We start from the raw sequence: 115,343 nt of genomic DNA, 5'->3' as shown, positions 1-115,343 counted from the left end.
TTTTGTTAAACTCTTCTGCCATATATAAAGCATGTTCTTTTGAACTACAAAAGCCTAATACTCTTCTTTTATTTCCTGAATATCCATAAAAATTCATTTTTTCAATAATAAAATCTACTCTTCTATTTATCATCAAAAATTTTGATAAAGAACTAATATCATTTATATCAATATCTTCATAATCTAACTCTTGTATATCACTAATCCCATAATAATGAAAAGTTGAAACAAGTTTATTTTCTAAAGCCTCATCAAGTCTAATATCACAAGCTACATTATCATCAAATTGCTCATAAATAGATATTCCATCCATTCTATTGGGTGTTGCTGTTAATCCTAAAGTAAATTTTGCATCAAAATAGTTTTTTACTTTTATATAAGATGGGCTTGCTATATGGTGAGCTTCATCATAAATAATATAATCAAATTCATCTTTTTTAAAAATATTAAAATTTGAACTTAATGTTTGTATGGTTGCAAAAATATACTGTTTTGAAATATCTTTACTATTTCCTGTAAGTAAACCCATTTGTACATCACTTATTAAAGTTTCAAAACACTCTTTTGCTTTATTTAAAATATTTTCCCTATGAACAATAAAAAGTAACCTTTTAGGTTTTACTTCTTTTACATCAAATGCGACTAGATATGTTTTTCCAGTACCTGTTGCTGCTATAACTAAAGCTTTATTTTCTTTATTTTTTCTAAAAAATTCCAACTTTTCTAAAGCTTGTTTTTGCATCAAATTAACTTTTATCTCTTTATTAAAAACAAAACTTTTCTTTACTAAATCTTTTTTATAAATAGAATATGAATCAATAAAGTTTTTATCAACAGTAATAGAGCCTTCCCATAAAGAGTTAAATTCACTAAATAAAGTTTCTAAATATATGTCTTCTTTCTTATTTATTGTTTGATTGTTCCACTCTATATTTGTTTTAAATGCACTTGCTGTTATATTTGAAGAACCAATTATAGTTTTGTATTCATCGTCAAATTCAAATATATAAGCCTTTGAATGAAAGCCTTGAGAACTTGAATCAAATATTTTTAGCTCAATATTATCAAATTCTAAAAGTTTTCCTAAAGCTTTTGGTTCTGTAAAATTTAGATATGTAGATGTTAATATTTTCCCTTTAACTCCTCTTTCTTTACACTTTTCTAAACTATTTAAAAGTAATTGAATCCCAGAATAATTTAGAAAAGCTACATTAAAAGTAAAAGAGTTACAAGACTCTAAAAGTGAAGTGATATGATTATAAAAGTTACCACTTGAAGTGTTTGTAATTAGTTGATTCAAAAATAAGTGCCTAAACTAATTTATCAAATGCATATCTTGTTGCACCAAACAATGCAGTATTTGGATTTAAAGAGACTCTTAAAGGAATTCTTCTTAATAACTCTTCAAATCTTCCTTTACTAAAAAAAGCATTTAAAAAGTAATCACTTTTTATAATTGGTAAAATTTTAGGTGCTATTCCTCCACCAATATATACTCCACCCAATGACATAGATTTTAATGCAAGGTTACCAGCTTCAGCTGCATAAATTTCTACAAAAAGCTTTAAAGTCTCCATACATAAAGGATCATTTAATTCCAAAGCCCCTTTACTAATTAAAGCACTTTTATCTGCATTTTCATCCATATTAGCTATAAATTCTGGCTGTTTTGCAAATCCACTTTCATATAAAAACTCATAAATAGTAGAGATTCCCATACCCGAAGCAACACGCTCATAACTTACATGACCTGGGTACCTTTTTCTTAGCCAAGTTAAAAGTTCATCTTGTTGGGAAGTTATTGGTGCAAAATCACTATGTCCACCTTCTGTTCCTATTGGAGAAAAAGAATCACCATCAAAATAAAGTATTGCTTCACCAAGTCCAGTTCCAGCTGCTATTACTGCAATATTTCCTTTTATAACTCTTGCACTTGGATTTAAATCATAAAACTCTTCATCTTTTAGATATAACATTCCGTATGCTGTTGCTTCTAAATCATTTAACAATTTTACTTTTTGTGTATTAAAATATTTTTTTAACTCTTGGGCACTAATATCCCAAGGAAGATTTGTAGTTCTACATCTTTGTTCTATAATAGGTCCAGCTATACCAATAGTAATTGCATCTATTTGACATTTAGGGGCATCTTTTTCAAACTCTTCTAAAAGCTTTAAGAAACTATTATATTTTTTGCTGGAGAATTGTTTTTCATAATATAGATTTAAACTATTATTTTCAATTTTGTATAAAGCAAGTTTTGTTTTTGTTCCACCTATATCGCCACTTAAAATCATTAATTCTCCTCATTTTGAGTTAAAAGATACATAAAGGCTTCAATAAAATATTCATCAGTCTCATTTGGAGATAGTTTATAAAATGAGTTCCAAGCTTGTGCCCTATGTTCATCATAATTATCTTGACTATTATCTTTTATCCAAGCAAGTCTGACGGCATGACCTATTATGACATCTAACATAACATCTGCTTCTAATTTAATATCTGGATTTTCTTTAAATATTTTAGATAATGATTCTAAAGCTTCCAAATTTAACTGCCTATAATCTGCAGCTTCAATCCCTTGTAACAATCCTTCTAGTCTTAATTCAAAACTTCTTTCTCCAGCAGTTGTATCATAGGTTATCTCAGAATCAATTCTATTATTCAAATTATATTTATCACCTATTACTAAACCTCTACATTGTTGTAATAAATACCAAATACCTTTATAAAAGTTTTTTGATAATCTTGAAAGCATTCCCGCTTCTTTTCTATATTCTGCCCAATCTCTGTTCTCTTTTATCTTATCATTTTTCTCAAATTTAAAATTAAAAGAGCTATTACTTGTGACAAAAAGACTCTCTTGATTTTTCATTTGGCCTATGTTAAAACTAAGTGAACTTAATACTTCTATTAAACTATTATAGATTTGGCTTGGAGGAATACTAATTAAATATTCATAACCATCAGCTATTGGGATATTCTTTTCTTTACAAATATTACTAACTAATAATTGAACAAAATACCAACTTCTCATTGTTAGTATACCCTCAAACAATTCAGGCTTTATTCTAATTAAATGTCCTAAATGTAAAACAATCTCTTGGGTTAAAGCTCTTTCAGCAGGATTTTTTCCACAAAATTTATTTATCAGATTTAAAGTAGAAACATTATCCAAAGATTTAGATATTGTTGCTTCTTCACTATAAGCTCGACCAACTGCTAATCTTTTTTGCCTAATAATTATTTCCAATAATGCATCTTCTAAACGTTCATCAAATGAACCTTGGATATCACTAATTTTTCTAATAATTGACCAGTTTTCACAAGCAACTGCATATTGATAATAATGTTGTGCCAACAAAGATAATTTGATGGCTTTTTCTTCAATATATACTTCAAAATCTGAACTATGTCTTTCATATAAAATATATAAAATATCAACCTTATGACTTAATGGTATATATTGAGTTAATTTTTCTATTAGTGCACTATCTTCTAACTTAAAATAATCTTGTACGAAAGAATTTGATTTTTGAGGAAGTTCACACTCTAATAAAGAAGAGATATAAAGATTTTTATCATCTAAATCAAAATCCAAATCTTCTATTTTTAAGCCATGCAAATTATCTATTCTTTCAATACCCGCAGTTGTAATTAATTGTTGTAGAAATCCTAATTTAATCTCGATTTTATTACAAACTTCACTTTGTATCTCATTTAATAAATCTAATATCTCATTTTTTTGCATACTATCTAACATATTATCTTTTACTAAAAAAGGGATTATAGGTTGACCTGGTTGATCCCAGTGAGTTGAAAGGAAAGTAAGTGAAGCCCTAAAATGTTCCACTAATAATCTATTGTCAGAATTAAAATAAAACCCTTTTGGATTAAAGTAGTATGGTAAAAAAACTATATTCTCTTGGGCTAGTATATGTAACCTTGCAGTTGTTATTGAACGTGGCACCCAAGATGGTTTCCCTGTTAAACCTAATTTTTTATTTTTTCCTAAAATACTATGTACATATTTTAATTGTGAAGCATGGACTATCTTTAATGGTTTTAATTCATCTATAGTTTGTGTATTAAATCCTAAATTAAGTAGTTTTTGTTTTACTACTTCATTTTCTGATAAAATTGCAACCATTGGATAAGTTTTTCTTTTATGACCTATTCTGCTTCTTCTATTTAAAGGGTCAATATCATTTATATCTAATATTTTATCTTGTACCATTTTAGATAAAAGGTATAAACTTTGTGCCCAAACTAAGGGAATATTTTCATTTGGAACTCTTTTTTGACTCTTAGGATTTTCTCTTTCCTTTTCGATTAAATCTTTTGACACATAATATAATTCTGGTAAAAGCTTTTGTCCATCTACTTCCACAAATAAAGGTTCTAATTTTTTATTCCAATACTCAACTTCATCAAAATCTCCTCTCATTAAAGAATCTATAAGTAAATATGTAAAAAACAGAGGCCACTCAGATTCAATATTTTCAAATTTTCTTAATTCTGATTTTTCGTAATGTAATCTACTATTATCTTCTAAACAACTTTGATGACCATCTAAAAGAAATCTTTTACAACCATAATTTCCCTCAAGCTTTTTTAAAATCTTCTCTTTTGTTGCTTTAACTAACTCTTCATCTTCAACAGCATAAGCTGGATATCCTATAATACTAAGTAAAGCAGCATCAGTTTCTTTTGAACTAGATTCTCTTGGTAATAACTCTTTTAGTGTAAATCTAGATCTAGCTATATCACTTGGAATCACATGAATAACAGCTTCTTTACTTGTTGTATTTCCAAAAAGGTTAAATCCTGATATTGCTTCAAGTGCTGCTTTTGCCATCCCTACAGAACTACAATTTATCTCAGCATTACCAGTATTAATTTTATGACCTCTCTCCCAAATACCAAAATCAGCAGTACAATATGTTCTACTGATATAATGTACTAAATTTTGAACAAAATTAACCTCATCAATCGTAAATATAATTTTAATTCCTGAAGCTATCATTTGAGTTAGCATTAAAATAAAAATTGAAGTTGCATCAAGTTGAAGATGTCCCCATTCATTATCTCCCACAACGGGTAAACCTGTGGAAGTTCCATATTTTGCGTGTAAGGCATCGGTTGGATCTAAAGTATATTTAAATTTTTCAACTTTATCTTTTTGTCTCATCATTGATAAAAGTAAACCTCTCATCAACTTTACAACACTTTGTGATAAATAATATGTTCTATAATCTTCAGGATTGTGTTTTTTAAAAGATAAGCTTAAACCCCAAACACAAAGAATACTATATACATTATCTCTAACCCAAGCATCAGTATAATCTCCATGGGTAGTTTTTGCAGTACTTGCAGGGAGAAGTCCAGTTATTGGATTTTGTTTAGACAAGATTATATTTTCAATTGTTTCGAAGTAGTTTTCAAGAAGTGATTCTCTAGATTTTATATACATTGGATTAACCTTTTATAAATCTTCATTAAAAAATTATAAGCTAATAGTCTAAAAATATCTTTATATCTATGAATAGATTATATACTATTTAAAAACTATTAAAATCTTTATTCTTGAAAAGTATTATATATTTTTGTAACTTCACTTAGGTTACTTACAAACATATCTACAATTTTAGGGTCAAAATGCTTACCTTTTTCCTCTTCTAAAAAATTTATAGCCTCTTCAAGAGTCCAAGCCTTTTTATATGGTCTAATAGAAGTTAATGCATCGAATACATCTGCTATAGCAACAATTCTTCCATAAATATGAATCTCTTCACCTTTTAAACCATTAGGGTAACCATTCCCATCAAATTTTTCATGATGTGACAAAGCAATAATAGCTCCTGCTTTGAGATATTCACTTTGGGATTCTTTTAATATTTCATATCCAATTTGTGAGTGAGTTTTCATAATTTTAAACTCATCCTCATCTAATTTACCTGGTTTTAGCAAGATACTATCTTCTATACCAACTTTTCCTAAATCATGAAAAGGTGCCGCATAAAATATTAAGTCTTGTTCCTCATTGCTTAAGCCATATTCTTTTGCTAATAATTTACTATAATGGGATACACGAGCAACATGAGAAGCAGTTTCTGGATCTTTATATTCTGCTGCTTTCCCTAATATTTGTAAAGTTTCATGTTCTCTATCTATTAATTGTTTAGTCGCTTTTTCAACCTCTTCTTGTAAGAGTTTTGCTCTATCTTCAAGTAGAATTTGGTTTTTATAATTTGTTAAAAGATTTATTACTCTTGCTTTAAAAAGTGTACTATTTACAGGTTTACTTAAAAAATCATTTACACCTAACTCAAAAGCTTCTCTATGAACTCTTTCATCATCTCCTGCTGCTGTTATCATTATGATTGGTGCAATTTTATTGTGATTTCTGAACTCTTTTATAAAATCCAAACCATTTAAATTTGGCATCATATAATCAACAATAATCATATCAGTTTTATTTTTTAATACATATATTAATGCTTCTAAAGGTTCTGAAAAACTTTTTACACTTAGATTCATCTCTAAACATATAGCTTCAATTAAAAAAAGGTTGTTTTCATTGTCATCTATTGATACTATACGCATCTCTTGAAATTCCATTATAAAATCCTTATTTTCATTAAATAGATATTGTATTACTTTTTACTTTTAGTATCTTTTTATATTAGTATAAAAAATATCTAAATCACCTTATAAATATAATCTTATTATTAGTATAATTCCATAAAAAATTAAGGGTATCAATGTATAAAAATATTAAAGCACTTGTTGAATTAAATCATTTCCAAAACTTTATAATTGCTATTATTATTCTTAATGGAATAACTATGGGACTTGAAACTTCAAGTAGTGTTATGAAATATTATTCTGAATTTATTTTAACTTTTGATAAGATGGTTATTGCAATTTTTACACTAGAAATAGTTTTAAGAATTTATGTTTATAGATTCTCATTTTTTAAAGACCCTTGGTCACTATTTGATTTTTTTATAGTAGTGATTTCACTTATTCCTGCAAATGAAGGTTTTGCTATATTTAGAATATTAAGAGTATTCAGACTATTTAGACTTATAACAGTTGTACCTCAAATGAGAAAGATTGTTGCTGCACTTTTAAGTGTAATTCCTGGAATGCTCTCTATTATGGCATTAATGGCTTTGATTTTTTATATTTTTGCTATTATGGCTACAAATCTTTATGGTGAAAATTTTCCTCAATGGTTTGGTACATTAGGAGATTCTTTTTATACCCTTTTCCAAGTTATGACTTTAGAATCTTGGTCAATGGGAATAGCCAGACCAATTATGGAAGTTCACCCATACGCTTGGGTATTTTTTATACCTTTTATTTTTATTGCAACTTTTGTAATGATTAATCTTATTGTGGCTGTAATTGTAGATGCAATGGCTTTATTAAAAGCTGATGAAGAAAAAAACATTATAGGAGAAGTAAAAAATAGTGAAGTTTCTCTTCAAGATGAGATTAAAGATTTAAAAGAAGAGATTAAAGATTTAAAACAACTAATTTCTAAAATGAAAATGGATTAATTCCATTTTCTATTTATTAGATAATCTCTCATTTAGCTCTTTTAAAATTTTTCTTTCCTCTTCAAGTTTTTGTTTTTCCTCTTCAAGTTTGAGATTTTTATTTTTTTCAATTTGAATTAGATCAACATATCTACTAATTTCTGTTTTTTTAGATAAAAGCATATCTTTATATTTTTCATTTAAATCTTCGATCTCTTTTTCATATTTTTTTAGTTGTGCTTCATATGAACTATTTTTTTGTTTCATACTTGCAATTTTGCTTTCAAAACTAGTTAAATTAATACTTGACAACTCTGCTCTTAAAGCTTTTATCTCTTCTTTATATCTGTATTCTTTTAGATTAAACTCTTTTATACTTAATAATACTTTTTTGTGAAAATCTCTTTTTTCAATATTCTCTTTTGTAGTTAAAAAGGCAATTGTCATATACTCATCATCAATACTAGAGGTTTTAAAAATTGTATTTTTTAAATAAAAAATCTCTTTTGACTTTGAAATAAACTTTGTATTTCCTGTCCAAAGTTTTCCTTGGCTTACAATTCCCCATGTATCCTCAATATATTTTTTAGGAATATCTGGGTGTATAATATCATCAAAATTTAATCTGTTTAAATCCTCTTTTTTATATCCACTTACCTCAAACATAGATTCATTCATATATGTAATTGTACCGTCCCTTTTTAGTTTAAATACAACGGCTACTTTTTCAATAGAAGATAGATAGTTATCTAGCTCTTCTTGTTTTTTTTCTAATCTATGTTCAAAATATTTTTTCTCACATAAAATATCTATTTTTTCTAAAAGAGTTTTAATATCAAGAGGTTTTAGAATATATGAACTAACATTTTGATTTATAGCATCCATTAAAATTTCATTTTCTATTTTGCCAGATATTATTATAAAAGGGATATATAAATCAGAATACCGTATTGATTTTAATAGCTCTATTCCATTCATTTTTGGCATATCAACATCTGAAATAATAATATCAATATCCTTATTCTCTTTATAGATTTTTAATGCTTCTAAACCATCATTAGCCAATAAAATTTTTTTAAAATATTTTTTTAATGTGGATAATAATAGTTGAGCATCGTTTTCTTGGTCTTCTGCAACTAAAATTGTTACTTTTTTTAGAAATTCTTCATTCATAAAACACTCTTAATTTGTTTTTTTGATATTAGCTTAAAGTAAATTAAAATATACTATTTTATAAAATATAAAAAAATTTTATAATATAAATAATAAATAATAAAGATGAGGCATGATTAATCTAAAAATAGTAGTAATTGAAGATGATGAGTTTTTACTAAATAAAATTGCAAGAGTTTTAAAACGAGAGATAATGTCTGTTTATACCTTTAAAAATCCTGTTGAGGCACTGGAAAAAATTCCTGAACTTGCTCCTGATATAATCGTTTCAGATATTAATATGCCTGAAATAAATGGAATAGAACTTTACAAAATACTTAAAGATCAAAATATTGAAATCCCAATTATATTGGCTTCAGCATTTAGTGAACCAGAATATTTCATTGAGGCAATAAAATTAAAAGTTAAAAACTTTATTGTAAAACCAATAGATTTAGATGATTTAATACAAGAACTTAAACTTTTTGAAAAAGAGTTACAAAGTACAGAAGAGCAATTACAAAGAGAGAGAATGCTTGTAATCCAATCAAAAATGGCTGCAATGGGAGAGATGTTAGGGAATATTGCACATCAATGGAAACAACCACTAAACACTATCTCTATTTGTGCTTCAAATTTAAAAATTCAAAAAGAGATGGGATATATACAAGATAAAGATAATGTATTAGATGACATGACGGAAAATATCTCAAAATCTATTAAATATATGACAGATACAATAAATGATTTCCAAAACTATCTAAAACCAAATAAGTTAGAAACTTGCTTTTATTTAAAAGACACTATCAATAAAGTTGAAAGTTTAGTTTCTGCATTATGTAAAACAAATAGTATCCAAATAATTAAAAATATAAAAAATGATGTTCATTTATGTAGTTTCCAAAATGAGTTGATCCAAGTATTAATAAATATTATTAAAAACTCTATAGATGAATTAATTCATTTAGACAATGATGATAGAATTATTAAAATAGATATTTATTCAGAAGATGAAGCTCAAGTTATAATTATACATGATAGTGCAGGAGGAATTCCTGAGAATATTATAAAAAAAGTTTTTGAACCATACTTTACAACAAAAAAAGAGGAAGGTACAGGAATTGGACTATATATGTCAAAACAAATTGTAAGTGGTCATCTAAATGGTACTATAGAAGTTTCAAATGAAAAATTTATTGTAGACAATAAAGAGCATGTGGGAGCCAAGTTTATTCTAAAATTAAATCCTTTTGATATTAATCAAGAAGTCTAATTACAAAACTTGAACCTTTATACACTTTTTCCTCAGAAGATAAACTATTTTCATAATAGTTTATTTTAGCATTTAATGATTTTTCACAAATAGATTTACAAATATATAAACCTAATCCCGTACCCATACTTTTAGTACTAAAATATGGTTCAAAAATTCTGCTTTGATTTTCTTTTGTTATACCACCTGCTAAATCTTTTATTGCTATATTAATACCTTCTTTATCTATACTTAGTTCAACAAATATTTGTTTTTCAACTATTGAAGGATTTTTTAAATTTAATATTGCATCCTTTGCATTTGAAACACAATTTAATAATACTTGTTTTAGTTGTCCCTCTTGATTTTCAATTATATATTTATTAAATTCATCAATTTTTGATAAATCTTTAACTACATTATTGTCTACTTTTACTGTCAATTTTATATTATGGGAATTTAATTGTGCTAAATATAATTTGTTTATATCAAAAACAGTTTTTAAAATATTAAATTCTGTTTTAGGTTCATCTTTCTTAAAAAATTTTCTAAATTCATCAATTGTATCTGACATATATTTTAGTTGCTCCATAACTTCTGCTTTAATTTCATATAAATACTTTTCATCAAATTCATTGTGTTTATAGGCTGATATTAAATCTTGTATTATAAATCCTATAGAGTTTAAAGGTTGTCTCCATTGATGAGCAATAGCAGATGTCATCTCTCCCATTGCAGCTAATTTTGATTGATTCATCAGAAGATGCTCTTTTTTAATCTTTTCTTCTTCTAATTTTTTTATTTCACTAATATCATCAATTGTTGAAATAAAATAATCAAATTTAGTTTTATCATTATCTACATATACTGGAACTACTGTAAGTTTTACCCATACAATCTCTCCATCTTTTTTTATATATCTTTTTTCAAGATAATACTCACCTATCTCTTTATTTATTAATTTTTTTACTAAATTTATATCTTTTCCCAAGTCTTCTTTATAGGTTATATCTTTAAAAGTCAAATTGATCAACTCTTCTCTTTCATATCCTACTATTGAACAAAATTTATTACTTATTCTCCAAAAACTTCCATCTTCTAAAACTAATGCAATTCCTACAGGTGAAACATCAAATACATTTTGAAAAAGTTTTTTATTTTTGGATTCTTGAGTTAAATCTTTAATATTACCAATAAAAAATAGTTCATCGTTAATTTTTACTTTTGTTACAATTAAACTAATATTTACAAAAGATCCATCTTTATGTAAACCATATAGTTCTCTATCTTTATTTATTATTTTTGAGTGTACATCTTTATCATGATTTTTTACATATTCATCATGTTTTTCATGGTGAGGACTTGGGATTAAAATATTTACATTTTTATTTAACAATTCATCCTTTTCATAACCAAATATTTTTATAACTGCATTATTTACCTCTTGAATCATCCCTTTTTTATCAATTACTACTATTGCATCAGAGGTATTATTCAAGATAGTTTCTATTTTATTTGTTGAATCTTTTAAGTCTCTATTTACTTTTTTTAATTTAATCAAATAATTATAAAGTAAAAAGATAAAAGGTAAAACCAAGAATAATGCAGCAAAAAAAAGTAAAATACCAATTTGTTTTGATTTATCAATAAACTTTATGATGTTCAAATCTTTTTTTAATTCATATAAAATATAATATTTAGCATCAAAGGGATAAATTGTTTTTAAAACTATATTACTCTCATGGTCATACAACTTTTTATTTTCTAAATCAATAGAAAAAACATCATTTACTTTTATCTGCTTATCTAAGTATCTAGACCAATTTAAATTTTTGTCTTTATGTATAATAAAGTATCCATCTTCATCTAATAAATATTTATTAAAATTTGGTCCTTTTAATACAGTTTCTAAAAAATCATTCATAATATAATTTATTGTAACTACATAACTTTTTTTATTTCCATTAAATACTGGCATACCTGTTCTCAATGTAGCTTTATATGGTTTTTCAATTTGACCATTTTCTATATTTAAATCTAAATTTGAAAATCCTATTTGATTTTTTTCTAAATTTAGAAATTTTTTCACATAATATCTATTTGACTTATCTTGTAACTCTTCATTTTTTGAGATCTTAATTATATTATTATTTTTGGTAACTCTTACAACTTCATTACCCTTTAAATCAATAACTCTTATTTGAAAAATCTTTTGATTTGCTTTTATAAAATCTGCAAATAATTTTTCCAAGTCCTCACTTTCTTGAGTTTTAATAAACTTTTTCATTGAATTATGATTTACAATAGTATTTAAAATAGGTATTTTTTCTTTTTTTAGAGAATCAAAGGACTTATTTATTTCAAATAAACTTGTTTCAATCTGTTTTTTATAAGAATCTGTAATTATATTTTTACTATACAAATAAGCTAAAAAAAATAAGAGAAAAGAGATAAATAAAGTGATTATAAAAAATAGGGTAGTTTTAGACTTAAAATTCATTATTATTCTCCTATATAATTTAAATTATAGTCAACTCTATTTTAAATATCTATAACTTTTAATAAGATACCCTATCTTTACCTTCTGTTTTTGATTTATAAAGTAAGCTATCAACTCTTTTATATAAAGTACAAACATCATCTTCATCTTTAACTTCACATAAACCAATACTGATTGTTACACATATTTTATTTTCAATTTTTATTTTTTCTTTTGTAGATTCTAACAATTTCTCACTAACCTTTATACCATTTTCAATATTTGTATTTGGTAATAATATAATAAACTCTTCTCCACCCACTCTATAAAAATAATCATTTGATCTTAGTTTTGTTTCTACTAATCTACAAAAATTACACAAAACTTCATCTCCTATTTTATGACCATAATTATCATTTATTGTTTTAAAATTATCAATATCTATATATATTATAGAAAATATATTTTTATATCTTTTATAATCATTTAACATTACTGCTAGTTTTTCATCAAAAGCTTTTCTATTTTTAATATTTGTCAAAGCATCAATATATACTTCTTCTTTTAACTGTTTTGTTTTTTGTTTCATCTCTTTTTCAAATACATAACTTGTAATTAACCACTTTTTTTTAATTACAAAATATATTATTAATAAAACAATTATAAATATTACAAATACAGATATTAGAATATAAATATACAAATTTTTATCACTAATAACCAAGTTTATACTATTTTTAACACTATTTTCTTTATATATAAACTCTTCTATATTATTTTGTTTTTTTACTAATCCCATTAATCTATACACATCATTAATTTTAACTAGTCTATCTTTATCTAAGGTTCCTATATTACCATGTTTGTCATAGGCATAGTTTTTTAATATTTTTCCCTCTTTTATTAAACTATTTAGTGATTTATTTTGTGTATTGTATTTTTCATAAATTAATTCTGCTGTTTGAGGAATATTTTCAAAGGCATAATTCCATCCTCTAATTGTTGCTTCATAAAATTTTTTTGTTATATTTGGATTGTTTTTTATAAATAAACTTGTGGTGTAAATAATATCATCATAAAAATCAAAACCATATACTTTTGGATCAAATACTTTATAAGCAATATTTTTTTCTTCTAATACAATTGGTTCATTAGAGATATAAGAAGCCATGGCATCAGTTTTATCATTAATTAAATCTTCTATATTAAAACTATGCTTCAAAATTTTTATTTGTGATAATTCAATGCCATTTGCATTTAACATAGCTATAATTGATGCAGAAAATTTTGCATCTGTAGTTATCATAACCTTTTTATTTTCTAATTGTTCTATTTTTTCTATATTTTTATTATCTTTTATTAATAATACAAGTGGAGAGTGCTGAAAAATAGCCCCTAATGCTACTATATTTTGCCCTTTTGATTTATCTATTAAAATAGATGATCTATTTACTGCAAAATCAATTTCACCACCTTTTATCATATCAATTTGCTTTCTATTTGGATCAAATTCTAATAATTTAACATTTAATCCTAAATCTTTATAAAATCCTTTTTCTTTTGCAATAATGAAACCTGCAAATTGAAATTGATTTTTCCAACTAAATTGTACTTTAATATCTTTGATTTCTTGGGCATTTATACTAATAAATATAAGTATTATCATAAATAATATTTTCATATATTTTTCCATATATTTTTTATTTCTGATTATACTATATGTATATTAAAAATACATAACTATATTATTTAAAAGTTTTACTTTGATTTTGATTCTAATGGAAGAATAAGAGGTTCAAAAGAACCTCTTAATTTTATTTTTTACTTGAAAGTCTTTGTTTAATTCTAACTACACCGTAGAAAAATAATGGAATAAATAATACCCCAATTACAACTGCTGCTATCATACCACCAACAACTGTTGTACCAATAATATGTCTAGAAGCACTACCTGCGCCTGAACTTAATGCAAGAGGTAATGTACCAACAATAAATGCTAATGAAGTCATTACAATTGGTCTAAATCTTAATCTTGCTGCTTCAATTGTAGCATCAAATAAACTTAAACCTTGACCTAATTTGTCCATTGCAAATTCAACAATTAAAATTGCATTTTTTGCAGAAAGACCAACTAAGGTAATAAGACCAACTTGGAAATAAATATCTGCTTCTAAATCTCTTAAATATACAGCTAAAGCTGCACCAAATATTGAGAATGGAATAGAGATAATAACTGCCATTGGAATACTCCAGCTTTCATATAATGCTGCAAGAATTAAGAATACGAATACTGCTGCATATACTGCTGTATAATCACCCTCTTTCTCAAGTTTTTTCTCTTGGAAAGTTGTACCTGACCAAGCTACTGTATATCCTTCAGGAAGTACTGAACTAGCAATCTCTTCAATAGCTTTAGTTGCATCACTTGAAGCAAATCCAGCTGATGGATTACCTGTGATTTTTGATGCATTAAACATATTGAATCTTTCAATAATACTTGCATTAACTTCTCTTTTTAATGTAATTAATTCACTAACTGGAATTAAATTGTTATTAGAAGATCTAACATAAATATTTTTAAAATCATCTCTGTTTTCTCTATACATAGATTCAGATTGGATATTTACGTGGAAAGTTCTACTATATAAATTGAAGTCATTAATATAACCTTTTCCAAATGTTTGTTGAACAACGCTAAATAAATCTTGAATACTTACATCCATAGATTTAGCTTTTTCTCTATCTACTGTTAACATATATTGAGGAACATTAGTATTTAAAGTTGTTCTAACTGATGTTAATCTTGGATCAGCTGATGCTTTTGCAACTATCTCTTGAGTATATTGATTTAATAAACTTAACTCACCACCTGTTCTATCTTGAATCCACATTTCAAATCCACCAGTTGTACTCATCCCCATAATTGGAGGAGGATTAACAGGAATAACAAATGCTTCTTTACTAGTCATCATAAATTGACCCATCAATTGTCCTGCAATTGCTTGAGAATTTTGATTTGGTAAAGGTCTTTCTGCCCAAGGTTTTAACTTAGCAAACATTAATGCTGCATCTGTTTTATAAGCAAAAGAAGAGATATCTAAACCTGTAATTGCAGCAGCAGATATGATATCTGGATGATCTAACAATTGATTTTCAATCCCATTTGCTATTTGTTTAGATTCACCTAGTGAAGTAGATGGCATCATATTAACAATAACTAATAATACCCCTTTATCTTCTGTTGGAACAAGTCCTGAAGGTGTCATTTTCATAATTGAATATGTTGCTCCCATTAATATAGCAAATAATGCTAATGAGAAGAACCATAATCTAATAGTTTGTTTTGTAATACCAATAAATACTGTTGTAGACCAATCAAAGAAATCGTTAAATTTTCTAATTAACCAAATTGGTTCTGGTTCATGTTTTCTTAAGAAAATTGCACAAAGTGCTGGTGTTAATGTAAGTGCCACGAATCCTGAAATAACAACTGCCATAACAATTGTAATAGCAAACTGCTTATACATAACCCCACTAAATCCACCTGTAAGTGCTGCTGGAATAAATACTGCTGATAAAACAAGAATAATAGCTACAAGAGGAGTTGTTAACTCTTTCATTGCTTCAATTGTTGCATCTTTTACACCTAAAGCTTTAGTTCTTAAGTTTCTTTCAACATTTTCAATTACAATAATAGCATCATCAACTACTAAACCAATGGCTAGAATCATACCAAACAGTGTAAGTAAGTTTATAGAAAAACCTGCAGCATAAAGCCCCGCAAATGTACCGATAACTGATACAGGAATTGCAAGTACAGGGATAATAGTTGCTCTAAAGTTACCTAAGAATAGATAAATTAAAATTACAACAAATACAATTGCTTCTAATAAAGTTTTAACAACCTCTTTAATTGATTCATCAACAAAAAGAGTTGCATCATAAGGAACTTTATATTCTAAGTCTTCTGGGAATTTCTCAGATAATTCTAATAATTTTGCATCTAATGCAGCTGATACCTCAAGTGCATTTGCACCAGGAGATAAAAAGATACCAACAGGAATCATTGGTTCTTTGTTATAATTTGCACTAGTATTATGAGAATCTGAACCTAATTCAATTCTTGCAATATCTTTTAATCTTAATGTTGAACCATCAACATTTGATCTAACTATAATATTTTCAAACTCAGCTACATTTTTCAATCTACCTTCTGTTGAGATAGAATATGTAAATGGTTGGATATTTTCAATTGGTGCTGCACCAACTGTACCAGTTGAATATTGATTATTTTGACTGTTTATAATTGTTCTAACATCAGTTGGTGTTAAATTATAAAATGATAATTTTTCCGGATCAATCCAAATTCTAATTGAATAATCTTTCGCACCAAATACTGTTGCGTCACCAATACCTTTAATTCTTTTAATATCATCAATAACATTTACTGTTAAATAATTTGAAATATAAGTTGTATCATGTACTTGACCTTTTGATCTAAAAGCCAATACTTTAAGCATATCAGGAGATCTTTCTCTTACAGATATACCTTGTCTTTGAACCTCTTCAGGAAGACTACTTAATGCTAATTGTACTCTGTTATTTACATCAACTTTTGCTTGTGCAACATCAGTTCCAACATCAAAAATAATACTTAAAGATAATACACCACTTGGTGATGCAGTTGATGTCATATATGTCATATTATCAACACCATTTATGGCATTTTCTAATGTAGTTGCTACTGTTGAAGAAAGTGTCTGTGCATTTGCCCCAGGATATGTAGCTGATACATTAATCTGAGGTGGAGTTACAGCAGGATACTCTTTAACAGGCAAAATATTTATGGAAATTAGCCCTGCTAATATAATTAAAATAGACAATACTGTTGCAAATATTGGTCTATTTATAAAAAAACGTGAAAACATCTATTTTCCTTACTTGTTTATTATTTTGTCAACAGCTACAGGATTACCAGGTTTAACTCTAAAGAAGTTGTTAACAAGAACCTTATCACCACTTTGTAATGGACCACCTACAACAATAAATTTATCACCACTTTCGTTTCCAATTACAACTGGTCTAACTGCTGCTTTACCATCTTTTTCAATAAATACTACAGTACCTAATGGGTTTTGTAATAATGCTTTTTGAGGAATAGTAATTACATTTTTTTGTACAATTCCATCTAATGCAACCCTTACAAAGTTACCTGGCATAAGTTTTTTATCTGCATTATCAACTAATGCTCTCATTTTTACTGTTGAAGTATCTTTATTAATATTTACATCTATAAAATCAACATAACCTTTTGCTTCTACAGGTTTGTCATTTACATTTACTGTAACATTAATTTTTCCATTTTCTGGAATTGCCCATAATCCACTTTTTACATTTTTATAATCACTTAATGGCATAGAAAAATCAATATAAACTTTCTCATTTTGAGTAATTGTTACTAATTCCATTGGTGGATTTGATGTTACTAAGTTACCTACATCAACTTTTTTTATACCTGCAATACCTGAGATAGGAGCTTTAACTTTTGTATAATCTAAATCTATTTGTGCTTGTTTTAACTCTGCTTTTGCCAATGCAAGAGAAGCTAAAGCTTCTTCATAAGTTGATAATGCATTATCTCTTTGTTCAGTAGTTACAGCTTTACTTTTATAAAGTTTTTTAATTCTTTCCCAACTTCTTGTTGCATTATCAAGTGTTGCTTGATTCATTTTAACTGATGCAACAGCAGCATCAACTTTTGCTTGATATAAAGCATCTTCTATTTTAAATAAAGAATCACCTTTATTTACTTGACTACCCTCTTCAAATCTTAATTCTTCTAAAACTCCAAGAACCCTAGAATAAACTACTGCACTTTTTAAAGCTTTAATTTGTGCTGGGTATTTTAAATCAATTTTTAAATCTTTTGCTTCAGGTACAATGTACGCATCAGCTTTTGGTGCTGGCATTTGTTTTCCAGCTGGAGCACCTTCAGCTGCTAAAAGACTTGATGAAATTGTAGTTAATGCTAATGCAGAAACTACTAATAAACCTTTAATTTTTCTCATTTTACAAACTCCTCTAATTTTTCACCACTATAGTAAATTATATTTGCTTTTCTAATTTCTAAATCATATTGTGCAACTTGTAATGCACTCTCTGCATCATATTTTTCACTTAAAGCTTCTAAATATGACACATTATCAACTAATCCATTTTCAAATTTTGCTTTAATAGCATCATAAGCACTATTTGCTGCATTTAACCCAGCAACTGCAGATTTAACTTTTAATTTACCAATCTCATAAGATTTTTTTGCTAGTTTTAAATCAACTGATGCTTTATTTTTTTCATATTCATATTGAGATTTTAAAGCTAAATATTGTTTATATGCTGCTTGATATTCTCTACTTGTAGCTCCAAAATCAAATATTTTCCATGATAAGTTAACAGATGCAATATTTTGGTTATATTCATCACTATTGCTACTATATGTACTTGAGTTAAAATTTAAATCATTTCTAGCATATGTATCATTTACAGTAACTGTTGGCAATGTTCCACTTTTAGTTGCTTTTGCATCAGCTAGTAGTGCTTCTAATTGATACTCTAAAGCTTTGATATCTGCTCTTAATTGAGCATTATCTGAATTAAATTCATCAACAGATGAACCTTTTTCTATAGATACAGATCTACCTACTACATATTCAAGATTGTGTGTAATAGTTTGAATATTTAATTCAATCTCATGTAATTCAACTCTTGCAGTTTCAATTCTTGAAATTATTTTTTGAACTTCATCTTCAGTTGTTGTTCCTGCATCTAAAAATCTTTTTAATCTCGTATATTGTGCTTCTAATTGTTCAATCTCTTTTGATTTAGCCTCTTTTTGAGCTCCTAAAGATAAATAAGTAAAATAATAATCTGTTACTTGTAAAGCTATCTCATTTTCTTGATTAACTAAACTATTTTTACCTTGTTCAATTGATGCTTCATATGAATCATATACATTATATTTTTTACCACCATCATAAATAACATAATCTACGCTACCTTGAATTGTGTTTCTGCTATGTGGTACTCCACTTGTTTCTTTATTTGTTCTTTGATAATTTGCACCTACAGTAAATTGAGGCAAATATGAATTTTGAACACTTTTATAAGAATCTTTTGTACTTTCAATACTAATTCTTGAAGAGTCAATCATCTTATTGTTTTTAGTTAATTCAATTAATTGTGTTAAACTTTCACCAAATAATGCAAAAGGTACAATTAAAAGAATAGCTACACTTTTTTTCATTTTAAATCCTTATTATCTATTTTATAATCTTATTTTTTATTATATAACATATTTTATACTAATCAATTACAATCTTGATTTTCTATTAAATCAAAAATTGTATCAACATAATTATCTATTTCATTTTTTGAGTTTGTACTAACTTTACAAGTCAACTGAGATATAAAAACACCAGTACCTAATAAAAAAAGTCCACTTATAAGTTTTGCTGCTTCTGGTTTTAACTCTTTTTTTTCTATACCCTCATCAAATATAGATTTAAACCATATATAGTACTCTTCATTATGTCTAGTGTGATAATCAATTATATCTTTAGTAGGTTCAGATAAAGAGATTGATAAAAACTCTTTATAAAGGTTTCTTAATTCATCATCTTCTTCTTCATAAAATATTTCTAAAAAAATTTTTACTTTTTCCCGTGAAGTTTTAGCATTATTAAGTTTTTCCTCCTTAATCGTATTGTGTTTTAGTAAGGATAAATTTATTATTTCAAATACCAAATCATTTTTATTAGTAAAATAGTCATAAAAACTGCCTTTACTAATCCCTGCTTCTTTTGCAAGTTTTGATATCGAAATATTATTTATTCCCTCTTCAATCATTAATTCTTTGCAAGAGAGTGCTATATCTTTTCTTTTTTGTACTTTATCTACTATAATTGCCAAAAAATATCCTAATTTAAAAATGAACGACCGTCGGTCATTTATTCTGAAATAATACAAGAATAATATTAACAGAAGCTTAATAAAAAAAATTATTTATGATTTATTACTATTTTTTGAGTATGAAATGAGTTGTAAAAAAGTGGATGGGGTAGCAGGACTCGAACCTGCGAATGACGATACCAAAAACCGTTGCCTTACCACTTGGCGATACCCCATTATGATTTAAAAATTTATATTTAGTGGAGCGGGAAACGAGACTCGAACTCGCGACAATCTGCTTGGAAGGCAGAGGCTCTAGCCAACTGAGCTATTCCCGCATAATAATTAGTATAAACTAATTTGAGATGAAAATTATAAGCAATTTTTTCTTATATTTTCCTAAATATTTGTAAAAAATGATCTCTTTTTGGTTGCGGAAGCTGGATTTGAACCAACGACCTTCGGGTTATGAGCCCGACGAGCTACCGAACTGCTCTATTCCGCGTTAACAAAAATCTATATGGATTTATAAAATTTTAAAAGAAACCACATTCATATTAAGTGGTGCGGATGAGAGGACTCGAACCTCCACACCGTGAGGCACCAGATCCTAAGTCTGGCGTGTCTACCAATTTCACCACATCCGCACATAAAAAGTCAAAAAAAAAGATTCAGTTGACAAACAACTAAAATCTTAAAGTGGTACGCCTGAAAGGATTCGAACCTTTGACCGCACGCTTAGAAGGCGTGTGCTCTATCCAGCTGAGCTACAGACGCAATTATACATTTTGAAATGGGGTAAGTAATGGGATTCGAACCCACGGCCCTCGGAACCACAACCCGATGCTCTAACCAACTGAGCTATACCTACCATCTAAAATGGTCGGGGCGAGAGGATTCGAACCTCCGGCCCCCTGGTCCCAAACCAGGTGCGCTAACCAGACTGCGCTACGCCCCGAAACACATACTTATTCTTTCAAAAAGTGGACGGAATTATACTATGTTTTTTTTATATTGTCAAGAGGTTTTTAGAAAAAAGAGAAAAATTTATAAAATTTCTCTTTTCCCACCTTAAAATTGAATCAATCCATCAACAGGTGATGATGCTGTAGCATAGGGTTTCTTAGGGATTCTTCCTGCTTTATAACCAATTCTTCCTGCTTGAACAGCATATTTCATAGCTTGTGCCATAGCTATTGGATCTTGTGCTCCTGCTATTGCTGTATTTGTTAATACAGCTTCTGCACCTAATTCCATAGCAATAGCTGCATCACTAGCACAACCTACACCTGCATCAACAATAACTGGAACATTTACGGCATCTTTTATAAATGCAACATTATATCTATTTTGAATACCAAGTCCAGAACCAATTGGAGCAGCTAATGGCATAATAGCATCAGCTCCTGCATCTTCTAATCTTTTTGCAATAATTGGATCATCATTAGTATAAGCCATAATAGTAAATCCATCTTTTTTTAATATTTCACAAGCTTTAATAGTCTCAATTACATCTGGATAAAGTGTTTTTTGTGCATCACCAATAACTTCTAATTTAATTAAATCTATTCCTGTAGCTTCTCTCATAAGTCTAAATGTTGTAATTGCTTCTTCAGCTGTAAAACACCCTGCACTATTTGGAAGTAATTTTACATTTGTATCTTTGAAATAATCTAATAAATTCTCTTCATCTGGATTTGTAATATTAACTCTTCTAATTGCAACTGTAATAAGTTCTGATTCAGAAGCTAATGTTGCTTCTCTTGTAGTTTGAAAATCTTTATATTTACCAGAACCAACTATTAGTCTACTATTAAACTCATATTTCCCTATTTTAAGTATATCACTCATTTATATTTCCCTTTCCTAATATTTAATCTAAAAGCTACTTTCTTAGCAGTTTTCACTTATAAATTTTTTATAATCTTTACTCATATTATTGATATCAATAGCGATAATTTCAGGCACATCATAGCTATGTAATTCTTTAATTATGCTTTCGATTTTTTCAAAATGCTTTTTTTTAGTTTTTATACTTAAAAGCACTTCAGTATCGTTACAAAATTCACCTTCCCATTTATAAAAAGACTCAATATCTGATAGCTGTAAACAAGCTGCAAGTTTTTTTTCTAATAAAGTTTCGGCAATATTTTTTGCTTCTTTTTTATTAGAACAAGTTGTTTGTATAATTATAGCTTTCATAGTTTTTTAACCTCTTCAACTAAATCTGATGGAATTAGTGAGTAATTATTCTTTCTATAGTTTTGAGCAGCCATAGCATGAGCTAAACTGGCACTTATAGCTGCATCTAAAGGTTTATACCCTTGAGCTAATAAAGAAGCTACTAGACCACTTAAAACATCTCCACTGCCACCTTTACTCAATACTGCACTTCCAAAGCTATTTACATATATAGATTGGTTTTGTGATATTAAAACATTCGCTCCTTTTAAAAGAACTACAACCTTAGGATATTTTGTACTAAACTGTTTTATATATTTAAATCTATCTTTTTGCAACTGTTTTACATCTATGTCTGCTATATCACATATTTTTAATAATGCACAAAACTCTTTTGGATGAGGAGTTAAAACAACCTCTTTATTAAGTACTACTTTTATAATATCTTCATAAAATAAATCTGCATCAATAATTATTGGTAAATTTGTTTGTAAAATCTCTTCTATCTCTTTTTTTTCATAGATTCCTAATCCCATCCCTATAGCAATTGCTGTACAGTTAGAACTTAATTTATGTGTTTGCATAATATGATAAGGTAAATCAACACACTCATGGCAAATTACACTAACTAATCCAGCCCCAAAACCAAAAGCTGCTTTTGCTGCTATTACAGCTGCACCTTTTTTGCTCCCTGCAACTACATTAAGATGTCCAAAAGTTCCCTTATGAGAATCTTTTTTATCTCTTAAAGGAAGTTTTAAATCCTCTTTATCAAGGAGATAAACAGATGTATCATTTTCATAAACTTCCCTTTGAACTCCAAGATTAGCTACAAATATCTCTCCAACATAATCTTTTGCCATATCTGAATATAAAGAGACTTTTAAAGCTCCCATCGTAATTGTAGTATTGGCATAAAAAGCTGTAGTAGTTACTTCACCTTTAAAGTCAATTCCTGTAGGTATATCGCAAGCTATTTTATATGAGTCATAACTATTTAGTTTTTCTATGATATTTTGTATATTTGTATCTAAATCTCTTGTTAAGCCACTTCCAAATAAACAATCAACTATCACATCGCTTTGACTTAACTCTTCTACAACTTTTACACCTAAAAGCCCTGCTCTTTTGTATTGCAGTTGTGCCATCTGTGATTTTAGTTCAAAAGGTATATATAGTTTTACATCAAATTTTTTATGTAGTAATCTTCCTAATGCTATTCCATCAGCACCATTGTTTCCCATACCACAAACAATCAATACTGAAGAGTTTTGTTCAAATTTATTTTCAATAAAATCCAAGATTGATGAAGCTGCATGCTCCATAAGTATATCTTCTGTTAAAGCAAACTCTTCATAACACCTTTTATCTAAACTTCCAACTTCATAATAAAGATTTTGCATAATAGTTCCTTATTTTTTAAACTTCCAATCTTTCTCTTCTAAAATAGTTTTGATTTTATCTTTTACATCACCTTGTATCTCAATCCATTCCTCTTTGATTGAACCACCACAGGCAAGTCTTTTTTTAAGAAGCTTTAAAACCTCTTTTTTCTCTTTCTCTTCAATATAAAATCTTCCAACCAAAGTAACTGGTTTACCTTTTCTTTTTTCAAAAGTAAAAACTAATTGATGTTGATTTTTAGGGATTATCTCATTTATTGTTTTTTTAGATTTTTTATCATTTTTACTTGTATCAAAATTATCCCCATCTAAATTTGCACCCATTTCAAAAATCATTAAAACTCCTTTATCCTACTTTGAATATCTATCTCTTCAATAGTAGTAAAATCTTTTACTTTATATTGTTCAAGGGCAACTCTTCCAATCATAGCAGCATTATCAGAACAATATTTTAATTCACTTAAATAAAGTTTGCATCTTTTTTCTTGGCACAATTTTTCAATAGCACCTCTTAATCTTATATTTGCACTAGCCCCACCAACTATTGCAAAGTTTTTAGGAACTTTTGTTTTAAAAAGCTTTTTAAGCTTTTGCATTATATGTGCAACAGCAGTTTTTTCAAATGAAGCACATACATCACAAATATCTTGTTCTTCTAATGGTTTTTCATTTTCTAGTTTTTCAATCTGCATTCTTACAGCATTTTTAAGACCACTATAACTGAACTCAATATTTGGGCTTTGTCTTAAAGGTACTGGAAAATCAAATCTATTTTCGTCCCCTTTTAAACCTTTTTCTTGAACTATTGGACCACCTGGATAACCAAGATTCATCATCTTTGCAACTTTATCAAAACTCTCACCAAAACTATCATCCATAGTTGAAGCTATAAGTTTCATATCTTTTAATGAATTTGCTTCTATAATCTGAGTGTGTCCTCCAGATACTAAAAGAATAGTTGTAGGAAACACTTCCTCTTTTTCAATAAAAAGTGAATATATATGCCCTTTTAAATGATTGACTGCAATTAAAGGTAGATTCAAACTAACACTTAATGCTTTTGCCATAGTTACACCTTCCATAAGAGTAACTGAAAGCCCTGGAGCATTTGTAACAGCTATAGCTTTTAGTTTGGGAAAATACTCTTTACACTCTTCTAATATTTTTGGAAGTGCTTCCACATGGAGTCTTGCAGCAAGTTCAGGTACTACACCACCATATACACTGTGTTGTAATTCTTGAGATATTTTTTTATGAAAGACTAATTTTTTTGTCTCTATATCTGTAATTGCAATTGAACTATCATCACAACTTGATTCAATACTTAAAATCAACGATTTTCCTCACACTCTTCTTCTCTATTTATCCAATCCAAGGCACAATCTAATTTTCCATATCCAGAAGCTGCATTTATATGTCCTGCATCTTCTAAAAGCTTCATTCCCACATTTAACTTACTTGATAATCTAATTGCTTCTTCAACATTCATATATGGATCATTTGTTGATGCAGCTATAATAACTTCATGTGATTTTAAATCTTTTGGCATAGGATAAGGAAAAAATTCTTTTATCTCTTCAAGTTGGCAAGTTATCCTAACAGGAGCAACTAACATTAGTTTGTCTAATTGAATATCTATCTCTTCACAAATATGAAACCATAAGATATTTGCCAAAGAGTGACAAACTATAATTGTAGGTTTAAAGTGTTCAATCTCTTTTTTGACAAACTCTTTCCACTCTTCTAAACTTGGCTTATCCCTGTTTGGTAAAGCTGGAAATGAAACAATACTGTTTTGCTCTATTAAATCTCTTGCTAAGTGTGCTTGCCAATGGGGAAAATCACTGCCACCTAAACCATGTAATACTAAAACTCTTTTTTCTTTCATATAACCTCTTATTTAATATCTCTTATACATCTTACAAATTTTATTTTATGCCTACTATCATAATAAGGAGTTCCACTTATAAAATACATATAATCAGCATAAAACCAAAATGTTCTCCAGTGAGCTTTACTTGCCCAATAGCCATCTTTCATGTTGTATCTAAATACCCTATTAATATAACTTCTTTGATTGTTTTTATCAACTATTAATTGATACTCTTTTATTGTAGGAAGTCTCCAGTCTTCATAATTTGCAAGAACTAAATCTTCACAATAATCTTGAGCATCTTGATGGGTTTTTTTAACTTTTAATACAGCAATACTGTCTTGCCAGATTAATCTGTTTGTATCATCAATAACAATATTTAGATCACTATCTCTTTTTAATTCCAAAGAGAAAGAGTAACTAATAAATAAAACAAAAATAAATAAAAACTTTAACATTATTTATCCTTTATTTTAAACTTACCTCTTTGTATCGTTGAAGATACACTATCGTCTAAAAGTTCTATTGTTATATTATACCCTTCTTTGTAAATTAATCCAACTAATTGTTTGCACTCTTGTTTTTTTTCATTATTTGAAGTACTGTTTTCTTTCCATTTTTCAAACTTCTCTTCATAAGAAGTTAATATGTTTTTTTCAAATTTACTTCTTGTATAAATCAAATAAACTGTAAGTGAAATTAAAATTATAAAAGGTAAAAATAAATCAAGACTCACAGTATTTTCTCACTTCTTTATCTATGTTGAAAATTTCATCAATAGAGTTTGCACTTGCATCTGAAAATTTGTCTAATGCTTTTAATGTGATTTTTGAAATATCTAAAAACCCTATTTTGGAATCTAAAAATTTAGCTACTGCAACTTCATTTGCAGCATTTAAAACTACACCTAAATCAAGATTATTTAAGATTTTGTCTTTAACTTGCCAAATAGGATATCGCTCTTCTTCAATCGCTCTAAACTCTAAACTTCCAACTTTTAATAAATCTACTGGTTCAAGTATATTTTCATCACACTTTCCAAGTATTGCATAAGCTATTGGAAGTTGCATTGATGCATTTGCAATGTGAGCAGTTGTACTACCATCTTCAAAATTTACCATAGCATGAATTAAAGATTTTGTTTCAATAATTGCATCAACTTTTCTAGTATCAAACAACCATGCAGCTTCTATTAACTCAAACATTTTATTTGTCATAGTTGCACTATCAATAGTGATTTTATTTCCCATTGACCAATTTGGATGATTTAAAGCTTCTTTTATAGATACTTTTGATAATTCATTAAGAGGATAATCCCTAAAAGAACCACCACTTGCTGTAATTGTCATAGAAGAGATTTTTCTATCTTGAAGTAAATACCAAAGTCCAAAATGTTCTGAATCTATAGGGCTTAGTTTAGTCTGGTCTATAAATTTACCAGCTACAACTAAAGATTCTTTATTTGCTAAAGCTATTTTTTTACCACACTCTATTGCTTTTAATGTAGGTCTTAAGCCTAGAAATCCCACAAGTGCATTTACTACAGTTTGGGCTTCACTATTTTCAATAACTTGTAAAATAGCCTCTTGTCCTGCTTGTACATTTGTGTGGCTTACTTTTGAAATATCTTCTTTATTTGCAATAACTACGTATTTAGGTTTAAACTCTTCAATTTGTTTATTTAAAAGTTCAATATTATTTCCAGCAACTAAAACCTCAACATTTAAGTTAAATTTTCTTGCTATATTTAGAGTATTTACCCCTATTGAACCAGTTGATCCTAAAACTATCACAGAACAGCTCTTAAAATAAACAACATAACAACCCCACCAAATAGATATCCATCTGTTCTATCTAAAATTCCACCATGACCTGGTAAAATGTTTCCACTATCTTTTACATCTGCTTCTCTTTTTAAATAACTTTCAAAAAGGTCTCCAAAAACTGAAGCTAGAGCAACTAAAAGTGAGATTATAATAGAACCAAAAATTGATATATTATCAATTGCAAAAACAATACCAAATAGTGTTGCAACAAGTAAACCACCTGCAACTCCCTCAACAGTTTTATTTGGACTTGTTTCACAAAATTTTGTTTTACCCATACTTTTTCCAACAAAATATGCTCCAATATCTGCTCCTGCAACAATAACAAGCAGCCATAATAAAGACATTACTCCATATTCTGCATAAAGAGTTAATAAAAATAAAAAAGAAGCTGTTGGATAAAAAAGTGGTAAGAATATTTTTTTATCTAAAGTTTTTGTATACGCTAGAATTGAGGCAAAAATAATTGCTGCAATAAAAGTTAAATCTTCGGCATTTGGATAGAAATATGCAGCAAACCATAAAACTCCCACATAAAAATATATTGAATCAACTTTCATCTGATACAATTTTTGTGATTCACTAATTGCAATAACTAAAAGTCCTCCAAAAAGAAGCCACATTAAAAAAAATGAATCAATATATCCAATTATTAAAATACCAGCTAATAAAGCTAGACCTGTCTTAATCCGAGTAGAACTTGATTTTATAATCTCTTTCATATTTAACCTAAATTATTTATTGTAAATACTGATTATACAAAATGTTGGCTTTTTTTTATATTTCTTTATACCTTTACTACAATAGTGGTATATGGATTATAAAGAACATTTGCTCCATTTTGTATTTTTACATTTCTTCTTTGAGTATAATCAACTTCATATGTTCCAGCAAAGTCTGTTGAAAACTGGGCACAAATTTGTGCTGCTTTTTCTATTACTGAATCAGGAAGAGTTTTTTTGCTATTTTGAACAATTAAATGAGAAGAGGGTCTATCTTTTAAATGAAACCAAAAATCACTTGCTTTTGCTTTTTGTAGTAAATAAATATTCTCTCTTTCACTAGTTCCTAGCATAATTTTATAACCTTCAAAAAAGAAACTTTCATAGTTTTGACTCTTTTTTGTTTTAGTTTGATTTTTTTGCTTTTTTGGATATAAGAACTCAATTTCATCAATTGAAACTGCCTTTTCAAGATTTAAAATCATTCTTTTTAGAAAACTAATTTTCTCTTCAAGGTTACCTTTTTCTATTTTAATATTTATAGCTTTTTGTTTTAATCTTTTTGCTTTTTTAAAAAGTTCATTAGCATATTTTGATGCTGGTATTTTAGTATCTAATGTAATTTCAACTTCATTACCTGAAAAATCGTATGTCACTAAACTTTTTTGATAAGGCTTTATATTATATAAATTATTTAATATAAGATTTCCATTTGTATATAATTGTTCTGATTCTTTTTCTAAATTCTCTTTTAAAGGTAATGTTGAAACAAGTTTTTCAATTTTCTTTAATTTTTTTGAAACTTGTGAAATTTTTTGTTTTCTATAGTTTTCTAAATCTCTTTTTTCCAAATCCTCATATATCTTATACAAAGTTTTTTCTATATCTTCAACTTTTTCTTCTTTAAAGACTATATTAGTTTTAGGTATTTCATCTAGTTTTACACCAACTTTAACAACTCTACTAGATGCAAACTCATCAATATGTCTTAAAGCTTCTAATACAATTCTATTTTCATCTAAAATAATTATATTCGTATGTTTACCTGTAAACTCCAATTGTAAAACTGTTGTTAACCTTTTATATGAAGATGAAGAATTAACTTTTATATTAATAACTTTATCATCATTATATAGTTGTATATCTTCTACTATCGAATTATTAAATCTTTTTTGTAAAATTACATCAAAGGGTGCATTAAAATCTTTTTTTGCTTTTAATAGTTCATCACGCTTGTATATTAGGCTTTTTCCCTTGGTCATATCAAAGTATAAGTAATTTTTATTATTAAACTCAATTATAATTGTATTGTTATCAATTCTTTTTACAAACTTGATTTTTTGGGTATTCTGACACAAATATGTCACTACTTCTTTTAATAAATAATATTTCACAATTAATTCACTTTTTCTTATTATTCTATAAGATATTTTTTATTTACATTTGTTATAATTGTAGCAGAATTTAAATTAGGAGATAAAATAATGACAAAATTATTAAAAATTGCACTTGCAGGTGCATTAATTTTAGGTGTTGCATCAACTACTGCTTCAGCAGATGCAGTTAAAGGTCAAAAGCTATTTATTAAAAAGTTTAAAAAAGCTTGTGGTTTCAATGGTGCTAAGTTTGCTTCAAAACATTCTCAAGCAGAATGGGAAGCTATTAACGCAGATGGTAAATTCAAAGAAGAATTAATGAAAATTTGTCCAGAAGTTAAAGAGGGTGATATTAAAGATAAATGGGTACCTCACATTTATGATTTCTCATATGAATATGCAAATGATTCAGGAAATGTTCCATCTTGCTAATATAAATTTTTATAAATTAAATCAAGGGAAAATGGGATTATCCTATTTTCCCTTTTTTAATGTCTATTAAACAAAAAACTTCGCATTATAATTATTATAAGTATAAGTTCTATTTATTATAATGAATGATTATTCATACTTAATATTAGCTTAAACTTACAAAGTATATAATACATTTAAACTTACACATTAAGGATAGAAAATGAAAAAAACAATTGTTGCACTAAGTGCCATTACTGCGTTATCCACATCAAGTTTCGCTGCAAACATATCTCAAGAAGATATGATGAAACAAATAGAAGCTCTAAAAGCTCAAATTTCTGCTTTAGAAAATAAATTAGGAGCTACAGAAAACACTTCAAAAGCAAATAAAGAATCATTAGAAAAAATGATGAAAGGTGATGTTGCTATTAGTGATGCAAGATTTAAGAAATTAGAGAAAAAAGTTGACATAATTGGAAACACTGCAACAAAAGCAAAAATCCAAAGTGGTGGAGACAATTTAAAATGGGATGTTGATTTTAGAACTCAAGTTGACAATATCCAATATAAAAAAGCATCAGGAGCAAAAGCTAAAAACAGCAACCTAATGACAAACAGACTTTTATTAGGTATGGCTTATCAACCAGATGAAAATACACTTTTTAGAGGTTTATTATCATATAATAAAGCTTTTGGGGATACAGCAAATCATAGCCAATCAAATACAAATCCAGGTTATGCTGATTTTGACTGGGTTACAAATGAAAATGCTTTAGATAATGAGCTTAAAGTTAAAGAAGCTTATTGGTTATATAAAGATAAAACTCTATTAGGTTCAAATGTTCCATGGACTGTTTCTGTAGGTAGAAGACCATCTACTGATGGACTTGGTATTAATATGAGAGCAAACCAACCTAGAAAATCTCCTTTATCTCATACAGTTAATGTAGAATTTGATGGAGCAAGTGCTAAATTTGATCTTGATAAAATCACTGGTGTAGAAGGTATGTGGTTTAAATTCTGTGCTGGTAGAGGTTTAACAAATGCTAAACAAAGATTCTCAATGGATGGACTTGATTATGCAGAAGATGAAAGCTTAAATGAAAATGTAGATATGTTTGGATTTATTTTTGTACCATGGGATAATGGTCAATATTCAGTTCATACAAACTATGCCCATGCTTGGAACCTAATTGGTTATACAAATCCACAACTTGGTGCATATCAAGGAGCTATGGCAGGTGCAGCAACTCCTTCAGATATGATGAATGCACAATCTTTACTTCAATTTAATGATGTGGGAGATATAGATTTAGCAACAATTATGTTCAAAGCGGAAGGTATTGGTGATGAGATTTCTGATTATTTAGATGATACTAAATTCTTTGCTTCTTATGCTATGTCAAGAACTACTCCAACTGCACTTGGTATGTTAGGTTCAACAGAATCTCAAACTGGTAGTTCTTTTTGGATTGGAATAAATGCACCTTGTCCTATTAGTCCTGATACTGCAAGAATTGGTATAGAATGGAACAAAGGGTCTAAATACTGGAGATCAATGACTTATGGTGAGGACACTTATGCAGGAAGTAAAATAGCTGCAAGAGGTACAGCTTGGGAGATTTATAGAAATCAAAAAATAACTGATTCTCTTGAGTTTGGGTTAAGTTATGTAAGAATTGATTATGACTATACTGGAAGTAACTCATTCTTTGGTGCTGAAGGTACACCTATGACAATGGCACAATCAAGATTAATGGGAAGTGACCCAGTTGAAACTGCACAAGATATAAAAGCTTATGTAAGATACAGATTTTAAATAAAAGAAGAGGTTTTCCTCTTCTTTATTTAAAAGAGACTTTATCTAATTTCAAAACTACACTTTCAGCAATCTCTAACATTGCAATATTCATTGATTTAAATTTTTCATCTTTTATATTAATTAACAATTTGTCATATACATTTGAATAGGGATAAATTGTAAAATATATATATTGTTTTGATTTTGGTTCTTTACCTAACTCTTTAAACCATACAGCTAATAAAGAAAAATAAAGCATAGAAGGATTAAAAACTTTACTTTTATTAAGCTCTTTACTTATTTGCTTATTTATAAAATTATATGCTTGAAGTACAGCTTTGATTCTGTAATGATTTCTATTTTTAATATAATAATCATTTGCGAAAGTAGCTATTTCTAATTGTTTAAATATATCTTCTGTAGTCTTGTCTATATATTCATTAATATCTTTATCAATATTAAATTCAATATCATTCTTATCTTTATAAGAGTTTATAAGATCTTTACAAAAAAGTAATAAGGCTTCCGTTTTTATTTGTGATAAGTTTAAAATCATTACACATTTTAACAAAAATTAATTAAAAAAATAGTACTTAAGATTACTTTTAAGTGCAAATGCGATAAAATGTACAAATTTACAAAAAAATTAAAAAAAGGAAATAATTGGAACCTATTGGTATATTAAGTGAAGGAAATATATATGACCTTCAAACTGCTGCAGCTTTAAACCTCTCTGGTGATGAGATTAAAGCTGACAATTCTGCTGAGTCTCTAGAAATACTTAGACACTCATGTGCTCACATGATGGCACAAGCTATCAAAGAGTTGTACCCTGAAGCAAAATTTTTCGTAGGACCTGTTGTAAAAGAGGGATTCTACTATGACTTTAAGGTTGATTCAAAAATCTCTGATGAAGATTTACCAAAAATCGAAAAAAAGATGAAAGAGATTGCAAATAGAAAATTACCTATTGAAAGATATGAAACCACAAGAGAAGAGATATTAGAAAAATTTGCTAATGATGAATTAAAACAAGCTGTTTTACAAAATATTACCGATAATACATTAACCCTTTATAAGCAAGGTGAGTTTGAAGACTTATGTAGAGGCCCTCACTTACCAAATACTAGAATGATTAGAGCATTTAAACTAACAAGAGTAGCAGGAGCTTATCTTGGTGGTGATGAAAAAAATGAAATGATTACAAGAATCTATGGTATTGCATTTTTTGATAAACAAGAACTAAATGACTATGTAAGAATGTTAGAAGAAGCTAAAAAAAGAGACCATAGAAAATTAGGAACAGAATTAGAATTATTTGCATTCAATGATGAAATTGGAGCAGGTTTACCTTTATGGCTTCCAAATGGAGCAAGACTTAGAGGGAAATTAGAAAAAATTCTTTACAAAGCTCATAGAGTTAGAGGTTATGAGCCAGTTCGTGGTCCAGAAATGCTTAAATCAGATATGTGGAAAATTTCAGGTCACTATCAAAACTATAAAGAAAATATGTATTTTACGGAAATTGATGAGCAAGAATATGGTATCAAACCTATGAACTGTGTTGGTCATATTCAAATATTTAAAAACAATCTTGTTTCTTATAAAGACTTACCTAAAAAACTTTTTGAATACGGAGTAGTTCATAGACATGAAATGAGTGGAGCTATGCACGGATTATTTAGAGTAAGAGAATTTACTCAAGATGATGCACATATTTTCTGTACTCAAGACCAAATTAAAGAGGTAATCTTTGAGGTATTAGAGTTTGTTGATTCATTATTGAAACTATTTGATTTTAAATATGAGATTGAAGTTTCAACTAAACCTGAAAAGGCTATTGGTGATGACATATTCTGGGAGAAAACTACCAAAGGAATAATGGATGCATTAGATGAAAAACAAATCGAATATGGTATTGATGAAGGTGGGGGAGCTTTCTATGGACCAAAAATCGATATTAAAATTCTAGATGCTATTGGTAGAAAATGGCAATGTGGTACAGTTCAAGTAGATATGAACTTACCAAGTAGATTTGAAGCTGAATATATTAATGATAAAGGTGAAAAAGAACAACCTGTGATGATTCACAGAGCAATTCTTGGTTCATTTGAAAGATTTATTGGTATACTAACTGAGCACTGTGCAGGAGAGTTTCCTTTTGCAATTGCTCCAACACAAGTTATTTTTGTACCTATTGCTGAACCACATGTTGAGTATGCAAAAGAGTTACAAAGAGAACTTATTGAGATGGATATAGATTCTGAAATTTTTAATATGAATGAAAGTTTAAATAAAAGAATCAGAATGGCTGAAAAGAAAAGAGTACCTATGATAGTTGTAATTGGTGATGAAGAAGTAGAAAAACAAGCAATTGCACTTAGAGATAGGAGAAACAGAGAACAATCTAACATTAGTAAAGATGAGTTCATAACAATGTTAAATCAATTAAACACAGGGAGTAAAATTTGAGTAGGACTGCAAAAAAACCAGAAGTAATAATGAACGAGGATATCACGGTAAGTGAAGTAAGATGTATGAGCGATGATGGTACAAATTATGGTATCATTTCAACAAGAGATGCCCAAACAACTGCGGATGACTTAGGATTAGACTTAGTTCTTATTGCTCCAGATGCGAAACCTCCTGTAGCAAAAATTATGGATTATGGTAAATTTAGATACCAACAAGAGAAAAAGAAAAAAGAAGCTAAGAAAAAGCAAAAAGTAATTGTTGTAAAAGAGGTTAAATTTTCTGTTAAAATTGCAGAAAATGATATTAACTATAAAGTTAAACACGCAATTGAGTTTTTAGAAAAAGGATACCATGTAAAATGTAGAGTATTCTTAAAAGGTAGAGAAATGGCTCATCCAGAAGCAGGAGCAGAAGTTCTTGAAAGAGTATGGCCAATGATTGAAGAGTATGGTGTAAGAGAATCTGAACCTAAACAAGAGGGAAGATTCGTAAATATGTACGTAGTACCAAAATCAGAAAAACCTAAAAACTAACCTACAAAAAAAAGAGAAGAATCTAATATTCTTCTCTCTCCCTAAAAAACTATTTAACCTTAATTTAAGTATATTTTAAGTAAAATCTCACACTTTTTCATAATATGAAAATGCAAATTTATAAGAAAGGAACTATACGATGCCAAAGATGAAATCAGTTAGTAGTGCTTTAAAAAGATTTAAAGTAAAGAAAAATGGTTCTATTAAAAGAGGATCAGCTTTTAGAAGTCACATTCTAACAAAAAAGACTCAAAAGAGAAAAAGAAATCTTAGAGGTCCACAAACAATCGCAAGCTCAGATGCTTCTAGAGTAAAAGCGATGTTAAACCAAGCGTAATTAAAAATTTAATTACATAGTCCCTCCACTGTATAAGTGGACAAGTTCGATTATAAAATCGACACCTATTATTAAACATATATGGTAAAGAAAGGAATAATATGCCTAGAGTAAAAACTGGTGTAGTAAGAAGAAGAAGACATAAGAAAGTTTTAAAAGCTGCTAGAGGATTTTTTAGTGGTAGAAGAAAACATTTTAGAAAAGCGAAAGAGCAATTAGAACACTCTTTAGTATACGCTTACAGAGATAGAAGACAGAAAAAAAGAGATATTAGAAAGCTTTGGATCGTTAGAATCAATGCTGCTTGTAGATTAAATGATATTAACTACTCAAGATTCATGAATGGTTTAAAATTAGCTAACATTGAACTTGATAGAAAAATCTTAGCAGATTTTGCTATGAATGATGCAGAAGCATTTTCAGCATTAGTAGTAAAAGCAAAAGAAGCTTTAGCAGCATAATTTATATAAATTTGCAATAATAAGAAAAAGGGTTTGAAGTTAATCTTCAAGCCCTTTTTTTATGTCAACATATTTAACAATTACTACAACCAAAAACTCATCTTCATTTATTAACAATTGTTTCATGTTAAGCTCAATATGATATAATATAAAAAATTATTAATAATCAGAGCAAAAATGGAAGAAATATTTAAAATAGATTTTAATAATCTCATAAAACCACTAATAAATATATTAGAAAAAGATATAAAAAAAGCTGAAAACAAGCTATTTGTTTTCACTTCAATTTTAATCCTTTTTAATATACTTATCTATGTTTTTATAGATAAGTATAATCTACACATCAGTTTTTTACTACTTTCAATATTTACTAGTTCTATAATGTTTATAGTTGCTAAATATACATTTAGATATGAGTATAAAGATATTATTGATACACAAATATTTCCTAAAATATTAAAAATATTTAACAATGATGCAACCTTTTTTAATTATATAACTTTAAAAGATGATGCAATAAAATCTACTTTCTTCAATATATATGAATATATGGTGATTAGTCAATTAATTCAAAATATTTGGTCTTTTAAAACTAAAATCAAAGGCAAGGAAATTATATTTTCATCAATTTCTTTGAATAATACAAATATTAATACTCCTATTTCATACACAAATAGAAAAGGACTTTTTATTAAAGTAAGTAATATTAATTTTCCCGTAGAAACTTATATCTATGAAAATAGTTTTTTATCATTCAAAAGTTTTTCTAACGCATTTAATAATAGATTTCATAAAATAGAATATGAAAAACATTTACTAATTAGACAATTCAATAATCAAGATTATCAAAATACTATTTTAAATATCATTGATATCTTAGATAAAAATATCTCTTTATCTTTTATAGAAAATGATCTTTATATTTTTATTTCACAAGAGTTTAATTGTTTTAATTCCAACTACTTTGTAAATGGACTTATACCTGAATACTATAACTACAATACATTAATTAAGGTATATAAACTAATAAATAATATATTATCAATTATAGAAAATAAGACTAAATAAGAGAATATAATTGTTATATTCCCTTATTTATATTAATATTACAAGCTTATTCTAAAGGCTCATTAACCTCAATTTTACAATCATTACCTTTACAATCAATATTTGCATCAAAATAGAATATCTCTGATACATCTACTCCAGCCTCATTTAGTTTTGTCCATGCATCCATAGATCTTCCACCTGCTGTACAATTAAATACAATAGTTTTATCTTTTGGAAACTTAGCAACTAACTCTTTTGCAGAAAAATTTTCAGCTGTGATATTAATTGCTCCTTTTAAATGTCCTGCTTTAAACTCATCAGCACTTGTTACATCAACAATTTGAATATATGAAGGTACTTTATCCTCTTTAATTAACGCATAAAGCCATTCACCATCAATACTTCCTTCATCAACTCCAATTTTTGCACCATTTTTACTAAATTCTGGTTTTTTAGGTTTTGAATCAACTTTAACTTTTGATGCACTTTTTGTTGTTGCAAGTCCTGCTTTTTTCCACTCTGGAACTCCACCTGCAAATACTTTTACATTGCTATATCCCATAGAGATAAGTTTTTTTGCTACTACATGTGATTTTACACATTTATATCCACCACAAAAAGTGATAACTTTTTCAATATGATTAACTGGAAATCTACCTTTTAACTCTTCAACTTTTGTATCAGGAATTGAAATAGCCCCTGGTATTGTTTCTTGTAAATATTTTGCATATGGTCTTGCATCAATTAAAACTGCACTATTGTTTGCTTGAGCTGCTTTTATTACTGCTAAATCAACTTCTAAGTAACTTTTTTTTACCCACTCTGGTTCCCCAGCTTGGTATAGTTTTACATTTTTAAAACCATCTTTTTTTAACATATTAGCAACTTTTGGACTTTTACCACACTTCCATCCACCACAAAATACCAATATCTCTTTATCTTTTGGTGTATCTTTTAATTGTCCAACATATTTATCATAATCTGTATCAGGAATATTTATTGAACTAGGAATTGTTCCAACTTTATATTTTTTATTTGGTCTAGCATCAACAAATACGGCTTTTGCACCATCTCTAGTTCCCTTAGCTACCTTTGCTTTTGCATAATCAAAATCTACCATTTCAAGTTCAAATTTATCAATCATTGATTGAACTTTTGCACTAGGCTTTGTTAGATTTCCAGGATCATTTGCAAAAGAACCCACACTTAAAAGTGCAACTACCATTAAACTTTTTAGAACAATTTTCGCTTTCATGTCATATCCTTTTTTTAGATTTTATTTATAGTCTAAATTAAAAAACTTCTCTGCAAAATAATACATTAGTAAGCAGACACCAATTCCACCAATTGATATTGCTATCTCTGCAAATGATGGAAAATATTCAATAAACGTTGGAGGTAATTGATATTCTCTTATTTTTAGTAACTGCAGAGGCATTAATTGAGTATCATGAACTAAATCATATCTCATAAAGAAAATACCTACCATTCCTAAAATTGAAGCCCAAACCATACCTTTTATATTTTTCCCTTTACTTGCTAAAATAACAATAAAAGGTATAACCATTCCAAGTAAAACTTCCCCAACTAAAAAGTTAGGACTTGTTAAAATATGTTCTGCAACATTTGCACGACCTGGCATACCACCATAAATCGAAGTAAACATTCTCCAAATCTCAAAAAACATCAAAATTGCTAAAAGTAATCCTAATATTTTTGCTAGTTTAACTAACATAGCTTCAACCTCTTTTGGAAAATCCATTTTATATCTAAATCCATACATTAAAAACAGTAGATAAGAACCTGTAATCATTGCTGAAAGAATAAAATATATTGGAAAAAATACTCCATTTGATATTGGTCTTGCAACTAAGAACCCAAATACTGCACCTAAATTACTGTGTGCAGCAAGTCCTACTAAAAGTCCACCTAGACCAAATATTTTTGACCATTTATGATTTTCTCTTACTAAGAAAATAAATTCAAATATAATAAATCCTAAATATGCACCATATAGTGTTCCCATCCACCAAATTGCAGAGGTAAAACCTGGTGTTAATACATTATAAATTATCATTCTAATTGGGTGTCCAATTTCAAGTGCAATTACTAAAAATCCTGTACAAATTGTAAGTATTGCTCCAAGAATTGCTCTTTTCCCTATAATCTCAAACTCTTTTACACCAAACACATGACCAATTGAAGACATAATACAAAGTCCCGTACTTGATACAACAAAAAATACATACATTCCAATTATAAGTCCCCAAGGATGTTCTCTTGTAACATTATATGCATGGTGTCCTTCTATAAAATATGTTACTGCACCCGCAACAAATAATGCTACTAATCCTAAAGTTAATAAGGCCATAGTTACATTACTAAAACTCATTTTAAAAGAGAACAATTCTTTTAAAGTTACATCTCTCATTGGGATTATTGATTTTATATTCATAACAGCCCCCTCTTATGTTAAATAAAATAGTTTAGGTTTAGTACCTAGATGAGTTTTTAGTGTAAAGTGTTCTCTTGTTCTTAAAACTTCAGATATTTCACTATTTGGATCATCTAAATCACCAAAGATTCTAACTTTTGTAGGACAAGTTGCTTGACAAGCAGTTGTTGTTTCACCCCTTGCAAGTCTTGTGTCAGAACAAAAATTACATTTATCAATAGTAGTTGTTCTATCATCTACATATCTTGCATCATAAGGACAAGCTGTCATACAGTAACTACATAAAATACATTTATCAGGGTCAACTCTTACCACGCCATGTTCATCATAATAAGTTGCATTTGTAGGGCAAACCTCTTGACAAGGTGCATTAGAACATTGTTGACATTGACTAGGTAAAAAATTACTTGATGAAATATTTAAAAAAGGAAACTCCCCTTCTATCTCTTTTGTCCCAACCCAAATTCTGTGACTGTCCGCACCTAAAAGAATTCCATTCTCTTCTTTACATGCTGTTTCACATGCTTTACAGTTAATGCAATCTTTATAATCTAGTGCCATTGCATATCGTGCCATAATTAAACCTTTCTTATATCAACAATTGTTTCATGCATCGCTGCACTACCAAACACTGGCTCAATAACATCATCAATAATCATATTATCACTTGCACCATTACCTTTAGCCAATGATAGGTTATCAGATGTAGAACCAAATCCATGTACAAAAAATAAAGTATTAGGTCCAATTTTTTCTGTTGGATAAGCTTTTATTTGTATTTTTCCTACTTTACTCTCTACTTCCACTACATCACCAAACTCAATCCCTCTACTTGTTGCTACTCTTTTGTTTACCCATAAATAGTTTTCTGGTAATAAATCTAACAACATTGCATTATTCGATGTTGCATTTTGGGTAAACTGCGCATGACGTCCAGTAATAAATCTAAATTTATCTTTTGGTGTTGGTGTATACATATCATTTCGCCATGTTGGCATTGCATCAACACCTTTTCTTGCTAAGTTATCTAAAACACATTCAACTTTTCCAGTTGGAGTTTTAAATTTCTTTTTAAGTACTGCTAACTCTTTTTCATCCACACAAGTATCATGGAATACATCAGATTTAAACTCTCCTCTTACAACTGAATAGAATCTTTTCTTTTTTGGATACCATTCATATTCATTAGCAGAAAGTTTTTTAAAGTATTTATCCATATTTAGATAGTAAACACCTTTTTCTCTAAGTTTTTCCCAAACCTCTTTTCCATAAACTTTTTCAACCATATGTCTGTTTATCTCTTCTTGAGATTCTTCAAATGCATCAGCTAAATTAAATCCATTCTCTTCATAATATTCTTCAATCTCTTCTGCTGACATACCATCAATTTCATCTTGTACATCTTCATCATATTTTTTTGTAATTTCCCATAATGGTTTTGAAACTTTTTTAGCTAAACCATGCATTATTTCTATTACTGGTTTAGATTCCCACATTGGTTTTACAGCTGCTTGTCTTAATGCAATTGAAGGTTGTGCTCCACCAAAAGATTTTACAGGATCTTCTCTTTCTAAATATGTACACTCAGGTAAAATCACATCTGCCATCATGGCTGAATCACTTGGCATAGTTTCAATTGCAACTATTAAATCCATTTTTTCAAACATTTTTTTAGTTTTTTTAACATTTGGAACACTTAGCATTGGATTTTGTTTATAAATAAACATTCCTCTAATAGGATAAGAAGATCTTCCCTCTTCAACCATATTTCTCCAAGCAATCCAAGAACCAGAACCACCAATAATTGCTGCTTCATCTTTTTCTATTCTTCCTTCTGCATTTGCATACATAGGGATATTAACATAGTGACTTCCAAGTGGTAATTTTTTACCAAATATAATTCCACCCTCTTTATCAATACCACCACCAAGGGCTGTAAATATAGCTTGAGCTCGTCTTAGTTGGAAATCTTGTTTACTCCAAGCTGTTCGTCTTCCTTGATAATAGATTGATTTAGGAGCATAATGCATAAAATCTCTTGCCATTTTTTTAATCTGCGCTACTTTTATACCTGTAATTAGTTCTGCCCATTCAGGAGTATAATTATTATCTAATATATGTTTTTTATACTCTTCAAATCCATTTACATTTAAAGATACAAATTTTTTGTTATATAACTCTTCAGTTATTACTACATAAGTCATAGCTAAAACTAATGCTAAATCAGTTCCAACTTCAATAGGTACCCACTCATCAGCATGAGCTGCTGTATTTGTAAATCTAGGATCAACAACTACAAGTTTTGCACCTCTTCTTTTTGTTCTTTTAAATAGATCCATAGTATCAGGAGTTACAATAGCTTCTGCTCTATTTGCACCAGCCATAATAATATATTCTGCATTTTCTAAATCAGCTTGTCCATATCCACCTATTGTTAAAGCATAACCAGATGCTGTAGTTTGAAGGCAAATTGAAGCATGATTTACAAAATTTGTTGAACCAAACTTATCTTGCATAAAAGTTTTAAAAGTATGTTCAGCCATACCTTCACCTGCACAATACCCTATACATGATCTATTATCTTCTTCTTCATCTAAAATTTTTGTTAATTTTTCTGATATATAAGTATATGCCTCATCCCAAGTAACTCTTTTATATTTTCCTTCACCTCTTTCTCCTACTCTAATAAGTGGATATTTGATTCTATCAGGATCATATAAAGCTTGAATTCCAGCATTACCCCTAGCACACAACATATTTTGTGATTTAGGAAAGTGTGGATTTGGATCAAGTTTGGTAACCACATTGTTTTCAACTCTGGCATAGGCTGCACATTTATTAACACACATCTCACATAGGGTTGGAACAATTTTTACATCATTTGTATTTTGTGATGTTTTTGTTGTACCATATACCTTTTTATCCTCATGTGATTTGGTATTTGATAGAGCTGAAGTTGACGCAGCTACAACTGAAAGTGCTACTGTACCTTGAAGAAATTTTCTTCTTGAAATCTCAACTTGCATCTTTTCTCCTCTTAATATTTACTTAGTATTTTATATTAATAAGATAATTTTAACATTAAATTTGATAAAAAAAACTTATTTATGAATGACTATTCATACTTTTTATAAGTTTTTATGATTTCTATAGGGAATTATAAGTAAAAATTATTACTTTTTAGTAACTTTTGGAGGATATGTAATATTTATGTCAAAAATTATTCCTTGTTCAAATCCTTTATGACATGCTACACAATTTGATTTTTTTTCAACTATATCATTTTCAAATATTTTTTCTGGAATATCTTTATGTATCTGTTTCCAGTAATTAGTTTTTGTTATAGTATAAAGTTTAGAATTATTTATTTCTCTATTTAAATTATAGGCCGATTCTTTTGTTGATTTATCTGCTGAATTAGTAACCAGATAAGAATTTATTTTTTTTACTAAACTTTCATCTAATTCTAAATCTTCTTCAAAATGTTCATGTTGATTTTTCATTAACTCTGTCCATGAGTTTGCAGGTAGTAAAAAAGGTGGAAACAGGTTATGGCAATCTGAACACTCAAAATAAAAGTCATAATCTAATTCTTTATAAGAGATTTTTTCAAATTTACTTTTAGTAAACATATTATTTGGTGTACAATAAGAGTATACTGCAATAATTAATACACCTATAATATACAGTGAACCTAATAACTTCATTCTAAAAGTAGTAGTAATATCTTCACCCTTAGCTTTTTTATATCCACTAACCATTGCCATTACCATATTTGTTTTATGATAAAACTGTTCTATTAATACACCAGACACATGTGCAAATATCATAACTAGTAATAAATATGCTAAAAATATATGAGTTGAGTCTAATATTTCACTTTTTGAAATATATTTTTCATTTAAAGATGAGAATATCCCATTCCCCTCTTGTATTCCATAAAGTAAAAATCCACTTGTACAACAAATAATACCAAACCACGTTACTAAAAAAGCAAACCAAGATGAAGCTGGATTATGTCCTGGTTGTATTGTTCTATATCTATTTCTAATTTTTTCAACAAAATAAAACTTCAAATCTTTTAATGCAAATTTAAAATCACTCCATCTAGCATATTTAGGTCCAATTACTCCCCATACAATTTTCATCATAAGCATACCAAAAACAACAATACCAATTGAAACATGAAGAGTAAGAAGTTCTTCATAAAAAGATGTTATAAAACAAGAAAATAAACTTATTACTAAAAGCCAATGACTTATTCTACCAAGGAAAGACCAAACGTATGTTCTATAATTATTATTCATATTAACCTGACATATGACTATTCATTCATAAATATATATTTTTAAAAAGTTTACTTTTTACCTATAATTTTTTTAATCAATAAAATAAAACCTCTTAGAATTGCAATCAATAAATATATTAAAAATACATATAATAAGGGATGATAAGGCATTGAATGTGAAAAAAGTGCATTCATATGTTCCACTGGATGGCTAAGCCAAGATGCATAATGAAATACAAAAGATGTTAATATAAATAACACTAAAAAGATAATACTCTCTTTTTTTAAATTAATCATTTTTATCCAATATAAAAAGTAAAGGTAAAACCCTTACTTTTTTAGTTTTTTAAGAAGTTTTCTTCTATGTATTTAGCCATCTCTTTAGGAGTATAACTCATACCTTTTTCTTCAATTTTATTTTGATTATGCTCCATTACTTCATGCTCTGTTCCTGAAGATTGGTTTAATCCACCACTTTGAATATCTAATAACTCTGCTTCAATTTCATGTGCAGTTTTATCATTAAGTGCAGGACCTTTTTTAGCAGGATTTCCCTCTGCATTTCGACCATGACATTTTGAACACATTTCTGCATAAATTTCTGATACAGTATAATTTGTTTTTCCAGTAGTTTTTTTATAATATTTTGCCTCTGAATTAAAAGATGTAAAGATATATTCAGCCATAGATTTTGGCTCATAATTCATACCTTTTTCAATAATCTTTTTCATATTATGTTCCATAACTTCGTGCTCAGTTCCTGAAGATTGGTTTAATCCTCCACTTTTTAAATCATATAAACTGATTTCAAGTTCATGAGCAGTTTGGTCATTTAAAGCTGGACCTTTTTTAGCTGGGTTTCCCTCTGCACTTAATCCATGACATTTAGAACACATTTTTGTATAAATTTCAGCATTTGTATAACTCATATCTGCTGCTGTAGCTTCAAAGGCAAAGAAACATGCTATGAAACCTAATAAAACTGCTTTTTTAACTTGCATTTAAATTCCTTTTTTTAATTACTTAGAGACAGTCACTACAACTGCACCTCTAATATCTCCACTTTTATGTCCATATCCTCTGTCATTTTTATAAATTTCAGAGAACCTCTTTTTAGCTTCTTTATCAACTTTTCTATCTAAACCATGACATTTTTTACAATCTCTACTATTCATTTGAATAGGTGAATAGACTTTATAAGTGTTATCATCAACTATTTGAACAATTTGTTCTGGCTCATAGGCATCTGATTTTTGAATTAAATCAAAAGCTTCTAGTATTTTTATCTCATTTTCTTCTGGTTTTGCTTTATCATTTCTATTATTTAAACTAATTCTTTTTATAGAAATTTTTGAACCATACTTTTCACTTATCTCTTTTTGAATTTTTTTAGAATCATTTATACAAAAATCAGTCATAGTTTTAGTACCACCAGATCTTTTTGCATCTTTTAACTCTTTTTTTAATCTAGATTCAAACTCTTTTGTAACTTTTGAAGCTGTTTTTTTTACACCTTCTAAAGTTAATTTCTGAGCATAAATCAAAGATAAACTACCAATTAAAATAAAAATTGCTATTGCCTTAAATTGTTTTTTCAAAATAGCCTCTCTTATGCTTTACCTGATAACATTCCATAAACTGTCATTGGTTTAAGTAAATAAACTTTTAATAACCACCAAATATATCTCTCTTGTGTAGGATCAAGAGGGAAAGATGGAGTTGGTTTTTTAGTCCAATTAAACTCCGCTAACATAACTTTTCCAATATCTGTAATTAAAGGACACACAGTATAACCTGCATATTTAGCTGCTAATTCTTTTCCTTCCATTGCTGCAATTAAGTTTTCTACTAAAACTTTATATTGTTTTCTTGCACTTCCTCCTGTTTTTCCCATAGGAATACCAGCAACATCCCCAATACCAAATACATTTGGATATCTTGTATGTTGTAATGTTTCTTTGTTTAGTTCAACCCATCCACCTTTTGAAGCACTACCTCTTTGCCATGCTAAACTAGAGTTTTTAACTGCATCAGGTGCTCTCATTGGTGGTGTTACATGCATGAAATCATATTCTCTTTGAACTTTTTTACTTACAGGAATCATCTCATACTCTTCTAAATCTTCATCCCATTCACCTTTTTCAAACCATCTTTTCTCAAAAGTTGCTATTTTATTTTCTGTATCAACTTCTATAAGATTGTTTTTATATTCCCAGTTCATATTTCTAGCTTCAAATTGTTTAACAATTGCCTCATGATATTCTGGAACACCAAACATTTTTGAACCGTTTGGATAAAACCACATATCCACGTTATCTCTAACACCTGCTTCATTTAGTCTTGCATTTGTAAGATACATAATTTTCTTTGGAGCTCCACCACATTTTATTGGAGTATTTGGGTGAGTGTATAAAGCTTTTAATTTTTTACCAGATTTTGCTTCAGAGATTAGCTCTTGCATACCTTTCCAAGTATTAACTGCGCCATCAGCATAATATATAGAATGTAATCCATTTTTACCAATTTTTTCTGATACTTTTTCATTTGCTTCTGCAGAGTGACCTACCCCTTCTAAACCTTTAATTTGTCCGTAATCTAAAACCAATCCAGTAGCAACTATTAAGAAGTCATAAGAGATAGTTTCCCCACTTTCTGTTATCACTTTATTTGCCTCTGGATTAAATTCAGCTACTTTATCTTTTATCATTTTTACACCACTTGGTACAAAATCTTTTGTATTATAAACAATATCTGATTTTTCCCATATACCAGCAGCTACTAATGTTTGTCCTGGTTGATATGATACTGATATTGGATTTGGCTCAATTACTGTAATATCTGGGTTTGATAAATCACTAGATAGTTTTGCTGCCGTTGCAATACCTGCAAGTCCTCCACCAACAATTACAATTTTCCCTTTTGCTTCACTTGCATTAGCAACAGTTGCTGCTTGTGCTTCTGTACCATTTCCCATTAAGAATGATGCTGAACCAAGTCCAGCTAGTTTAAGAGCATCCCTTCTTGATATACCCTTTTTTTTAAGTTCTGAATCTAACATATCTAAAGCTTTTTTAAGCTCGTCGTTATTAACCATACTAAAGTCCTTTAAAATTGTTTTATATAGATTATCTAATTTTAGATAATACAAAACTTAAAGTATACTGAATTTAATAATTATAATTATTAGTTCAGCTTATAAATGATTTAGCTAAGTTATATTGGGTTTTGTCATTTAGATTCAAAAACTCGTTCTCATCGTCACATTGTAGGATTTTTGTTTTTGAATTTTTAATTAAGTAATTTACTTTATGAATATTATTATTTAACATCTCTTTGATTAATGATAAGCAAGATTTATTAAACACACCACATAAATTATGTGTTTTTTCCGCTTCAGGTATTACAATATCGTAATTTATTGATAAATCAATTATTTTTTTTATTGTTTCAATTTTTACAAATGGAGTATCAACTGTAATTATAAATATTCTTTGTTCATTTTCTAATGTTTTAAATATAGTTTCCAATGCAACTATCGGAGAATAGATTTCTCCTTTATCCAAAATTAAATTTTTATCAAAGTCAAATTTATCAGTTTTAGATGATATATATATTTTTTTAAAATGAAGTTTTAATCTATCGTATTGGTATTGAGATAAGGTATTATGATTTGAAAAAGGAAGAAGAGCTTTGTCTTCTCCCATTCTTGAACTTTTCCCTCCACAAAGAATTACACAAGGTATATCAAAATAGAGTGAAGAATCCATATTATAAACTTTTAGGGTCTGTGATATATCCTGAGATTGCACTTGCTGCTGCAACTGCACTATTAGCTAAGTAGATTTTAGAGCTTCTAGAACCCATTCTTCCTACAAAGTTTCTATTAGTTGTTGAGATACAAACCTCTTCATCTCCTAAGATTCCCATATATCCACCTAAACATGCTCCACATGTAGGATTTGAAACAACCGCACCAGCATCAACTAGTGTATCAATATATCCTAATTTTGTAGCTTCTCTAAGGATTTTTTGAGTTCCAGGTGTTAAGATCATTCTTACATGTCTTGCAACTTTTTTACCTTCTAAAATCTCTGCTGCGATTTTAAAGTCAGATAATCTACCATTTGTACATGATCCAATAAATACTTGGTCAACTCTGATTTCATCTGCTACTGCTTGAGAAACTGAGTGTCCATTATCTGGTAAGAAAGGATAAGCAATCACTGGCTCTAAATTAGCAACATCAATCTCAATGATTTTTGTATATTTCGCATCTTCATCAGAATAGTGAATTTTTGGTTCTGCTCTTAATCCACCATTTGCTTCAGTAGTTTTCTTTAAAAACTCTTCAGTAGTTTCATCATAAGCGAAGATACCATTTTTTGCACCAGCTTCAATTGCCATATTACAAATAGAGAATCTATCATCCATAGTTAAATATTGAACTGTATCACCAGTAAATTCTAAAGCTTGATATAAAGCTCCATCAACACCTAATTGTCTAATAACCTCAAGAATAATATCTTTTCCTGAAACATATTCACTTGGTTTACCAGTCATTACAACTTTAATTGATTCTGGAACCTTAAACCAGTTACCACCAGTAATCATACCAAATGAGATATCTGTAGATCCCATACCAGTAGAAAATGCACCTAATCCACCATGTGTACATGTATGTGAATCTGCACCAATAATAACATCTCCTGGTAATACTAAACCTTTTTCTGGTAATAAAGCATGCTCAATTCCCATATCTTTTTCATCAAAGAAATATTTTAAATCATGCTTCATAGCAAAATCTCTTGAGATTTTTGCTTGATTAGCAGATGCAATATCTTTTGCTGGAATAAAGTGATCTAATACAATTGCAAACCCTTCAGGATTAGCTAATTTTTCAAATCCACCCTCTTCAAATGCTCTAATTGAAATAGGAGTTGTAATATCATTTCCAATAACCATATCAATTGGACTTCTTACAATCTCACCTGCAAAAACTTCTCTTCCTACGTGTTCACTAAATATTTTTTCTGTAATTGTTTGACCCATTAATTACTCTCTTAATTTTTAATTTTTGATGGATTATAGCTAAATTTCTTTTAACTACAAATTCTTACCATTTTCTTCTTTTTCTTGATTAACTTTTTTTGAATCTTTAATTTGTTTATAAATAATTATAACAACAGCTAAATCTATTATCACATCTGCTAAGTTAAATATTGCAAATTCAAAACCGTAATGCCAATAAAGATAATCAACAACTCCCCCATAAGTAAACCTATCTAAGATATTAGATAAGCCCCCAGCATACAATAAGCCTACTGGAATATAATATTCATAAAATACATCTTTATTTTTATACAAATATATTGTTCCAGCTAAAACTAAAGCTAATTGAATAAACTTAAGATATTCAGCTAAAAATGAAAACATAGAAAATGCCACACCATAATTATATGCCAATTGTAATGACATTATTGGACCTTCTACATCCCAATCAAAATTAGCAAAGCCATATTTAATTATCTGATCAATAATAAATATTGATGCAAAGATAAAAAATGTAATTTTTATTCTATTTTTCATAAAGACTTTTTAATAAACTTTTCTAATTCGTTCATAGACTTTTCAACATCTTTTTTATTTTTACCTTCTAAAAGAAGTCTTATTTTATTTTCTGTCCCCGAATATCTTATTAAATCCCTAATACCCTTTTGTCTAATACTATTTAAGAGTTCTTCTAAACCTTCAACTTGCTCTAATGGTTTTTTTTCTGTGACTTTTACATTAACTAAAAGTTGGGGATAAAGATCAAAAGGGTTTAATATTTCACTTGCTTTTTTCTTACTTCTTAACATTAAAGCTAATACTTGAAGTGCTGAGGCTAAGCCATCACCTGTTTTTGCAACATCTGAAAATATTATATGACCACTTTGTTCTCCACCAAAATTTACACCATTTTTCTTCATTTGTTCTAACACGTGTTTATCACCAACATCAGATCTTAATAGCTTAAGCTCATAAGAGTTTAAAAAATCTTCTAATGCTTTATTTGACATCACTGTAGCAACGCAAGCATCACCTTTTAAAATATTTTCTTGTTTTAAAAATAATGCAAGAGCTCCTAAAAGTTTATCCCCATGGATTACATTACCTTTTTCATCAACTACTACAAGTCTATCTGCATCACCATCAAGTGCAATTCCAATATCAGCTCTATATTCTCTAACTAATTTGCCAACTTGTTCAGGGTGTAGTGCGCCACAACTTTCATTTATATTATAACCATTTGGCTCATCATTGATTGTTATAACATCTGCACCCAATTCATCTAATATTGTTGGAGCTACTTTATATGCTGCACCATTTGCACAGTCAAGAACAATTCTAATACCTTTTAATGTTAAATCTTGTGGAAAAGTACTTTTAATAGATACTATATATCTTCCTATTACATCATCAATTCTTTTTGAAGAGCCAATCTCTCTTCCTGTCATCTCTTCTTCTTGTAATAATTCTCTATTTTGAAATATTTTTTCAATTTCTGATTCACCATCGCTGCTTAACTTGTCTCCATGGTTATCAAAAAACTTAATTCCATTATCTTCAAAGGGATTATGAGAAGCAGATATCATAATACCGCCATCACATCTCATAGATTCAGTTAAATATGCAATTGCTGGTGTTGGCATTGGTCCAATTTGAATAACGTCATATCCAACTGATGTTAATCCACTTACAAGTGCATTTTCAATCATATAACCACTTCTTCTTGTATCTTTTCCTACTAATATTTTATTTGTTGTTGAAAATTTTCTAAAATATATACCAGCTGCTTTTGCTAACTTTAATACTGTAATTGCATCTAAAAATTCGCCCGCTTTACCACGAACCCCATCAGTTCCAAATAGTTTCATGTAATTTCCTACTTTTTTATTAAACTTACCTTATTTTAAACTAACTTTAAAGTTATTTGGATATTATTCTACCCTTAAAAATTTTACAAAGAGGTTAAATTAATATGGCAAATCATAAATCTGCTGAAAAAAGAGCAAGACAAACTAAGGTAAAAACTGAAAGAAACAGATTTTACAAAACTAGAATTAAAAACGTAACAAAAGATGTATTAGTTGCAATCGAAGCTGCTGATAAAGAAAAAGCTGCTGAAGCAATCAAAGCTGCTAACAAATATATTCACCACTGTGTTTCAAAAGGTATCCTTAAAAAAGGTAACGCAGCAAGAAAAGTTAGTAGATTACAAACTAAAGTAAATGCTATATAACTTTAATATTTTATATATTTAGTCTATAACATTTAATAAATACAAACAAATATATGCTACAAGATAAACTACAGCCTTTTATAGACAGATATGAAGAGATTAATAATTTATTAATCTCTCCTGACATCACATCTGATATAAAAAAGATGACAGATCTTTCTAAAGAACAATCAAGTATTGAACCAATTGTTACTAAAGCAAAAGAATATAAGAAAGTATTAGAAGATATAGAAGATAATAAACTAATGCTTGACGATGATGAATTAGGTGAATTAGCAAAAGAGGAATTAAAAGATTTAGAATCATTAAAACCTCAATTGGAAGAAGAGATAAAATTCTTAATGATTCCAAAAGATCCTAATGATGAAAAAAATATATATTTAGAGCTTAGAGCAGGAACTGGTGGAGATGAAGCTGCAATTTTCGTAGGTGACCTTTTTAGAGGTTATTTAAGATATGCAGAAAATAATGGTTGGAAAGTAGAGATCATGAACCAAAGTGAGAGTGAAGCTGGTGGCTATAAAGAGATTGTTGCCTTATTTAAAGGTGACCATGTTTACTCAAAACTAAAGTTTGAAGGTGGTACTCATAGAGTTCAAAGGGTACCTGCAACAGAATCTCAAGGAAGAGTTCATACTTCAGCAATAACAGTTGCTGTAATGCCTGAAGTTGATGATGTTGAGATTGAGATAAATCCAAATGATCTTAAAATTGATGTGATGAGAGCAAGTGGTAATGGTGGGCAATCAGTAAATACTACAGATTCAGCAGTAAGAATCACACATATTCCAACAGGAATTGTTGTTACAAACCAAGACCAAAAATCTCAGCATAAAAATAAAGACAAAGCCATGAAAGTGTTAAAAGCTAGGCTTTATGATATACAAATGCAAGAGAAAATGGAAGCAGAGGGTGCTAACAGAAAAGAACAAGTTGGAACTGGTGATAGAAGTGGAAGAATTAGAACATATAATTATCCACAAAATAGAGTTTCAGACCATAGAATAAATTTAACTTTGTATAGACTTGATTATATTATGAATGATGGTCTATTTAATGAAATAATTGACCCACTGATAACAGACTATCAAGCAAGACTAATAGAGGCTAATGGATTATAAAATCCATTACCTATACCTTACAAAAATTCAAAAAAACACTTTTTTATCCTAATAATACATAAAGGTTAAAGTAACCAAAATGTAATTGTTTCCATATATAATTCCATATCTTAATTTTTTACGGAGACAAAAATGACAATGAAAAAAACAACACTTGCTTTATTAGCATCTGCTGCACTTACTGTATCTTTAAGTGCTAGAGACCAAATTAAAATTGTAGGTTCATCTACAGTTTATCCATTCTCTTCTGCTGTAGCTGAAGAACTAGGTGCAACAACTAAATACCCAACTCCAGTAGTTGAATCAACTGGTTCAGGTGGTGGTATGAAACTATTTTGTGCTGGAAATGATTTAAATACTCCAGATATTACAAATGCATCAAGAAGAATGAAAACTAAAGAGTTTACACTTTGTGAAAAAAATGGTGTAACTGATATTACTGAATCAGTAATTGGATATGATGGTATCGCATTTGCTCAAGATAAATCAAACTCTGCTTTTAACGTAACTAGAGAACAATTAGCATTAGCTGTTGCTGCTGAAGTTCCATCAAAAGATGGTAAATCATTAATTGCTAACCCATATAAAAAATGGTCAGATATTGATGCTTCTTTACCAAATAGAGAAATTATTGTTTATGGACCACCAAAATCTTCTGGTACAAGAGATGCCTTTGAAGAATTAGTAATGCAACATGTATTCAAAAAAATGGCTGTATATACAGACCTTTATAAAGCTGATAAAACTGCAAACAAAAAATATAAAAAATACTCTGTAATTAGAACAGATGGTGTTTATGTTCCATCTGGTGAAAATGACAATATTATTGTTCAAAAATTAACTAAAAATAAAGAAGCATTCGGTATTTTTGGATTCTCTTTCTTAGAAGAAAACGAAGATAAACTATCTGGTTCTACAATCAATGGAATAGCTCCAACTCCAGATAACATCTCTTCTGCTAAATACCCAGTATCTAGATCATTATTCTTCTATACTAAAAACTCTCACAAAAAAGATGTTCCTGCAATGAACAAATATATTGAGATGTTTATGTCTGAAAATATGATTGGTAACAATGGTATTTTAACTGAAATTGGTCTTATTCCTTTACCAGGATCTGAAAGAACTGCTATTAGAAAAGCTGTTTTAGAAGGTAAAAAACTTACATTAGATGCTTTAAAACACTAATCTAAATTAAAAGAGAAGCAATGCTTCTCTTTTAACTGTTAAATTTATAACTAGGTTTTATCTATTTATCCAAATAAAACTTAGTTATAAGTCTAATCTCAAGGCAAAAAAATAGAAAATAAAATTGATATAGGTAAACTAGATTTTGCCTTTCAACCAATAATTAATACTAACTCAGGTAAAACTTTTGCTGTAGAAGCATTACTTAGAAACTGTCAAGAACTTAACTTCAAATCAATAAATAACTTCTTTGATTATCTAGCCAAAGAGGAGATACTTTTTGATTATGATATTAAATTAAGAAAAAAAGCTCTAAAAAAATTCAAGAAAATTGATCTTCCTAATATAAAGCTTTTTTACAATCTTGATAATAGAGTTTTTAATATGCCAAATAAAAAACTTGGTAAAACACTAGAAATATTAAAGGAATTAGATATAAAACCCGATAGATTGTGTTTTGAGTTAACAGAGCATAATCTTTTTGAAGATGAAAAAAACCTTCAAGACGCAATTAAAAACTATAATCATAATGAGATTAAAACTGCAATTGATGATTTTGGTACAGGAGTTTCAGGATTACACCTTCTTTATATTTCAGATACAAATTTTGTAAAAATAGATAAATTCTTTATTTCCCATATTGATAAAGATCCTAAAAAAAGACTTTTTTGTTCTTCAATAGTTGAAATGGCACACACTATGGGAATACAAGTAATTGCAGAAGGTATTGAAAGAGTCGAGGAGTATCTAACTTGCAAAGATATAAAAGTTGATTACCTACAAGGTTACCTTTTTTGCAGACCCACAACAGATATAGAAGAGATTAAAAAGAGTTATAAAGGAAAAAGTTTTTTAAAAAAAGATAGAAGACTATTAAGTAACAATATTGATAAATCATTTATTGAAAAAGTTGATGCTATAACCGATGATTCTTCTTTACATGACCTTTTTATATACTTTAAAGAACATACAAAAAATACCTTTGTACCAGTAGTAAACTCTGAAAAAAAGATTTTAGGAGCCATATATGAAGTAGATATAAAAAAAATATCTTATTCTCAGTATGGCTTATCTCTTGCAAAAAATCAATCATTTAAAGCAAAATTAAAACACTACTTACAACCAGTACCTGAAATAGATATAAGTTGGGGAATTGATAAAGCCTTAGAGATTTTTAATATGAGAAATGATGCTAAAGGTATTTTTGTTAGTAAAGATTCAATATATTATGGATTTATCAGTCTAAACAATCTTCTTCTTTTATCCTATAAAAGAAATATAGAAATTGCAGAAAACCAAAACCCCCTTACTAAACTGCCAGGAAACAATCAAATTGATGATTTTATTTATAATATATTTGATAAAAAATTGCAGGCACAAATAATATATTTCGATTTTAATGATTTTAAACCTTTTAACGACACATATGGGTTTAGACTTGGAGATAGAGCAATTTTGATGTTTTCAGAAATACTTCAAAAATATCTTTCAAGGGAAAGCTTCATAGCTCATATAGGTGGAGATGATTTCTTTGTTGGTTTTGTAAATATGAGTTATGAAAATGTTTATAATATGATTTTTAATATACAAAAAGAGTTTGAGCACAATGTACAAAGTCTTTACAATGAAAATGATTTAAAAAAAGGTCATATCACTGCAAAAGATAGATATGGCACAACAAGAGAGTTTGAACTGTTAAGTATCTCAGCATCAATTATTGAAGTAAATGAAAATAGTAGTATTGAGAACTTTAACTCAAAACTTGGGGAGATAAAAAAAAGATCAAAAGCTGTTAATAAACCTTTTGGTATCTGCATAAATATGTAACTTTACTGTAACCATTTTGTAATACAATTCTCAAAATTTATTTGAAAGGTAAATATTGCATTCATTTGAGTCTAAAAACAGATCAACAGTAATGAAAGAAAGAATAATCAAAACAGCATTGATTGTAGCTTCTACTATATCTATTCTTACAACGTTTGGTATTCTTTTTTCAATACTTTTTGAAGCTATTTCATTTTTTCAATTGAGAAGCTTTTGGTATTTCCTAACAGGTCTAGAATGGTCTCCTGGTATCGTAGGAAGTAAGTTTGGTGCAGTTCCTATTTTTGCTGGTACATTAATGATTACATTTATAGCAATGTTAGTAGCTATTCCAGTAGGTCTTGGTAGTGCAGTTTATATGAGTGAATATGCAAGTGGAAAAACAAGAGATTATTTAAAACCTATATTAGAGATACTTGCAGGTATTCCAACGGTTGTATATGGTTTCTTTGCTGCAATTACAGTTGCTCCATTTGTTGTAAAAGCTGCTGATTTTTTTGGATTAGAAGCGACATTTAATTCTGCATTAGCTTCTGGAATTGTAATGGGTATTATGATTATTCCTGTAATATCATCACTATCTGATGATGTAATTCGTGCAGTTCCAGATAGTCAAAGAAAAGCTTCTTTAGGTCTGGGTATGACTCAAGGTGAAACTATTAAAAATATCGTATTACCTTCTGCTCTTCCAGGTATTATATCTGCAACACTTCTTGGTTTTTCAAAAGCAATTGGGGAAACAATGATTGTTGTTATGGCAGCAGGTTTACGACCAAACTTATCAATCAACCCATTAGAAGATATGACAACGGTAACAGTTAGAATCGTTGATGCTTTAGTTGGGGATCAAGCGTTTAACTCTCCTGAAACACTTTCTGCTTTTGCATTAGGTCTTGCATTATTTGTTGTAACATTGATTTTGAATATTATCTCATTAACAATGATTAGAAAATTTAAAGAAAAATATAAAGTGAATACATTATGATGAAAAGAAAAAATAAAAATATAGATAACCCTTTTTACGATCCATCATTGACGAAAAGACATAGAAGTTCTAAAAGATTTAAAACTTTTACAGTATCATCTTTAGTTTTTTCAATAGCATTTCTTGTATTTTTCCTTTATGATATGGTATCTAAAGGAAGCCCTGCTTTCCAACAAGCTTATTTACATATAGATGTGACTTATTCACAAGAATCAAAAAAGAGTTATAGAAAAGCAATTGATAGAAAATATTCAAGAATAGTATCAAGAGCATGGTTAAGAATGGTTCCAAAGATGATTGAAGAAAATCCAGAACTAATGGGAAAAACTATTAAAACATGGGTTTTAGCAGATGATCAAGTAGACCAATATTTAAAAGGGCACTATTATAAACTAAAAAGAAAAGATAGAGCTTTAGTTGATGATATGAAAGCATTTGGAGATATTGAACTTAAATTCAATGAAATCTTCTTTAAAAATGGGGATTCAAAAACTCCTGAATATGCAGGTTTACAATCAGCAATTATTGGTTCAGTATTAACTCTTATTATTACAATGCTTTTTGCATTTCCTATTGGAGTTATGACAGCAATTTATCTTGAAGAGTTTGCAGATGATAATAAATTCACCCAAACAATTGAAGTAAATATTAATAACCTAGCAGCTATTCCATCAATTCTTTTTGGTCTTTTAGGTTTAGCTATATTTATTAATCTATTTGGATTTCCTAGATCCTCACCTTTAGTTGGTGGTTTAACTTTAGCACTTATGACTCTACCAATCATTATTGTAAGTTCAAGAGCAGCACTAAGAGCAGTTCCTGATTCTATTAGACAAGCTGGATATGGTTTAGGTTTAACAAAAATTGAAGTAACAAGAGACCATGTTTTACCACTGGCTTTTCCTGGTATTTTAACTGGTTCAATTATTGGTTTAGCTCAAGCGATGGGTGAAACAGCACCACTTATTATTATTGGTATGATTGCATTTATTCCAGATTCTCCAGGTTCAATTTTTGAAGCTGCAACTGTTATGCCAGCACAATTATTTACTTGGGCAGGTATGCCAGAAAGAATGTATGTAGAAAAAACTGCAGCAGGAATTATGGTGTTATTAACAATTCTAATTTCTTTAAATTCATTAGCAATTTATCTAAGAAAAAAATATGAAGTAAAATGGTAGAGGAAAAATAAAAATGTCAGATAATAAAATTAAAGTAGATGTAAAAGAATTAAACCTTTGGTACGGAGAGAATCATGCGCTTCATAATATTACTGTACCACTATATGAAAATAAAATTACAGCACTAATCGGACCATCAGGTTGTGGTAAATCAACATTCCTTAGATGTTTAAATAGAATGAATGATTTAATTTCAATAGTAAAAATTGATGGTTCTGTTGTAATTGATGAGAAAAACATTTATGATAAAGATGTAGATGAAGTAAGTGTTAGAAAAAGAATTGGTATGGTTTTTCAACAACCAAATCCATTTCCAAAATCAATTTATGATAATGTTGCCTATGCACCTTTAAAACATAGCCTTGTAAAAAAAGGAAAAGATTGTGATGACCTTGTGGAAAAATCATTAAGAGATGCTGGACTTTGGGAAGAAGTAAAAGATAAATTAAATGATCCAGGAACATCACTTTCAGGTGGTCAACAACAAAGATTATGTATCGCAAGAACAATTGCTGTTAAACCAGAAGTAATTTTAATGGATGAACCAACTTCTGCACTTGACCCTATTTCAACTGAAAAAATTGAAGCATTAATGCTTGAATTAAAAGAGAAATATACAATTATCACTGTTACCCATAATATGCAACAAGCGGCAAGAGTTGCAGACTATACAGCATTTTTCCACTTAGGAAAACTGATTGAGTATGATGAAACAGATACAATATTTGTTAATCCATCAAATAAAAAGACTGAAGATTATATTACAGGAAGGTTCGGATAATGTTAAAGCCATATGAAGAAAATGTACAAAAAATAAAAGAAGAGATTTATAGTATAGGTCAAGAAGTGATTCATGCAAATAAGATATCACTATCTGCATTAAAAGAGAATGATCTTACTATGTTAAAAGATGTAAATCTATCAATTAGAACTTTATCAGTAAAATCTAATGAGATAGATAATTTAATAGTTAAAACATTAGCTTTATATTCACCAGAGGCTAGAGATTTAAGAGAGATGGTGTCTTATCTTAAAATCACTAATGAACTATTAAGAGCTGGTGCAAACTCTAAATCTTTTGTAAAGACATTTAAAAAATCTTTTACTGAAGACTTAGATAAACATACAATATTAGAGTATGCTATTCCTTTATTAAAAGCTTCAAATTTAGCTTTAGAAATAGCAGTAAGCCTACTAAAAGACCCAAAAGAGTTATCAATTGAGTCTGGTTTTAATAAAGTATGTGTAGAAGAGAGTAAAACAGATGATTTATATGCAATCATTGAAAAAAATACTTTAAAACTTATCACAAAAAATATTGAATTATCAAAAGACTATTTTGATGTTTTAAGTAGTTTAAGAAGACTTGAAAAAACAGCTGATAGAGCTGCATCTATAGCTAATCTTTTATTGTTTGCTGAAATTGGTGGTTCAATAGAACAAGCAAAATAGGTTTAATGAAAAAGCTATTTACAAATATACAAACATACTTTAGCAACAACTATGAAGTTCTAGCTGCAACTATTATATTTCTAATAGTTGTAGGAACTAAGCAAGAGTTTTATAAAGCGATTGTTCTTATGCTGGAATTCATAGTTGTTATGGAAGTTGTAAAGATGATTTCTGATTTTATAAAAAAAGAGAAATTAAGACTTAGATTTGTGATAGACATATTTATTATATTCCTAATAAGAGATGTAATTATTAATGCTTCCCTTCCAAATAAAGACTATTTTACTATACTTTTTCTTCTTTTTGTGATTTTTATATTCTTTATTTTCAGGATTTTAGCAATAAAATATTCCCCAGGAGTTATAAACATCTCTGAAAAACTAAATACTAAAAAAGAAATAACTAATGAATGAAAAACTAATATTAATCGTTGAAGATGAAGAGGATATTTTAGAACTTCTTGAATACTCACTTCAAAAAGAGGGATATGAAACTATTGGATTTTTAAATGTAAATGAAAATCTTGAAAAAGTTTTAGAAGAAGAACCTATAGATTTGATTATTATGGATAGAAATTTACCAGGTATTGATGGAACAGAATTTATATCAAGTATAAAGAAAAAAGGTTACAATGCACCAGTTGTTTATCTTACAGCAAAAGATAGAGATGAAGATATTCTTGAAGGTTTTGATGCCCATGCTGATGATTATATTACTAAACCTTTTAATATAAAAGAGACTCTTGCTAGAATAAAAGCTATAATTAGAAGATCAAATAATGATGTTGATGTATTAAGAGTAAGAGATATTATATATAAAGCTACAAATAAAAAATTCTATATTGAAGGTGAAGAGGTTGAATTAACACACCTTGAACACGACTTATTATTAGAATTTATAAAGAATAAAGATATTTTAATGACAAGAGAGCATCTACTTGAAGCAGTTTGGGAAGACTCTTATGATAAAAAACTTAAAACTGTAAATGTTGCAATAAAAAGATTAAAAGCGAAAATAGACCCAAATAATAAAAAAGAATATATAAAATCAGTTAGAGGGGAAGGTTACCTGTTTTGCTAAAACTTCACCAGCTGTTTTTACGTACCTTTTCACTTATATTTTTACTTATGTTACTTGTATTAAGTGTTACGATATATTTATGGTCAAAACATATCTATTTGGATCAAATAGAAAAAAACTTATCACAAAATATTGATTCACTCTCTTTTTCTTTTACAAGTTTGGACAATGTAAAATATATTGTAAAAACCTTTAAAGCAAAAACTGGAAATAGAATAACTATTATTGATGAAAAAGGTACTGTAATAGCCGACAGTGATAAAAATATTAAACGAATGGAAAACCATTCTAATAGATATGAAATCATTCATGCTAAATATAATGGTTATGGTAAAAAAATTAGATTTTCCCACACTTTAAATCAAGAACTACTTTATGTGGCAAAAAAAATTGTTGTTGATGATAAAATCTATTATATTAGATTAGCGGATTATACTTATAAAATCCAAGATAACTTTACAGAATTGGTATATCAGCTTATAGCATTTTTAACACTATTTTTAGTGGGATTCTTTTTTGTAACATATTATCTTAGTTTAAAAATAAAAGATGAAACAAACTCTATACTTGAATATCTAATTCAAATGAGTAATAAAAAACCCCGACAAGAGATATATTCAGATTTTTGTGAAGAGTTTAACAAAATAACAAGACTTTTAAATAAAGTTGCAAGTAAGTTGTCAAAAAGAGAGAAACAAAAAGCTAAACAAACAGCAAAATTGAAAGTTGCTAATAGACAAAAAGATGAGATAATCTCAGCAATTTCCCATGAGTTTAAAAATCCAATTGCAATTATTACAGGTTATGCAGAAACTATTTTAAATGATAAAGAGCTACCTGATAAGATGCAAACTAATTTCTTAAATAAGATTTATAGTAATGGGAATAAAATGTCTCATATTATTGATAAATTAAGGCTTACTTTAAAACTTGAAGAGGGTAAACAAAATATAATGACTACCGAGTGCTCTTTACGTAAATTACTTGATGAAATTGTTTCTGATTTACAAGACAAATATACACAAAGAGAGATTCATATTTTAGGGGAAGACGTAAAAATAAAAATAGATGAAACTCTTTTTTCTATGGTTTTAACTAATTTAATTGAAAATGCCTTAAAATATTCAGAAGATGAAGTTACAATAAAAATTGAACAAGATTCAATCTGCGTAATTGATAAAGGGATTGGAATAGATGAAGACGAAATAAGAAAAATCAATCAAAAATTTTACAGGGTCTCACAAAATGGCTGGAATAACTCTTTAGGATTGGGACTTTTTATTGTTCATTCTATTTTAAAACTGCACAATTTTGAACTTATTATTCATAGTAAAATACATGAAGGTTCAGAATTTCAAATAAAATATTAAATATTACTTAATTTAAGTAATATTTAAGCATACTTAGACTAATATTCCACCTCATTAACAAAATCGGAGAAAATAAATGAAATTTACTCAAATGGCAAAAGCTAACGAAATCGAAAGAGATTGGATAGTAGTTGATGCAACAGACAAAATATTCGGTAGAATTATTACTGAAGTTGCAACACTATTAAGAGGTAAACACAAGCCTTCATATACTCCTCATGTAGACTGTGGAGACAATGTTATTATTATTAATGCTTCTAAAGCAAAATTTACTGGAGCAAAATTAGAAGATAAAAACTATTATACTCACTCAGGATATTTTGGAAGTACTAAAACACACAAAATGTCTGATATGCTAGAAAATAACCCAGAAAAATTATTCAAACTAGCTACTAGAGGGATGTTACCAAAAACAAAACTTGGTAAAGAAATGTTAAAAAAATTAAAAGTATACGCAGGAAGCGAACACCCACACACTGCGCAAATTAAAGGATAAGACTAATGGCAAAAGTATACGCAACTGGAAGAAGAAAATCTGCTATCGCTAAAGTATGGTTAGAAAATGGAAACGGTCAACTTACAATCAACGGTCAAACTTTAGATGCATGGTTAGGTGGACACGAAGCTATTAAAAAAAGAGTTATGCAACCATTAGAAGTAGCTAAACAAGAAACTTCTGTAAACGTAGTAGTAAAAACACTTGGTGGTGGTTACTCAGCTCAAGCAGATGCAGTTAAACATGGTATTTCAAGAGCTTTAGTTGCTTATGATGAGCAATTCAGAGCAATCTTAAAACCTTATGGATTATTAACAAGAGATGCAAGATCTGTTGAGAGAAAAAAATACGGAAAGAAAAAAGCGAGAAAGTCAACTCAGTTCTCAAAAAGATAATCTTTTTATCTTATCAAAGATTACAAACTTTATTTCTTCAAAAGGGAAAGACTTCAGGTCTTTTCCCTTTTTTTATTCAAATCAAAACAATTATTTAGTTTCATAAAAAGTATTAATAGGATATAATCCAAATATGAAAAAGTTTATTATAATTATCTCAATCAATATATTTTTAATACTAAATCTTTATTCAAGTACATTAAACCTATCACTCTCATCAAGTCCAAGCAGACTTAATCCCATAATAGCATCAGATACAGCAAGTTCAGAGATTACACAATGGCTTTTTAATGGGCTTGTAAAATATGATAAAGACGGAAATATAGTTACAGACTTAGCAAAATCATATGAATTTAAAACAAATACGAAACTTATTTTCAAACTAAAAAAGGGTATAAAATGGCATGATGGAGTTGAGTTTACAGCTGATGATGTAGTTTTTACTTATGAAAAAATTATGGATAAAAACATCTATACCCCAAGAAAATCAAATTTCAAAGAGGTTGAATCAGTAAAAAAACTTGATAAATATACTATTGAAGTAATTTATAAAAGACCTTATTTTAAAGCTTTAATAGTATGGATGATGGAGATTATTCCTAAACATTTGCTAAAAAAAGAGGAAAATCTTATGAGCTCTTTTTTTGATAGAAAACCAATTGGAACAGGTCCTTATAAAATAAAGGAATTAAAAACTGGTTCAGATATAAATCTTTTTGCAAATGAAGACTATTTTGAAGGAAAACCCAAAATAGAAAAAATCCACTATAAATTTATACCTGATCCAAACACCTCATTTTTGATGTTAAAACAAAATCAACTTGATCTTGGAGGATTAACTCCTTTACAAATAGATAGACAAATCGATACAAGTTTTAAAAATGATTATAAAATTATTGAAAAACCAAGTTTTGCATATGACTATTTGGGATTTAACCTAAAAAATGAGAAGTTTAAAAATCCAAAAATTAGAGAAGCTTTATCTCTGGCAATAAATAGAAAAGAGATGGTTGATATTTTATTTTTTGGTCATGGAAAAGTTTGTACAGGACCTTTTTTGCCAGGTAGTTTTGCCTTTAATGAAAAAATTAAACCTGTTAAACAAAATTTACAAAAAGCAAAAGAGCTTTTAAAAGAAGCTGGATATGATGACAATCATCCTTTCTCTTTTGAAATAACTACAAATACGGGAAATGATATAAGAATTAATGCAGCTCAAATTATCCAGTATCAATTATCAAAAATTGGGGTAAATGTTACAATCAAAGTTATGGAGTGGCAAGCTTTTTTAAATACTATAGTGCACCCTAGAAATTTTGAAACAGTTCTTTTAGGATGGAGTTTAGCTCTTATGCCTGATGCTTACCCTTTATGGCATAGTAAAGCTGATGTATTAGGTGGATTTAATCTTGTTGGATATCATAATAAAGAGGTTGATGAACTTATTGAAAAGGGCTCTACTACAATTGATATGAATGAATTGGCAAAAATATATAAAAAACTATTTACTATCATTGCTAATGATAACCCTTATCTGTTTTTATATATTCCGAACTCTATAAGTGTTGTAAATAATAAAATCAAAAATGTAGAACCTGCATTTATTGGTATTCTGCATAATCAAAAAGATTGGATAAAACCCTAATAAATATTAATATTTAAATTATATTCATTTATAATTTATTTTCTACTAAACTACATTTATATATATACAAAGGCAATTATTTGGAAAAAATTATACTTTTTGACTTAGATGGGACACTAATCGACTCAACAGATGCAATACTTTCAACTTTTCATCATACATTTAAAGAGATGAAATATGATTTTAAAGGTGAAGATGAAGATATAAAATCTTTAATTGGTCACCCTTTAGATATTATGTTCCAAGACTTAGGTGTACCTCAAGATATAGTTTGGGATTATGTGGATACTTATAAAAAAAGATACAGAGAGATATCAAAACAACAAACAGAGCTATTAAAATTTGCAAAAGAAGCAATAGAGTTAGCAAACACTTTTGCAAGGCTATCTGTAGTTACAACAAAAACAGGACTTTATAGTATTGAATTACTAGAGCATTTAAAACTTATGGAATATTTTGAATTTGTTACAGGTAGAGAGCATGTAGAAAATCCAAAACCTCATCCAGAACCAATCCATAAAACTTTAGATCTAATGAAAATAGAAGGAACTTGTGATATTTGGATGGTTGGAGATACAGAACTTGATTTAATAGCTGCAAATAGTGCCGGAGTTAATTCAGTTGGAGTACTTTGCGGATATGGGAAAGAAAACACATTAAAAGAATATACTTCTTATATTGCACCTAACCCTTTAGAAGCTGTAAAAATTATAAAAAATCTTTCACAAATTTAATTAAAAAATATAAAATATTCTAATTAAATATTTTTTTATTTTTAATTAGAATTTATATTTTTTATATTCTTAAATTATACATAATTTGTGTATATAATTAATTATCTTAATTAATATCAACTTATTTATGTTTACATTCAAGATTATATAAGTTTACTTTAATTATTATGGAATTATAAGAATGAAATATAATTAAAGGGAAAATTATGACAAAAAAATTTGCTACTATGGATGGGAATGAAGCTGCTTCATATGTATCTTATGCATTTACAGAAGTTGCTGGTGTTTATCCTATTACTCCATCGTCACAAATGGGTGATAATACTGAAAAATGGGCAACTCAAGGCAAAAAGAATTTATTTGGTTCAACTGTAAAAGTTATTGAGATGCAAAGTGAAGCTGGTGCAGCTGGAACATTCCACGGTTCACTGCAAGCTGGTGCTTTAACAACAACTTATACAGCATCACAAGGTTTACTTCTTAAAATTCCTAATATGTATAAAGTTGCTGGACAATTATTACCTGGGGTTATCCATGTATCAGCTAGAGCTTTAGCAGCACATGCACTTTCAATCTTTGGTGACCATCAAGATGTTATGAGTGCAAGAGCAACTGGTTTTGCTATGCTTGCAACTGGTTCTGTGCAAGAAGTTATGGATATTGGTGGTGTTGCACACCTTGCAGCAATCAAAGGAAGAGTTCCTTTCTTACATTTCTTTGATGGATTTAGAACTTCACATGAAATAAACAAAGTTGAAGTTATGGATTATGATGTTTTTGACAGACTTATAGATTATGATGCTGTTCAAAAGTTTAGAGACACATCTTTAAATCCAGAATCACCTATCACAAGAGGTACAGCACAAAATGATGATATTTATTTCCAAGGAAGAGAAGCATCAAATAAATTTTATGATGCAGTTCCTGATATTGTAAATGAATATATGCAAGAGATTTCAAAAGTAACTGGTAGAAATTATGCTCCATTTACATATTATGGTGACCCTGAAGCTACAGATGTTATTGTTGCTATGGGTTCTGTAAATGAAACTATTAGAGAAACTGTTGACTTTTTAAGAGAAACACAAGGAAGAAAAGTAGGACTTCTAACTGTTCATTTATATAGACCATTTAGTACAAAATACTTTTTAGATGCTTTACCTGACAGTGTTGAAAACATCTGTGTTATAGATAGAACAAAAGAGCCAGGAAGTTTAGGTGAACCATTATATCTTGATGTAAAAGCTGTATTCTATGATGAAGAAAAGAAACCAAAAATTATTGGTGGTAGATACGGGTTATCTTCAAAAGATGTTCCACCAAATCAAATTATAGCTCTATATGATAATTTAGCAGCAGATAACTCTAAAAACCACTTTACTGTTGGTATAAATGATGATGTTACATTTACTTCTATTGATGTAGGAGAAAATGTATCTGTTGTTGAAGATGTAAACGAGTGTCTATTCTATGGATTAGGTGCAGATGGTACTGTTGGAGCTAATAAAAATTCAGTTAAAATTATTGGGGATAAAACAGATCTTTATGCTCAAGCATACTTTGCATATGATTCAAAAAAATCTGGTGGATACACAAGATCACACTTAAGATTTAGTAAAAATCCAATTAGATCAACGTATCTTGTATCAAATCCAGGATTTGTTGCCTGTTCAAAAGAGGTTTATTTAGAACAATATGAAGTTATAGATAAAATCAAAGATGGTGGAACTTTCTTACTTAACTCAATATATTCAGCTGAAGAGATAGTTCAAAGAATCCCTGACAGAGTTAAGAAAATACTTGCAGATAAAAAAGTTAATTTTTATATCATCAATGCTACTAAACTAGCAAGAGATATTGGACTTGGTAATAGAACAAATACTATTATGCAGGCTGCTTTCTTTAAACTTGCAGATATTATCCCTTATGAAGAAGCAAAAACATACATGAAAGAGTATGCAGAAAAAGCTTATGGAAATAAAGGTGAAGAGATAGTTAGAATGAACTATTTAGCTATTGATTCAGGTGAAGAGGGATTAGTTCAAGTTCCAGTTGATGAAGCATGGTCAAACTTAGAGGGTGGAAAACTAGTTGTACAATCTAAGTACAAAGGTAGTGAATATGTTGAAAACTTTGCTAAAGTTGTAAATGCAGCAAAAGGGGACGAGATTCCTGTATCTTCTGTAGTTAACCTTGGTATGGAAGGTGGAACATTTGAGAATGGTTCTACTAAATACGAAAAAAGATCTATTGCTACAATGGTACCTCAATGGAATGAAGATACATGTATCCAATGTAACCAATGTGCATTTGAGTGCCCACATGCAGTTATTAGACCATTTTTAATGGATGAAGAAGAGTTTGAAAAAGCACCAGATGGAGTAAAAACTCACTCTCTTGATTCAAAAGCAAAAGGAACAAAAGACCAAGGACTTAAATACAAAATTCAAGTATCAATTATGGACTGTACTGGATGTAATGTTTGTGTTGACATTTGTCCTACAAAAGAAAAATCTCTTAAAATGGTTCCATATGAAGTTGAGGATGAAAACAATGAACAAGAAAATGCAGACTACTTATTTAATGATGTATCTTATAAAGAACATTTAGTTAAAGCAGACACAGTTCAAGGTTCTCAATTTGCTCAACCATTATTTGAGTTCCACTCGGCATGTCCAGGTTGTGGTGAAACTCCATATATCACCTTAGCTACTCAACTATTTGGAGATAGAATGATGGTTTCTAATGCAACTGGATGCTCATCTATTTATTCAGCATCAGCACCATCTACACCATTTACTAAAAATGCAAAAGGGGAAGGTCCAGCATGGGCTAACTCATTATTTGAAGATGCAGCAGAGTTTGGTTATGGTATGCACGCAGCAAATGAAACTATTAGAAATAGAATTGGTACAATTATGAAAGAGACAATGGAAGAGGTAACTAATCCTCTAAAAGGTCTTTATAAAGAATGGTTAGAAAATAGAAGTAATGGAGCTAAAACTCAAGAAATCAGAGATAAACTTGTTCCTCAACTAGAACAAAATCAAGATTTACCAGGTGTAAAAGTTCTATTATCTCTTAAAAAATACATAGTAAGAAAATCTCAATGGATGATTGGTGGAGATGGTTGGGCCTATGATATTGGTTATGGTGGACTAGATCACGTACTTTCAACTGGTGAAAATGTAAATATGTTAGTTGTTGATACAGAAGTTTATTCTAATACTGGTGGTCAATCTTCAAAAGCAGCAAGAACAGGTTCGATTGCAGACTTTACAAATGATGGTAAACCAAATGCTAAAAAAGATTTAGGTTATATCTCTATGACTTATGGAAACATCTTTGTAGCACAAATCAACTCAAGAGCAAATCAAAAACATGCCGTTCAAGCTATGAAAGAAGCAGAAGAGTATGATGGACCATCATTAATTATTGCTTACTCTCCTTGTATTGCCCATGGTATCCAAGGTGGTTTAATGAAATCAGTTGAACATGGACAATTAGCTACAGATTGTGGTTATTGGCCAATTTATACTTTCGATCCAAGAAAAATTGAAGAGGGTAAAAATCCAATTAAAATTTCTGGTAAAAAACCAAATTGGGATGTTTATGATGAATTCCTAATGAAAGAGAACAGATATAGATCTCTTAAAAAACTTAATCCAGAACAAGCAGATTTCTTATTAGCACAAAATAAAAAAGATGCACAATATAGATATAGACAATTATCTAGAATGGCAGCAGCTGATTATTCTGACGAATTAGAAGATGCATAAAAGATAGTAAGGTATTTATACCTTACTATCTATTTTTTTATTCCAAACTCCCTTTTCTTTTATATAATCAAAACTAAACAACCTTACTATAAAAATACAATTTTTAAATCTCTTTAATAATATTATCAATATTAATTATCATTTTATAATTTTAAATACATAAGAAAAACTTATTAAAATAGGTATAAAAATGAACATATGTTCATAACAGAGATACCATAAAATGGACATATGTTCATAGGTTTACTATATTATGGCTTTTTTAAATATTTATACATAATTATTACATATTTTAATATTAAGCTAAGTTTTCTTTTCCTAAACTTCAATCGGACAAATTAGATGTCTCTACTAATTTAGATAAATTTTAGGAGCAAACATGCTAGAAATTAGATGGCACAGCCGTGCTGGTCAAGGTGCTGTTACAGGTGCAAAAGGACTTGGTTCTGTTGTGGCTGAAACAGGTAAAGAGGTACAAGCTTTTGCATTCTATGGTTCTGCAAAAAGAGGTGCATCAATGACTGCATATAATAGAATTGATAATAAACAAATTATAAACCATGAAAAGTTTATGCACCCTGATTATGTATTTATACTAGATCCTGCGTTAGCCTTTACAGATGATTTTACTGCACACGAGACTGAAAAAACGCAATATATTATAACTACACACTTAACAAAACAAGAGCTGATTGAGTTAGTACCTGCACTTAAAGGAAGAGAAGAAAGAACATATACTTTAGATTGTTTAAAAATATCTCAAGAAACAATTGGAAGACCAATTCCAAATACTCCAATGCTTGGTGCTTTTATGAAAATAAGTGGAATGTTTGAACTTGAGTATTTTCAAAATGCAATGAAAAAAGTACTAAAAAAACTGCCTCAAAAAGTAATCGATGCAAATATGATTGCTATTCAAAGAGCATATAACGAAGTACATTAGGAGATACAATGAGCAAATCAATAAAAGAGATGGGATGGGATGAATTAGTACCTGGTGCTGCTTTATATGCATTTGATGCTAATGTAGATTATCAAATGAGTGAAACTCAGCCTGAAGATAGAATTTATGCTGAAACAAATTCAAAAAATGCTTATGTTGGAGATTGGAGAGTTTTTAAGCCAGTATGGAATAGTGAATTATGTATTGACTGTCAAAACTGTTGGTTATTCTGTCCAGATACGGCAATTATCTCAAGAAACAAAGAGATGGTTGGTGTTGATTATGACCACTGCAAAGGTTGTGGTATCTGTGTAGAAGTGTGTCCAACAAATCCAAAATCATTATTAATGTTTAATGAAACAGAAAAAAATGAAGAAGCACTTACAAAGTGGCCTGAAAAGAAAAAAAAGGGTGAAGAGTAATGAATAGAAAAGAGATGGAATTAAATACTGTAGAAGTATGGGATGGAAATACATGTAATGCACAAGCTTTTAGACAAGCTGGTGTTGATGTAGTTGCTGCTTATCCTATTACCCCTTCTACTAATACAGTTGAAAACTATGCGACAATGCATGCAAATGGTTATGTTGATGGTGAATTTGTAATGGTTGAATCAGAACACGCTGCAATGTCTGCATGTGTTGGTGCTGCTGCAGCTGGAGGAAGAGTGGCAACTGCAACATCTTCACAAGGTTGTGCACTTATGGTTGAAGTATTATATCAATGTGCAGGGATGAGATTACCAGCTGTATTATGTTTAGTAAATAGAGCACTTGCTGCTCCCCTAAATGTAAATGGTGACCACTCAGATATGTATCTTACTAGGGATTCTGGTTGGATCCAACTTGATTCATTTAATGCGCAAGATGCATATGATTTAACACTTATGTCGTTTAAAATTGGTGAACACAAAGATGTTAGACTTCCTGTTATTTCTAATCAAGATGGATTTTTGACTTCACACACAGCCCAAACAGTTAGACCACTTTCTGATAAAGATGCATATAACTTTGTTGGTGATTATGTACAAGTTAATGCAATGTTAGATTTTTCAAAACCTGTTACACATGGTGTTCAAACAGAACATGATTGGCATTTTGAACATAAAGCAAAACAGCATGCAGCCCTTCAAGGTTCATTACCTGTAGTTGAAGAGGTATTTAAAGAGTTTAAAGAGTTAACTGGAAGAGAATACAATATAGTTGAAACACATAAAATGGATGATGCTGATGTGGCTATTGTTTGTTTAGGTACAACTTATGAAACAGCAACAATTGCAGCTGATGAATTAAGAGAACAAGGGATTAAAGCTGGAGTTATTGCACCTAGATTATTTAGACCTTTTCCATTAGTTCAATTAGCACAAAAACTACAAAATGTAAAAGCACTTGCATGTATGGATAGATCAGCTCCTGGTGGAACTGTTGGAGCTTTATATAATGAAGTTGCTGGTGCCCTATTTAACACTCCTGCTAGACCAGTACTTAGAAACCTAATTTATGGACTTGGGGGTAGAGATATTACTGTAAATGAGTTAAAAGAAATTTTTACTAATTTAGACAGTGATGCAAAAAATGGTAAATTAACTGGAAAGATCCAAAGACTTCACGGAGTTAGAGGACCAGAACTAAGCTTTTATGAGCTGTAAGGAAGAGATATGAGTAATCAAAAAGTAATTAAAAACTTAAAAACATTTTCAACTGCTGCTGAAAGATTTGAGGGTTCTCACGTTTTATGTCCAGGTTGTGCCCACTCTATTATAGTAAGAGAGGTTTTAAATGCTACAAATGATAATCTTGTAGTATCTGCTGCAACTGGTTGTTTAGAAGTATGTACAGCAATATATCCACATACATCTTGGGATTGTTCTTGGATTCATATTGGATTTGAAAATGCTTCTACTGCAATTGCAGGAGCTGAAGCTATGAACAAAGCTTTAAGAAACAAAGGAAGAATTAGTGCTGATACTCCTGAGCCAAAATTTGTTGCTTTTGGTGGAGATGGTGCTACATATGATATTGGTTTTCAATGGATATCTGGATGTTTTGAAAGAGGTCATGATATGATGTATGTTTGTTTAGACAATGAAGTTTATGCAAATACAGGTGGTCAAAGATCATCTTCTACTCCTATTGGAGCATCAACTACTACTGCACCTGCTGGTTCAACTTCATATGGTGAAAAGCAAGTTAAAAAAGATATGCTTCAAATTATGGCAGCACATGGCTCACCTTATGTGGCACAAGTTGCTCCAAATAAATGGAAAGATATGGTTAAAAAAATCCAAAAAGGTTTTGATACAAAAGGACCAGTATTTATAAATGCAATGTCTGCTTGTACAACTGAGTGGAAATTCCAACCACATGAAACAATTGAAGCTTCTGATTTAGCTGTTGATTCACTTGTATTTCCACTTTATGAAATAGTTGATGGAACAGAATTAAATATCACTTACAGACCAAAAAATATAGTTCCAGTTAGGGATTATTTAGCTTTCCAACCAAGATTTAAACACTTGTTTAAACCTGAAAATGAGCATATCATTGAAGAGTGGCAAAGAAGAGTTGACAAAAACTGGGAATATCTTCAAAGAAGAGAAGAAGCTAGAGTTTAATTATACATATTCAAATACAAGAAATGATGAATATTCACTTCTTGTATTTTGAAGTTAAAACTTATAAATAATACTCACCTGTTTATAAAAAAAACTTGCTTTTTTGTATATTTATTAATCATCGTTAGTTTACATCTAAAATACAATTTTGCTATACTTCAAAAAAATTTTTAAGGAAACCTATGGGTATATTTGATATTTCAACTCAGCAGAAATCTCATAATATAGAAAAAAAAGATGAAATTATTAATAATCTAATCAATACATTTGAGCCTATTAGTGAAGAGTTTGAATCAAATAATAATCTTTATATATTTAAAAAATTTAAAGCTGAAAAAACATTTCTTAGTTATGATTTAAAAGCTACAGTAAGAGAATCTAAAGAATCTTTTGCAATAGATTTTGAAGGGGAACTTCAAAATGCTTGGATATTAGTAATTTTAATAGTTCTTGGTATTCTTTTAACTTACGGTATTGGTGTGATACTTGTTGCAGCTTTTGCTTATTTACAAAAAAAGTCCTCTACAAAATATATTGAAACTACTTTTGAAAAACTAAAAAAAGAGACTTCTTCGGAATAGTATTTGCATTCATCTTAAAAAGGATATGCAAATGGATATATATCAAAAAGCTTATGATTGGGCAAAAACTCATAACTTTGAACCAATACAGATTGAGTATGCAACAAAATTAGCATTAAAAATGTTAGATGATTCTTGTCAAATGTCAGCAGAAGATAGAAAAATGTTTTTTTATGTTTATGATGCAATTTCAGATAGAGATGATATAACTCTGGATGATGATGTAAACAAACTTGTTCTTCTTGCACGGGATAGAAATACTATCTATTCAAAACCTGAATATGCCAATATTGTTCATGCCTGCAGAGTAGAGGTTATACCTTCTATGTTAAAAGTTCATATGAAAGCTTTTAAAAAAATGGTTAGAGAAAATCTAAATTTACTTTAAAACAATTATTCTTTTTAATAAACAAAACTCTTTAAAAATGATTACATATGAAATTTAAGACTTTAAAATAGGAATTTTGATAAAATCACAAAAAATAATTCAAGGATTTAAAAATGCCATTATTAGATAGTTTTAGAGTTGATCATACAATTATGCCTGCACCTGCTGTAAGAGTTGCAAAAACAATGAAATCACCTTCAGGGGATGTAATTACAGTTTTTGATTTAAGATTCTGTGTTCCAAATGAAGCAATGATGGGTGAAAAAGGTATTCATACCTTAGAGCACCTTTTTGCAGGTTTTATTAGAGAACATTTAAATTCAGACAAAGTTGAGATTATTGATGTATCTCCAATGGGTTGTAGAACAGGTTTTTATATGAGTTTATTAGGTACTCCAAAAGAGGAAGAGGTTGCAAAAGCTTGGAAAGCAGCAATGGAAGATGTACTTAATGTAAAATCTCAAGAAGATATTCCAGAACTAAATGTTTACCAGTGTGGTACATATAAAATGCACTCATTAGATGAAGCAAAAGAGATTGCAAAAGAGATATTAAGTAAAGATATAGGAACTATGTCAAATGAAAAACTATATTTACCAGAAGAGAAACTAAACAGTTTAGGAAACTAATTGAAAAAAAAGCTAGAACTATTTAAAGGTTTATTTCAACCTTTTACAAACTTATCTGTTTTTTTTATAAACAATAATACAGATTTTATTGAGTCTACTTTAGAAGAGGTTGTAAAAACAAACGAAGGTAAACTTAATAAAATCGATTTTATAGAAGAAAAATACTTAAAACTAAACCATTATATGAGAGAGTTTGAATATATAGTTCTAGGTGATATTATAAATAAGTATGAAAAAAAAGAGCTGCTTTTACAAAAATGTTATAGAGCTCTTGAAAACTCAGCAAATATAATAATACTGGAAAATAAAACAAATAATAACTTAGATGAGATTCGAGAACTATTAGATAAAACCTCTTTTGTAGCAATCAATAGTATAGAGCTTTTTGATAATTATGAACTTATCACTGCAAAAAAACTTCATATGTGGGGTAGTGGTTTATAGTGACTGAATTTATAAAAACACCTGATGGATCTAATACTTTATATTCATCAAAATATAAACAATATTTCCATGATATAAAAACAGGAGCAATAAAAGAGTCTTTAGTAAAACATATAGTTCCTGCTTTTACTTATCATAAAGAGAAAAAAAACTTAAAAATAGTAGATATCTGTTTTGGTCTTGGATACAACACTTTATCAACAATCTATTATGTACAAAAGAACAATTTAGAAAAAAAACTAGAAATCTATTCTCCTGAGTTTGATTTAGAACTTATAGAATCACTTAAAGAGTTTGAGTATCCAAAAGAGTTTGAAAATCTAAAACAAATAATACTAGAGTTAGCAGAAAATAAAAAATATGAAGATGGAAATTTAAAAATTGAACTTTATATAGGGGATGCAAGAGAGTATATCAAAACAATCAAAGATATAGATATAGTTTATCAAGATGCTTTTAGTTCAGAGGTAAACAAAGAGTTGTGGAGTGTAGAGTATTTTAAAGATATTTATAAGTGTTCAAATAATGATTGTATAGTAACCACTTACTCAATTGCAACAAATGTCAGACTCTCTTTATATGAAGCTGGATTTACAATCTATGAGATTAATCCTAGTGGAAATAGAAAACAAACTTTTGCTTTAAAAGAAAAAAAATCTATTGATGCTAAATATATAGATATGGAACTAAAAAAACAAAGAAATAAAGAGGCTAAAGCTATTTATGACAAATAACTTTATAGAAAACCATATAAAATATTATGATGGTAACCTTCCTATTATAATAAGTGCACCCCACGGAGGAGATGAAAAACCTAAAGATATAAAAACAAGAAAAAAGGGTGTATTTGAAAAAGATGATTATACTTTTGAATTAACAGAAGAGATAATAAAAGAGTTTGAAAAACAGATACAAAAAACTCCTTATTGTATAATAGCTACAATCTCCAGAGAAAAAGTAGATATAAATCGTAAATCATCAGAAGCATATTTTGATGAGAAAGCTAGTATTCCTTATAATCAGTTTCATTCACTAATTAAAACTGCAAGGGCTAAAGTAAAAAGAGAGTTTCAAAAAGGATTATATTTTGATATACATGGACAATCACATTCCCATGGTTTTATTGAGTTTGGATATCTACTTAATAATGACATATTAAAACTAAAAAAGAAAAGACTAAAAAAATATAAAAATAGCTCAAGTATAAAAACCCTTTCAAACTTTTCATCTAAATCTTTTATAAAGCAAATAAAAGGGAAAAACTCTTTAGGCACTCTAATGTCAAAAAAAGGATATAAATCTGTTCCTTCAAAAAAAATCCCTTATGCAAAAGATGATAACTATTTTGAAGGAGCTTTTAATACTTTTAAATATGGTTCTTTGGATGAGGGAGTTATAAATGGAATTCAAGTTGAATTTCCCTATAAAAACTGTAGAGATTCTAAAAAAAATAGAAAAAAATGTGCAAAAGCTTTTGTAAAAACAATAATTAAATTTTCAAAAATACATTTAGGAATAAATTTAAAGAATATTAATATTTTAGAAAATTAATTATCTTTCTATCATCATAAAGTATATGATTTATAAGCCATATATCCATATATTCAATTAATCTCTTTTCAAACTCTGTAATATCTAGTTTAGGTAAACTTTTTAAAAATTTATTCATATGTTCGATAATATCTTCATGGAGTTTCTTATGTGCTTCTAATTCTGGGTATCCAATCTCTTCCATAAACTCTTCTTCATGTTTAAAATGAGTTTTCATATATTCATACAATTCTTTTATTGTAATTTTTACATGGGTTCTTATATCTGTATTATGATAATTTAAAGATTCAATTGCAATATCAAATAGTTTTTCATGCTCTTTATCTAAAAGCTCATTTCTTAACTGATATTCCATTTTCCATATAAATCTTTCTTTTAGTTCATCTCTTGTTTTTAAAGCATAATGAACTTTTTTGTCCTCAATTAAAATATGTTGTAAAATATTTTTATTTACTAAATCACTAAGTTGAATTATAGTTAGATATATAGGTTGATATGTAATATTTTTTACAATATCGCCTAACTTTTTTACTAGTTTTGCATGTAGTTTTTTATGTTCAGCAAGTTTTGGGAATCCAATTGATTTCATAAAGTTTTCTTCATTTTTAAAATGAAATTTTGTATATTTTATTAACTCTTTAACAATCTCTATAACTTTTTCTTCATCCTCTTTGCAATCATTAATCTCATTTGCTATATCAAAGAGTTTTTTGTGTTCAGAATCAATTTTTTCATGACCAATACAATAAGCTTTGTCCCAAGTTGTAAATTGTGGATTTATTAATTTACCTTCCATTGATTCTCCTAAATTTTAATTGAGGACAAATTTTTAACTTATATTAATCTTCGTTTACTAGTTTATCTAAGATATATTTTTCTAAATCTCTTTTTGCCACTTCATCTTTTATAGCTTTTAGATAAATATCTTCAATTTTTTTATTATATTCATCATAAGGAAAATATGGAAATCTTAAAGCCCATGATTTTTTTATTTGTTTATAGGTAATCTCATCTCTCATTTTAGCTCTAAAAAAATTAAAACCCATAAAAATAACTGCTGTTATAACCATAGCTCCTAAAATAGAAATATGTGGATCAATATTTGCTAAAGGTTTATGAAGTATTGCAGATATTGGAATTAGTATTGCTAAAACAATAAGAATATATACTAAATATGCTCTACCTAATTTAAGTCTAAAACCTAATTTTGATGGATCTACATGCATCTTTTCGTTATATTGTCTATTTGCTTCTAATAAATCTCTTAAAAGAATTGGTTGTTTTGATAAAATATAAATATAGTCTAAAATCTTTTCTTTAAAACTTTTTTCTTTTGTCATGCTAATTCCTATTTTTTAATAAAGAATATTTTATCAAAATTATTAGTAAAATTAATTGAAATTAGAAAATGTCATAAAAGACATTTTCTATATATTATAATAGTTTGCTTTGTGGTGAGGTACAATTATGGCACAAGTTGATTGCTCCGGATGTATTTGAAAAGTCTCAGAAAGTTCTATTCCAAACTCTTGTGGATTTAATAAATCAAATATATCTTTGCTCAATTCCAGTTCTGGACAAGCTGCATATCCAGGAGAATATCTACACCCTACATATTGTTTCATCTGTACATCATATAAAGTGTGTCCCTCTTTTGGCACTATATCCAAGTCAAGTCTTACTTGCTTGTGAATAACCTCAGCTAAAGCTTCAGCAAGTTCTACACCTAAACCATGAACTTGATAATACTCTGAGAACTTACTTTCTTTATAAAGTTCTGCTTCATAAGGAGTTAGTTTAAGCCCTGCACTTGCAAGTGAAAATGCAACAACATCAAGTCTGTCATTTGCAAAAAAATCAGCTATACATCTATGTGGTTTTCTTTTTTGTCTAGGAAACTCAAATACTTTAATAGCTTTTTCTAAAGGTGGAATATTTTTAGCTTCCTCTTCTGAATGGAAAGCATACTCTTCACTAAATACATATAGTTTGTTCTCTTTTGAGATACAAGGGAAATATGCATAAATAGCAATTGGGTCAAAAAGATCTTTTTCTATTAATTCCTCTTTTAACTTTTCATATAAAGGCTCAACAACTTCTTGTTCATGCTTTAAGAACTCTTTTGAGTCTTGTTTACCTCTTTTATATCCCCATCTTTGTCTAAATAAAACCCTGTGGTTTATCCATTTAAAAGATAAATCTTTATCAATCATACTTGGGTTTTGAGCAACTCTACCCCAAAGTGGAGGAAAAGTAAATGTTGAGGGTTCAGGAAGCTCTACATCTTCTTCATTTACTATAACTTCCTCTTCCTCTTTTTTTACAAGCTCTTCTTCATCATACAAATCAGCAGCAAGTGCAGTATTTTCTAATTCACCCTCTTCTATTCTTTGCATAGAAACAACTCCATCAAAGGCATCTCTACAATAAAAAATTGGGCCGTCATATAGTGGTCTGCAATAATCGTTTACAAAACCTTTAGTAAGTGCTGCTCCACCAAGTAATACAGGAATATCAATACCTTGTTTTTGTAGCTCTTCAAGGTTTTCTTTCATAACTGCTGTTGATTTTACAAGTAATCCACTCATACCAATAGCATGCGCTTTATGCTCTTTGACTGCAATTATAAACTCATTTAAATCAGCTTTTATTCCGATATTTATAACTTTAAATCCATTGTTACTTAATATTATATCAACAAGGTTTTTACCAACATCATGAACATCACCTTTTACAGTTCCTAGTACAAGAACTGTTTCACTTGCTTTATCCTCTTTTGGTAAATATGGATTTAAAGCATCAACTGTAGCTTTCATAGTTTCAGCACTTTGAAGAACAAAAGGTAACTGCATTTGCCCATTTCCAAATAGTTCTCCAATAACTTTCATACCATCAATAAGCCATTCATTTACTATAATTTCTGGTTTAACAGTATGTCTTAACTCTTCAACCAATGGAAGCATTCTCTCTTTATCACCATCTAAAAGAAGTTGTTTTACTTTTTCAATAGGCTCAAGTTTTTCATACTCTTCATCACTTTTATCTTCTTGTTTTTCAACATTTGAGAAATGGTCTATAAAAGCAAAAAGTGGGTCACCATTTTCTTGATTGTTAAAGATTAAATCATCACAAGCTTTTCTATCTTCATCACTGATTTTATTTAGTGGTAAAATATGTTTTACATTTACAATTGCACTTGTTAAACCAGCTTTGACACAATGATCAAGATAGATTGAGTTTAGATAAACCCTTGCATTTATTGAAAGTCCAAAAGAGATATTTGATAAACCTAAAGTGGTACCAACTTCAGGGTGTCTTATTTGAAACTCTCTAATAGCTTCAAGTGTTTCAATCCCTGCTGTTCTATACTCTTCATCTCCAGAACCAATAGTAAATGTAAGCATATCAAATACTAAATCTTCAGGGTTAAATCCATGTCTATTTACACATAAATCATAAATTCTTTCTGCAACTTCAAGCTTTCGCTCACAAGTCTTTGCCATACCTATTTCATCAATTACTAGACAAACTAAAGCTGCTCCAAATTTTTTGGCTAACTTACAAACCTCATCAAATTTATCTTCCCCATCTTCTAGGTTAACTGAGTTAATAATAGGTCTTCCACCAATTTGTTTTAAAGCTGCTTCAAGTGCAGGAACTTGAGTTGAATCTGGCATAAGTGGAAGTGCAACTTTTTGAGAATATAAAGACACAACTTTATCCATATCTTCTCTCTCATCACGTCCAGCGAAACCAACAGAAACATCAATTACATGGGCCCCTGCTCTTACTTGTTGTTGACCTACAGATAAAGTACCTTCATAATCGTTTGCTTTAAGAAGTTCTCTAAAGGCTTTACTTCCAGTTGCATTAGATCTTTCACCAATTAGAAGTGGAGCTGGGTCTTGTTTTAATGGAACTACATTAAAAAGTGAAGCCAAAGAGGCTTTTAAAAATCCACTTGGTTTTTTAGGTTTTATCCCTTCTACATCTTTACTTAATGCAGCAATATGTTCTGGTGTAGTTCCACAACAACCACCTAAAAATGAAACCCCATTAAAGTTTAAAAACTCTTTACTAAGTTCTGTAAACTCTTTTGGTTGCATCGGATAATAAGTTACCCCACCTTTATTTTGTGGTAATCCCGCATTTGAATGCACAGATATAGGAAATCTGCAAACTTCACTTAAAGCTTTTACATGTTTATGTACTTGTTTTGGACCAGTTCCACAGTTAAACCCTAAAGATAAAATATTAAATGGGCTTAAAATAGCTGCAATAGTCATAGCATCTGTTCCTATAAGCATAGTTCCACTAAGTTCAATAGTTACAGAAACCATAATAGGAATTTGAGGTGCCACATCATTTAAGGCATGAAGTGCTGCTTTTATTTGTAAAGGATCTTGACAAGTTTCAAGTAGAAAAATATCTGTTCCACCATCAACTAAACCTTTAGCCATGATTTTATAACCTTCAAACATCTCATCATATGAAATATGTCCCAAACTTGGTAATTTTGTTCCAGGTCCAATAGAACCTAATACAAATCTTGGTTTTTCTGGTGTACTGTATTTATCACAAGATTTTTTTACAAGTTCCGCACCTAGCTTTGAAAGTTCGTAAGAGGTTTCAGGAATTTGATATTCATCTAATACCCAAGGCATAGAACCAAAAGTATTAGTTGTAATTAAATCTGCTCCCGCTTTAGCATAGTTATCATGTATTGTTTCTAAAATATGAGGTGCAGTCAAGTTTAGAAGTTCATTACAACCTTCTAAATCATTTCCTTCATATTGCCACTCTTCTTGTTTGATCTGTGCAAGTTGAAGTTGTGTACCCATTGCACCATCAATTATTAAAACTTTTTCATCTATTAATTTTTTTATTTTTTCAATCATTATTTTGTTTATTAATTCCTATAAAATAAGTAAAGTTTATCTTTAAATTAAGTAAATAGTATATAAAAAAATGGTTTAAATACTTGTAAAGTAAATAAGCTAGTTTTTTTGTAAAATCACTCTAATAACACTAGCCTCACCAATATGACCTTTTCCTTCATCTAGATTAGTCAAAACCTTTTCAACTTTTATTTTTTTACAAGAAGAGAATGTATCTAAAAAATCATCTACTGTATATAATAAGTCAATACTTTTAGGTCCACCACTGTTGTAATTTAATTGTTCAGTTGAAAAAAACTCTCCAACAAATACTCCATCTTTTTCTAAACTATTTTCAATTTTTTCAAATAAAGGTTTTCTTTCATCTTTATGCATATGTAAGTATGAAGCTACAATAGAACCATATTTTTTACTTGGGTTCCATTCGTTTAAATCAATACATTTGGTTTTTACATGTACATTCTCATATTTTGCAAACTCTTCAAGTTTTTTCAGTCCAATATCAGAAGCATCTAAAGCTGTAATATCAAAGCCTTTTTTTGCAAAATGTATTGCATTTCTTCCTTCACCCTCACCTAAACATAAAAAACCTTTTTTCCTATCAAAATAATCACTACAAGATTCAATAAATTCATTTGGTCTTTTACCATATAAATACCCTTCTCTAGAAAACTTTTCATTCCAAAAATGTTGCTGACTCATAATACTCTCTTATATTTTTTTCGAATTCTAACAAAAAAAGATTAGATTTTTTTTGCATATATAGTTATAATAATTATCAAACTTTATTTTAATATTTCTTTAGATAACATATTATCTAAAAATTTTAGACAGGATATTTAATATGACTGAAGCAAAATACATCTGGATGGATGGAAAATTTGTTGATTGGAAAGACGCAAAAGTTCACGTATTAAGTCACACTTTACATTACGGTAATGGTGCGATTGAAGGAACAAAAGCATATAAAACACATGATGGTAGATGTGCGATTTTTAAACTAAATGAACATACAAAAAGACTTATTAATTCAGCAAAAATGACACTAATTGATGTGCCATTTAGTGTTGATGAATTAAATGAAGCACAAATTGAACTACTACAAAAAAATGAATTATTTGAAGGTGCTTATATTAGACCTCTTGTTTATTTAGGTTATGGTGTTATGGGACTTTACCATAAAGATGCACCTGCACAAGTTTCTATTTCTGCATGGGAATGGGGAGCATACTTAGGTGAAGAGGGAATGAAAAAAGGTGTTAGAGTAAAAATATCATCTATGACAAGAACTCCAAATACTTCAGGTATGGGAAAAGCAAAAGCAGTTGCAAACTACTTAAACTCTCAAATGGCAAAATTTGAAGCTGTTGAAGCTGGTTATGACGAAGCTTTATTAAGAGATGACCAAGGTTATATTGCTGAGGCATCTGGTGCTTGTTTCTTTATTGTAAGAGATGGTAAAATAATCACTCCACCTAATGACAACTCTTTAGAATCAATTACTCAAGCAACTGTAATTGATATAGCTGAAGATTTAGGTTATGAGGTAATTAGAAGAAGAATCACAAGAGAAGAGATTTATGTTGCTGATGAAGCTTTCTTTACAGGTACTGCTGTAGAAGTAACACCTATTAGAGAAGTTGATTGTAGAGTTATTGGTGAGGGACAAAGAGGACCAATAACAGAAGCTCTTCAAAAAGCATATTTCGATGTAGTTCAAGGGAAGAACGAAAAGTACGAAAAGTACTTAACTTATATAAACTAAAAGGGAATATTTATGCCAATTGATAACGACTATTTTAAAAATAGACAACAGCAGAATAAAGGTGGAGGAAACAACTCTAACAATGGCGGTGGAGGAAACTACCAACCACCATTTGAGCCACCTGAATTTTTTAAAAACTTTGGGAAAAAAGCGGGAATTATTTATGCAGTTATTATTGTAATTGCAATACTTTTCCTTACTAAACCTTTTATGACTATTGAGTCAGGTAATGTAGGGATTAAACAAACTTTAGGAAAATATGAAGAGCAACCATTAAGACCAGGTTTCCACTTTATTGTTCCTGGATACCAAAAAGTTACAGTTGTAGATACAAAAGTTAGACTTATGAATTATGCATCTGTAGAAACAAGTACAGGTTTTGATCAAAGTATTAGAAGTAATCCAGCAATTAACATTCTTGATGCAAGAGGTTTACCAGTTTCTATCGAACTTACTGTTCAATATAGACTTACAGCTAGTGGTGCTCCACTTACTATTGCGACTTGGGGTCCAGCATGGGAAGACAAAATTGTAAACCCAGTTGTTAGAAATATTGTTAGAAATGTTGTTGGTGGGTTTAATGCTGAAGAGTTACCAACAAGAAGAAATGAAATTGCAACTATGATTGAAAATGGTATTAGAACACAAATTGAATCTTTAGAAGGTAAACCAGTATCAGTTGAATCAGTTCAACTAAGAGAGATAGTTTTACCTCCAAAAATCAAAGATCAAATTGAAAGAGTTCAAATAGCAAACCAAGAAGCTCAAAGAGTAAGATATGAAGTTGAAAGAGCTAAACAAGAAGCAGAGAAAAAAGCTGCACTTGCAAAAGGGGAAGCTGACAAAAACAGAATTGAAGCACAAGGTAGAGCAGATGCTGTAACTATTGAAGCTAAAGCGCAAGCAAAAGCTAACCAAGAGATTGCAAACTCTTTAACTCCAAAATTACTTCAAATGCAACAAATTCAAGTTCAAGGTAAGTTTAACGAAGCACTTAGAGAAAATAAAGATGCTAAGATATTCTTAACTCCTGGTGGATCTACTCCAAATATTTGGGTTGATACAAAAAACAAAACTAGAGACACAGCAATAAATCAATAAGAGTTTTTACTCTTATTGAGAGGTCTCAGTATGTTTAAAATCTTAATTGTATCACTTTCATTTATTTGTGTTTTCTCATCTGATAAAATAGATTTAGAAGATAAAAACTTAAATATCCAAGTTATAAATCCAAAAAATCTACCAAATAAAACAAAAAAAGATTACGAAGATAAAGATAAATTAAAAAAAGCACCTATTCCTGTAGATTCTGAAAAAAAAGAGCATAAAAGCGATGATATAGAGATCGATGGAAATGTTAAAATAGATAAAGAACATAAAAAAGTAGATGGTGTAAATATAAATTTAGGAACAAAATTTTAAGGTACAAAATGGAAAATATAGAACTTATTGATTGGGAAAAAATGGAAGGCTTAATTCCTGTAATAACACAAGACTTTGAGACAAATGAAGTTTTAATGCTTGCATATATGGATAAAGAAGCTTTACAATTAACTCTTGATACAAAATTTGCTCACTATTTTAGTAGAAGTAAACAAAGAATTTGGAAAAAGGGTGAAAGTTCAAACCATACACAAGAGGTAAAAGATGTCCTAATTGATTGTGACAACGATACAATTTTATTAAAAGTAAAACAAAATGGTGTAGCTTGTCACACTGGTAGAAAATCTTGTTTCTTTACAAACCTAGAAACAAAAGAGGAAATATCAAAAGTTGAAGTTGATACAACTAGTGCATATGGAGTTATAGATACTTTATACCATGTAATCCAAGATAGAAAAAATGATGATCCTAAAAAATCGTACACATCAAAACTATTAAACGGAAAAGAAAACTCTATGCTTAAAAAAATTGTTGAGGAAGCAGGTGAATTTACTTTTGCAATAAAAGATAATGATAATGAAGAAGCTATCTATGAAGCAGCAGATATAACTTATCATGTTTTAGTTGCCCTAGCTTCTAAAAATATAAGTCCAGATAGAGTTAAACAAGAATTAGCAAGAAGATTTGGAATGTCAGGAATTGAAGAAAAAAATTCGCGAACTGAAAAATAGAGAAGTATAGCAAAAGCTATACTTTCTCTTCAAGTTTGTCTTTTTCCCTAATATAGCGTTTTACTATATAGCTTAATCCCATAAAAAGAATTAATCCAAAGAATATAAATATAAAAATTTCAGTTAAATACATAACCTCCTCCTTATATTTCATGCATATACAATAAAACAAACTCATCCCTAGACAAATTTATTATAGGATAAATTTTTAAAAATTAAAATAAAATGATAACTTTATTTTATATTTTACTTATAACTACTTGTTATATTATAAAATTTTATTTCTTCTTTCTCTTCTAGCTTTTTTCTTTTCTATTTTTTTTATTGTACCATTTAATGTTTTCACAGTTAATGCTGTTGATATTGCCATAGCAATTGGTATTAAAAGTGGCATAGTATTCCTTTTTTGATATTAATTATTAAAATTATACTACAAGAAGTATTAATTAAAACTGATAATAAATATCATTTGCAATAACTATTCCATATTTTTGATTTTGATTTATTTATTGTCGCATTGTTGACAGATGCCATATATAGTCATTATATGGTCTTTTAAAACAAAGCCATTTTTTTCTGCAATTTTTATTTGATTTAATTCAATTAGATCATCAGAAAATTCGATAATTTTTCCACATTTTATACAAACCATATGGTCATGATGTTCATGTTCTGTTTTAAATTCAAATCTTCTAACTCCATCTCCCACATCAAGAGATTTTATTAAATCCATTTCTTCAAAAAAGTTTAGGCTTCTATAAACTGTAGCTATTCCAATATCAAGGTTAAATTCTTTTTGAATTTTTTGTGCTATCTCTTCGGCACTTAAGTGATCATTACTATAATACATTACTTTTAGTATATAGTCTTTTTGTATTGTATTTTTATACCCTAATTTACTAATATGCTCTTTAAAATTTTTAATAAATATATCAAATTCTTTAGTCTCTATATTTTCTAATGGCATCATTAATTAGTTCCAATATAACCGATAATAACAGCTATAACCAATGTAGCAAGATAAACTTTTGGAAGATTTCTATTTATCTTCATATTTGTTTTATAAAACATAGATGATTCGAAACTATTTTTTTCATGTTTTAAAAGCATAATCTATTCCTTAATAATGAATATCAAAATTATACTCACCTTAAACTTAATTAATATTTAATGATAATTATTATCATACTTATTAAATATAAAATGAGATTCTGACTAAAATTGATTTAATTTATAAACTGAAAAAGATGGGGAAATAAGGTTTTTATATAATAAAAAGAGAGAAACTCTCTTTTTATTTAGTTGCCACAACCACAACTTCCACCTGAGTGAGAAGATTGTTGTGAAGATGCACCAGCAGTAGAACAAGCTGATACACCAGGAGGTGTTGTTGGTTGAATCTCTGCATTAGAAGCACTTGAACTTACATCATCAATATATTCTAACAGTTTTGCTGTTGTACTCATATATCTTTTTGCAGATTCAGATTCTGGATTACAGTAAACTATAGGTTTACCAGAATCACCACCTTCTCTAATTGCAGGTTCAATTGGAAGATTACCTAAAACTTGAGTATTATATTGTTCAGCTAAAGGTTCACAAGTTCCCATTCCAAAAATATCAGATTCTGTATTACACTCTGGACAAATAAATCCACTCATATTTTCAACAATACCTGCAATTGGAATATGAAGTTTTTTGAACATATCTAAAGATCTTCTTGAGTCATCTAAAGCTACATGTTGAGGAGTAGTTACATTTACACCACATGTTACAGGAACACTTTGAGCAATTGTTAATTGAGCATCACCAGTTCCAGGAGGCATATCAATAAATAAGATATCTAACTCTTCCCAAAGGATATCTCTTAGAAGTTGTTGTACAGCTTTCATAATCATTGCACCTCTCCAAATTAGCGCATGACCTTCATCCATTAATGAACCCATTGACATAACATCAACACCATAAGCATTAAATGGTTTAGCTTTATTTCCTACAATCTCTACTTCTTTTCCAGCTATCCCCATCATTCTAGGAATATTTGGTCCATAAATATCTGCATCTAAAATACCAACTTTTTTACCTTGCATAGCAGCAGCTACTGCTAAGTTTACAGTTGTAGTAGATTTTCCAACACCACCTTTTCCAGAACTTACCATTACAAAGTTTTTAATTTGTGGTGCAATATTTTGTCCACTTGTACTATTACTTTGTTGTTTTGGTGCTTCTGGTTTTGTGATTTTAATCTCTACATTTGATACAGTATCAGCTAATACAGCTGTAATATCTTTTTTTAATTGCTCTTCTACTTCTGGTGCACTAGATGTAATATCTAAAACAATGATACAACCATTGTCTCCAACTTGTACATCTTTTACAAATCCAAAGTCCATAATTGATTTTTGGAACCCTGGATATAAAACTTTCGTTAATTTATCATTTATATCAGCTACAGTTGCCATATATTTTCCTTATCTTATGTAATATTTTTCGTATTATAATTTAAATAGGATAATTTTTGTCTTAATTACCACTAAAATAAAAAGTTTCTCAAGGAAAACCCTTGAAAAACTTCACTTACATAGCTTGTGCTATCTCGTCTCCATGCTTATCAACAATCTTTTGTGTAATTTTATATGAACAAAATTTTGGTCCACACATTGAACAAAACTCTGCTTCTTTAAACACATCTTGAGGAAGAGTTTCATCATGATACTCTTTTGCTCTTTCAGGGTCTAAACAAAGTTCAAATTGTTTATTCCAATCAAAAGCATATCTTGCATCAGACATCTCATCATCAATATCTCTTGCATCTTTTCTACCTCTAGCAATATCAGCAGAGTGAGCGGCAATTTTATATGCAATAATTCCCTCTCTTACATCATTTGCATTTGGTAAACCTAAATGTTCTTTTGGTGTAACATAACAAAGCATCGAAGCCCCATGCCATCCACCAACTGCTGCACCAATAGCAGAAGAGATATGGTCATATCCAGCTGCTATATCTGTTGTAAGTGGTCCTAAGATATAAAAAGGTGCTTCATGACAATATTCTCTTTCTAATTTCATATTTCTTTCAATCTGATTTAATGGAACATGTCCTGGACCTTCAATCATAACTTGAACATCTTTTTCCCAAGCTCTAAGTGTTAATTCACCTAAAACTTTTAATTCAGATAATTGAGCTTCATCAGATGCATCTGCTAAACATCCAGGTCTTAAAGAATCCCCTAAAGACAAAGATACATCATATTTTCTACAAATCTCTAAAATATCATCATATGCATCATAAAATGGATTTTCTTTATGGTAGTGCATCATCCATGCAGCCATTAAAGAACCACCTCTTGAAACTATTCCCATTTTTCTTTTTGCAATATGAGGCATAAATTGTAAAAGGAAACCTGCGTGAATAGTAAAGTATGAAACCCCTTGTTGTGCTTGTTTTTCTAAAACGGCTAACATACTCTCAATTGTTAAATCTTCAATTTTATCATTACAATCATGTAGAATTTGATACATAGGTACTGTTCCGATTGGTACTGTAGAGTGTTCAATTACAGCACTTCTAATTGCATCCAAATCTCCACCTGTACTTAAATCCATAATTGTGTCAGCACCATACTTTAAAGATACATCTACTTTTTCAATTTCCCCTTGAATATCCGATGCTAAAGCAGATGAACCTATATTTGCATTAATTTTACAAGAACTTGCCATACCAATAGCCATTGGATTTAAATGTTTGTGATTAACATTAGCTGGGATTATTAATCTCCCTCTTGCAATTTCACTTCTTACTAATTCAGGATCAAGCTTTTCAACTTTGGCCACATACTCCATATCAGGCGTAATAATCCCTTTTTTAGCATAATACATTTGTGTTCTTACTTCATCATTTTTATGATCGTTTAGCCAATCTCTCATTTAATATCCCTAATAAAAATTTTCTCTGATTATATCAAATTTAGTTTATATAAACTTAATTCTTCATATTAATTTAATTTTATAATTCATATAAGTTTCAATTCTATATAATGGTTACCAAGATTTGTTTGGAGCAACATGTATACATTAAGTAAGTTAGAATCGATTTATATAAAATCTAAAAATGATTTAAAAACTCTATTAAAAAATGATTCTTTAAATGAACAAAATTTAAATAAACTTATTGTAGAACTAAGTATTGACAGTAACTATTTAATATTTACCAATAATACTTACAATATAACTTCAATAAAAAAAATTTTTAAGTTTTATGAAACAATCATGAAAAGATCCTTTCCAATAGATAAAAAATTGTTTCATATGCAATTTACATTATATCTTCATCTTATAAAACTATTTTCACATTTATGCAGAAAGATATATACACATAATACAAATCGAGAACAAGTAAAACAAATTTTACAAATTATGCAAGAATCAAAAAATATGTTAAAACTTTCCATTCCCCTTGATGGAGAGATTATAAATATTATAAACAATATCATAGGACAACATTTATATAAATTTACACATTCTGATTATATAGATATTGATAAAAAAGATATTGATTATATATTTGATTATTATATTTATTCATCTGAAAAAATTATTGATGGATATGAACTTTCACAATCAACCAATTTTGGAAACAATTCAAAAATTAATATAAATATTGAACTGCTGAAAGTAAAAAACAATCTAAGTTTTTTATTACTCTCAATGATTTACAAAATAGATTTTTATTTTCCTAAGCTAGATATTAATGAAAATCCCAATTATCAAAAGATTTTTCAATATATAAGTGAATTGTCGTTTTTTAATGTAGATATAGATATAAAAAATTTTAAAACTTTTTTGCTAGATGAATTCAAAGATAGTTCAAAAAAGCTTATTTTGAATAATAAAAAGCATTATTATGATGAAAAAATATCAATATTAACTCTAAATACAGATGAGTATAAAGAATTAATTGATATTATATCACAATTAAAGTAGTTAGATTGAAATAGGACGTAAAATGAAGAAACTTATTATTGAGAAGATTGATTCATTACCTCCTCTACCGAAGAGTGTAATAGAACTAGAAGAATTTAGAAAAATGTCTAATCAAGAGCCATTAGACTTACTAAAAATAATTGAAAAAGATCCTTTAATTATTACAACTGTATTAAGAGTTGCAAACTCTGCAATGTTTGGTTTTGTAAGTGAAGTGGAAACTCCAAGCCGAGCCATATCACTTTTAGGTGTTAACTTTACAATATCAATTGCTTTAGGTACAGTTATTCAAAGCTTAGTAAATACAAATCTAAATGCTTACAATGTCTCAACAGATGACTTTATGTTTTCTTCAAATTTAGCTTCATCACTTGTTAATACTTGGGTATCAAAAATTAGTTTTGATTTAAAAGAGGAATTAATCCTTCCTGCGTTTTTACAAGAGGTAGGAAAATTTGTTATCTCTGAAGTAATTATCGAAAGTGATAAAAAAGAGGACTTCTTAAGTAGACTTGAAATTAGTAAAAATATATCTAATGTTGAAAAGGAGTTTTTAGGTTACTCTTGTGCAAGAATTACTGCAAATATATTTAAACATTGGAACCTAAGTCATAATCTTATATTTACAATTGGTTTTGTAGAGGACTTAGAACATTGTCCTAAAGATTATGTTGAAAAAGTAAAAATTTTAGAAATAATTAAAATCTTATGTGATATTAGAAACCCACTTTCAGACCAAAATGTACAAAGAGCTTTAAATAAAGCCAATGAATATGGGATTGACACTGAACCACTTTTACAATCAATTGATTCTATTAAATTTAAATTAGAAAATGATCTTTAAGCTTTCATAAGTTACATTAAAGTATAATATGTAACTTTTTTACTCAAAGGGGCTTGGTGTCAGGTATTACATTAGTAGTTTTATGTGCAGGTAACTCTTCGCGATTCGAACGTACTGCTAAAAAACAATGGCTTAGAATTGATAATTCACCTCTGTGGCTATTTGTTACAAATAGACTTAAAGGGTTTTACAACTTTGAAAAAATAATTATTGCTTCCCATAAAAATGAATTAAATTACATGAAAAACTTTACTGATGAATTTACATTTGTAGAGGGTGGGGAAACAAGACAAAAATCTATGCAAAATGCTTTAGAGCAAGTAAGCAGTGAATATGTAATGTTTACTGATGTTGCAAGAGCATGTATACCAAAAAAAGTTATTGAAAACTTAATAACTGCAAAAGATGATGCCAATTGTATAGTTCCAGTTTTAAATGTAAACGATACTGTTGTATTTAAAAATGAAACTATAAATCGAGATGAAGTAAAACTTATACAAACTCCACAACTTTCTAAAGTTGATATTTTAAAACAAGCACTTAATACAAATAAAGAGTTCACAGATGACAGTTCAGCTATTAAAGATATTGGTGGAACTGTTAAATATGTACAAGGAAGTATTGAAAGCAAAAAAATTACTTTTGAAGAGGATATAGATACAATTTCATCTTTATCTTCACCTTCTACAAACTTCTTTACAGGTACTGGTTTTGATATTCATCCATTTGAAGATAATAAAAAAATGTTTTTAGGTGGAATTGAGATTGATGTTCCTTATGGATTCAAAGCTCATAGTGACGGAGATGTATTAATTCACTCATTAATTGATGCCCTTTTAGGTGCTGCTGGTGCTGGTGACATTGGGGAGTTTTTCCCAGATACTAGTGATGAATTTAAAGATATAGATTCAAAAATTTTGCTTAGTGATATTGTTAAATTTATTTATAACGTAGGTTATGAAATAGTAAATGTAGATTTAACAATAATTGCTCAAAAGCCAAAAATTAATCCCCACAAACAAACTATAAAATCAACAATTGCAAATTATCTAAATATAGAAAAACAATTTGTAAATATAAAAGCAACTACTGCTGAAAAACTTGGTTTTATAGGAAGAAGTGAAGGTGTAGCAGTTCAAAGTATTGCAACACTTAAATATTATGATTGGAAAAGAAAATGAACATACTAATAATAGAAAGTGAGATTTATTTAGCTCAAAAAGTTGTTTCTAGGCTTCTTGATGATGGACATAACTGTGATTTTGTAGAGTCACCAAATATTGATAACCTAACAAAAGATTATGATATTATCCTTTTATCTACGTCTCTTCCTGCATCATTATGTAAAACTATAATTAGAAGATATAGTGATTCTATTATTTTACTTTTAGTATCTTATATCTCAGATGAGACAGTAACTGATCCTATTAAAGAGGGTGCAAAAGATTATATTATGAAACCATTTATAATGGATGAGTTAGTTAGAAAAATCTACCATTATAGAGAGTGTAAATCAATTAGAAAAGAGTTACAAACACTAAGAGAGTATCTAGAATTCCAATTTAACAGTGTAGATACAGCTGGTTCAGTATTACCAACTACTTTTCCTCTTCTAATAGAAACTAATTCTCAAATTAGTGCAGATAAATTAGCTTTTGAATTATCGAGAAAACTAGACTTACAAATGAAATTTATCTCATTAAGTAGTGATAACTGGCAGAAAAAAGTTAATGAAAGATTTAATGGAATACTTTACCTAACAGATTTTCATGCACTTAAAAAAAGTTCAAAAGAGAGTATTATTAGAATAATTGAAGAGAAAAAAGCAATTCTAGTCTCTTTAGAAACAGAAGATGATTTCCCTTATACAAAAGTTGATTTCCACAAAGATGATGAACTGATGCTTTCAAACAGTATTATGACAATAAATGATTATGTGAAAATGATGGTATTATCTTACCAGTCAAAATATCCAGATACAGAATTAAGTAAAAAACTTGGTATCTCTAGAAAATCTCTTTGGGAAAAAAGAAAAAAACTTGGAATAGAGAAGAAAAAATAGATGAGAAAACTTTTTTTAACACTTTTTTATAGTGGACTAAGTCCTAAGGCACCAGGAACTGTTGGTTCGTTTGTTGCTTTAATTTTAGGTTTATTACTAATTCAATATGTTCATGAAACTACACTTTTCTTACTTGCTTTTTTAATCACAGCAATTGCTATTAAAGAGATTGATAAATATGAAAAAGAAGTTGGAGAACATGACAGTAAAGAGATAGTTATTGATGAACTAGCTGGTATGTGGATTGCCCTATCAATTTGTGGAATAAACCAAGAAAATCTTTATATCATGGGTGCATTGGCATTTATCTTCTTTAGAGTATTTGATATATGGAAACCTTCAATTATTGGTAAAATAGATAAAACCGTAAAAGGTGGTTGGGGTGTAATGGGTGATGATATAATTGCTGGTATCGCTGGTGGTATCTCTGCCTCTGCTGTTTATACCTTATTAGATAAATTTGTTTTATAATTAATACCTTGTGAACAATTACTTTTTTTTGTTCACTAAAAAAACTCCACCAAAAATTAAAACAGTACCTAAACAATCTATTAAATCAATCTCTTCACCAATAAAAAAGTAACCTATTATCAAAGCTACAACTGGTGGCATATATGTCGCAGATGAAGCAGCAATTGCTCCTAAGTTTTCTATTAAGTAATAATATAAAATAAAAGCTAATCCTGTACCTAATAAACCTAAACCTATAACCGACCCTAAAAATACATGAATATCATTTGTGATACTTGTTAAGCCATTTAAATCAGTTATAAACAATAGTGTAACTAAAGCAAAACCTAGTTGATAAGTTGTTAAAGCTGCAAAATGTATTTTTAAAGGAGATAAAAATCTTTTTGCATATACAAAAGAAGATCCTACTATTAAAGAACCTAATATAATATCAATAATACCTTCAAGATTAGATTCAAAAAGATTTGTATTAAAAGGTTTGGATATAAATATTACCCCTAACATTCCAATAAATATTCCTATAATCCTTCTATCTAGTTTTTCCTCTTTTAAAAATATTATTCCTAAAAGAAAAGCAAATAAAGGAATCGAGCCACTTAAAGCTCCAGTTACTCCAGATAACAATAAAGAAGTAGCTTTTACGAAAAAATAGTAATAAACAGTTGTGCCTAATAAAGACATCATAAAAAAGTGGAAACTATATTTAAAGTGCTCTATTTTTATAACTTTTTTATAAAGTGCATATATTAATACAGGTATAAAACCAAATAAAACTCTTACTATAACAACTTGTAAAGGAGTAATAAACTCACTTGCCCATTTCATATAGATAAAATTACTACCCCAAACTATGCCTAATAATAAAAAAATTGCTACTGCAGATCTACTTTGCATAATTTGCCTTTTGTACGAAAGTTAAAACTAAAAGAGTTAAGAAGTAAGAAGGGAAGACCCTTCTTAAAGAATTATTTTACGATTTTTGCGAATTCACCAAAAATATATTTTGATTCGTGTGGTCCTGGACTTGCTTCTGGGTGATGTTGTACTGAAAATATTGGTTTATTTTTGTATTTTACACCCTCAATTGTATTATCAAATAGATTCATATGTGTTACATCTGCAATCTCAGTGATATTATCAGGAACATTATAGTTATGGTTTTGAGCTGTGATTTCAACAACTTTTGTTTCTGAATTAGCTACAGGATGGTTTCCACCATGTTGACCAAATTTTAATTTATATGTATCAAATCCATGTGCAATTGATAACATTTGGTGTCCTAAACAAATTGCAAACATTGGGATATCTTTATCTATTAGTTTTTGAATTTGCTCTTTTTCTTCTGTTAAAGTTAAAGGGTCACCAGGTCCATTTGATAAAAATACTCCACCAATCTCACCAGCTTCAAATCTTGCTATTAAATCATCAGCTTTAAAAGAAGCTGGGATAACTTCAACTTCAAGTCCTGATGCAACTAATTCATTTAAGATATTTCTTTTAATACCAAAATCAATAGCTACAATCTTTTTATCACTCATAACAGCTTTATCATAGGCTAGATTATCATGGTTCCAAGCTCCAAACTTATGAACATAAGCCTCTTTTGTTGTAACCTCTTTGATATAATTGATATCTTCAATTCTTGGACTTTCACTTAATACTTTAGCTAACTCATCTTTATCAGAGATTTCTGTTGATGCAATCATCATCATTGCACCTTCATCTCTAATCATTTTAGTTAAATATCTTGTATCAATATTACAAATACCAAGTACATTTTGCTCTTTTAAAAGTGATTCTAAATCACCTTCGGCTCTAAAATTTGAATGTTCATGATGATAATTTCTAACTAATACACCTTTACAGTGTGCACCTTGGCTCTCCATATCATCTTTATTTACTCCAACATTCCCAATCTCTGGCATAGTAAATGTAACAAATTGACCAGCATAACTTGGATCAGTAATGATCTCTTGATATCCTGTTAATGAAGTATTAAATACAATCTCTCCAACAGCAGTACCTGTTGCACCAAAAGAATTAGCCTCTAAAAAAGTGCCATTTTCTATATAAATCCATACTTTTTGCATCTTACATTAACCCTCGTTTAATTAATTCTTCTTCATATAGTCTATGATATACAATATCATATTCCTCAGTTCCCGGTATTAACTTTCTTTTATAATGTTTAATTTTTTCCATTACAGCATCATCAGCTTTTTCAAAACCTTTTAAAAATTCATCGATAGATGAGAATATTACATTTTTTATTTGGTTATCTGAACAAGTATAATGGATATAATCCTCTTCCCATAAAAAATCTAAAATTTTATGTGCAATATCAGAAAATCTATCTTCGTTATTTAAAATTACACCAAAATCATTAGCTAACCTTTTTTTAGTTAACCAAAAAAGTTGTCTATAATCAGCATTATAAAACTCTATATTATCTTCTTGACCCTCTAATATTTCACTAACTTTTTCATCTAGTGCAAACTCTTTTTCGATGTCCTCATCCAAAATCTTTTCTATCTCATCAGTAATCTCATCTTTTGTTTTTCTTATCTCAACAAAATTGCAGTTTACCAAATCTCTTGATATTCGTCTTGAAATATATGGTGTATGATGTAACTTCATTCTCATAGGCTTATCCTCTAATAATTGTATCTTCTCTCTCTGGTGATGTTGAAACTATACCTACTTTAACACCAGTTAACTCTTCTATTTTATTAATATATTTTTTCGCATTTTCTGGAAGTGCATCAAATTCTCTACAACCAACTACACTATCCCAACCTTCAAACTCTTCATAGATAGGTTTTACATTATCTAAGTCTGATGGCATATAATCAATTCTTTTTCCATCTACATCGTATGCAACACAAATTTTAATTCTTGGGAAACCATCTAATACATCAAGTTTCATTAAAGATAATTGGTCACAACCATTAAGTCTTGCAGCATGTTTTACAGCAATTGCATCAAACCAACCGCATCTTCTACCTCTACCTGTTGTAACTCCAACCTCTTTTCCAATATCAGCAATTTTTTGCCCCTCTTCTGTAAAATCTTCAGAAGGAAAAGGACCATTACCAACTCTTGTAGTATATGCTTTTACAATACCTGTAACAATACCAATATCTTTTGGAGAGATCCCTAAACCAGTACAAGCTCCAGCACTTACACATGATGAAGAAGTAACATAAGGATATGTACCATGATCAATATCTAAAAGTGTACCTTGCGCACCCTCTAATAATATTTTTTTATCATTATCAATTGCATCCCAAATCATATTTGTAGTGTTTGCAATATATGGCTCTAACTTCTCTTTATATGAAGTTAATAATTTTACCAATTCATCTTTATTTGGTGTTTCAATCTCTAATACATCAAATATTGCTTTACTTTGTTCAAAATATTCAATTATACCAACTGCTAATTTTGCAGGTTCTAATAATTCTCCTACTCTAAATCCTGTTCTGCTTATTTTCTCAGAATATGCTGGCCCAATACCTTTTCCAGTTGTACCAATAGCTTTATCGCCTTTTAGTCTCTCTTTTGCTTGGTCAATTAAAGCATGATAAGGTAGATTTAAATGTGCTTTATCAGAAATAAATAATCTTCCTTCTAAATCATTAAATTGTTCCATCTCTTTTATAATTGCTTCAGGAGAAAGAACTACCCCATTTCCTATAATATTTATTGCTTTTGGATTTAATACTCCAGAAGGAATTAGATGTAGTGCATATCTTACACCATCAACCCAGATAGTGTGACCTGCATTGTGTCCACCTTGGCTTCTACAAACTACATCATAATTTTGGGCAAGCATGTCAACCATCTTACCTTTTCCTTCATCTCCCCATTGAATACCAACAATTAAATCAGCTTTACTCATTCCCTAATCCTCTAAAATTTTTAATAAACTGTCTGTATATAGTGCAAAACCTAAAGAACTGATCCCCTCAGAACTATATTTTCCACCTTTGCATAAAACATAATTATCTTGAATTACTCTATAATATACATCATCATAATATTTTAAACTTCCGTGATATAACGGAGCTATTACTAAGTTTTTATATGAAACCTCTTTTGCTGTTTTTAACAGCTTTTCAAGTTCATTCTTGATAACTTTTGGCGCAGTTTTTATACTATTTTCTAAATCTTCTATATCTTTTACTTTTATAAGTTCATTTAACCAATCAACTTTTAAACTTAAAAGTTTTGCTATTTCACCATTTTTGAAAAGTTCAATATCTATATCCAACTCTTTTGATACAAGTTTTGGAATATTGATATTTGATAGTTGTAAAATAGGATTAATATCTAAATCTACTAAGATATCTCCTGTTAGATTTAATATATCAACTATATTGTCATGACAAATCCATTCACAACCTATTTGATAATCTTCTGATGATGGATATGTAAAGATTGGTTGAACATAAAACCATTTTTTATGGTCAGTTGCTCTTCCTAATCTTTTTGTAATGATTCTTACCACATCCAGCGTTGAATCAGCTCGCAATGATACTTGCTCATTTTTCTCATCAGAAAACTTTATTAGTTTTCTTTCATTTGCAATTGATTGATGTTGCGAATAAGAGAAGTTTGGTGTAACAATCTCTTCAAAACCTCTATTGTCTAAAAGAGTACTGATTTTATATTCAAGTTCTCTTTTTGCTTTAGCGGCTTTACCAAAATATAATCTACTACCTTTTGGTATTTCGTGTTCAAATATCATTAGTTACCTTTAAACATATTCTCTAAAAGAACTTTGCTAGCTGTACCATCAAAAGTTCTTAAACCTAATTCATCCATTGCTAGTTCAACTGCGTTTACAACCCATGAAGCTTCAAAATCTTCAACAAGTCCCATATGGTTTATTCTAAAAATTAATGTTTTAATATGGTCTTGTCCACCTGCAATATTTACATTATACTTTGTTTTTAATATTTTTCTAATTGCTGGTGCATGTTCAGTATATACAGTTGTCATTGCATTAGCAGGAGTTTTTGGATAAATTTCACATCCAATTGCTTTTAAAGCTTCTCTTGTAGCTTTTGCTCTTTTTTCAGTATCTGCATATAACTTATCAAAACCACCATTCTCTTTGATATGAGCTAAAATCTCTTTTAATCCAATAATCAAAGTAGTTGCTGCAGTCCACGCTGTAGTATTTGTTTTTTGTTTTTTTATTTCTGTTGCTAAATTAAAATAAAAACCTCTTGATTTCTCTTCTATTTTTGCTACAGCTTTATTTGATAATCCAATTATTGCTAAACCTGGTGGTAGCATTAAAGCTTTTTGACTTCCAGTGATTACCGCATCTAAATTTGTTACATCAATCTTTTCTACACCAATTGCTGTAATTCCATCTGCAACTATCATAATATCTGGGTTAATCTCTTTAACAGCTTTTGCCATCTCTTCAACTGGGTGTCTTAAACCTCCAGCACTTTCACAAAGCTGAATAAAAATTGCATCAATATCTTTATCATTTTTTATTGTTTCTACTACTTCTTCTACACTAACTGGAGTGTTCCATTCATTTTTTATTTCTGTATAATCTATATCAAAAGCCTTACAGATTTTTCCAAATCTGTCACCAAATTTCCCTGAATTGATTGTAAGCGCTTTTTTATGAGTTAAGTTTGTAACACAAGCTTCCATAGCACCTGAACCACTAGATGCAAGCATTACTACCTCATCCATTCCATATAATTCAAATAATAGTTCTCTTGTTTCTTCAAATATTTTTTCAAACTCTGGCGTTCTATGGTGAATAGTCACATCAGCCATAGCTTTTCTAACAAACTCTGGTACAGGAGTTGGTCCTGGTGTTAAAAGCATTTTCATATCCTCTAATTATAAATTCTCTATTTACAGTAAAGCGTGATATTTTATCTAAAAGAAAATTACGAAGAGGTTAAGTATAAATTTACAATCTTTTATAAAGATTCTTTAATAATATTTGACAAAATAAATAATTATTGTTATAATTCTCTATATTTTATTACTTTAGAATATAAGTAATAGATAAAAACTATTATAAAAGGACGCCCAATGGCAAAAGAATTAAAAGAAAAAAAAGTTGCTAAAATAGCTAAAAAAGCTGCTGCTAAAGTTGCTAAGAAAAAAGATGTAAAAAAAGTTGCTAAAAAAGTTACTAAAAAAGTTGTTAAATTAAAACTTACAAAACCTAAAAAAGCAAAAGCTGCTGCTAAAAAAATAGCAAAAAAAGCTGCTTAATTTCTCTTTGACAGCAGATTTTTCTGCTGTCGCTATTAAAATATTCCCTTATTTCTAATTCATCTAAACAAATTTCAAAAAATTTTTAAATTTATCTAAACACCTAAAAATCGAACTTTTTCAAATAAATATAGTACTAACTAGTAATAAATTTATTTTTACCCCTTGACATTTACTACTAATTAGTACTATAATTTCATCCAAGGAGTTAAAGATGGAAAGAAAAAGTTTAATTAGTTATGGTAAAAAAACAGATATATCTATGAAAACTTGGGTACAAGTTTCAAAGACATATAATAAATTTTTTACTCAAGAACTTAAATATTTTTCTGAACATGAATTAACTTTTAATCAATTTAAGGTTTTGGAAGTACTTTACCATAGAGGTGATTTAAGTATTGGTTCTATTACTAAGTTAACTCTTAGTACACCAGGAAATATCACTGTAGTGGTAAAAAATTTAAAAAGAGACGGTTGGATTACATCAGTTGTAAATCCTGAAGATAAAAGAGCAAGTATTTTATCTATTACTCAAAAGGGTAAAGATAAAATGAAAGCAATTTTCCCTCAACATGCACAAAATATATTTGATTATATGGGTGTTTTAGAGGAAGATGAGCTTGAAACTCTTTATAATTTGTTGAGAAAAGTTTATAAAGCATAAGCTTTTTTTTAATCACATAGTACTAACTAGTAATTTAAACAAAAGGAAAAAAAATGAAATTAATTAAAGTAGGATTAGCATCAATTATCGCAGCAGGTGCATTATATGCAGGAACTTATAACGTAGACCCTGCACACTCAAATGTTGGATTCAAGGTTAAACACCTTATGATCTCAAATGTAAGAGGAAATTTTGAAAAATTTGCTGGTTCTTTTGTATATGATGAAAAAACAGGAGCAATAAAATCAGTAACAGGTACAGCAGAAGTTGATTCTATTAACACAGATAATGAAAAAAGAGATGGTCACTTAAAATCAGCTGATTTCTTTGATGCTGCAAACCACCCAAAATTAACTTTAAAAATTGAAAAAGTTGAAGGTGAAAAAGCTTATGGTAAATTAACTATGAGAGGTGTTACAAAAGATGTTGTATTTGAAATTGAAAAAACTGGTGAAGCAGTAGATCCATGGGGAAATAAAAGAGTTGCTTTAGAGATTGAAGGTGAAGTAAATAGAAAAGATTTCGGTCTTAACTGGAATAAAGCACTTGAAGCTGGTGGAGTAATGGTTAGTGAAGAAGTAAACATTAATCTAGAAATCCAAGGTATTTTAGAAAAATAAGGAAAAACGATGTTACCAAGTATATATGTATCTCACGGCTCACCTATGTTGATGATCATGAATAATAATACAACTGAATTTTTAAAAGAGTTGTCAACTAAATATGAAAAGCCTGAATTTATCTTGGTAATATCTGCTCACTGGGTGACAAATAATTTGAAGATTTTATACGAAGAGTCACCCTCTTTGATTTATGACTTCTATAATTTTCCAGAAGAATTATATAGATTAACTTATCCTGCAAATAGTGATTTACAAAAAGCAGATGAGATAATTAACCTTCTAAACAATGAAGGTTTTGAAGTAGAAAAAGATTATTCTAGAGGTGGTTATGACCATGGTGTATGGTCACCACTTAGATTTATGTATCCCAAAGCAGATATACCTGTAATACAGCTATCTTTGCCATATACTTTTAACCAGTATCAATTATTTAAATTGGGTGAAGCATTACAAAGTTTAAGAAAAAATACATTAATTATTGCAAGTGGTGCAATGACTCATAACTTAAGAGATATTGATTGGGTAGAAGATAGTAAACATATAAAAGATTATGCAAAAGGTTTCCATGACTGGGTTGTTGAAAATGTAAAAGAAGCAGATTATAATACTTTACTTGATATAGAATCAAAAAGTAAATATTTTAGACAAAACCACCCTACTCCTGAACATTTTTTACCATTTTATGTAACACTTGGAAGCTCAAAAGACAAAATAGGAGAAAGCCTACATGACACATATATGTATGGCAATCAATCAATGGATTCAATAATATTTAAAGGGTAAATAATGATATTAATATTTGTTGCAAGTTTAAATGAAAATGTAAAATTAGCTCAAAAGCTACAAACTCAATTAAATGATAAAAATTTAAATAGTGAAATAATAAACTTGGTAGACTTAGATTTACCAATGTATGATACAAATAAAGAGCAAAATGATGGTATTCCTCAAAAAGCTTTAGATTTAAGTGAAAAAATGAAAACTGCTTCAGGATATATTTTTGTTTCACCTGAATATAACTTTGGTGTTCCTCCTGTGTTAGTAAATATGATATCTTGGGTATCAAGAATTGGAGATGATTTTAGAGCTTTATTTTCTTTTAAAAAAATACAATTAGCTACTCACTCAGGAAGTAATGGAATTGATTTAATGAACTCACTTAGAGCCCAATTTACAAGACTAGGTTCAATTGTAATACCAAGAGAGATTGTAACATCATACACTAATCCTCTAAGAGAAGATAGCTCAAATAGAATATTAGATCAATTTTCAAGTCTAATCAAAGAATAAGTTATGTTAAAAAAACTACCAAAAGAGAATATGGGAGGTTCCAACCTAGGTTGGTTAAGAAGTAGATTTCATTTCTCTTTTGCTGAATACTATAATCCCCAAAATATGAATTTTGGTGTGTTAAGAGTTATAAATGATGATTTAATAGAACCAAACTCTGGATTTAATACTCACCCTCATTCAAATATGGAGATTATCTCATATGTTATAGATGGTGAGATTACACATAAAGATTCTATGGGAAATGAAGAAACACTAAAAAGAGGTGAAGTTCAATACTTAAGTGCTGGAGATGGTATATATCACAGTGAACATAATCTTCACAATTCAAAAATATTAAGACTTTTACAAATATGGATTTTACCACCCAAAAATGGTTTACCAAAACTTTATGGTTCACATAAGTTTAAAGAAGAAGAAAGAAAAAACAACTTATTAAATATTGTATCTTCTACAAATGGTGAAGCAAAAGTAAAAATACATCAAGATATAAATATGTATGTTAGTGAACTTGATAAAAATAAAGAACTAGAATATGATATAAAAACTAACAGACAAATCTATTTTGTATTAATTGAGGGTAAAGCAAATATAAATGATATTATTTTAGACTATGGGGATGCACTTGAGATTACAGAAGAGAAATCTATAAAAATTGAAGCTTTAGAAAATTCACATTTTCTTTTTATTGAAATGGCTAGTTAAAAGGTTTGAGTTTAAATAAACTCAACACCTTTTTCACCTTGTGCTATTTCTCCAATAACATATCCATCAGTATTAGCTAATACACTGTCAACATTTTTTGGATTTACAACAAGCACCATTCCTACACCCATATTAAATGTTCTATACATCTCTTCAACTTCTACAAATTGAGACATAAATTCAAAAATAGGTAATACTTGAATTTTACTTCTATCAACTACAGCTTTTAAATTGTCAGGTAATACTCTTGGAAGGTTTTCAGTAATTCCTCCACCTGTAATATGTGCTAAAGCATTGATATTTTCTTTATTCGCTTTGAACTCTTTTACATAAATTCTAGTTGGCTCTAAAAGTATATCTTTTAATGGTTTTCCATCAAATTCATCTTCTAAAGTCATACCTAATTTTTCTAAAAGAAGTTTTCTTACTAAAGAGAAACCATTTGAATGTACACCTGAAGATGGTAAAGCGATTAACACATCACCACTTTCAATTTTTTCAATTCTATTTAATTCAGATTTTTCTGCAATACCTACACAAAAACCAGCTAAATCGAAATCACCCTCTTTGTACATACCTGGCATCTCAGCAGTTTCACCACCAACTAATGCACATTCACTTCTTATACAACCCTCAGCAATACCTTTTACAACATCTGTTGCTTCATCTACTTCAAGTTTTGCAGTTGCATAATAATCTAAGAAAAATAGTGGCTCACCAAAATTACATAACAAGTCATTTGTACACATAGCAACTAAGTCAATCCCTACTGTGTCAAATTTTTTAGAATCAATTGCTAATTTTAGTTTTGTTCCAACACCGTCTGTTCCAGAAAGAAGTACAGGTTCTTTGTATCCTGTTGGTAGCTCAAAAGCTCCAGCGAAAGATCCAATTCCACCTAAAACACCTGGTATCATAGTTGATTTTACATGTGGTTTAATATTTTCTACAAACTGATTTCCAGCATCTATATCTACACCTGCATCTTTGTAACTTACAGTTGACATTACGTTCCTTATTGTTAATTAGAGTAATATATTCAAAGCATCTTAAGATTGCTTAGTTAATATATCCTTGCAATTTAAAAAATTTGTGGTATTATATCGAAATTTTTATAAAATAAGGACTTGAATAAGATGAAAGAAAATCAAGCTTTTAATGAAATGATGGTACATACGCCATTGTGTACACATAAAGAAGCACAAAATGTTTCAATAGTAGGAACAATTAACGAAGGTATAAAAAAAGAGGCTTCTAAACATACAGGAAATATTGAGTTTATAGATTTAGCAACTTTTAATGCAAAAAATGAAAAAGATGTAGATGTTGTGATTTTTACTGATGTAAATATCGATGAACTACTTTTAGCAAATATTCAAAGAGTTTTAAAAGATGATGGTATCATCACATTTGCAACTGAAAGTTATCATAAAGATGAAGAGAAACTAAAAGCTGATTTAAAATTGGTTGGGGAACAGTTCTGGATCGCTATGCCATTTAGATTTGGACACGATACAGCTATTTTAGCTTCTAAAAAATATCACCCTACAGCTGATATAATCTTACAAAGATCAGATTTATTAGTTGATTTAGAATATTATTCTACAGAAATACACTCAGCTTCATTTGTATTTCCAGCTGCTCAACACAAAGCTCTTACTGGTATAGCTAAGAGATAATCCCTAAAAATATCTTAATAATAAAAAATAAATCATTATTTTAGTAAAATAAATACTATGAGTAATGATTTATTTAAATATGCAATTGCACTTACAGGTGGAATTGCTACAGGAAAAAGTACAGTTTGTAATCTTTTAAAGCTTCATGGCTTTTTAACAATTGATGCTGATAAAATAGCCCATAAACTTCTTGATCAAAATAGTGGGAAAATAGCTTCAATGTTTGGAGATGAGTATGTTGAAAACGGTAAAGTTCTTAGAAAAAAACTAGGAAAAATCATATTTTCAAATGAAGAAAACAAATTAAAACTAGAGGCACTTCTTCACCCATTAATAAAAGAGGAGATTGTAAAAGAATCAAGAGTATTTGAAAGTCAAGGGAAACCTTACTTTATAGATATTCCTTTGTTTTTTGAGAAAATGCAATATCCAATCTCTAAATCTTTGGTTGTGTATACTCCAAAAGAGTTGCAAGTTCAAAGATTGATGCAAAGGGATAATATAGATGAAGAGGAAGCAAAAATCAAAATGTCCAATCAAATGGATATAGAAAAGAAAAAAGAGTTAGCTAATTTAGTTATTGATAACTCTTCAAATTTAAAAAATTTGCAAAATGAAGTAGAAAGAATTATTAAGGAGATTTTATGACCTATGCAAAATACTCTGCAAGTGGAAATGACTTTGTTATATTTCACTCTTTTGTAGAGAAAGATTTTACACAAGATGCCATAAGACTATGTAATAGAACAGAAGGTATTGGAGCAGACGGTTTAGTTGCCCTACTTCCTTGTGAAGATGCAGATTTTAAATGGAAATTTTATAACAGTGATGGAAGTGATGCCGCAATGTGTGGAAATGCCACAAGAGCAGTTGCACACTATGCATACAACAATAACTTAGCAGCTTCAAAAATGAAATTTTTAACTGAAGCAGGAATCATAGAGTCTGAAGTTACACAAAATGTGGTAAAAACACAAATGACTGAGCCTAAAGTTATAAAAGAAGAGTTTGAACAAGAGGGTTTCACTTGGTATTTAATAGATACGGGAGTTCCTCACTTAGTTACATTTGTAGATGATTTAGAACAATATAACCATGATTTATGTGCAAAAATGAGATATGAACACAATGCAAATGTAAACTTTGCAAAAGTAGAAGATGGAAAAATCTATGTAAGAACTTACGAAAGAGGTGTTGAGGGAGAAACTTTAGCTTGTGGAACTGGTATGGTTGCTTGTTTTTTAAGAGCAAACCAATTAAACCTAGTGGAAGATTTAGCCCTTGTTTATCCAAAAAGTAAAGAAGAGTTAACAGTTTCAATTGTTGATAATAAAATATTTTTTAAAGGGGCAGTAAAAAAAGTGTTTACTGCTACATTCGATTAACATGAATTTTTTATCAAAAATTTTATTAGTTCTTGTTTTTTTTAGTGTAAGTTATGCTCAATCTGGTTTTCCAGATGAGTATTATAAAATGTCTTCAAAAAAAGCAAAAGATTTCTTTTTTGAATATTTTGAAAAAAGAATAGAGATTGAAAATATAAAGATACTAGCGGATAGACTTTTTATTAAATCTTTAGAAAAATCTCCTTTGCCAATAAAAGGCTCTTTAGAGTACGAAAAACTAGAATTTCTACAAAAAAGATATAAAATCCAAGATATATTTGATTATCCTAAATATATAAAAAGAATAGATATTGTTCCCCCTTCTATGGCTTTAGCTCAGGCAGCTACCGAGAGTGGTTGGGGGAAAAGTAGATTCTTCAAACAAGCAAATAATATATTCGGTCACTGGACTTATAATCCTAAAATTGGAATGGTACCTTTAGATAGACCAGAAGGAAAACGACACTTAGTAAGAGTTTTCGCTACTTTAGAAGACTCAATTGCAGCATATATGTTAAACCTAAACCGTACATCTGCATATAAAAACTTTAGAACACTTAGAGAAAATATGAGAAATAGTAAAATATTTATCAATGGTTTATCTTTGAGTGCTACAATGACAAAATATTCAGGTATTGGTCATGACTATGTAAAAATTTTACAGTCAATAATTACAAAAAATAAATTAATAGAATACGATATTAAATTTTTTGAAAAAATAAAAAATCTAGATTAACAAAAGGAAAAAAATGAAATTTACTGCGCCGCTTAAATCTGATTCGATTAAGATTATGCTTCTTGGAAGTGGAGAATTAGGTAAAGAAGTAATAATTGAAGCACAAAGATTAGGAATTGAAACTATTGCTGTGGATTCTTATAATAATGCTCCAGCTCAATTAGTTGCAAATAAAGCTTATACAATAAATATGAAAAATAAAAATGAAGTTTTAGATGTAATCAGAAGAGAAAAACCAACATATATTTTGCCTGAAGTTGAAGCAATCAATATTCAAGCACTATTTGATGCCGAAGAGGAAGGTTTTCATGTAATCCCAAATGCAGAAGCTGTAAATAAAACTATGAACAGAAAAAACATCAGAGAGTTTGCTGCTGAAAGATTAAACCTACCAACAAGTAACTATAAGTTTGTAACTACATTTGAAGCTTTAGAAGATGCTGCAAAAGAGATTGGATTTCCTTGTGTGATTAAACCTGTAATGAGTTCATCAGGTCATGGTCAAAGTATTGCAAGAAATGCTGGGGATCTAATGGACTCTTGGGAGTTAGCAAAAGAAGCTAGAGGAGATGCAAGTGAGTTAATAGTTGAAGAGTTTATCACTTTTGATTATGAGATCACTATGTTAACTGCAAGAAATGAGAACCAAACAGTTTTCTGTGAACCTATTGGACATATCCAAAAAAATGGTGACTATGTATTCTCATGGCAACCAATGGAAATGAGTGAAACAGCTAAAACAAAAGCACAAGAGATAGCTAAGACAATTACCGATGGTTTAGGTGGTAGAGGTATTTTTGGAGTTGAACTATTTATTAAAGGCGATGAAGTTTATTTTAGTGAAGTAAGTCCAAGACCACATGATACAGGAATGGTTACTATGATTACTCAAAGTCAAAGTGAATTTGCACTTCATGTTAGAGCTGTATTAGGTCTGCCATTAGATTATATTGATTATGGTTGTGGAGCAAGTGCAGCATATAAAGCTGAAAATGATACTTTTACTCCAGTTATTGATATAGAAGATTCTGCTTTTACAGAAAATAGTTATGTAAGAGTATTTAGTAAACCTCAATCACATGAAGGAAGAAGAATGGCTGTAGCTCTTGTATTTGATAAAGATTCAAGTAAGACTGCATTAGATAAGTCAAGAGAGATTATCTCAAAATTTACTGATTGTTAATTATGAAAAAAAGTTTTATTCTTTCGGTTTTAATAATATCTTTATTTGGTGGGTGTTTTTCATTCTCTTCATTAAACCCTTTTTCTGACTCAAAGGATGATGAAAACAGGGTTAAAATAGAGATTCCAGATGAAGCTCCCATTTGGCTAAAAGAACAAAAAGAAAAAAACAATATTGTTGCTCTTGGTGCTACAAAAAATGTAAACCAAGAGCAACCAAAACTATCAAAACAAAAAGCTTTGATAAGTGCCGGACACAATCTTAGTAGAAAAGTTTATATAAAAACTATGAAAATACTAAAAAACTATTTAGAAAAAGTTCCAAGTAAAGTTTTTGAAAAAGATTTGAGAAAAGAAGCTGAACAAATAGCACTAAAATCTTTAGACAAAGCTAAGATTATAGGTTTTTGGGAAAACAATAAAAAACAACTTTTTACACTAATAAAACTAGATACCTCAACACTTGCCGAAGATATTCAACTAAGTAGTAAAAAACTTTTTAATGTTGATTATCATTTATATGAAAATATTTTATCAAATAGAGCAAAAGCCCAAATCATGAGGCAATTGGAAGAATAGATGCTAATAAAAAGTGAAAAAAATCTTTTAGATTTTATTAAATATTCTCCTGTAGTTATTATTATCTTAATTGCATTGTTAGTTAACGCATTAATCTATTATCAAAATTTAAAAAACTTTGAAAAAGATATGGAAATATATGAAAAAAACTATATAGATACAAATAAAGAGATTGCAAAACTACATGTTGAAAAAGTTTTTTCACTCATAAAAGAAAAAAAAGATGCCTTAGAGACACAAGTAAAAGAAGACCTAAAAAATAGGGTAAATGAGGCATACGCTGTAATTGAAAATATTTATAAGAAAAATCCCAATCTAAATAGACAAGCTCTCTTAACACAAATAAAAGAAGCCTTACGTCCAATCAGATTTAATGAGGGTAGAAGCTATTTTTATATAAATGACTTATATGGAAGTATTATTCTACATCCAATTAATCCTGACTTTGAAAATACAAATATATATGAGAGAAGAAAAAGTGAAACAATAAACACTATTATAAATTCACTTGAAAAATTAAAAACTGAGAATGAAACCTTTACCAACCTCTTTTGGTATAAGCCAAATGAAACTAAAATAAAATATGAAAAGATTACATTTAATAAAGTTTTTAGACCTTTAAATATAGTAATAGGAACAGGAGAATATCTAAATAATATTACAAATAATGTGAAAAAAGAGATCTTACAATATATTCAAAATATCACCTATGGAGAAAATGGTTATGTTCTAGTTTTTGATTATGATGGATATCAATTAGCCCACATAAAAAAAGAATATGTAGGAAAAAATAGGATTGGTCTTACAGATTCAAATGGAATTAAAATTACCCAATCAATAATAGCTAAAGCAAAAGAGGGAAAAGGTTTTATCTCATACGAAGGAACAATAATGCCCTCAACAGGTAAACCTTCTGAAAAAATCACCTATGTAAGAGGTCTTCAAAATTGGGAATGGGCTATAGCTTCAGGGTTTTACACAAAAGATATGATGAATTATTTAGAAAAAAAAGAGATAGAATTAAAAAAGATAAATAATAAATCTTTTGAAAAAATTCTTTTAATAAGTATAATTTTATCAATAGTTCTAATACTACTTGCAACATATGTATCAAATAGACTAAGAATATTTTTTAGTAATTATAGAAAAAGAATCCAAAAAGAGATTCAAGCAAATAGAAAAAAAGATGAGATGTTATATCAACAGTCAAAAATGGCATCAATGGGTGAAATGATTGGTAATATCGCCCACCAATGGAGACAACCACTAAATCTTATAAGTACAGCGGCAAGTGGAATAAAGCTTGAGGATGAACTAAATATACTAACAAAAGAATCACAAACAAACTCTTTGAATTCTATTTTAAAAGCAACCCAATATTTATCTAAAACGATTGATGACTTTAGAGAGTTTTTCAATCCAAATAAAAAACAATCTCTAGTTTCAACAAAATCAATATTTGAAAGAACAACTGATCTTATAAATGTAAGAATAAAAAACCACCCTATCCATATAGTACCAAAAGTAGAAGACTTTGTAATCTACACCTATGAAAATGAACTTAATCAAGCCTTGATAAATATCTTAAATAACGCAATAGATGCATTAAGCCCACTTAATGATAGAAAAAGAACAATCTTCTTTACAATCAAACACTTTAACAAAACAAAAAACCCAAAAAGATTAAACCACTTTAAAATAGATGAAACAAAAGAATACCTACTAATAGAGATAAAAGATAACGCAAATGGGATAAAAGAAGAGATAAAAGATAAAATCTTCGATGCCTACTTCACAACAAAACACCAAGCACAAGGAACAGGTATAGGCCTATACATGACCTACCAAATCATAACAAACCACCTAGATGGACATATCCACGTAGATAATACAAGTACACCTTTTGGAAATGAAAGTTTCAAAGGAGCTAAGTTTACTATTCTTTTACCTATAAAAGATGTATAGAGGAATAATATATCAAATAAATAGTATAATTATGTATTATGGAAAATATAAAAGAGATACAAAATAAATGTAAAGACTTATCAATCCTTTATGTAGAAGATAATGAAAAAGTAAGACTGCAAACTTCAAAAGTTTTAAATATTTATTTTCACAAGATTTTTCTTGCTTCAAATGGAAAAGAGGCTATTGATATTTTTAACAATGAAAAAATTGATATTATATTTACAGATGTAAATATGCCCAAAATGGATGGAATATCAATGATTGAGCTTATTAGAAAAAAAGATATAAATATTCCCATTGTCATTTTCTCTGCTTACGATAATACCGAATACCTTTTAAAAACTATAGAATTTGGAATTGATGGATATATTTTAAAACCTTTTAAACTAGACCAAATACAAAGTGTTATCGAAAAGATAATAAAAAAATTAGCAACTGTTTCAGTACAATGTAGCAACACAAAACTAATTGATAACTTTATATGGGATAATAATACTTATACTTTATATAAAGATTCAAAACACATAAAACTTACAAAAAATGAAACAAAACTTTTTAAACTTTTAAGTTCTTCAAGAAATATTCTTTGCTCAAGTGAAGATATTGAGATAGAACTATTTGATGATAATTACAATGATAACAAACGTGTTAGAGGCTTAATTTCTAGACTTCATAAAAAACTTGGCACTCACCTAATAAAATCTAAATATGGTGAGGGTTATGAATTAAACTTGGAAGAATAATGAAAAATAAAGAAAAATGGTTTGAACATATATTTAACAATAGTGGTGTGGGTATTTTAATTGTTGATAAAAATAGAACCATTTTAGAAGTGAATAAAACATTTTGCGATATTGTTGGATATAGCTATGAAGAGTTGATTAACAAACACGCCAGAGTATTACATATATCAGATGAATCTTCTAAAAAATTTGGTGAGATTGCATTTAATACAGTATTAGAAAATAATACCTTAGACCTAGAATATAAATTTCGACATAGAGACGGTTCTTCTATATGGATAAAAATCACAGGAGATGTGATTAAAGATAAGCAAGAGGTGTTATGGATTATTACTAATATTAACAAAAGAGTTATGTTTCAAGAAGAATTAGCAAAACTCAATGATACTCTTAATAGTAAAATAGATTCTCAAATAAAAATATTAAGAGAAAAAGATAGACAATTACAATACCAAGGAAGACTAGCACAAATGGGTGAGATGTTAAATATGATTTCCCACCAATGGAGACAACCATTAATGTCAATATCTGCAACTACAAGTTTTCTTCAAGCAAAATTATTAATAGAAGAATTTAATCAAGAAGAGTTCTTAAATGAACTACACCTAATAGATGATTCAGCAGAACATCTATCTAATACAATCAATGACTTTAGAAACTTTTTTAAACTTGATAAACAAAAAGTAATAACAAGTCTTGAAGATATTGTAGAAAACACATTAAAAATAGTAAAACCTATTCTTTTAAATAATCAAATAAATTTAATAATTGATTTTAAATCACATGATAATATATATACTTTAGAAAATGAATTACGTCAAGTTGTGTTAAATATCCTTAAAAATGCAGAAGATGCCTTTATTGAAAATAATATTAAAAATAGAACTATTCAAATAAAAACTTATAGTAAAAACGATTTTGCCTATTTAGATATAAGTGATAATGCAGGGGGAATAAAAGAAGAAAATTTGAATAAAATCTTTAATACTTATTTTACAACAAAATCATCTACAAATGGTACAGGTCTTGGTTTGTGTATGTCTAAAACTATTATAGAAGACAACTGTAAAGGATACTTAACAGCAATAAATAACAAAAATAATGGTGCAACATTTTCAATAAAACTTCCAATAAAAAAATAGACAATTAATAGACAATTTAAAGCTCTTTTTTAATATTTAATTCTACATTTTATAGACACTCTTTTTTTATAATTAAATTAGAAATAGATTTATAACAAAGGAGGATGTCATGCAAGATAAACTTTTTCTAGAAGAGAGAAAACTTGAAAAAAGATGGAATGGCCCTTGGCCACTTATTCTTAACACAGTTTTTGTCTTATTTTTGTTTTATGTGACTTGGTGGATCTTCCAGGATCCTAGAGGTTTAATGAGAATGTATACACCTTATGTAGGTTATATGTGGTGTAGATGGCTTCTTGTTATAATGATTTGGATTGCTTATATCTTTGACTTTTGGCCATTTAACAAACAATGGTTAAAAAACACTAACCCTTTATTAAAAGGGGTGATTTTTACAGTCTTAACTGTTTTCATTTTTGCTATTGTATTAGAAGTTTTCTTCCAAACAATATTAGGAGATTATGCTATTGCATATTTTAGTCCTGAAAAACTTGAAGAGTTAGGAATTGTAGCATTTTATGCCGAAGAGTATTCTGCACAAGCTATATTGATGTTTGCGGCTATTGCTTCTTGGCTTAGTCCTGCTTGGGTTGTTGCAGCAGAGGGTTCTCCTTGGGAAAACATGAAACAACCTGTTAAAGGTTTTACAATCTTAATGTTTACATTTTTACTTAGTATGATTGTATACTTTGTAGCTTTTCACTCACATATGGCAATTTTATTTGATCCTTGGCAACAATTTACAGCAATTACACCACCTTGGTGGGAAGCATTTGCTGATACAGTTCATGGTAACTTTAATATTGCTTGGATTATGTGTTGTACCGTTATTGTTTGGATGTATGAAACAATATGGGAGAGATACCCTTTCTCTTTAATTAAAACTGCTTGGATTAGAAGAATAACTTCATTTTTTGGAATTATTATAATTGCAATGGCTGTTAGCTTTTTCTTATATTTTGTTCAAGAGTTAATATGGGGAGAAGCGATTAGAGGAACAAGAAGATTGATGTCACCAGATTGGAGATGGTTACATGTTGGTGAAATGGCAATTTTTTGGTTAGTTCCTGCTTTGTATATTCACTTTTATATGCAAGACTGCGTTACTAAATACTCTAAACCAATAAATGTGTTACTTAGAAATATCATTACAATAGTTGCAGCTGTAGCTATATATTATGTATATTATAAAACTTCACATTTATTTTTAGGAACTCAAAAAGGGTTCTCACATCCACAACAATTCCCAATGATTCCAATGATTTGGTTAATTAACATTATGCTTATAAACCACTGGTTTATGGATAACTGGCCAGGATGGAGACTTTCATCTGAAACTGTCACTGAGTGTAGAAAAGTTGATAAAGAGGAAATTAAAATAACTCCTAGATTTAACTTAGGTTTAGTAGTAGGAACAGTTGTTGGTGTTTCAGCATATTTTATCATTGTTTATACTTTACCTGTAATGGGTGAATTATTGACGATATTTAAATAAAGGAGGATAAAATGAAAACTACAAATGAATCTAGAAGGGACTTTATAAAAGGTTCAGCAACTGGTTTAGGTTTAGGTGCACTTGCAGCCATGGGTCTTTTCTCTTATTCTCCTATGAGAGAGATTTTTCTTCCTGATTTGGAGAGAAAAATGACCGACTTTGGTAGTATTAAAAGTGTGAAAGTGACTAACATAAGTGAAACAAGTTGGTTTGATAATGCAACTTTGATGGGTGATATTAAAGGTGCAGGTGGATTACTAGTTAATCAATATGATTTTAACTGGCCACCATTTGGAGATGGAACAGGTTTAGCAAAAGGAAGTTATGATAAAGGGATAGCAAAAATCAAACATCTACTTCCTGAAAAACTTGATGAAGCTTGGGATATTATAAAAACCAACTCTGTAAGTCCAGATAATGCCGGTGGATTTGCTGCATTAATTGATGTAGAAAGAGTAGATGGCACAAGAAAAAAATATCTTTTGGATGTTGGATGGTCATATAAATGGATGGATGAATCTTTTAAAAGAGAAGGTATTGATAAAATGTTGGAAAGTGGTGAAATAGATACTTTGATAATTTCCCATGAACATTTTGACCACTTTTGGGGATTCCCTGTTGCTATGAAATATAACCCTAACTTAAAAGTAATAATACCAGAAGGGTTTTACAAAGAGGGCTTACAATATATAAAAGATTCAGGACATAAAGGCGAACTTGAAGTTATAAAACCAGGTCTTCATGAGTTAGAACCAGGTCTTGCAACTTATGTTTTTGATGTACCAATTATTTGTAGAGTATTTGGTGAGCAATCAATATTTGCAAATGTAAAAGATAAAGGTCTTGTTAGTATAACAGGGTGTTGTCACCAAGGTATTATCAAATTTGCAAACACTGCATACAAAGAATTGAAATATGACAATGACAAAATGTACGGTATTTATGGAGGATTACATATTTCACCTTTTGATGATTGGGATCCTAAATATGATGACTTGGTTATCTCTTTAAATAAATGGAATTTTGAGAAAATAGGATGTAACCACTGTACAGGGTTATTAACAGCAGAGAAATTTATACGTGCAGGTTATCCAATTGTACAAGGTACTGCACAATATAAATCTAAAAGTAAAGCCTACTTAGGTAATGGAGATGTGATTACTTTTGGATAAGTAATCACATCCAATAAAAGGAGTCAACAATGAAATTAGAAGATTTTTATCCATTAACTTTCAATGGTACACAAAAAGATTTTAACTCACTAATGAGAACACTTTTGATTAAAGCAAATTATGATCCTATATTAAAAAAAATCACAGGATATAAAGGTATGCATCAATACAATGATTCTCAAGAGTGTTGGACACTAAAGTTTGACTCTAAAAAGGGAATATATGGCTTAATTCAAAGTGAATCTATAGAAAAAGAAAATAGTTATGAATCAACTTTTGATATATATTATTTCCCTTCACCAAATGAGAAAGAATTACAAAACTCTTCTTTAATAGAAGAATATATAGTAAACTGTGAGCAATTTATTGAAAAAGTAAAAGGGTTTTCTTCTTTCCTTGAAATGTATTTAAATTTTAAAATTGGAAAACTTATATTAAACATATCCAAAAATAAAAACAATATAGAAATCAAATATAAAGTTCTAAATAGAATCAAAACATATACAAAAGATGGGATTGAAGATATTAATAACTTAACAAATAACAAATATATTATATTGCCCAATAACATAGATAAAAACTTTCCGTCTTTTAAATTCATATTACCTTTTTTCAATTTTTTCAACACTTTGCTCACACGAATTATAAAAAAAGCCCCAAGTAGTTTTGAAATAAAAAAAACTAAAGTTAATGCTGTCATTTATGACAAAGAAGGTATTCAAAGTAAAAAAGAAGATACAAATGTCACTAAACTAGAATTCTCAATTGATTATAATGATAATAAAAATCTAAAAATAGATAAAAACAATTCAATACTTCATAAACTTTTGTTATCAGGGACTTGGAGTAAATTAGATTTGGATTTAAAAAACTTTATAAACAAACAAACTAACTCTTTAAAACCAAAACTAATAGTTGTAACAGGTTTTCTAGGATCAGGAAAAACAAATTTCTTACAAAACTTTATTGAGTTTGAAAATCAAAACTCCAGATTTATTGGAATTATTCAAAATGAAATAGGTAAAACTGGCTTAGATGGTAAACTTTTAGATTATGATTATAATATGGTAGAGATAGATGAAGGGTGTGTTTGTTGTTCCATGGCAGGTCAATTAAGAAGTGCTATTACTATCCTGCTAGATAAAAAAGTACCTGACACTATAATTTTAGAAACAACAGGAGTTGCAAACCCTTTTAACCTTTTAAGTGAAATAGATGAATTAGGTGATTTAATAGAATTTGATTCTATCATCACAATAGTTGATGCAAAAAGTTATGAAAAACTAATCTCAACTTACTTAGTATTTAAAGATCAAATTAGAGCTGCAGAT

General features: G+C 28.9%; 114 protein-coding genes and 7 tRNA genes (2 of these 121 running past the window's edge). 62 read left to right on the top strand and 59 right to left on the bottom strand.

What is annotated here, in order from left to right:
* The 4 genes from ACKU3H_RS05175 to ACKU3H_RS05160 all read right to left on the bottom strand — a co-directional run.
* Positions 1–1,300, bottom strand: partial view of a DEAD/DEAH box helicase gene (locus tag ACKU3H_RS05175; protein WP_320035907.1) — the 5' portion only. Its footprint begins 1,466 nt before the window's first position; only the first 1,300 of its 2,766 coding nucleotides appear in the window; its start codon is at positions 1,298–1,300; its stop codon lies off the left edge, out of view.
* Between the two features lie 10 nt (positions 1,301–1,310).
* Positions 1,311–2,297, bottom strand: coding sequence for a glucokinase (gene glk / locus ACKU3H_RS05170; protein WP_320035906.1), 987 nt, complete (start codon positions 2,295–2,297; stop codon positions 1,311–1,313).
* The gene (locus ACKU3H_RS05165; RefSeq protein WP_320035905.1) at positions 2,297–5,473 is read right to left on the bottom strand and encodes a glycoside hydrolase family 15 protein; all 3,177 of its coding nucleotides are present in this window, start codon (positions 5,471–5,473) and stop codon (positions 2,297–2,299) included. Before ACKU3H_RS05165 ends, glk begins: the two co-directional genes overlap by 1 nt.
* 107 nt (positions 5,474–5,580) lie before the next feature.
* Positions 5,581–6,621: an HD domain-containing phosphohydrolase gene (locus tag ACKU3H_RS05160; RefSeq protein WP_320035904.1), complete on the bottom strand. Its 1,041-nt coding sequence runs from the start codon at positions 6,619–6,621 to the stop codon at positions 5,581–5,583.
* 143 nt (positions 6,622–6,764) lie between these two features.
* Between ACKU3H_RS05160 and ACKU3H_RS05155 the strand changes: the two genes are divergently transcribed.
* Entirely contained in the window at positions 6,765–7,568 is an 804-nt protein-coding gene (locus tag ACKU3H_RS05155; protein ID WP_320035903.1) for an ion transporter, read from the top strand.
* 9 nt (positions 7,569–7,577) lie between these two features.
* Here ACKU3H_RS05155 and ACKU3H_RS05150 read toward each other — a convergent pair whose 3' ends face one another.
* Complete coding sequence (locus ACKU3H_RS05150) at positions 7,578–8,720, bottom strand: response regulator (RefSeq protein WP_320035902.1); 1,143 nt, start codon at positions 8,718–8,720, stop codon at positions 7,578–7,580.
* Between the two features lie 112 nt (positions 8,721–8,832).
* Here ACKU3H_RS05150 and ACKU3H_RS05145 point away from each other — a divergent pair, with 112 nt between their 5' ends.
* Positions 8,833–9,972 (top strand): response regulator, encoded by a 1,140-nt coding sequence (locus tag ACKU3H_RS05145; RefSeq protein WP_320035901.1) that lies wholly within the window; start codon positions 8,833–8,835, stop codon positions 9,970–9,972.
* Here ACKU3H_RS05145 and ACKU3H_RS05140 read toward each other — a convergent pair.
* From ACKU3H_RS05140 to ACKU3H_RS05025, 24 genes are all read right to left on the bottom strand, one after another.
* Positions 9,956–12,451 carry a PAS domain S-box protein gene (locus ACKU3H_RS05140; protein WP_320035900.1) on the bottom strand — a complete coding sequence of 832 codons (2,496 nt, stop codon included), beginning with the start codon at positions 12,449–12,451 and terminating at the stop codon, positions 9,956–9,958. The genes ACKU3H_RS05145 and ACKU3H_RS05140 overlap by 17 nt on opposite strands.
* Before the next feature lie 58 nt (positions 12,452–12,509).
* A complete protein-coding gene (locus ACKU3H_RS05135; RefSeq protein ID WP_320035899.1) occupies positions 12,510–14,111 on the bottom strand; it encodes an ABC transporter substrate-binding protein in 1,602 nt (533 codons plus the stop codon).
* Positions 14,112–14,244: 133 nt separating this feature from the next.
* Complete coding sequence (locus ACKU3H_RS05130; protein WP_320035898.1) at positions 14,245–17,358, bottom strand: multidrug efflux RND transporter permease subunit; 3,114 nt, start codon at positions 17,356–17,358, stop codon at positions 14,245–14,247.
* A gap of 9 nt (positions 17,359–17,367) precedes the next feature.
* A complete protein-coding gene (locus ACKU3H_RS05125; protein WP_320035897.1) occupies positions 17,368–18,498 on the bottom strand; it encodes an efflux RND transporter periplasmic adaptor subunit in 1,131 nt (376 codons plus the stop codon).
* The gene (locus tag ACKU3H_RS05120) at positions 18,495–19,730 is read right to left on the bottom strand and encodes a TolC family protein (RefSeq protein ID WP_320035896.1); all 1,236 of its coding nucleotides are present in this window, start codon (positions 19,728–19,730) and stop codon (positions 18,495–18,497) included. The genes ACKU3H_RS05125 and ACKU3H_RS05120 overlap by 4 nt, the downstream gene beginning before the upstream one ends.
* Before the next feature lie 62 nt (positions 19,731–19,792).
* Positions 19,793–20,395: a TetR/AcrR family transcriptional regulator gene (locus ACKU3H_RS05115; protein WP_320035895.1), complete on the bottom strand. Its 603-nt coding sequence runs from the start codon at positions 20,393–20,395 to the stop codon at positions 19,793–19,795.
* A 140-nt stretch (positions 20,396–20,535) separates the two neighbouring features.
* Positions 20,536–20,610, bottom strand: a tRNA-Gln gene (locus ACKU3H_RS05110).
* A 25-nt stretch (positions 20,611–20,635) separates the two neighbouring features.
* A tRNA-Gly gene (locus ACKU3H_RS05105) sits at positions 20,636–20,712 on the bottom strand.
* Positions 20,713–20,802: 90 nt separating this feature from the next.
* Positions 20,803–20,879, bottom strand: a tRNA-Met gene (locus ACKU3H_RS05100).
* Positions 20,880–20,936: 57 nt separating this feature from the next.
* Positions 20,937–21,021: transfer RNA gene (locus ACKU3H_RS05095), tRNA-Leu, on the bottom strand.
* A 53-nt stretch (positions 21,022–21,074) separates the two neighbouring features.
* Positions 21,075–21,151: transfer RNA gene (locus ACKU3H_RS05090), tRNA-Arg, on the bottom strand.
* Between the two features lie 17 nt (positions 21,152–21,168).
* A tRNA-His gene (locus tag ACKU3H_RS05085) sits at positions 21,169–21,245 on the bottom strand.
* Between the two features lie 9 nt (positions 21,246–21,254).
* Positions 21,255–21,332: transfer RNA gene (locus tag ACKU3H_RS05080), tRNA-Pro, on the bottom strand.
* A gap of 113 nt (positions 21,333–21,445) precedes the next feature.
* Positions 21,446–22,225, bottom strand: coding sequence for a thiazole synthase (locus ACKU3H_RS05075; RefSeq protein ID WP_320035894.1), 780 nt, complete (start codon positions 22,223–22,225; stop codon positions 21,446–21,448).
* Positions 22,226–22,267: 42 nt separating this feature from the next.
* Complete coding sequence (cutA, locus tag ACKU3H_RS05070) at positions 22,268–22,576, bottom strand: divalent-cation tolerance protein CutA (RefSeq protein ID WP_320035893.1); 309 nt, start codon at positions 22,574–22,576, stop codon at positions 22,268–22,270.
* Positions 22,573–23,958, bottom strand: coding sequence for an NAD(P)H-hydrate dehydratase (locus ACKU3H_RS05065; protein WP_320035892.1), 1,386 nt, complete (start codon positions 23,956–23,958; stop codon positions 22,573–22,575). Before ACKU3H_RS05065 ends, cutA begins: the two co-directional genes overlap by 4 nt.
* A gap of 9 nt (positions 23,959–23,967) precedes the next feature.
* Positions 23,968–24,294 (bottom strand): translation initiation factor SUI1, encoded by a 327-nt coding sequence (locus ACKU3H_RS05060; RefSeq protein WP_320035891.1) that lies wholly within the window; start codon positions 24,292–24,294, stop codon positions 23,968–23,970.
* Positions 24,294–25,292, bottom strand: coding sequence for a tRNA (adenosine(37)-N6)-threonylcarbamoyltransferase complex transferase subunit TsaD (gene tsaD, locus ACKU3H_RS05055; RefSeq protein WP_320035890.1), 999 nt, complete (start codon positions 25,290–25,292; stop codon positions 24,294–24,296). Before tsaD ends, ACKU3H_RS05060 begins: the two co-directional genes overlap by 1 nt.
* Positions 25,289–25,846 (bottom strand): alpha/beta hydrolase, encoded by a 558-nt coding sequence (locus ACKU3H_RS05050; protein WP_320035889.1) that lies wholly within the window; start codon positions 25,844–25,846, stop codon positions 25,289–25,291. Before ACKU3H_RS05050 ends, tsaD begins: the two co-directional genes overlap by 4 nt.
* 8 nt (positions 25,847–25,854) lie before the next feature.
* On the bottom strand, positions 25,855–26,289 hold the full coding sequence (locus ACKU3H_RS05045) for a DUF1566 domain-containing protein (protein WP_320035888.1): 435 nt from the start codon (positions 26,287–26,289) through the stop codon (positions 25,855–25,857).
* Positions 26,289–26,567, bottom strand: a complete 279-nt coding sequence (locus tag ACKU3H_RS05040; protein WP_320035887.1) for a hypothetical protein — start codon at positions 26,565–26,567, stop codon at positions 26,289–26,291. Before ACKU3H_RS05040 ends, ACKU3H_RS05045 begins: the two co-directional genes overlap by 1 nt.
* Positions 26,557–27,624, bottom strand: coding sequence for a 1-deoxy-D-xylulose-5-phosphate reductoisomerase (dxr, locus tag ACKU3H_RS05035; RefSeq protein WP_320035886.1), 1,068 nt, complete (start codon positions 27,622–27,624; stop codon positions 26,557–26,559). The genes ACKU3H_RS05040 and dxr overlap by 11 nt, the downstream gene beginning before the upstream one ends.
* Entirely contained in the window at positions 27,621–28,379 is a 759-nt protein-coding gene (locus ACKU3H_RS05030; RefSeq protein WP_320035885.1) for a phosphatidate cytidylyltransferase, read from the bottom strand. Before ACKU3H_RS05030 ends, dxr begins: the two co-directional genes overlap by 4 nt.
* Positions 28,380–28,444: 65 nt before the next feature.
* The gene (locus ACKU3H_RS05025; RefSeq protein WP_320035884.1) at positions 28,445–29,773 is read right to left on the bottom strand and encodes an NFACT RNA binding domain-containing protein; all 1,329 of its coding nucleotides are present in this window, start codon (positions 29,771–29,773) and stop codon (positions 28,445–28,447) included.
* Between the two features lie 90 nt (positions 29,774–29,863).
* On the opposite strand from ACKU3H_RS05025, the gene ACKU3H_RS05020 reads away from it, so the two are divergent.
* On the top strand, positions 29,864–30,187 hold the full coding sequence (locus ACKU3H_RS05020; RefSeq protein WP_320035883.1) for a cytochrome C: 324 nt from the start codon (positions 29,864–29,866) through the stop codon (positions 30,185–30,187).
* 202 nt (positions 30,188–30,389) lie between these two features.
* Positions 30,390–31,988, top strand: a complete 1,599-nt coding sequence (locus ACKU3H_RS05015; protein WP_320035882.1) for a DUF3373 family protein — start codon at positions 30,390–30,392, stop codon at positions 31,986–31,988.
* Positions 31,989–32,013: 25 nt separating this feature from the next.
* Here the strand turns inward: ACKU3H_RS05015 and ACKU3H_RS05010 are convergent, their stop codons facing one another.
* Complete coding sequence (locus ACKU3H_RS05010) at positions 32,014–32,526, bottom strand: hypothetical protein (protein WP_320035881.1); 513 nt, start codon at positions 32,524–32,526, stop codon at positions 32,014–32,016.
* 107 nt (positions 32,527–32,633) lie between these two features.
* On the opposite strand from ACKU3H_RS05010, the gene thrS reads away from it, so the two are divergent.
* The 5 genes from thrS to ACKU3H_RS04985 all read left to right on the top strand — a co-directional run bounded on the left by thrS (position 32,634) and on the right by ACKU3H_RS04985 (position 36,844).
* Positions 32,634–34,442, top strand: a complete 1,809-nt coding sequence (gene thrS, locus ACKU3H_RS05005; protein WP_407933678.1) for a threonine--tRNA ligase — start codon at positions 32,634–32,636, stop codon at positions 34,440–34,442.
* A 29-nt stretch (positions 34,443–34,471) separates the two neighbouring features.
* A complete protein-coding gene (gene infC / locus ACKU3H_RS05000; protein ID WP_320036464.1) occupies positions 34,472–34,978 on the top strand; it encodes a translation initiation factor IF-3 in 507 nt (168 codons plus the stop codon).
* A gap of 139 nt (positions 34,979–35,117) precedes the next feature.
* Positions 35,118–35,315, top strand: coding sequence for a 50S ribosomal protein L35 (gene rpmI / locus ACKU3H_RS04995; RefSeq protein WP_320035880.1), 198 nt, complete (start codon positions 35,118–35,120; stop codon positions 35,313–35,315).
* Between the two features lie 101 nt (positions 35,316–35,416).
* Positions 35,417–35,776 (top strand): 50S ribosomal protein L20, encoded by a 360-nt coding sequence (rplT, locus tag ACKU3H_RS04990; RefSeq protein WP_320035879.1) that lies wholly within the window; start codon positions 35,417–35,419, stop codon positions 35,774–35,776.
* A 177-nt stretch (positions 35,777–35,953) separates the two neighbouring features.
* Positions 35,954–36,844 carry a hypothetical protein gene (locus ACKU3H_RS04985; protein WP_320035878.1) on the top strand — a complete coding sequence of 297 codons (891 nt, stop codon included), beginning with the start codon at positions 35,954–35,956 and terminating at the stop codon, positions 36,842–36,844.
* 46 nt (positions 36,845–36,890) lie between these two features.
* On the opposite strand, the gene ACKU3H_RS04980 is transcribed toward ACKU3H_RS04985, so the two are convergent.
* The 13 genes from ACKU3H_RS04980 to glmM form a co-directional block, all read right to left on the bottom strand.
* The gene (locus tag ACKU3H_RS04980) at positions 36,891–38,081 is read right to left on the bottom strand and encodes a rhodanese-like domain-containing protein (protein WP_320035877.1); all 1,191 of its coding nucleotides are present in this window, start codon (positions 38,079–38,081) and stop codon (positions 36,891–36,893) included.
* A gap of 21 nt (positions 38,082–38,102) precedes the next feature.
* Entirely contained in the window at positions 38,103–39,281 is a 1,179-nt protein-coding gene (nrfD, locus tag ACKU3H_RS04975; protein ID WP_320035876.1) for an NrfD/PsrC family molybdoenzyme membrane anchor subunit, read from the bottom strand.
* 12 nt (positions 39,282–39,293) lie between these two features.
* Entirely contained in the window at positions 39,294–39,857 is a 564-nt protein-coding gene (locus ACKU3H_RS04970) for a 4Fe-4S dicluster domain-containing protein (protein ID WP_320035875.1), read from the bottom strand.
* A 2-nt stretch (positions 39,858–39,859) separates the two neighbouring features.
* Positions 39,860–42,307, bottom strand: a complete 2,448-nt coding sequence (locus tag ACKU3H_RS04965; RefSeq protein ID WP_320035874.1) for a molybdopterin-dependent oxidoreductase — start codon at positions 42,305–42,307, stop codon at positions 39,860–39,862.
* Between the two features lie 147 nt (positions 42,308–42,454).
* Entirely contained in the window at positions 42,455–43,588 is a 1,134-nt protein-coding gene (locus ACKU3H_RS04960; RefSeq protein WP_320035873.1) for a cytochrome b/b6 domain-containing protein, read from the bottom strand.
* A gap of 50 nt (positions 43,589–43,638) precedes the next feature.
* Positions 43,639–43,866 (bottom strand): hypothetical protein, encoded by a 228-nt coding sequence (locus ACKU3H_RS04955; RefSeq protein ID WP_320035872.1) that lies wholly within the window; start codon positions 43,864–43,866, stop codon positions 43,639–43,641.
* 41 nt (positions 43,867–43,907) lie between these two features.
* On the bottom strand, positions 43,908–44,570 hold the full coding sequence (locus ACKU3H_RS04950) for a c-type cytochrome (protein WP_320035871.1): 663 nt from the start codon (positions 44,568–44,570) through the stop codon (positions 43,908–43,910).
* An 18-nt stretch (positions 44,571–44,588) separates the two neighbouring features.
* Positions 44,589–45,167 carry a DUF3365 domain-containing protein gene (locus tag ACKU3H_RS04945; protein WP_320035870.1) on the bottom strand — a complete coding sequence of 193 codons (579 nt, stop codon included), beginning with the start codon at positions 45,165–45,167 and terminating at the stop codon, positions 44,589–44,591.
* Positions 45,168–45,178: 11 nt separating this feature from the next.
* Complete coding sequence (locus tag ACKU3H_RS04940; RefSeq protein ID WP_320035869.1) at positions 45,179–46,663, bottom strand: FAD/NAD(P)-binding oxidoreductase; 1,485 nt, start codon at positions 46,661–46,663, stop codon at positions 45,179–45,181.
* Between the two features lie 94 nt (positions 46,664–46,757).
* Entirely contained in the window at positions 46,758–47,336 is a 579-nt protein-coding gene (mobA, locus tag ACKU3H_RS04935) for a molybdenum cofactor guanylyltransferase MobA (protein WP_320035868.1), read from the bottom strand.
* Position 47,337: 1 nt separating this feature from the next.
* Positions 47,338–48,618: a 3-isopropylmalate dehydratase large subunit gene (locus ACKU3H_RS04930; RefSeq protein ID WP_320035867.1), complete on the bottom strand. Its 1,281-nt coding sequence runs from the start codon at positions 48,616–48,618 to the stop codon at positions 47,338–47,340.
* 54 nt (positions 48,619–48,672) lie between these two features.
* The gene (lspA, locus tag ACKU3H_RS04925; protein ID WP_320035866.1) at positions 48,673–49,155 is read right to left on the bottom strand and encodes a signal peptidase II; all 483 of its coding nucleotides are present in this window, start codon (positions 49,153–49,155) and stop codon (positions 48,673–48,675) included.
* The gene (gene glmM, locus ACKU3H_RS04920; protein WP_320035865.1) at positions 49,152–50,486 is read right to left on the bottom strand and encodes a phosphoglucosamine mutase; all 1,335 of its coding nucleotides are present in this window, start codon (positions 50,484–50,486) and stop codon (positions 49,152–49,154) included. The genes lspA and glmM overlap by 4 nt, the downstream gene beginning before the upstream one ends.
* 104 nt (positions 50,487–50,590) lie before the next feature.
* Here glmM and rpsT point away from each other — a divergent pair, with 104 nt between their 5' ends.
* The 26 genes from rpsT to ACKU3H_RS04790 all read left to right on the top strand — a co-directional run bounded on the left by rpsT (position 50,591) and on the right by ACKU3H_RS04790 (position 75,254).
* The gene (rpsT, locus tag ACKU3H_RS04915) at positions 50,591–50,851 is read left to right on the top strand and encodes a 30S ribosomal protein S20 (protein WP_320035864.1); all 261 of its coding nucleotides are present in this window, start codon (positions 50,591–50,593) and stop codon (positions 50,849–50,851) included.
* Between the two features lie 53 nt (positions 50,852–50,904).
* Positions 50,905–51,972: a peptide chain release factor 1 gene (prfA, locus tag ACKU3H_RS04910; RefSeq protein WP_320035863.1), complete on the top strand. Its 1,068-nt coding sequence runs from the start codon at positions 50,905–50,907 to the stop codon at positions 51,970–51,972.
* A gap of 138 nt (positions 51,973–52,110) precedes the next feature.
* Positions 52,111–53,160, top strand: coding sequence for a substrate-binding domain-containing protein (locus ACKU3H_RS04905; RefSeq protein ID WP_407933687.1), 1,050 nt, complete (start codon positions 52,111–52,113; stop codon positions 53,158–53,160).
* Positions 53,161–53,271: 111 nt separating this feature from the next.
* Positions 53,272–54,987: a GGDEF domain-containing protein gene (locus tag ACKU3H_RS04900; protein ID WP_320036463.1), complete on the top strand. Its 1,716-nt coding sequence runs from the start codon at positions 53,272–53,274 to the stop codon at positions 54,985–54,987.
* A gap of 91 nt (positions 54,988–55,078) precedes the next feature.
* Positions 55,079–55,972, top strand: a complete 894-nt coding sequence (gene pstC, locus ACKU3H_RS04895) for a phosphate ABC transporter permease subunit PstC (protein WP_320036462.1) — start codon at positions 55,079–55,081, stop codon at positions 55,970–55,972.
* On the top strand, positions 55,969–57,153 hold the full coding sequence (pstA, locus tag ACKU3H_RS04890) for a phosphate ABC transporter permease PstA (RefSeq protein ID WP_320035861.1): 1,185 nt from the start codon (positions 55,969–55,971) through the stop codon (positions 57,151–57,153). The genes pstC and pstA overlap by 4 nt, the downstream gene beginning before the upstream one ends.
* Before the next feature lie 13 nt (positions 57,154–57,166).
* Positions 57,167–57,934, top strand: coding sequence for a phosphate ABC transporter ATP-binding protein PstB (gene pstB / locus ACKU3H_RS04885; RefSeq protein ID WP_320035860.1), 768 nt, complete (start codon positions 57,167–57,169; stop codon positions 57,932–57,934).
* On the top strand, positions 57,934–58,605 hold the full coding sequence (locus tag ACKU3H_RS04880) for a PhoU domain-containing protein (protein ID WP_320035859.1): 672 nt from the start codon (positions 57,934–57,936) through the stop codon (positions 58,603–58,605). Before pstB ends, ACKU3H_RS04880 begins: the two co-directional genes overlap by 1 nt.
* Before the next feature lie 5 nt (positions 58,606–58,610).
* Positions 58,611–59,018: a phosphate-starvation-inducible PsiE family protein gene (locus ACKU3H_RS04875; protein ID WP_320035858.1), complete on the top strand. Its 408-nt coding sequence runs from the start codon at positions 58,611–58,613 to the stop codon at positions 59,016–59,018.
* A complete protein-coding gene (locus ACKU3H_RS04870; protein WP_320035857.1) occupies positions 59,011–59,685 on the top strand; it encodes a response regulator transcription factor in 675 nt (224 codons plus the stop codon). The genes ACKU3H_RS04875 and ACKU3H_RS04870 overlap by 8 nt, the downstream gene beginning before the upstream one ends.
* Positions 59,679–61,055, top strand: a complete 1,377-nt coding sequence (locus ACKU3H_RS04865; RefSeq protein WP_320035856.1) for an ATP-binding protein — start codon at positions 59,679–59,681, stop codon at positions 61,053–61,055. Before ACKU3H_RS04870 ends, ACKU3H_RS04865 begins: the two co-directional genes overlap by 7 nt.
* Positions 61,056–61,131: 76 nt before the next feature.
* Complete coding sequence (gene rplM, locus ACKU3H_RS04860) at positions 61,132–61,551, top strand: 50S ribosomal protein L13 (RefSeq protein ID WP_320035855.1); 420 nt, start codon at positions 61,132–61,134, stop codon at positions 61,549–61,551.
* 5 nt (positions 61,552–61,556) lie between these two features.
* Complete coding sequence (gene rpsI / locus ACKU3H_RS04855) at positions 61,557–61,946, top strand: 30S ribosomal protein S9 (RefSeq protein ID WP_320035854.1); 390 nt, start codon at positions 61,557–61,559, stop codon at positions 61,944–61,946.
* A 133-nt stretch (positions 61,947–62,079) separates the two neighbouring features.
* Positions 62,080–63,591: a peptide-binding protein gene (locus ACKU3H_RS04850; protein ID WP_320035853.1), complete on the top strand. Its 1,512-nt coding sequence runs from the start codon at positions 62,080–62,082 to the stop codon at positions 63,589–63,591.
* Positions 63,592–63,671: 80 nt separating this feature from the next.
* A complete protein-coding gene (locus tag ACKU3H_RS04845; RefSeq protein WP_320035852.1) occupies positions 63,672–64,325 on the top strand; it encodes an HAD family hydrolase in 654 nt (217 codons plus the stop codon).
* Positions 64,326–64,531: 206 nt separating this feature from the next.
* A complete protein-coding gene (gene nifJ / locus ACKU3H_RS04840; protein ID WP_320035851.1) occupies positions 64,532–68,104 on the top strand; it encodes a pyruvate:ferredoxin (flavodoxin) oxidoreductase in 3,573 nt (1,190 codons plus the stop codon).
* A gap of 379 nt (positions 68,105–68,483) precedes the next feature.
* The gene (locus tag ACKU3H_RS04835; RefSeq protein WP_320035850.1) at positions 68,484–69,047 is read left to right on the top strand and encodes a pyruvate flavodoxin oxidoreductase subunit gamma; all 564 of its coding nucleotides are present in this window, start codon (positions 68,484–68,486) and stop codon (positions 69,045–69,047) included.
* A gap of 8 nt (positions 69,048–69,055) precedes the next feature.
* Positions 69,056–69,469: a 4Fe-4S dicluster-binding protein gene (locus tag ACKU3H_RS04830; protein ID WP_320035849.1), complete on the top strand. Its 414-nt coding sequence runs from the start codon at positions 69,056–69,058 to the stop codon at positions 69,467–69,469.
* On the top strand, positions 69,469–70,695 hold the full coding sequence (locus ACKU3H_RS04825; protein ID WP_320035848.1) for a 2-oxoacid:ferredoxin oxidoreductase subunit alpha: 1,227 nt from the start codon (positions 69,469–69,471) through the stop codon (positions 70,693–70,695). The genes ACKU3H_RS04830 and ACKU3H_RS04825 overlap by 1 nt, the downstream gene beginning before the upstream one ends.
* Before the next feature lie 9 nt (positions 70,696–70,704).
* Entirely contained in the window at positions 70,705–71,661 is a 957-nt protein-coding gene (locus ACKU3H_RS04820) for a thiamine pyrophosphate-dependent enzyme (protein ID WP_320035847.1), read from the top strand.
* A gap of 182 nt (positions 71,662–71,843) precedes the next feature.
* Positions 71,844–72,242 carry a hypothetical protein gene (locus ACKU3H_RS04815; protein WP_320035846.1) on the top strand — a complete coding sequence of 133 codons (399 nt, stop codon included), beginning with the start codon at positions 71,844–71,846 and terminating at the stop codon, positions 72,240–72,242.
* 31 nt (positions 72,243–72,273) lie between these two features.
* Positions 72,274–72,630, top strand: a complete 357-nt coding sequence (locus tag ACKU3H_RS04810; RefSeq protein ID WP_320035845.1) for a hypothetical protein — start codon at positions 72,274–72,276, stop codon at positions 72,628–72,630.
* Between the two features lie 113 nt (positions 72,631–72,743).
* Entirely contained in the window at positions 72,744–73,259 is a 516-nt protein-coding gene (gene luxS, locus ACKU3H_RS04805) for an S-ribosylhomocysteine lyase (RefSeq protein ID WP_320035844.1), read from the top strand.
* Positions 73,260–73,703, top strand: coding sequence for a hypothetical protein (locus ACKU3H_RS04800; protein WP_320035843.1), 444 nt, complete (start codon positions 73,260–73,262; stop codon positions 73,701–73,703). It begins immediately after the preceding gene.
* Positions 73,703–74,437 (top strand): MnmC family methyltransferase, encoded by a 735-nt coding sequence (locus ACKU3H_RS04795; protein WP_320035842.1) that lies wholly within the window; start codon positions 73,703–73,705, stop codon positions 74,435–74,437. Before ACKU3H_RS04800 ends, ACKU3H_RS04795 begins: the two co-directional genes overlap by 1 nt.
* On the top strand, positions 74,427–75,254 hold the full coding sequence (locus ACKU3H_RS04790; protein ID WP_320035841.1) for a hypothetical protein: 828 nt from the start codon (positions 74,427–74,429) through the stop codon (positions 75,252–75,254). Before ACKU3H_RS04795 ends, ACKU3H_RS04790 begins: the two co-directional genes overlap by 11 nt.
* On the opposite strand, the gene ACKU3H_RS04785 is transcribed toward ACKU3H_RS04790, so the two are convergent.
* From ACKU3H_RS04785 to ACKU3H_RS04770, 4 genes are all read right to left on the bottom strand, one after another.
* Entirely contained in the window at positions 75,235–76,050 is an 816-nt protein-coding gene (locus ACKU3H_RS04785) for a bacteriohemerythrin (RefSeq protein ID WP_320035840.1), read from the bottom strand. The genes ACKU3H_RS04790 and ACKU3H_RS04785 overlap by 20 nt on opposite strands.
* A 43-nt stretch (positions 76,051–76,093) precedes the next feature.
* Entirely contained in the window at positions 76,094–76,594 is a 501-nt protein-coding gene (locus tag ACKU3H_RS04780; protein ID WP_320035839.1) for a hypothetical protein, read from the bottom strand.
* Between the two features lie 87 nt (positions 76,595–76,681).
* On the bottom strand, positions 76,682–80,152 hold the full coding sequence (metH, locus tag ACKU3H_RS04775; protein ID WP_320035838.1) for a methionine synthase: 3,471 nt from the start codon (positions 80,150–80,152) through the stop codon (positions 76,682–76,684).
* Positions 80,153–80,251: 99 nt separating this feature from the next.
* Positions 80,252–80,854 (bottom strand): methyltransferase domain-containing protein, encoded by a 603-nt coding sequence (locus ACKU3H_RS04770; RefSeq protein WP_320035837.1) that lies wholly within the window; start codon positions 80,852–80,854, stop codon positions 80,252–80,254.
* Positions 80,855–80,996: 142 nt separating this feature from the next.
* Here ACKU3H_RS04770 and ACKU3H_RS04765 point away from each other — a divergent pair, with 142 nt between their 5' ends.
* From ACKU3H_RS04765 to hisIE, 4 genes are read left to right on the top strand one after another with little or no spacing between them, the layout of a single operon-like run.
* On the top strand, positions 80,997–81,917 hold the full coding sequence (locus ACKU3H_RS04765; protein ID WP_320035836.1) for a branched-chain amino acid transaminase: 921 nt from the start codon (positions 80,997–80,999) through the stop codon (positions 81,915–81,917).
* A 12-nt stretch (positions 81,918–81,929) separates the two neighbouring features.
* On the top strand, positions 81,930–83,018 hold the full coding sequence (locus ACKU3H_RS04760; RefSeq protein WP_320035835.1) for an SPFH domain-containing protein: 1,089 nt from the start codon (positions 81,930–81,932) through the stop codon (positions 83,016–83,018).
* 30 nt (positions 83,019–83,048) lie between these two features.
* Positions 83,049–83,339, top strand: a complete 291-nt coding sequence (locus tag ACKU3H_RS04755) for a hypothetical protein (protein ID WP_320035834.1) — start codon at positions 83,049–83,051, stop codon at positions 83,337–83,339.
* 8 nt (positions 83,340–83,347) lie between these two features.
* Positions 83,348–84,031, top strand: a complete 684-nt coding sequence (hisIE, locus tag ACKU3H_RS04750) for a bifunctional phosphoribosyl-AMP cyclohydrolase/phosphoribosyl-ATP diphosphatase HisIE (RefSeq protein WP_320035833.1) — start codon at positions 83,348–83,350, stop codon at positions 84,029–84,031.
* A gap of 268 nt (positions 84,032–84,299) precedes the next feature.
* Here the strand turns inward: hisIE and ACKU3H_RS04745 are convergent, their stop codons facing one another.
* From ACKU3H_RS04745 to thiC, 5 genes are all read right to left on the bottom strand, one after another.
* Entirely contained in the window at positions 84,300–84,425 is a 126-nt protein-coding gene (locus tag ACKU3H_RS04745) for a hypothetical protein (protein ID WP_320035832.1), read from the bottom strand.
* A gap of 108 nt (positions 84,426–84,533) precedes the next feature.
* Complete coding sequence (locus tag ACKU3H_RS04740) at positions 84,534–85,001, bottom strand: transcriptional repressor (RefSeq protein WP_320035831.1); 468 nt, start codon at positions 84,999–85,001, stop codon at positions 84,534–84,536.
* Positions 85,001–85,141, bottom strand: coding sequence for a hypothetical protein (locus ACKU3H_RS04735; protein ID WP_320035830.1), 141 nt, complete (start codon positions 85,139–85,141; stop codon positions 85,001–85,003). Before ACKU3H_RS04735 ends, ACKU3H_RS04740 begins: the two co-directional genes overlap by 1 nt.
* Positions 85,142–85,329: 188 nt before the next feature.
* Positions 85,330–86,493, bottom strand: a complete 1,164-nt coding sequence (locus ACKU3H_RS04730; protein WP_320035829.1) for a P-loop NTPase — start codon at positions 86,491–86,493, stop codon at positions 85,330–85,332.
* A gap of 115 nt (positions 86,494–86,608) precedes the next feature.
* Positions 86,609–87,958 carry a phosphomethylpyrimidine synthase ThiC gene (gene thiC / locus ACKU3H_RS04725; RefSeq protein WP_320035828.1) on the bottom strand — a complete coding sequence of 450 codons (1,350 nt, stop codon included), beginning with the start codon at positions 87,956–87,958 and terminating at the stop codon, positions 86,609–86,611.
* Positions 87,959–88,096: 138 nt separating this feature from the next.
* On the opposite strand from thiC, the gene ACKU3H_RS04720 reads away from it, so the two are divergent.
* The 5 genes from ACKU3H_RS04720 to ACKU3H_RS04700 are packed head-to-tail and all read left to right on the top strand — an operon-like array spanning position 88,097 to position 92,391.
* A complete protein-coding gene (locus ACKU3H_RS04720) occupies positions 88,097–89,014 on the top strand; it encodes a hypothetical protein (RefSeq protein ID WP_320035827.1) in 918 nt (305 codons plus the stop codon).
* Between the two features lie 22 nt (positions 89,015–89,036).
* The gene (locus ACKU3H_RS04715) at positions 89,037–89,858 is read left to right on the top strand and encodes an HDOD domain-containing protein (protein WP_320035826.1); all 822 of its coding nucleotides are present in this window, start codon (positions 89,037–89,039) and stop codon (positions 89,856–89,858) included.
* Between the two features lie 56 nt (positions 89,859–89,914).
* Positions 89,915–91,039 carry a bifunctional 2-C-methyl-D-erythritol 4-phosphate cytidylyltransferase/2-C-methyl-D-erythritol 2,4-cyclodiphosphate synthase gene (locus ACKU3H_RS04710; protein WP_320035825.1) on the top strand — a complete coding sequence of 375 codons (1,125 nt, stop codon included), beginning with the start codon at positions 89,915–89,917 and terminating at the stop codon, positions 91,037–91,039.
* Entirely contained in the window at positions 91,036–91,920 is an 885-nt protein-coding gene (locus tag ACKU3H_RS04705; protein ID WP_320035824.1) for a DNA-binding response regulator, read from the top strand. Before ACKU3H_RS04710 ends, ACKU3H_RS04705 begins: the two co-directional genes overlap by 4 nt.
* The gene (locus ACKU3H_RS04700) at positions 91,921–92,391 is read left to right on the top strand and encodes a phosphatidylglycerophosphatase A (protein ID WP_320035823.1); all 471 of its coding nucleotides are present in this window, start codon (positions 91,921–91,923) and stop codon (positions 92,389–92,391) included.
* Positions 92,392–92,409: 18 nt separating this feature from the next.
* On the opposite strand, the gene ACKU3H_RS04695 is transcribed toward ACKU3H_RS04700, so the two are convergent.
* The 6 genes from ACKU3H_RS04695 to ACKU3H_RS04670 form a co-directional block, all read right to left on the bottom strand.
* Positions 92,410–93,285 carry a DMT family transporter gene (locus ACKU3H_RS04695; protein ID WP_320035822.1) on the bottom strand — a complete coding sequence of 292 codons (876 nt, stop codon included), beginning with the start codon at positions 93,283–93,285 and terminating at the stop codon, positions 92,410–92,412.
* Between the two features lie 71 nt (positions 93,286–93,356).
* Positions 93,357–94,481 carry a glutamine-hydrolyzing carbamoyl-phosphate synthase small subunit gene (carA, locus tag ACKU3H_RS04690; RefSeq protein ID WP_320035821.1) on the bottom strand — a complete coding sequence of 375 codons (1,125 nt, stop codon included), beginning with the start codon at positions 94,479–94,481 and terminating at the stop codon, positions 93,357–93,359.
* Between the two features lies 1 nt (position 94,482).
* Positions 94,483–95,034 carry a DUF507 family protein gene (locus tag ACKU3H_RS04685; protein ID WP_320035820.1) on the bottom strand — a complete coding sequence of 184 codons (552 nt, stop codon included), beginning with the start codon at positions 95,032–95,034 and terminating at the stop codon, positions 94,483–94,485.
* A gap of 4 nt (positions 95,035–95,038) precedes the next feature.
* Entirely contained in the window at positions 95,039–96,292 is a 1,254-nt protein-coding gene (locus ACKU3H_RS04680) for an adenylosuccinate synthase (protein ID WP_320035819.1), read from the bottom strand.
* A gap of 3 nt (positions 96,293–96,295) precedes the next feature.
* Positions 96,296–97,141, bottom strand: a complete 846-nt coding sequence (locus tag ACKU3H_RS04675; RefSeq protein ID WP_320035818.1) for an ATP phosphoribosyltransferase regulatory subunit — start codon at positions 97,139–97,141, stop codon at positions 96,296–96,298.
* Complete coding sequence (locus ACKU3H_RS04670; RefSeq protein WP_320035817.1) at positions 97,141–98,250, bottom strand: alanine--glyoxylate aminotransferase family protein; 1,110 nt, start codon at positions 98,248–98,250, stop codon at positions 97,141–97,143. Before ACKU3H_RS04670 ends, ACKU3H_RS04675 begins: the two co-directional genes overlap by 1 nt.
* Before the next feature lie 213 nt (positions 98,251–98,463).
* Here ACKU3H_RS04670 and ACKU3H_RS04665 point away from each other — a divergent pair, with 213 nt between their 5' ends.
* From ACKU3H_RS04665 to ACKU3H_RS04640, 6 genes are all read left to right on the top strand, one after another.
* A complete protein-coding gene (locus tag ACKU3H_RS04665; RefSeq protein WP_320035816.1) occupies positions 98,464–98,649 on the top strand; it encodes a hypothetical protein in 186 nt (61 codons plus the stop codon).
* Between the two features lie 214 nt (positions 98,650–98,863).
* Positions 98,864–99,313, top strand: coding sequence for a MarR family transcriptional regulator (locus ACKU3H_RS04660; RefSeq protein WP_320035815.1), 450 nt, complete (start codon positions 98,864–98,866; stop codon positions 99,311–99,313).
* Between the two features lie 53 nt (positions 99,314–99,366).
* On the top strand, positions 99,367–99,933 hold the full coding sequence (locus ACKU3H_RS04655; protein WP_320035814.1) for a YceI family protein: 567 nt from the start codon (positions 99,367–99,369) through the stop codon (positions 99,931–99,933).
* Between the two features lie 9 nt (positions 99,934–99,942).
* Positions 99,943–100,719, top strand: coding sequence for a class III extradiol ring-cleavage dioxygenase (locus ACKU3H_RS04650; protein ID WP_320035813.1), 777 nt, complete (start codon positions 99,943–99,945; stop codon positions 100,717–100,719).
* A gap of 3 nt (positions 100,720–100,722) precedes the next feature.
* Positions 100,723–101,226, top strand: a complete 504-nt coding sequence (locus tag ACKU3H_RS04645; RefSeq protein ID WP_320035812.1) for an NAD(P)H-dependent oxidoreductase — start codon at positions 100,723–100,725, stop codon at positions 101,224–101,226.
* Positions 101,227–101,229: 3 nt separating this feature from the next.
* On the top strand, positions 101,230–101,931 hold the full coding sequence (locus ACKU3H_RS04640; protein WP_320035811.1) for a pirin family protein: 702 nt from the start codon (positions 101,230–101,232) through the stop codon (positions 101,929–101,931).
* 11 nt (positions 101,932–101,942) lie between these two features.
* On the opposite strand, the gene purM is transcribed toward ACKU3H_RS04640, so the two are convergent.
* Entirely contained in the window at positions 101,943–102,938 is a 996-nt protein-coding gene (gene purM, locus ACKU3H_RS04635; RefSeq protein ID WP_320035810.1) for a phosphoribosylformylglycinamidine cyclo-ligase, read from the bottom strand.
* Between the two features lie 129 nt (positions 102,939–103,067).
* Here purM and ACKU3H_RS04630 point away from each other — a divergent pair, with 129 nt between their 5' ends.
* From ACKU3H_RS04630 to ACKU3H_RS04575, 12 genes are all read left to right on the top strand, one after another.
* Positions 103,068–103,610, top strand: coding sequence for a spermidine synthase (locus ACKU3H_RS04630; RefSeq protein ID WP_320035809.1), 543 nt, complete (start codon positions 103,068–103,070; stop codon positions 103,608–103,610).
* Positions 103,611–103,667: 57 nt separating this feature from the next.
* Positions 103,668–104,258, top strand: coding sequence for a dephospho-CoA kinase (gene coaE / locus ACKU3H_RS04625; RefSeq protein WP_320035808.1), 591 nt, complete (start codon positions 103,668–103,670; stop codon positions 104,256–104,258).
* On the top strand, positions 104,255–104,995 hold the full coding sequence (dapF, locus tag ACKU3H_RS04620; RefSeq protein ID WP_320035807.1) for a diaminopimelate epimerase: 741 nt from the start codon (positions 104,255–104,257) through the stop codon (positions 104,993–104,995). The genes coaE and dapF overlap by 4 nt, the downstream gene beginning before the upstream one ends.
* 1 nt (position 104,996) lies before the next feature.
* Complete coding sequence (locus ACKU3H_RS04615; protein ID WP_320035806.1) at positions 104,997–105,731, top strand: glucosaminidase domain-containing protein; 735 nt, start codon at positions 104,997–104,999, stop codon at positions 105,729–105,731.
* 13 nt (positions 105,732–105,744) lie between these two features.
* Complete coding sequence (gene purT, locus ACKU3H_RS04610; protein WP_320035805.1) at positions 105,745–106,914, top strand: formate-dependent phosphoribosylglycinamide formyltransferase; 1,170 nt, start codon at positions 105,745–105,747, stop codon at positions 106,912–106,914.
* Positions 106,915–106,916: 2 nt separating this feature from the next.
* Positions 106,917–107,492 carry a hypothetical protein gene (locus ACKU3H_RS04605; RefSeq protein WP_320035804.1) on the top strand — a complete coding sequence of 192 codons (576 nt, stop codon included), beginning with the start codon at positions 106,917–106,919 and terminating at the stop codon, positions 107,490–107,492.
* On the top strand, positions 107,493–109,457 hold the full coding sequence (locus ACKU3H_RS04600; RefSeq protein WP_320035803.1) for a cache domain-containing protein: 1,965 nt from the start codon (positions 107,493–107,495) through the stop codon (positions 109,455–109,457).
* A 38-nt stretch (positions 109,458–109,495) separates the two neighbouring features.
* Positions 109,496–110,203, top strand: a complete 708-nt coding sequence (locus tag ACKU3H_RS04595; protein ID WP_320035802.1) for a response regulator transcription factor — start codon at positions 109,496–109,498, stop codon at positions 110,201–110,203.
* Entirely contained in the window at positions 110,203–111,345 is a 1,143-nt protein-coding gene (locus ACKU3H_RS04590) for a PAS domain S-box protein (protein WP_320035801.1), read from the top strand. Before ACKU3H_RS04595 ends, ACKU3H_RS04590 begins: the two co-directional genes overlap by 1 nt.
* 109 nt (positions 111,346–111,454) lie before the next feature.
* Positions 111,455–112,840: a hypothetical protein gene (locus tag ACKU3H_RS04585; protein ID WP_320035800.1), complete on the top strand. Its 1,386-nt coding sequence runs from the start codon at positions 111,455–111,457 to the stop codon at positions 112,838–112,840.
* 11 nt (positions 112,841–112,851) lie between these two features.
* Positions 112,852–114,012 (top strand): MBL fold metallo-hydrolase, encoded by a 1,161-nt coding sequence (locus ACKU3H_RS04580; RefSeq protein WP_320035799.1) that lies wholly within the window; start codon positions 112,852–112,854, stop codon positions 114,010–114,012.
* Between the two features lie 29 nt (positions 114,013–114,041).
* Positions 114,042–115,343 carry the 5' portion of a GTP-binding protein gene (locus tag ACKU3H_RS04575; RefSeq protein ID WP_320035798.1) on the top strand. The gene runs 477 nt beyond the window's last position, so 1,302 of the gene's 1,779 nt are visible here — the first part of the coding sequence; it begins with the start codon at positions 114,042–114,044; its stop codon lies beyond the right edge, outside the window.

Source organism: Halarcobacter sp., assembly GCF_963675975.1.
GTDB lineage: Bacteria > Campylobacterota > Campylobacteria > Campylobacterales > Arcobacteraceae > Halarcobacter.
The sequence above is the reverse complement of the archived record's forward strand: the minus strand, read 5'-3'. Positions and strand labels throughout refer to the sequence as shown.

Coding starts and splice junctions, on each gene's coding strand:
- glk (WP_320035906.1), bottom strand. CDS start 2,297: ATGATTTTAAGTGGCGATATAGGTGGAACAAAAACAAAACTTGCTTTA.
- ACKU3H_RS05165 (WP_320035905.1), bottom strand. CDS start 5,473: ATGTATATAAAATCTAGAGAATCACTTCTTGAAAACTACTTCGAAACA.
- ACKU3H_RS05160 (WP_320035904.1), bottom strand. CDS start 6,621: ATGGAATTTCAAGAGATGCGTATAGTATCAATAGATGACAATGAAAAC.
- ACKU3H_RS05155 (WP_320035903.1), top strand. CDS start 6,765: ATGTATAAAAATATTAAAGCACTTGTTGAATTAAATCATTTCCAAAAC.
- ACKU3H_RS05150 (WP_320035902.1), bottom strand. CDS start 8,720: ATGAATGAAGAATTTCTAAAAAAAGTAACAATTTTAGTTGCAGAAGAC.
- ACKU3H_RS05145 (WP_320035901.1), top strand. CDS start 8,833: ATGATTAATCTAAAAATAGTAGTAATTGAAGATGATGAGTTTTTACTA.
- ACKU3H_RS05140 (WP_320035900.1), bottom strand. CDS start 12,451: ATGAATTTTAAGTCTAAAACTACCCTATTTTTTATAATCACTTTATTT.
- ACKU3H_RS05135 (WP_320035899.1), bottom strand. CDS start 14,111: ATGAAAATATTATTTATGATAATACTTATATTTATTAGTATAAATGCC.
- ACKU3H_RS05130 (WP_320035898.1), bottom strand. CDS start 17,358: ATGTTTTCACGTTTTTTTATAAATAGACCAATATTTGCAACAGTATTG.
- ACKU3H_RS05125 (WP_320035897.1), bottom strand. CDS start 18,498: ATGAGAAAAATTAAAGGTTTATTAGTAGTTTCTGCATTAGCATTAACT.
- ACKU3H_RS05120 (WP_320035896.1), bottom strand. CDS start 19,730: ATGAAAAAAAGTGTAGCTATTCTTTTAATTGTACCTTTTGCATTATTT.
- ACKU3H_RS05075 (WP_320035894.1), bottom strand. CDS start 22,225: ATGAGTGATATACTTAAAATAGGGAAATATGAGTTTAATAGTAGACTA.
- cutA (WP_320035893.1), bottom strand. CDS start 22,576: ATGAAAGCTATAATTATACAAACAACTTGTTCTAATAAAAAAGAAGCA.
- ACKU3H_RS05065 (WP_320035892.1), bottom strand. CDS start 23,958: ATGCAAAATCTTTATTATGAAGTTGGAAGTTTAGATAAAAGGTGTTAT.
- ACKU3H_RS05060 (WP_320035891.1), bottom strand. CDS start 24,294: ATGATTTTTGAAATGGGTGCAAATTTAGATGGGGATAATTTTGATACA.
- ACKU3H_RS05050 (WP_320035889.1), bottom strand. CDS start 25,846: ATGAAAGAAAAAAGAGTTTTAGTATTACATGGTTTAGGTGGCAGTGAT.
- ACKU3H_RS05045 (WP_320035888.1), bottom strand. CDS start 26,289: ATGTTAAAGTTTTTATTTATTTTTGTTTTATTTATTAGTTACTCTTTC.
- ACKU3H_RS05030 (WP_320035885.1), bottom strand. CDS start 28,379: ATGAAAGAGATTATAAAATCAAGTTCTACTCGGATTAAGACAGGTCTA.
- ACKU3H_RS05020 (WP_320035883.1), top strand. CDS start 29,864: ATGACAAAATTATTAAAAATTGCACTTGCAGGTGCATTAATTTTAGGT.
- ACKU3H_RS05015 (WP_320035882.1), top strand. CDS start 30,390: ATGAAAAAAACAATTGTTGCACTAAGTGCCATTACTGCGTTATCCACA.
- ACKU3H_RS05010 (WP_320035881.1), bottom strand. CDS start 32,526: ATGATTTTAAACTTATCACAAATAAAAACGGAAGCCTTATTACTTTTT.
- infC (WP_320036464.1), top strand. CDS start 34,472: ATGAACGAGGATATCACGGTAAGTGAAGTAAGATGTATGAGCGATGAT.
- rpmI (WP_320035880.1), top strand. CDS start 35,118: ATGCCAAAGATGAAATCAGTTAGTAGTGCTTTAAAAAGATTTAAAGTA.
- rplT (WP_320035879.1), top strand. CDS start 35,417: ATGCCTAGAGTAAAAACTGGTGTAGTAAGAAGAAGAAGACATAAGAAA.
- ACKU3H_RS04985 (WP_320035878.1), top strand. CDS start 35,954: ATGGAAGAAATATTTAAAATAGATTTTAATAATCTCATAAAACCACTA.
- ACKU3H_RS04980 (WP_320035877.1), bottom strand. CDS start 38,081: ATGAAAGCGAAAATTGTTCTAAAAAGTTTAATGGTAGTTGCACTTTTA.
- nrfD (WP_320035876.1), bottom strand. CDS start 39,281: ATGAATATAAAATCAATAATCCCAATGAGAGATGTAACTTTAAAAGAA.
- ACKU3H_RS04970 (WP_320035875.1), bottom strand. CDS start 39,857: ATGGCACGATATGCAATGGCACTAGATTATAAAGATTGCATTAACTGT.
- ACKU3H_RS04965 (WP_320035874.1), bottom strand. CDS start 42,307: ATGCAAGTTGAGATTTCAAGAAGAAAATTTCTTCAAGGTACAGTAGCA.
- ACKU3H_RS04960 (WP_320035873.1), bottom strand. CDS start 43,588: ATGAATAATAATTATAGAACATACGTTTGGTCTTTCCTTGGTAGAATA.
- ACKU3H_RS04955 (WP_320035872.1), bottom strand. CDS start 43,866: ATGATTAATTTAAAAAAAGAGAGTATTATCTTTTTAGTGTTATTTATA.
- ACKU3H_RS04950 (WP_320035871.1), bottom strand. CDS start 44,570: ATGCAAGTTAAAAAAGCAGTTTTATTAGGTTTCATAGCATGTTTCTTT.
- ACKU3H_RS04940 (WP_320035869.1), bottom strand. CDS start 46,663: ATGGTTAATAACGACGAGCTTAAAAAAGCTTTAGATATGTTAGATTCA.
- mobA (WP_320035868.1), bottom strand. CDS start 47,336: ATGGATTCTTCACTCTATTTTGATATACCTTGTGTAATTCTTTGTGGA.
- ACKU3H_RS04930 (WP_320035867.1), bottom strand. CDS start 48,618: ATGGGTCAAACAATTACAGAAAAAATATTTAGTGAACACGTAGGAAGA.
- lspA (WP_320035866.1), bottom strand. CDS start 49,155: ATGAAAAATAGAATAAAAATTACATTTTTTATCTTTGCATCAATATTT.
- glmM (WP_320035865.1), bottom strand. CDS start 50,486: ATGAAACTATTTGGAACTGATGGGGTTCGTGGTAAAGCGGGCGAATTT.
- rpsT (WP_320035864.1), top strand. CDS start 50,591: ATGGCAAATCATAAATCTGCTGAAAAAAGAGCAAGACAAACTAAGGTA.
- prfA (WP_320035863.1), top strand. CDS start 50,905: ATGCTACAAGATAAACTACAGCCTTTTATAGACAGATATGAAGAGATT.
- ACKU3H_RS04905 (WP_407933687.1), top strand. CDS start 52,111: ATGAAAAAAACAACACTTGCTTTATTAGCATCTGCTGCACTTACTGTA.
- pstC (WP_320036462.1), top strand. CDS start 55,079: ATGAAAGAAAGAATAATCAAAACAGCATTGATTGTAGCTTCTACTATA.
- pstA (WP_320035861.1), top strand. CDS start 55,969: ATGATGAAAAGAAAAAATAAAAATATAGATAACCCTTTTTACGATCCA.
- pstB (WP_320035860.1), top strand. CDS start 57,167: ATGTCAGATAATAAAATTAAAGTAGATGTAAAAGAATTAAACCTTTGG.
- ACKU3H_RS04880 (WP_320035859.1), top strand. CDS start 57,934: ATGTTAAAGCCATATGAAGAAAATGTACAAAAAATAAAAGAAGAGATT.
- ACKU3H_RS04875 (WP_320035858.1), top strand. CDS start 58,611: ATGAAAAAGCTATTTACAAATATACAAACATACTTTAGCAACAACTAT.
- ACKU3H_RS04870 (WP_320035857.1), top strand. CDS start 59,011: ATGAATGAAAAACTAATATTAATCGTTGAAGATGAAGAGGATATTTTA.
- rplM (WP_320035855.1), top strand. CDS start 61,132: ATGAAATTTACTCAAATGGCAAAAGCTAACGAAATCGAAAGAGATTGG.
- rpsI (WP_320035854.1), top strand. CDS start 61,557: ATGGCAAAAGTATACGCAACTGGAAGAAGAAAATCTGCTATCGCTAAA.
- ACKU3H_RS04850 (WP_320035853.1), top strand. CDS start 62,080: ATGAAAAAGTTTATTATAATTATCTCAATCAATATATTTTTAATACTA.
- nifJ (WP_320035851.1), top strand. CDS start 64,532: ATGACAAAAAAATTTGCTACTATGGATGGGAATGAAGCTGCTTCATAT.
- ACKU3H_RS04835 (WP_320035850.1), top strand. CDS start 68,484: ATGCTAGAAATTAGATGGCACAGCCGTGCTGGTCAAGGTGCTGTTACA.
- ACKU3H_RS04830 (WP_320035849.1), top strand. CDS start 69,056: ATGAGCAAATCAATAAAAGAGATGGGATGGGATGAATTAGTACCTGGT.
- ACKU3H_RS04825 (WP_320035848.1), top strand. CDS start 69,469: ATGAATAGAAAAGAGATGGAATTAAATACTGTAGAAGTATGGGATGGA.
- ACKU3H_RS04820 (WP_320035847.1), top strand. CDS start 70,705: ATGAGTAATCAAAAAGTAATTAAAAACTTAAAAACATTTTCAACTGCT.
- ACKU3H_RS04815 (WP_320035846.1), top strand. CDS start 71,844: ATGGGTATATTTGATATTTCAACTCAGCAGAAATCTCATAATATAGAA.
- ACKU3H_RS04810 (WP_320035845.1), top strand. CDS start 72,274: ATGGATATATATCAAAAAGCTTATGATTGGGCAAAAACTCATAACTTT.
- luxS (WP_320035844.1), top strand. CDS start 72,744: ATGCCATTATTAGATAGTTTTAGAGTTGATCATACAATTATGCCTGCA.
- ACKU3H_RS04790 (WP_320035841.1), top strand. CDS start 74,427: ATGACAAATAACTTTATAGAAAACCATATAAAATATTATGATGGTAAC.
- ACKU3H_RS04785 (WP_320035840.1), bottom strand. CDS start 76,050: ATGGAAGGTAAATTAATAAATCCACAATTTACAACTTGGGACAAAGCT.
- ACKU3H_RS04780 (WP_320035839.1), bottom strand. CDS start 76,594: ATGACAAAAGAAAAAAGTTTTAAAGAAAAGATTTTAGACTATATTTAT.
- metH (WP_320035838.1), bottom strand. CDS start 80,152: ATGATTGAAAAAATAAAAAAATTAATAGATGAAAAAGTTTTAATAATT.
- ACKU3H_RS04770 (WP_320035837.1), bottom strand. CDS start 80,854: ATGAGTCAGCAACATTTTTGGAATGAAAAGTTTTCTAGAGAAGGGTAT.
- ACKU3H_RS04765 (WP_320035836.1), top strand. CDS start 80,997: ATGACTGAAGCAAAATACATCTGGATGGATGGAAAATTTGTTGATTGG.
- ACKU3H_RS04760 (WP_320035835.1), top strand. CDS start 81,930: ATGCCAATTGATAACGACTATTTTAAAAATAGACAACAGCAGAATAAA.
- ACKU3H_RS04755 (WP_320035834.1), top strand. CDS start 83,049: ATGTTTAAAATCTTAATTGTATCACTTTCATTTATTTGTGTTTTCTCA.
- hisIE (WP_320035833.1), top strand. CDS start 83,348: ATGGAAAATATAGAACTTATTGATTGGGAAAAAATGGAAGGCTTAATT.
- ACKU3H_RS04745 (WP_320035832.1), bottom strand. CDS start 84,425: ATGCCACTTTTAATACCAATTGCTATGGCAATATCAACAGCATTAACT.
- ACKU3H_RS04740 (WP_320035831.1), bottom strand. CDS start 85,001: ATGATGCCATTAGAAAATATAGAGACTAAAGAATTTGATATATTTATT.
- ACKU3H_RS04735 (WP_320035830.1), bottom strand. CDS start 85,141: ATGCTTTTAAAACATGAAAAAAATAGTTTCGAATCATCTATGTTTTAT.
- ACKU3H_RS04730 (WP_320035829.1), bottom strand. CDS start 86,493: ATGGCAACTGTAGCTGATATAAATGATAAATTAACGAAAGTTTTATAT.
- thiC (WP_320035828.1), bottom strand. CDS start 87,958: ATGAGAGATTGGCTAAACGATCATAAAAATGATGAAGTAAGAACACAA.
- ACKU3H_RS04720 (WP_320035827.1), top strand. CDS start 88,097: ATGTATACATTAAGTAAGTTAGAATCGATTTATATAAAATCTAAAAAT.
- ACKU3H_RS04715 (WP_320035826.1), top strand. CDS start 89,037: ATGAAGAAACTTATTATTGAGAAGATTGATTCATTACCTCCTCTACCG.
- ACKU3H_RS04705 (WP_320035824.1), top strand. CDS start 91,036: ATGAACATACTAATAATAGAAAGTGAGATTTATTTAGCTCAAAAAGTT.
- ACKU3H_RS04700 (WP_320035823.1), top strand. CDS start 91,921: ATGAGAAAACTTTTTTTAACACTTTTTTATAGTGGACTAAGTCCTAAG.
- ACKU3H_RS04695 (WP_320035822.1), bottom strand. CDS start 93,285: ATGCAAAGTAGATCTGCAGTAGCAATTTTTTTATTATTAGGCATAGTT.
- carA (WP_320035821.1), bottom strand. CDS start 94,481: ATGCAAAAAGTATGGATTTATATAGAAAATGGCACTTTTTTAGAGGCT.
- ACKU3H_RS04685 (WP_320035820.1), bottom strand. CDS start 95,034: ATGAGAATGAAGTTACATCATACACCATATATTTCAAGACGAATATCA.
- ACKU3H_RS04680 (WP_320035819.1), bottom strand. CDS start 96,292: ATGAGTAAAGCTGATTTAATTGTTGGTATTCAATGGGGAGATGAAGGA.
- ACKU3H_RS04675 (WP_320035818.1), bottom strand. CDS start 97,141: ATGATATTTGAACACGAAATACCAAAAGGTAGTAGATTATATTTTGGT.
- ACKU3H_RS04670 (WP_320035817.1), bottom strand. CDS start 98,250: ATGCTTTTAACACCAGGACCAACTCCTGTACCAGAGTTTGTTAGAAAA.
- ACKU3H_RS04665 (WP_320035816.1), top strand. CDS start 98,464: ATGGCAAAAGAATTAAAAGAAAAAAAAGTTGCTAAAATAGCTAAAAAA.
- ACKU3H_RS04660 (WP_320035815.1), top strand. CDS start 98,864: ATGGAAAGAAAAAGTTTAATTAGTTATGGTAAAAAAACAGATATATCT.
- ACKU3H_RS04655 (WP_320035814.1), top strand. CDS start 99,367: ATGAAATTAATTAAAGTAGGATTAGCATCAATTATCGCAGCAGGTGCA.
- ACKU3H_RS04650 (WP_320035813.1), top strand. CDS start 99,943: ATGTTACCAAGTATATATGTATCTCACGGCTCACCTATGTTGATGATC.
- ACKU3H_RS04645 (WP_320035812.1), top strand. CDS start 100,723: ATGATATTAATATTTGTTGCAAGTTTAAATGAAAATGTAAAATTAGCT.
- ACKU3H_RS04640 (WP_320035811.1), top strand. CDS start 101,230: ATGTTAAAAAAACTACCAAAAGAGAATATGGGAGGTTCCAACCTAGGT.
- purM (WP_320035810.1), bottom strand. CDS start 102,938: ATGTCAACTGTAAGTTACAAAGATGCAGGTGTAGATATAGATGCTGGA.
- ACKU3H_RS04630 (WP_320035809.1), top strand. CDS start 103,068: ATGAAAGAAAATCAAGCTTTTAATGAAATGATGGTACATACGCCATTG.
- coaE (WP_320035808.1), top strand. CDS start 103,668: ATGAGTAATGATTTATTTAAATATGCAATTGCACTTACAGGTGGAATT.
- dapF (WP_320035807.1), top strand. CDS start 104,255: ATGACCTATGCAAAATACTCTGCAAGTGGAAATGACTTTGTTATATTT.
- ACKU3H_RS04615 (WP_320035806.1), top strand. CDS start 104,997: ATGAATTTTTTATCAAAAATTTTATTAGTTCTTGTTTTTTTTAGTGTA.
- purT (WP_320035805.1), top strand. CDS start 105,745: ATGAAATTTACTGCGCCGCTTAAATCTGATTCGATTAAGATTATGCTT.
- ACKU3H_RS04605 (WP_320035804.1), top strand. CDS start 106,917: ATGAAAAAAAGTTTTATTCTTTCGGTTTTAATAATATCTTTATTTGGT.
- ACKU3H_RS04600 (WP_320035803.1), top strand. CDS start 107,493: ATGCTAATAAAAAGTGAAAAAAATCTTTTAGATTTTATTAAATATTCT.
- ACKU3H_RS04595 (WP_320035802.1), top strand. CDS start 109,496: ATGGAAAATATAAAAGAGATACAAAATAAATGTAAAGACTTATCAATC.
- ACKU3H_RS04590 (WP_320035801.1), top strand. CDS start 110,203: ATGAAAAATAAAGAAAAATGGTTTGAACATATATTTAACAATAGTGGT.
- ACKU3H_RS04585 (WP_320035800.1), top strand. CDS start 111,455: ATGCAAGATAAACTTTTTCTAGAAGAGAGAAAACTTGAAAAAAGATGG.
- ACKU3H_RS04580 (WP_320035799.1), top strand. CDS start 112,852: ATGAAAACTACAAATGAATCTAGAAGGGACTTTATAAAAGGTTCAGCA.